Source organism: Acinetobacter sp. 1125_18A, assembly GCF_052824985.1.
Window position 1 is genome coordinate 57,672 of record NZ_VTDG01000007.1, and the last position, 115,343, is coordinate 173,014.

Sequence of the window (115,343 nt, forward strand, 5' to 3'; positions counted from 1 at the left end):
TTAAAGCGTTTGCGTTATAGTATTGAGTTTGTTGCATCATTATCGGATAAAAGCCAAGTCAAAAAATATTTAAAAGCTATAAAGCCTGCTCAAGAAAGTTTAGGTCTCTACAATGACCTGATTGTTGCTGAAGATGTGTTAAAAAAAATGGTCAAAACAGAACCCCAAATCTGGTTTGCTTTGGGCTGGATTGCCGCAGAACAGCAACGGCTTTTGCTGAAATCACAACAAGATTTGCTGCAGTTTGCCAAGACAGCCGTTTTAGAGTAATTGTAGCTACTATCCTGCTCTTTAAACCGAGATGCTCCGATCACAGCGGACAAAAGCGCATAAATTTTACGGAGGATATGGAATCACGTTTTCAATAATTGAACGACTCAATGCCCTGAATCAGGATCGCTTCTTCTGCACAGCTAAATTTAATATTAAATTGCCCAAAACGCATCCCATAAATACGCGCATCATCATGCTGATAAGCTGGTCGAGGATCTAAAGCCAGTACCGACTCAAGTTCAGCGATATATTTTGGGTCCAAGTCAGTTGTTTGAAGAAATTTACTTTTTAATTGCTGTGCATGCTCAGACCAAATAACCTGTTTACGAACAGGCTCATGCTGGGCATAACCACTTTGTGCAGCATCCACAGCATCAGAATAATGAATATAAGGTTTAATATCGACAATCGGCGTACCATCTAAAAGGTCACTGCCTGTCACATATACACGAACTGCATTCCCCTCTTTTTTGACGGCTTTAAGTTGTACTACAGATAAACCAATCGGTGCTGGACGATACATACTGCGTGTTGCAAATACCCCAATTTTTTTATTTCCACCTAAACGTGGCGGTCTCACTTGAGGACGAAATTTATCTTTATCTTGTTGATTTTTATTGTCATGAAACTGCCAGATCAACCATAAATGACTAAATTCCTCGATTCCCTCGAATGCTTCTAAGACATTGTAGGGTGCATGCATTTCGATAAAAGACTCCACCTGAACCAGATTTGGTTGTCGAGGAATACCAAATTTTTCAACATAAGGAGAACGCATAATCCCAATAATCGGGAGACTTAACTCAGTCATAATCATTTTTTCTGATAAGTTCAATTAAATATATTCAGTTTATCGAGAATGATTTTAGATTAGAATAGCAGGCTGTTCTAATTTGATAATTTATTGAGACCTTTAATGGCTGCTTTCAACGTCGAAAAGATTACTCACGTACACCACTGGAATGACACTCTATTCAGTTTTAAGACCACACGTGATACTGCATTACGTTTTAAAAATGGTCAATTTGTGATGATTGGTCTTGAAGTCAATGGTAAGCCTTTAATGCGAGCATATTCTATTGCAAGCGCTAACTACGAAGAAGAATTAGAGTTTTTCTCAATTAAAGTGCCTGATGGTCCTTTAACTTCTATTTTGCAAAAAGTAAAAGTTGGTGATGAAATTCTAATTTCTAAAAAACCTACAGGTACTTTAGTGCTTGATGATTTGAATCCGGGTAAAAACTTATACCTTCTTTCATCGGGTACAGGGCTAGCACCATTCTTATCAACGATTCGTGATCCAGAAACCTATGAGCGTTTTGAGAAAGTCATCGTGGTACATGGTACACGCTTTATTTCTGAATTGGCTTACCAAGACCTGATTCTCAACGAACTTCCAAACAACGAGTTTTTTGAAGAGCTGGGTATTAAAGACAAATTGGTTTACTACCCTACCGTAACCCGTGAAGATTTCCATACCCAAGGTCGTGTAACCACTGCGATTGAATCTGGTGCCTTATTTGAAAAAATTGGCTTACCACGTTTTAATCCTGAAACTGACCGCGCAATGCTTTGTGGTAGCCCAGCATTCCTTGACGATGTTGTCGAGCTTCTTGACCAACACGGCCTGAAAGAATCCCCTAAAATGGGCGTTTTAGGCGACTACGTGATTGAACGCGCTTTTGTTGAAAAGTAATTTATTTTTCAAGCATCGTTAAACTGAAACCGAGGTTCAATACCTCGGTTTTTTGTGTTTAAGGAATATAAATTAGTACAGGTTGGTAAGCCTCCATTGAACCTCACTTAAATTCAAGCAGGATTCCATTTATACAGCAATAATTCCTCAATATCTTTCATTTCATGAGTCAGTAATCTTGAAAGTACATCTATTAAATAGGCATATCCAGACCATTAAGCTTAGCCAACTGGATTAAAGTCATAATATTTTCTGCTCTCTGCCCATTTATAAGTAAGCCTGCAAACAGTCATTTCTTACATCCCAAAGCCCACGGATTTATTTGATATTCAATCCAGTTATTGTCAATCCTTGATAAAGGAAAAATTTCAAATATCTAACATAAACTGTATTATATTAATTTCGCATTTTTACAATACAATCTAAAAATAAAATTACAATTTCTGCACCAGCACTAGGTTCCATATAAAGTAGGGCTAAATCATTTGATTTAATTTTTTCGACAATTTTTCTTAATTCATCATTCGACCAATATGTTAATGAATCAGAATTTGAAGAAACCCATTTTAATAATTCAAATATTTCATCGTGACAAAAATTATCTTTTTGATAATTAATTACTCTAGAAATAATATTTTGTTTTCCAAAATCTAATACCCTATATTCTAGAACTCCTTTAAATACTAATTCATATCTAACCTCACAATCTATTCTCACAAATAGTGTAAGGATATCCTCTTTATTATCAAAGAATACCCCTTCAACTACTCCATCATGAATTATTTTTAATAAATTATTTAAACTCATAAATAAACCTAATTTCACCTAACATATTTATCTTTATCAGGGTCATAAGGTCTTCCAGTACCTCTAATAGGCTTACCTGTAGCACTTCTTTCCCAATCGTGTACATGTGGAATACCTGAATCATAATCTATATCCAAAGCTCTCGATTGATCATGTGCTTGATCAGCATAGATATCGGCTTCATTAAGTCAGGACTAGGAATAAACTGTTCTAATTGTTGTTCCCAGATACTCAGTAAATTTCCAAGCATTGGCATTACCATGGCTCATTTTTATTGATCTTGTATCGTTATAAAACAAAAAGCCATACAAATGTATGGCTTTTCTTGAGTGATTCAATAATTTAAATCATCAATTTACATTTTTCTGAGCTTGACCATATTGGTCAGCCATCACTTCAACCAATTGATCAGGTTTAATATACTTCTTAATCACAGCATCCACATCCGCTTTGGTCAGTTGAGCAAACTCTTGATCTCTTAAAGCACGACTATCCATTTTCTTATTGCGTTCAAGCTGGCTGTTTAACATACGATGAATCACACGTTCATCTTCTAAAGACGTCACACGTTGCTTCATGATATTGGCTTTAGCCGCTTCCAACTCCTGACTGGTTACTCCAGTCGCTAATAAGTCATTCAGCACTTTACGCACCACTTGCGATACTTCAGCAGATTTTCCTGCTGTGTAATTGGCTTCGATCGACAATGCACCTGCTTCATTAAAAGAGTCCAAGTTTAATTGACTACCAAAACCATAAACCAACGCATTTTTTTCACGAAGCTCTTGTCCTAAACGTGAAGACAATTGCGAGTCGCCCAAAATATAGCTAAAGACAATCAATGCTGCGGCATCTTTATTGTCTACACCTACAGGCAAAGTCTGCAAAGCTTGATAACTACCAAACTCACGTTGTTCTGAAAGGGCATGCACTTTCTGCGCTTTATAAGTGGTAAATTCTGTTGATAGACGCTGATAAGGTTGTTTAGCTGACCAATTTCCAAATTGTTGCTCAAGTAACTTCTTGATCGGTTTTGCATCATATTGCCCAGTGATAGAAATAAAGGCATGGTCCATTGCAAAGTATGTTTTATATAAATCGACAACTTGTTGGTTGGTTGCTGCTTGAATCTGTTGTTTAGCCAGTTCTGGTTCAAAATGATAACGTAAATCACCCGGCTGATAGGTTTCAAGTAAGCGTGCAATGGTTAAAGAGGATACTGTTTCAGGCTCAGTATATGGTCGATCCAAACTAGATAAGCTTTGTAATTTAATTAAATCAAATTGCGATTGTTCAAATTTAGGGCTCTTCATCACCGACACGATATATTTGAAAAACTCTTCAAATTTTTCTTTTTTCGCTGAAATTTGAATAGTAATCCCGTTATCCGATGCAGTCGCAGTTGCTCCACCACTTGCTTCAATAGTTTTATCTGCAATGTTCTGTAAGCTATATTGCTCAGAAGCACGTAATAATAAATAAGCCGTAAAATCGAGGATTTGTGCCTTATTCATTAAAGATTCAGCTGTACCAAAATTAACCTCTATGGTTGCATAGGTTTTATCATCACGTGTCGAGGTCGGGAATAAGGCATACTTCATCCCATTTTTTAAAGTGCCACGTTGAATCTTTTTCTCTGTTGCAGTTAAATATTGTTTGGATTTTTCAACATATTGAGCAACTTCAGCTTGATAAACACTGACATCTTTTAAAGGTTCTACAGCAGCAGCTTGTTGATCTAAAGTTTTTGGTTTTTCAGCAGCTTGCTTTTGCTCCAAGGCCTTTTTCTGATCTTCAGGTGTCGGTTGAATATCACCATTAAAACGGTGCTGCTCAGTTAAAAATGCTTTTAAAGTTGAATTAGTTTCAGCTACGCTTAACTTTTGAATGGCCTGTTGATCTTTAAAATATTGTGCCCAATTGCCATGCGATGACACCACATAATCACTCAACATACCACCGACAGCAGCCGCACTGGTCAATAAACTCTCATTGGCATTCTGGATCAGATTTTTAACCCGTTTTAATTCAACATCATCAAAACTTTTATTCTTTTCTACACCGGCAATCAACGCACTGTCAATTTTTTGAGCATCATGGTTTGGCGCATAAATCGCCCCCATAAACACCAAGTTAAAATCATCATCTAACCATGTTGTCGACTGGACATTGGTCGCGACGCCAGTTTCCACCATACTTGAATATAGATGACCACTCGGTTGTAAGGTATATAAATATGGCGCAAGTGCTAATACCGGCTGAATTTTTTCATTCTTACCATTCATATAAATATTGAATTTGGCAAGATCACTGCCCTTTTTCACCACAAAATTACGATTTTTTATGGTTGAAGAATCAAGTACAGGCACTGTTGCTTGTTCAGGAATCTTACGTGCAGCAATCGCACTAAAGTTTTTATCAATTGCTTTTAAAACTTCTGCTTTATCAAATTTACCTGCAATCACCATCACTGCATTATTCGGTGCATACCAGTCTTTATAGAATTTGTTCAATTCATTCATTTTAATTGACTGTAGTTCAGCAAGATCACCAATCGGTAAACGACCTAATGACTTGTTGCCATAGGCTGCTTTCCACATTTGATCCATCAGCACAGCAAAAGGCTGATCCATACGCACTTCGCGTTCACGCATCACAATATTGATTTCTGAAGGAACGAATTGTTCTTGAAGCACCAATTTGTCCATACGTTGTGACTCTAAATAAATCACTTCGTTTAAGGTATTCTGGTCTGGACGTACAATATTGGTATATTTAGTCGAATAATAATCGGTACTGGCATTGGTCATTAAAGTATATTGATCTAAACGGCGTTGAAATTCTTCGCCTTTTACATCTTGTGTGCCTTTAAAGGCTAAATGTTCAAGTAAATGTGCAAGACCACCTTTGCCTTGTGGATCATTTAATGAACCAGTCAAATAAACCGTATTCATAAAGACTTTACTTTCTTTATCATTCGGTGCAAGTAAAACTCTAAAGCCATTCTCTAGCTTATATTCTTCGATATTATGTTCAGATTTAACAAGGATGGCTTGAGCAAAACTAGACGCACTAAAACCAAGAATACAAAGCGACAAGGTGAGTTTTTTCAACTGCATGAGCATAGGAGAATCCAGAATTTTTTAAATTTTAAACAGTTATAAGCTAAACATCTTAAGAAATTCTGAACAAAATTTATAGTAAAGTTTTGAAAAAAGAGCCGTTTATTTCAACGGCTTTTGTAATGATTTGAACATGTCTAGCTTAAAATCAATTTAAATAAAAATCTCAGCTTGCATAAATAACTGTGCATAGCCTGAAATTTCGATACGTTGACCGTCCTGAATATCACAAAACAATTTTCCACCGCGCGCTGATGCTTGATAACCGATAAGTTGTGTTTTACCCAGCTTTTCAGCCCATAAAGGCGCTAAACCAGTATGCATTGAACCTGTTACAGGATCTTCATCTATCCCTTTATGCGGGGCAAAATAGCGAGCCACATAATCATAATCGTTTGAAGCTGCGGTAATGGTCACATCATAGCCTGCAGACTCCGCAGTTAATGCGGTACTCACATGATATTGTTCTGCAATTTTTCGGATATTGGGTAAGTTTGGTGTTGCATTTATCACGTCTTGTGCAGATTCACAAACTAGAATATAAGCTTGCGCATTGAGGTAGACTTCTTTAAAAGGCTGATCAAAGACATGATTCAATAATTCTGGATAATCGATCACTTTTTGCGGCTGACGAATCGGGAAATTCATCTGGATCTTTCCATCCTCAGCTTGCTGGATGATAAAAATACCCAAATCTTTAACATGAAAATGAATCGTCTTCGCTTGGGTATAATCTTTAAATAAAACGAAAGCTGAAGCTAAGGTTGCATGTCCACAAAAATCGACTTCAACCTGTGGGGTAAACCAGCGAATTTGATAATTTTCATCATCAATGCGTTTTACAAAAGCAGTTTCTGCCAAATTATTTTCTAAGGCAATATTTTGCATCAAAGCATCATCCAGCCAGTCATCTAAGACCAATACAGCAGCAGGATTGCCCTTAAACAATTGTTGTGTAAAAGCATCAACTTGGTACATTTTCATTGTCAAAACTCCTCATTTTAATCTATTCTAAGTGATACTAAAAATGATTACAGATACAGTCTATGTTTTAAAATGGTTACAGTTAAAACTCTAGCTTGATCGTATTGACCATTCAAAATACACCTGTTTTATAGATTCATTTGAAGTTTATAACCTTTCCTAGATCAATAATTATGGAATAAGCACGATGAAAATAAGCATAAAACTCCGAAGCGTCGTTATAAGTAGTCTAATCCTATGTTCTCCACTGACTTTTGCAGCCGATACCATTTGGATTGCTGGAAGCACACATAAAGGGACAGTTACCGTACCGATAGAGAATGGCCCTAATGTGGTTTGGAAATGCGATGGTACTGTATGTCGGATGTCTGGTCCTTGGGGCAATCAACTTTCAATAGACTCATGTCAAAGTTTGGTCTCCCGAATTGGGAAAATCACCTTCTATAAAAATTCTGCTGGAAAAATTTGGACAAAAAATTCAAAAGAATTGGCTGAGTGCAACCAAGCAGCAAAGTAGAACATTTTAGCGCCAGCAGGCCATCATATTTATCAGAAATGTGATCGTGATAAACTGCTATTTATAGTCGTGAATACTTTGCCTTGTTTTAATGAATCAGCGTTTAATGAATCAGAGTATGTTTGATAAACTTTAGTTGAAAAAAAACACCTAAATGTAATTTAGGTGTTTTTTATGGCATTTAAATAATATAGAAAAAAGGGTTAACTATGTTTTAACTCTTCTCTCTCATCTGAAAGCAAGATGCTTTGATCTGTCTGCCCCATCAATTGACTGGTCACAACACCTGCAGTCATCGAACCATCAACATTTAACGCAGTACGCCCCATATCAATCAAAGGTTCAATGGAAATCAGCAAAGCCACCAAAGTCACAGGTAAACCCATAATCGGTAAAACAATCAGTGCAGCAAAGGTTGCACCACCACCGACACCTGCAACGCCAATTGAACTTAAAGTCACCACGCAAGCTAAAGTTAAAATCCAGATCGGATCAAGTGGATTAATCCCCACTGTTGGGGCAACCATCACCGCAAGCATTGCTGGATATAAACCCGCACAACCATTTTGCCCAATCGTTGTACCAAATGAAGCAGAAAAGCTGGCAATAGACTCAGGCACACCCAAACGGCGAGTTTGTGCTTCAATATTTAATGGAATACTTGCCGCACTCGAACGGCTGGTAAAAGCAAAGGTTAATACAGGTAAAACCTTTTTAAAGAATCGGATTGGATTAACGCCTGTCAGCAGCAATACAATTGCATGTACTGCAAACATGATAGCTAGACCCAGATAAGAGGCAACCAAGAAACCACCGAGATTAACAATGTCAGCGGCTTTAGAACTTGCCACAACTTTTGTAATCAAGGCAAATACACCATAAGGTGTAAGCGTCATCACCAATCGAACTAACTTCATCACCCACGCTTGCAAAGTATCAATTGCAGTGACGATACGTTGGCCTTTTTCGGCATCATCTCTGATCAGGTTAAGCCCGGCCAAACCGAGCATCGTAGCAAAGATCACCACACTAATGATTGAGGTTGGATGTGCCCCAGTGAGTTCAGCAAATGGATTTGTCGGCAAAAAAGATAAAATAAAATCAGGTACATTTAAGTCTGTGACTTTACCAATATATTCTGATTGAATTGCTTCAAGACGTGCTGTTTCCTGTGTCCCCTGTACAAGACCAGCTGCACTTAATCCAAATAGATTGACCACAAACATGCCAACCAAAGCGGCAATAAACGTGGTGATTAATAATGTACCAATACTAAAAATACTAATCTTGCCTAATGAGGATGCATTATGTAACTTAATCACAGCACTCAGGATCGAGACCAGCACTAATGGCATCACCACCATTTGCAAAAGCTTAACATAACCATTTCCAACGATATTAAACCATTGAATAGACTCAGTTAAAATTTCAGAATTTGTACCATAAACCCAATGTAATCCTAGCCCAAATACCACACCTAAACATAAACCGGCAAACACTTTTTTAGCAAGACTCCAATCTGTCTTTCTGGTTTGCATCAGCAGTATGATCAAGGCAATGAATATGACAATATTCAAAATGAGCGTATAGTTCATTCGAGTTCCAATAGTTTTGATCGTTTTATTATAAGCTTATTGTGAAATATCCAATAGTCTTTAGCATTTTTTGATATTTAAGTGTTGTTTTCTCAACATGCACTATTAATAATAAAAACATGACTTTAGCGCACTCATGAATTTTTTGTATAAGCTTATACAAATAAAGACTAACACCCAGAATATAGGCCATCTCATGAATTCACATATCCAAACTGTTGAACTTTCTAAGGCTTATCGCCTGTTAAATCACGGTCCAACCGTGCTTGTCTCAGCCCAGTATGAAAACGAAAAAAATGTCATGGCAGCAGCTTGGGCTTGTGCCTTAGAACTTGTGCCTGCCAAAGTGAGTGTGGTTTTAGATAAAAGTACAAAAACTCGTGAATTAGTTGAAAAGTCAGGGCATTTCATCCTACAAGTACCGACACTTAAACAACTTAAACTGGTACAACAATTAGGCTCAATCAGTCAGTTTAATGATCCTGAAAAACTCTCACACTGCCATACGCCACTTTTCCAATTTGAGGGATTTCAGCTCCCTGCGGTTGAAGGCTGCGCTGCATGGTTGATATGTGAACTGATTCCTGAACCGCATAATCAACAAAGCCATGATTTATTTATAGGCAAAGTCGTCGCTGCGTATGCGGATGATCGTGTATTTCGCAATGGTCACTGGTATTACCATGAAGTTGGCGCTGAATGGAAAAGCCTACATCATGTTGCAGGTGGACATTACTATACGATCGGAGACCCTGTAGATGCCAATCTATAATCTATAGGCTTAATCCTTACGAAATTTGCTTGTCGATGGGTCAATCTGTTCTAAATCACGTTTAATTCATAATTGTTCAATAATCTAAACAGACTGAGCCCATCATATTAATCATACTTATCGCAGAGTAAGCTTCGATTTTACCAACTGGTTAAGTTATGTGAATAAGCACTGATTATTCCCAAACTAAATACTGATTATTTATTGTCATTTTTTTAAATTCACCTTAAGGTGAATTAACGGAAAATGGATAATCTGCACAATGACCAAGATCGGATCGAATAAAATTCAGCTGAGTATCTTTCTATGCCTGTGTATGTGTTTAGGCATTGGCATTCTCCGATTTTCCTATACTGCATTATTGCCCTCTACCCGTCTTGCTTATCATTGGGACTCCAGTTTTGCCAGTATATTAAGCAGTGCAAATTTGTTGGGGTATTTAATTGGTGCATTTTGTGCAATGAAACTGCCTCAAAACTTTACCATGCCTCGATATATCATTTTGGCGGCATTTTCTGGAACGGTGAGTTTACTCAGTTGTGCTTTTTCAGGTCTTCCCGAAAGCTGGTATGTCTTTTGGCGTGTCATTTCTGGCATCAGTGGTGGCTTATTGATGATTCTAGCACCCAGTATCGTTGCACATTGCAGCAAACCTGAAGAACGTTTAACCATCAACTTCATTGGCTTTAGTGGTATTGGCATTGGGGTATTATTGGCAACCCTGTTTTTGCCTTATCTCGACAGAATCAACACACAATCTGCATGGATGATTTTATTTGTATTCTCTGCTGTTATTTGTTTGATCATTGTTTATTTACTCAATCTGTTTAAAGATCATCTAGATCATATCAGCGTAACAAACAATCAAACGGGGGCAGTCAATGGTATGTATTTTAGTTTGCTGATTGTCTATGCTTCAAGCGCTTTTGCCTATGTTCCCCACTCATTGTTTTGGATTGATTATCTTAAAAACACCCTGCATCTTAATCTATATCTTATTAACTTGAATTGGATTTTGTATGGTTCAGGCAGTGCCTTAGGTGCAATCAGTGCTTACTTACTGGCACGAAAATTTGGCAATTTTACCGCATTAAAAATATTATATAGCCTATATGTCTTGGCAATCTTTATTGCTATTTTTTCAACCCATCCAATCCTTACCTATACCTCATCCTTTTTTACTGGTTTGCTTAATCCTGCTGTGGTTTTCCTTACTTCATATACCATTTTACACCTTTATCATGTGGCCTATAAAAAACTATGGAGCATAGCGACATTAGCTTTTGCCGTAACCCAATTGGTTGGTGGAATCTGTTTTAGTAGCTTGCAACATTGGGGTGTCTCCTATCATCAGCAATTTATACTTGCCTCATGTGTACTTGCTGTAGGTACAGCACAATTTTTTATCTATTCTCAAACCCATCAAGCACAACTGCATAAAAGCTAAAATAAATGATCATGTTGTGTGAATCATATCGCTATTAAAAGCTTCTCCTCCCCTTTGAAGAAGATGAGGATGAGGGTGCTTTATCTTAATCTATGCTTTAAAAAAGGACAGATGAAAGAAGCCTAGTGCTTCGTTTTAGAATCGCGCCAATCTAAACACGCTAAGCTTTATCCACCATAAAATAATCGGCTTTGCACAAAGAAATAATTTAAATATCAATCTCAAACACATAAGTTTTAGCTTTCACTTAAAGCACTTTGCTCACAGTTATTGACCATTTGGCATATAAATTGCTCTTTGTAATGCAGGGATCGCAAAGTCATAAAGGTTTTAAGATGAATACTGAAATTAAAAAAATTCAGCCTGAAGATGAAGTTTTAAGTGCGGGAAAGAACCTGACATTTGGTTTACAGCATGTACTCACCATGTATGGTGGTCTGATTGCGGCACCTTTGGTCGTAGGTACGGCGATTGGTCTAAATGCAGCTGAAATTGCCTTATTAATTACGGCATCTATTCTTGTGGGTGGTTTGGCAACATTACTACAAACGCTTGGACTAAAGTGGTTTGGTGCAAAACTTCCAATTGTACAAGGCACTTCATTTGCTGCTGTCGCAAGCATGATCGCGATTGGTACAACTGGGGGAAATATTCAAACGATTTTCGGTGCTGTGATTGTCAGTTCTATTTTCGGGATATTGATTACCCCCTTTTTCTCAAAAATAGTGCGTTTCTTTCCACCGATTGTGACGGGTTCAATTATTACCATTATCGGGATTTCACTTTTACCTGTTGCAATCCGCTGGATTATGGGCGGTAACCCTAAAGCACCCGAATGGGGCTCCCTAGAAAATATAGGGATTGCAGCCTTTACCCTCGGCGTACTACTTGTGGTGAGTCGCTTTGGTTCAGCTACAATGGCGCGCCTAGGCGTACTCATCTCAATTATTGTTGGTGCAATTTTTACCATCCTGCTTGGTGTTGCCAACTTTTCAAAAGTGGCCAATGGTGATTTATTTGCTTTCCCACATCTATTTGCTTTTGGTCTACCCAGCTTTGAAATGTCCGCGATCTTAACCATGTGTATCGTGACCATCGTAATCCTTACTGAAACAACAGCCAGCCTTTTAGCGATTGGTGAAATTGTTGATACAAAAATGGATAGTCATCGTTTGGCAGATGGTTTAAGAGCAGACATGCTATCTTCTGCGATTGCGCCATTATTTGGTTCATTTATGCAATGTGCTTTTGTTCAAAACGTAGGACTGGTTGCCATTTCAGGTGTTAAAAGTCGTTTTGTGGTAGCAACAGGTGGTGCTATTTTAGTTGTACTGGGTTTATTACCAATTTTCGGACGCTTAATTGCTGCGATTCCGATGCCTGTTTTAGGTGGCGCAGGTATTGTTTTATTTGGTAGCGTTGCAGCAAGCGGTATTCGTACATTATCTAAAGTGGATTATCAAACCCAATCCAATCTTATCATTGTTGCTGTGTCGATCTGTGTCGGCTTAATTCCTTTAATCAGCCCTGATTTCTTTCATGCCTTTCCCAAAGTATTCCAAACTTTATTTCATTCAGGAATAAGCGCGACATGTATAGCGGCAGTTTTACTCAATATTTTCTTTAATCACCTTTCATTTGGTAAAAAACCAGTTAGATCTTCAGTCAAAAATGTACAAACGGCCATACATTGAGATAAAAAAGCAGAGCTTGAATTGAAGCTCTGCTTTTTTACTTACCACGCTCTATTTAACCGCCAAGAAAAGCAAAAGACTGCATGCTTTTCTTAAAACCATTATTTTGTGGTTGGCATATGCTTTTTAATAAAGGCAACCAATTCAGGATTTTTTTCAACAATCGCTTGAGTATGGCTGGCATCTTTCACAGGTAAGAACGTTACATCTGTACCCATATCTTTTAAACGTTGTTGCAATCCTTCCGTCACAGGATAAGGTACTGCCATATCAGCAGTCCCCTGGATAATCATCACAGGACTATTAATTTTTTTGGTTGCAGGTTGGTTCTCAGCTAAGAATTTTTTTACTGTCGGATTTTCTTGGAAATTATCGACTAATCCAGGATAGTCTAAAACAGTTTTTCCGCCATTCTTAACAATATAATCACGGATATCATCGGCAAATTTATTATGCAATTCATCTAGACATAAGCCATTTTCACCCGTTGAACCTTCCGCAAATTCTGCAATATTTTTTGAACGATCTTTGAAAACTTCTCGATAATTAAATTTAGGTTCATAAGCAGTCACACCAACTGTAGTATAAGCAGCATATGCCAATAATTCAGCATAAACTTCAACAGCAGTACCCACTGGAGCTGTTCCAGCTTGTTCTTTTTGAAGGATATCTCGAATTGCTTGTGGCGCAACGACAGAAATAATATAACCCAAACTTGAGGCAGGTGCGCCTGCGACAGCCCCTTTATAGTTAGAGTCGGTATTGGAAAACTCAGCAGTTCCTAAAGAACCATGCCCACCCTGAGATTGGCCGACAGACATCCATTGACCATTGATCTGATTACCATAACGCTCTTTATATGCTTTCACTGCATAAATCGCTGAGTTAGCTTCACTCTTTAGATTTAAATACGGATGCATACCCGGTGTGCCCAAGCCTTCATAATCAGGAGCAATAATCACATAACCTTCATTTAACAGGCTTTGCGCCATATTTTTAAATCGTGGGTTAAACTTATTTCGACTTGGTGCGCAACTATCACCAACACCAACCGTGCCATGCTCCCAAACCACAACTTTCCAACCATCTGCAGGTCGTGCCGTTTTGGGAATAAAAACCATTGCTGTAGCTTTCTTGGTTTCATTGAGTACATTAGGCATATTATAGGTCATGACTTTGACTGATGCGGCCTCATTGATTACATCAGAATTATATGTGTTTTCAGACACATAATTCTTATTTGACCCCCAGTTATTCCAGTTATTATCGTCATCATTACATGCGGTTAAAAATAATGCTGAACCGCAGGTTATTGCCAATAATGTCCGTTTAAATATTGCTTTCATTACTAAGTCCTCAGTTTTTATTGTTTGAACAGATCCTCGTTCACCACTAATTAAGCATAAAAAAAAGCATCTTGCTAGGATACTTTTAACCAAAGAGTAAAATAACACATAGATATAAATGCTTAGCTTTAATTTAAATTCACTTAAAGCAAAGCAATAAAATTCCAACAAATGTCATAAACCAACCTAAGAGTTACAACCAAGTACATTATTATGGAGCATAGAAATACCCTAAGAAGCTGTCATCTCGAATGCACTTGAGATAAATAAATATGATGCTTTATATAAATAGCCTTAATCAAAAGCCAATCAAATCTTCGATAAAATTCTAAAATAGCCATATATAAATATAAAAAAGCAGAGCTTTAATTAAAACTCTGCTTTTTGTAGATTGTTACTCTCAATTGAACTGCTAAGAAAAGCAAATGACTTATGATTCTGTTAAAACCATTATTTGGTTGTTGGCATATGCTTTTTAATAAAATTAACTAAATCAGCGTTCTTTTGAACTATCGCATCGGAATGCAACGCACCATCCGCACGAACAAAAGTAACATCTGTTCCCATCGCTTTTAAATCTTCTTGTAATTTAAATGTAACGTCATAAGGAACTGAAGTATCAGCAGTTCCCTGAATAATCATCACAGGACTATTAATTTTTTTCGTTGCTGGTTGATTATCGACTAAGAATTTTTTCACCGTCGGATTTTCTTGGAAATTATTAACTAAGCCTGGATAATCTAAAACGGTTTTACCACTATTGTTCTTGAGATAGTCTTTAATATCGTCAATAAATTTCTTCTGCATATCGAGAAAACATAAACCGTTTTCACCTGTTGAACCTTCAGCTAATGCTGCAATATCTCTTGAACGCTCTTTATACAACTCTCGATAGTTAAACTTAGGTTCATAAGCAGTCACACCAGCCGTAGTATAAGACGCATAGGTCAATAACGTAGCAGAAACCTCAGTCGCAGCATCCACCTTCCCATCTTTAAGTAGTCCTTGAATTGCTTTAGGAGCAATATCAGAAATAATCAGCCCCAAACTTGAGGCTGGCGCGCCTGCCACAGCACCTTTAAAATTGGCATCGCTATTAGCATACTCGGCCGTACCTAAAGACGCTTGTCCGCCCTGAGATTGCCCCACGGACATCCATTGACCATTGATCTGATTACCATAGCGCTCTTTATACGCTTTCATGGCATAAATTGCTGAAGTTGCTTCACTTTTTAGATTTAAATACGGATGCATGCCGGGTGTTCCCAAACCTTCATAATCAGGCCCAATTACGACATAGCCCTCTGCTAAAAGGCTCTTTACCATCACTTTAAATCGTTCATTGATTACATTTCTACTCGGTGCACAACCATCACCATTACCAACCGTACCATGCACCCAAACCACAACCTTCCAACCATCAGCAGGCTGTTTAGTTTTGGGCATAAAAACCAATGCTGATTCTTTTTTTATTTTTCCGAGTACGTTCGGCATATTATAGGTCATGACTTTGATCGACGCTGCTTCATTCAGCACCTCTAAATTATATGCACTTTCAGACACATAATTTTTATTTGAACCCCAGTTATCCTTGTCATCATCATCATTACACGCAGTTAAAAATAACGCTGAACCACAAGTAATTGCCAATAACGTCCGTTTAAATAATATTCTCATTAAAAATTCCTCAATTTTTTATTGTTTGAACAGCTCCGTGTTCACCCTTAATTAAGCATAAATAAATGCGTCTTGCTACAATATTTTTTAATAAAACAGAGGAATATCTCACATTTATAAATTATTATTTTTCTTTATCTCGTGAAATTTCATCAATATTTCGTATTATTATAAATACAGATGAAATTTCAAAAGTGGTTTATTTTAATAATTTAAATTCAAAATAATGCAATAAAAATACCAACAAAAATGATTAAACCAACCCAACGGTTATGTCTAAATGCCCAAAAGCATAGTTGTGGATCGCGCGCTTTGGTTTTTGTCCATTGATAAATAAAATCTGCAACAACTAATAACAATGCAATCAAGCCAAATGGAATCAATATATTTTCTAAATACAATGCTGTACCAATTAACAATATACTGGTCAATTGCAATAAAGAGATGATCTGAATATCGTATTTTCCAAAAAGAATGGCAGTTGATTTCACGCCAATTTTTAAATCATATTCACGATCTGTAATTGCATATTGGGTATCATATGCCACCGTCCATGCTAAATTGCCAAAATAAAGCAACCAACAGGTCCAATCTAAAGGTTTTCCCATTGCGGTAAATGACATTGGAATACCCCAAGAAAATGCCATCCCTAAGACCACTTGTGGTAAATGGGTATAACGCTTCATAAAGGGATAAATAAAGGCGAGGACTAATCCTACAAGCGCACAGTAAAAAGTTGCGATCGGTAAGAAAAATAAAGTACACGCACTGGCGGCCACCAAACCAATGAACACCCAAATCGCTTCTTTGGCTGAGATCACCCCAGTAGCCAGAGGGCGATTTTTAGTTCGTTCCACATGTGCATCTACTTTGCGATCAGCAAAATCATTGATCGCACAACCAGCTGCGCGCATAAAAATTGTCCCCAAGACCATTGCAACCAGTGTCACAATATCGGGGATACCTTCTGCAGCAATCCATAATGCCCACATGGTCGGCCATAAAACCAATTCTGTCCCAACTGGTTTATCAAAACGACACAGATAATAATAAGCTTCTAAGCGTTGTTGCCAAGTGGTGTGTTGCGCGATCGACATGACAGTCCTTCAATACTCTATTTTGAAATATGCTGTTGTTGCAAAAATTGCTCAAAGGCAGGTAAAAAAGTTTCTTGAACAATAAATTTACAACCATGCCAAGTATAACAACTTTGACGTGTCCAACCTTCTGCTAATTTTAAAACACGCCGTTCACACAATGGATTGGTGCGTTGAAATAAGAATTTTCCGATCGGCTTGGTTCGAATATGCTTAAACAAACGTGCTTTGCCATGGATACTGAGAATGGGAAAAATACTTTTTGCTTTTACCCATGGCTGTGCATCGCAACCAAATAAGTAACTTTCACGTACCCATGAGGTATGTTGCTGTGGCATCTGCATCCATTGACTATCCAGCACACTCATTCTTTGATAATGCTCTTGAATCGGTTGAACTTTAAAAACACCACCCGCGACATAAGTCAACTGCTGAGTCAGTGAACCTTGTGCATACAACCATGTTTTTAATTCAGGAGGAAACTTCTTATCCCGTATTGTGCATGATTGTTTCAATGTTCAGCCCTTCAAATTTAGGATGACTTAGTGTAACTGAAATTTTTTGTTTTGTTTAAATTGATCGTCTAAATCCTAAAATTGAATGACAAATCCATCAAAATAAAAACAGGGAAACGCGAGATTCAAGTGAAAATTAAAATATCTTTATTTCATCAACTTCACACCAACTGGTTTTCTCTTTTAATCACTATTTTGATTTGTATCACTTTCTGCTACATTTTAAATATTAAACTGATCTCAGGTATTTTAGGGCCTCGCATAATGAATATAAAAACAGCACTACAACTCAGCATTTTATGCATTCCTTCAACATATAGCTTTGCACTCAACTTGTCCAACTCACCGATTCAACAAGTCACGCTATATCCTACACTGGCAAAAATTGAACGAACCATTCCTGTACAAGCTGGGGAACAACTCGTTACCCTGAATGGGCTTGCGGCAAACTTCAATATCGATCAACTGCAATATCAGAGTAGTAATATTGAAGTCAATGCGGTTTCTCATACAGATAGCGCACTGGATAAACCCGCTGGAAATGAGTCGTCTCAATTACGCAATAATATAGAGGATATTAAAAAGAAAATTTCTGAGCAAAACTCAATTATTCAAGCGGCTGAATTACAAAATAAGTTTTTAGAAAATGTCATTAAAGGCTCTGCGCCAAAAGTACGCAAACAAGCCTATGAGGCCTTTATTGCCATTGATCAAGCCAAAGCAGAAAAAGAAAAGTTACAACAACGTTTACAAGAACTTGAACAAGACTTAAATGCCATTGGCGACAGCGAGTTTAACCAACGCACACTGAAGTTTTATGTCAATGCCCCACAACGTGGTGAAATTAAAATTAGCTATATGGTGCCTTATGCACGTTGGCAACCGATATATAAAGCCGAATTAAACACCCAAACCAAGCAAATTAAACTCACCCGTATGGCAATGATTGCACAAAAAACTGGGGAAGACTGGAACAATGTTAAATTGGCATTGTCCACAGCAACACCGCAAAACTACGTTCAACAAGTGCAGCCACAACAATGGTGGGTCAACTATTATGAACCAGAACCTGTACGACCAATTTATCCAGTTGCACCTGCACCTATGGCCTTAGCTGAAATGAGTTATGATGAAAAGTCGACAGCTAGGGCCAAAAAAGTTCCCCCGCAATTTCCACAATTTCAAGCGGCTGATTTAAATTTTAGTACTGAATTCCGTTCAGAAACCAAAGCATCCATTCCCAGCAGCCAACAGCAAATCTTTTTACCTTTAAGTACAGAACAATATGCCGCAAAACTTTCAGTTTGGGCTATTCCTAAGCAAAGCACTCAAGCGACAATTAACGCTGAAATTTCAAAGCTTGATCAAAATTGGCCTTCTGGGACAGTAAAACTATATCGTGATGGCGACTATATTGGACAAAGAGCTTGGAGCAATAGCGCAGATGAAGCACTTCAAATGAGCTTTGGTACAGATGATCAAATTCAAGTTAAAGTGACTGATTTAACCGACAAGAAAAATCCAGTCAAAGGTACTCAATCGGAAACCATCCGAAAACAGCAATATTCAGTGCAAAACTTACATAGCTACCCAATTCAAGTCACTATTTTTGAACCTGAACCACAAAGCCAGAACGGTAAACTCAGCACACAATCTAGCTATAATATCCCACCGACTGCAACACAATGGAATGGGCAACCCAATATCAACCAATGGCAAATTGATTTAAATCCGAAACAGATTTATAAATTAGATATTCAACATCAATTTAAATATCCAAGCAAAGGAAGAACTTCGGGTTTTTAACTTTAATCTTTTAGGCAAAATTTAGCCCAGTGATCACTGGGCTTTTATTTTAGTCTCATAGATATCGTTACATTTGATACTTATTAGAGATAATCGCCTGCTCTTTCAGGCTGATACAATATTTTTTCAATTTTAACTTTCATCAAGTGACCATCAGGTTGCGGCCATTCAATTTCCTGCCCTTCAGCCAAACCAAGAATTGCAGTACCGACCGGTGCAACCACATTGACCTGCCCTGTCTCACCACGAAAATCATGCGGATAGACTAAAGTAATTTCGGTTGCTTCCGTCGAGGGCGCAATAGTGATTAACACTTTTGCATTCATGGTCACCACATTGGGCGGCATATCTTGAGGCGCAACCACATCTGCTCGTGCCAATTCCTCTTCTAAATGCTGCATTGTCACAGTCAACTTCGACTGATGTTCCAGCATCGTTTCTAAGCGATGTAAATCTTGTTCTGAAATAATAATATTTGGTTTACTAGCCATGTGCCTAATTCCTTCGATCTTTCACATCATTTGGGTATAGCAGCGATGTTTATAATGGGTCTGTTTACATTTCATAAATGAATTAAGCCACAAGCCGTAAATTACAGCATACAACCTGTATGTCGGAAACGTGAAACGAAGTATCAATAAACTCCCATAATCTACTTCTTTTATAACAGATATTTTCTGCAATGTTTAAGCTTTTCAACTTATTCAACAACCATAAAAAAAGCCCCCTTGAGAGGAGGCCTTCTCAAGTTAATGCTTATTTAGCATAAACGGGGAATTTTGCACAAACCGTTTCAACTTTTGCTTTCACAGCATTGATAACAGCTTCATCACCTTTTGCATCTAGGATATCCGCAATCCAACCAGCCAAGTCGCGAACTTCAGCTTCACCAAAACCACGTGTTGTTACTGCTGGCGTACCGATACGGATACCTGAAGTAACAAATGGAGAACGTGGATCATTTGGTACCGCATTTTTGTTTACCGTAATATGAGCAGCGCCTAACCAAGCATCAGCATCTTTACCTGTCACATCTTGCTTAATTAAAGACAACAAGAATAAATGGTTTTCTGTACCACCAGATACAACATCATAACCACGTGAAATCAATACTTCAGCCATCGCTTTAGCATTTATCACCACTTGTTTTTGGTATTCTTTGTATTCAGGCATCATTGCTTCTTTAAAGCAAATTGCTTTTGCTGCTATAGCATGAACCAATGGACCACCTTGGTTACCTGGGAATACAGCAGATTGAAGTTTTTTCTCAATTTCTTCGTTTGCTTTTGCAAGGATTAAACCAGAACGAGGGCCACGCAAAGTTTTATGCGTAGTTGTCGTTGTTACATCAGCAATTTGAACTGGGCTTGGGTATACACCTGCGGCAACTAGACCAGCAACGTGAGCCATATCTACAAATAAATATGCACCAACTTTATCCGCAATTTCGCGGAAACGTTGCCAATCTACAATTTGGCTATATGCAGAGAAACCCGCAACAATCATACGTGGTTTATGCTCTACAGCTAAACGCTCAACTTCTTCGTAATCAATTTCACCAGTTTCTACATTTAAACCATATTGAACAGCATTATATGATTTACCAGAGAAGTTGACTTTAGCACCGTGAGTCAAATGACCACCATGTGCCAAGCTCATACCTAAAACAGTATCGCCTGGGTTGAGTAAAGCAAGATAAACTGCTGAGTTTGCTTGAGAACCTGCGTGTGGCTGAACATTTGCATAGTCAGCACCAAATAATGCTTTAGCACGATCGATCGCCAATTGTTCGATCACATCAACATATTCACAACCGCCATAATAGCGCTTGCCAGGGTAACCTTCCGCATATTTGTTAGTGAGTTTTGACCCTTGTGCTTCCATAACAGCTGGTGAGCAATAGTTTTCAGATGCGATTAACTCAATATGAGCTTCTTGACGGGCATCTTCTTGAGTGATTGCTTGAGCAATTTCTGGATCAAATTCAGAAATAGAGATATTGGCGAACATTAGCGAGGTCCTATGAATTAGGGCTTTTAAGCCGTGCTAAGATTGCGCGTATTGTAGCATGAAGTTTGTAATTAAACAGAATGAAGTTTGCTCCGTTTTAAATAAAATGGCTCATGTTGAAAACATAAGCCATTTGCTAAAACCTACAATTTAAAATAGTTATTGTGCTGCAAACATTCCTTTGACATCAGCCACAATATTGTCAATATTTAAGGCATAAGCCGTACTATGATCCCAAGCAGGATTGGTAATGTAATTCACCTGCGTCGTCAGTGCTTTAGCTGTACCATATAAAGTATCTGTTGCCACTTTCGGTACAGTTGTATCTGCTCCACCCTGATAGATAATCACAGGCGTTTTGATTTGAACTTGCAACGGTTGAGAATCTTTCTCTAAGAAAGTTTTAACGACTGGCAAAGACATAAAGGTATCGGTTGTTCTTGGATAGTTTTTCAATGATCCATTGACTGCCGCATACTGCCCCATTGCTACGCCAAACTGTTGACCAAGGGTATCGTAACAAACAGATTCAGCATTTTTTGCAATTGCATCTGTTGGTACTTTAAACACTTGACTGTAATCTAAAGTAGGATTTGAATTACGTAAACCCGCTGCAATCAACGCAGTAAATGTATCCAATGATGCATAGACTGGAATTTGTTGAGCTGGTGTCCCATCTATAACTGATAGTTGACCCGCATTTAAAATTAAACTCAATTGTGAAGCAGGTGCGACAGCAACTGTACCTTTATAATCTAAATTTGCACGATCAGCATATTGTGCAGCACCTAAAGCTGCTTGCCCGCCTTGAGAGTGTCCAACAGTCACCCATTTTTTCGACACTTTATTGCCTAACCAATTACGTGTTGCAACCACCGCATCTGTAATCGAATAGCCTTCACTTTTTACATTTAAGAATGGATGTAATTCAGTGCCACTCGGTTCGCCTAAACCTTCATAATCTGGTGCAACAACCACATAGCCTTCTGCAAGGAATTTAGAAATCATGCCTTTAATATAAACATTCGTCGCATTACGGCTTGGTGCACATTGATCTGCGACACCTGTTGTACCATGTGCCCAAACGACGATAGGCCAACCCGAAGCTGGTGGTGCAGTTTTAGGAGTAAACACCAATGAAGTCGCTTGAACTTCAGTCCCTTTAACCCCTTTCATCTTATAAGTCATCACCACACTATCCGCAGCCACAGCAGAAAAATCTGTCTTGGTATATGCTGTAGGCGTGCCAACAACTGGATTTGCAATCTTATTTACATCAGTATTGGAAGGTGACTCATATGAATTTCCCCCACTACCACCGTTATTACATGCAGATAAAACTAAACCTGAACTGAGAATTAAAATTGATAATACATTTTTTTTCATGTGACTTATTCCTTAAAGCACAATTTTTTCAAAGTTATATATACGGCTTAACGCGTATAATTATTTCATAAATACGTCAAAAAAATCTGTTAAGCAAGTTTTTTACTCATTATTTTTAAATATTATTTGATGCTAAAAAATGTTAACTTTATCTTAAAATTCCAATCAAAGAAATGTCAGTTTCTTACCCATTGATGTCAATATTGAAAATTATGATTATTTTAAATATGAATATATTTAACTTAAAATCAAAACCATATAATAGAAAACTTTGATCTCCCCCTTAATTATTTTTAATTTCCACATTGTTCTCATCTGATTACTTACCACAACAATAACAGCCTATCTTTGTAGTAAGACACCGAAGAATAACAGAAAATATAAATAATGAGAGCAAAAATATTTTTCCAAATGATCAATTTTTTCAAGCTAAAATGTAGCGCGAAGCTATATAAAAGAATACCCCTATTAGCAAGAATAAGGGTATTTTGCATTATGATTAAAATACTGGACACTCAAAAATTAATTGGCAAGTAGCGTCTTTATATCTTCTAATAGCTTTCCATTGTCAACATTAACCGTATATATACTAAAGTGATCCCAAGTCGGATCCGTTCTGTAATCAATTTTGGTGGTTAAAGCCCGTGCTTGCGCCACCAAGGCATCTGTTGCCTGTGGTAACACGATAGTATCGCCCCCTCCTTGATAAATAATAATCGGGGTTTTAATCACTGTTTGTAATGGTTGCGAATCCTTTTCCAAAAATTGTTTTACAATTGGATCATTTTTAAAACCTTCCTTTTTACGCGAAGAAAAACCTTTTAGACTATTTCCATTTGCAAGCGCATATTGTGATACAGGCCCCCCCATAAATGCAAAACCCAACTCAAAAAGACATTTCGATTCTGCTTGCTCAGCAGCAAATTTATCAGTCGGTGACTTAAATATTTTACTGTATACAGGTTCAGTTGGATAAACACTTTTCATCCCCGCAGCCATATAAAACGTAAGAGTATCTAGGATGGAATATCCGAGTGCTTGAGTGAATGACAAATCCTCCATTTCCGCTATAGCCATTTCCGACAAAGTTTCAATCAACCCCAAATTATTTGCAGGTGCGATTGCTACGGCCCCCTTATAATCCATATTGGCACGCGTTGCATACTGAGCCGCACCTAATGCTGCATGACCACCTTGTGAGTGCCCTACAATCGCCCATTTATTCGAGACCTTATTACCTAACCAGCTTTTGGTTGCCACCACCGCATCTGTAATTGAATAGGCTTCACTTTTTACATGCAAAAATGGATGCATTTCATTACCACCAGGCTCACCTAACCCTTCATAATCTGGTGCAACCACCACATAGCCTTCTTTGACAAAACTATCGATCATGTTATAGGTCGACCTATTTTCACCTAAAAGCGAAGTGGTAATTAATTTCTGTCTACTCGGTGCACAAGCATCAGCAACACCCGCAGCACCATGTGCCCAAACCACAATCGGCCAACCGCCAGTAGGCGATGCAGTTTTGGGGGTAAATACCAATGCGGTTGCCTGAGTTTCTTGCCCTGTGATGCCTTTCATTTTATAGGTCATCACCACACTCTCAGCTGCATTTGGTGGATTATCTTGCGGAGTCTGATATGGCTTTGGCGTATTTACCACTGGGTTTTGAATATTGTTTACATCTGCATTTACATTTGGACTTGTGGTTGAATTATTGCTCTTATTATCACTACCACCACAGGCAGTTAAGAATAGAGAGGATCCAGCCAACATAACCGAGAGTAAATTTAATTTCATTTGATTCATCCTTGCCTATAATATTTTTTATTACATCAGTGTCAGCACATTCAATTTGCTAACCCTAATCAACGAGTCGCCAGCCAGATGCATAACAAATGTTTATTTTATTAGTTACATCACATTGTGCATTTTTAAGCTAAGCTTCATTATATTTATACTGGAAATATAAATTTGCAAGTGAAATTTAACATTTAAATTATCTGAATTATTTTTTACCTATTCGCTTAAAAATATTTAATTCACAGAAATATTGCATTATTTTATATAAGCTTATATTTACCTTAAAACCATTTTAAAATGTTATTAAATTCACACAATCTGCAAATATCGTGAATTCAAGTTGTTATAGAAATATATTTTTTCTCGCTTTAGTTTAAATAAATTCTTCTCAATATTTAGTTTTATTGTTTAATTTTCAACTAATTTTAAATACTTAATATTTAGACTTTTTAGTCAACACATATTAAAAAACTACGCCGATGATGATTAAATTAAAAGCTAATGCTGATTACGATGGGAATAATCAATGACCAGATCACAACAAAGTTTCTAAAGTCATCTTTTTCTAAGATTGAAACATGATTCAAAGCGACATAAAAAATACCCCTATTTTTGATAACAGGGGTACTTTTACATTATAAGGATTAAAACGTGAAACACTTAAAATTAATTAGCAAGCAAGGTCTTAATATCCTCTAGCAGTTGTCCATTATCGACATTCGCTGTGAATGAACCAGTATGACTCCAACTCGAATTGGTTCGATAATCAATTTTGGTGGTTAAAGCACGTGCCTGTGCCACCAAAGCATCCGTTGCCTGTGGTAATACAACAGTGTCGCTACCTCCCTGATAAATAATAATCGGGGTTTTAATCACAGTTTGCAGCGGCTGTGAATCTTTATCTAAAAATTGTCTTACGATTGGATTATTCTTGTAGCCTTCATTTTTACGCGGATAATCTTTAAGACTCCCATTCTTAATATTATAAAGAGTCATCGGTAGTGCAAAAGCAGCCCCCATTCCTGCAATACATTCTTTTTCTGCTTTCTCAGCAATTTTATCAGTTGGTGTTTTAAATATAATACTGTATGCGGCTTCAGTTGGATTTACTGCCTTTATCCCAGCTGCCATATAAGCTGTTAAAGTATCTAGTGCAGCATAACCGCCTATTTGAATTACCCCATCCTGATTTGCTAAAGCCATTTCTGACAAGTTTTCAATCAATTCCAAATTATTTGCGGGTGCCATTGCAACTGCACCCTTATAGTCCATATTGGCACGGGCTGCATATTGTGCGGCACCTAATGCTGCATGACCACCTTGCGAGAGCCCAGCAACAGCCCATTTGTTGGATGCTTTATTACCTAACCAACTTTTGGTTGCAACTACAGCATCCGTAATTGAATAAGCTTCACTTTTTAAATTTAAAAATGCATGGATTTCCTTCTCGCTAGGCTCACCCAACCCTTCATAATCAGGTGCAACCACCACATAACCTTCTTTAACAAAGTTATCGACCATTTTTTGGGTATGCACATCTATTCCAGCCACAAATAATTTATTTTGACTTGGTGCACACTTGTCAGCAACACCTGTCGTTCCATGTGCCCAAGCCACAATCGGCCAACCTCCAGAAGGTGGAGCTGTTTTGGGGGTAAACACCAATGCTGTTGCCTGAGTTTCTTGCCCAGTGATGCCTTTCATTTTATAGGTCATCACCACACTCTCATCCGCATTTGGCGGAAGAACATCATTTTTAATATTATAGGGTACTGGTGTGTTCACCACTGGATTTTCAATCTTGTTCACATCTACATCTGAACTTGTCGATGAATGATCACTATTGTCATCACCACCACAGGCTGTTAGAAATAGCGTAGATCCAGTCAATAACACTGAAAGTAATTTTAATTTCATATAATTCTTCCTTTTTATCATTTTTTCTATCACTTCAGCAGGGTCAACCAATCGTTTGCCTACGCTGATCCAATAGATCACTCATCTTAGTTTAATGTTTGTGTTGTTATTACTTCATAATACCTTGCAATATTTAAGCTAGGCTTTATTACAATTATGACATAAATATAAATTTAGCAAGTGAAATTTAATCATTAAAATATATTAGATTATCTCATTAATTTAAATTTCTATTAATTAACTAAATGAATTTAAATTGATTTTCCATTCACCAAATTACGCACACTGCTTACTAACGCTCTATATTTAATATATTCTTGGTGTTTTTAACTATAAATAAATACTTATCAATAATCATTTATATTATTTATATTTCAATTAATTTTTAAGAATAAATATGTAAATTTTTCAAACAATTCATATTAAAGAAACTGATTCTAAGTGTGATTTGACCCAAAGCCAGTGGTATCTTGACTGAGTATCGCCCAATCAATGAGCACTCTTTTGATAGAAGCATTAAACGAGATTAATCACATGAATAACAAAGAGGTTGGTCAAAAAATAATTTCCTAGTAGGCTTTTTAAAGATTAAAGCCCCATCTTGATAATATAAAAATACCCTTATTCTCCGTATAAGGGTATTTTTATATTATGGGGGATTAAAACACCAAGCACTGAAAAATTAATTGGCAAGCAGCATTTTAATATCTTTTAACAACTGACCATTTTCAACATTAACTGAGTATACGCTAGAGTGATCCCAATCTGGATTCGTTCTATAATCAATTTTGGTGGTTAAAGCCCGTGCTTGCGCCACCAAGGCATCGGTTGCTTGTGGTAATACGACAGTATCCTTACCTCCTTGATAAATAATAATCGGGGTTTTAATCATAGTTTGAAGCGGTTGTGAATCTTTATCTAGAAATTGCCTGACGATTGGATCATTCTTATAACCTTCATTTTTACGTGGATAATCTTTGATACTCCATTCATTTTTTTCTGAATAATCTTCCATTGCCACTAAAAAAGTCCCCCCTAATTCTATAAGACATAGCAATTCTGCTTGCTCAGCAATTTTATCTGTTGGCGACTTAAATATTTTACTGTATACAGGCTCGGTCGGATAAACACTTTTCATACCCGCTGCCATGAAGGCTGTTAAAGTATCTAACATAATATAGCCAAATGCTGGTGCACTATTATTCGCCAAAGCCATCTCCGACAAGGTTTCTATCATTTCCAGATTATTTGCAGGTGCAGCTGCGACTAGCCCCTTATAATCCATATTGGCACGCGCTGCATACTGTGCCGCACCTAATGCCGCATGACCACCTTGCGAATGCCCCAAAATAGCCCATTTATTGGAAACTTTATTGCCTAGCCAACTTTTGGTTGCCACCACAGCATCCGTAATCGAATAAGCTTCGCTTTTTAAATGCAAAAATGGATGTATCTCATTACTACTAGGCTCACCTAAACCTTCATAATCTGGGGCAACCACCACATAACCTTCTTTAACAAAGCTATCGATCATATTATAGGTAGACCAATCTTTTGCACCTAAAAGCGAAGCCGTAATTAAGCGATTTTTACTTGGTGCACACTCGTCGGCAACCCCTGTAGTTCCATGCGCCCAAACCACAATTGGCCAACCGCCAGCTGGCGGTGCAGTTTTCGGGGTAAATACCAATGTTGTTGCTTGAGTTTCTTTCCCCTTGATACCTTGCATTTTATAAGTCATTACCACACTTTCTGCTGCATTTGGTGGAAGTATAAAGTCCTTAACGTCAATGAAATACGGTTTTGGTGTATTCACCACTGGATTTTGAATCTTGTTGACATCCACATTTGAACTTATGGTTGAATTATCCCCCTTGTCATCACTACCTCCACAGGCAGTTAGAAACAGACCAGATCCAACTAACATGATTGAGAGTAAATTTAATTTCATATCGTTCATCCTTGTTTATCATTTTTCACTTGAGTGTTAACAAATCATTTGTCGACACCAACCCCTTAATCATTAATCTTTTGCTTCATGACATTTTTGTAATTACGTCACACCGTGCAATATTTAAGCTAGGCTTTACTATGATTAAGCTATAAATACAAATTTAGCAAGTTACATTTAACCTTTAAATGCTTTTATTTAATTTAATCATTTAAATATTTAATATACAATTAATTGAAAATAAAGTATTTTCCAATTTGTTTACTCCAAGTATATTGTGAAATATCACTTATACAGAACAGCTTAAATTGTGAAAAATTTCTTATCAATCTTTAGCCTTTTGTTTAAATTCAAACTGGCCTAAAAACATTCATTTTAAATTTTTAGATAATTCACATTTAAAAAACAAATTCTGAGTGTGATTTAATCAAAAGACAGCACTTATCTTGATTTTAGATGACTTTAATTTGTATTTAGTGGCTAAAAAAGCTAGTTTAATAAGGCGCTCCTTCTTATCTATTTGTTGAGGAACAAAGCTATGCAAGCAATCATTTTAGATACTGAAACTCACACACTCAATGGATTGCCCATTGAAATTGCTTATGCACCGATTCAAATTCAAGAAGGGAAATTAAGCTTAGATCGTGAACAAATGTTCGATCAACTTTATAGTATCGGAAATGAAAAAATTTCTTTCGGCTCAATGGCGGTTCACCACATTCTAGAATCGGATCTTGCGGGGCAACCTAATTTTTCCAGCTTTGAACTTCCTCAGCAAACCCTTTACATCATTGGACACAATATTGATTATGATATTCGCGCAATCCAACAATGTGGTGTAGAGACATCTCACATCAAAGCCATTTGTACGCTGGCACTTGCTCGGCTTGTTTGGCCCGATGCTGAAGCACATAATATATCAGCACTAATCTATATGATCAGTAAAGGCAGTGAGAAAGCACGTGAAATGTTAAAAGGTGCACATCGTGCGGATGCCGATATTATTTTAACGGCAAATATTCTCATGCATATTATTTATCAGTTGAAAATTCAAACCATTGAAGAATTATATGAGGTCTCAGAAGATGCGCGTATCCCACGCAGTATCAACTTTGGTAAGCATCGTGGTACAGCGATTTCAGAATTACCCAAAGACTATGTGCAATGGCTGCTTCGTCAAGATGAGCTTGATCCTTATTTACGCAAAGCTTTAGAGAATGCAAATATCGTCACACTTTAAGCTGGTGATTTGTAACAATAAAGTCATATTAGTGTAATTTTCATTCTTTACTCTAGGGTCAATTTATTGGGGAATAATTTGACTCATGGATCATTATTTTAAAACTGATTTGGGAATTCAGGCATTAAAACAGCGCTCATTTCAACTCACTGCTCGCCAAAGACAGTTACTGCTTCTTATTGGTACAGATGATTTTAAAATTTTGAATAGTGCACTGAAGCAACGACTTGCAACACCAGAACTTATTCAACAATTAGAAGAGCTTGGTCTAATTTTTCAGAATCAAGTAAATGGTGCGCCTCAAATTAAGTCAAAAATAACATCAGAATCATCTAAGTTTGAACAATCAAATCAACTCCCTCCTTCAAATCTTACAAGTGAAATTGGCTTTAAACCGTCGCCTAAAGTAGTTAAAAATCCAACAATTATTAGCGATACACAGCTCAGTCAAAATACAAAATCAGCAGATCCAAACCCCATCCAGCAAAGCGTTAGCACTGTCACATCTACACACGTAGCGCATGCCGAAATTACGCCTGAACTAAATTATATAAATTTTGATGACATCAAACAAAAAATGTCTACCCTGCTACAGACGCATTGCGGCTTGATGACCAAACAATTGGTCATGCAAATACAGCAAGCAAAATCAATTCGAGATATTAAATTTTGCCAAATGCAATGGATTACCGCACTTCAAGAAAGTCGAATCTCTCCCCAAGAATTAAACCAAACCATGCAACAAATCAATTATTCACTCCAACATTTACAATCATCTTAAATCGATCCTAAATATTTATTTCAATGCGCTTAGAATGACAAATGAAGTGCTTTAAAGTCATTCTAAGTCTTTTTATTTAAGGGTATTTTTGATTTATTCTCGAATATCAAAACTTTAAAGCCCAATAAGCTACCGCCAATAAATCAAAGTTTTATGTATATTAAAGATGATTTAAAAGCACAATATTATCCCAACTTTGCAATTTTAAATGAGAGAAATACAGATCAATTTTTAAACCCTCTTAAGCTTATTCCCAGACATTCATATCTCTTTACAAAATCACATTGTCTGTTTTACAAGCATTATGTAGAATCATGAGCAAGCCAATGATTTAAAACAATTAGACAATTATGACTCAATACCTTACAAAATCGACCAACCAAACAGCTTTAGAACTTTCAAATTTTTACCCAACGTTTGAACAATGTTTAAATGCTGTATCCAATATTAAATATCAAAAAGATTTACGTATCAAAAGCGATCCTATTTCATCTCAACATATTTTGGTTGAAAGCTATTCTCGAGGAACACTTCAAGATAAGTTTAAAATTGAAAAAAATGCAATTGAGCATGCAAACAAAAACCGTTTGGCCTTATATCATCTTGTTGCTGTCACACTCGATCATTTTAAAGCTGCTTAATATTCACACAACCTTTTAAACTGATTAAAAATAAAACGTGTTGGGCTTTTCACCCAACACGTTTTTTAATTGATGATAACAATTAGCTGACTTGTTCAATTACACGATAAATACTGTCACTTTCTTTGCTTTCAAAAAGCAACTCTATACTTGGTAAGATCTTCTCGCCATCAACAACGATATGATCAATTTTTTGGAACAATGATAAATTATCTGTGTCTTCATGCTCTTGCAGCTTATTTAACCAAGCCATCGCATTCAGCTCATTACTATATTGATCCTTGACCCTTACTGTAATCATTTCAGTCATTTTTCTGTCCTCTTTTTTATATACTGTTTTCTTATAGCATGCGCCAAACTAAAAATTAGCTTAAAGTTGTTAGATTTTATGGCAATGTTAAAAATTAGCTACATTACTATTTTTTTTATTTATAAAATAGAGAGTTGCTTTGAATACTTTGTGTAAATACAGCTTGATTCAATTATTTCATGACGTTTCAAAAATCAGAAAAAGAAAAGCCCGCATTTCTGCGAGCTTTTTATGTTGGAAAGCTAGTGCTTATTTTTTATTTGAACTGGAGTCACAAATTCAACAAGCCGTCATTGATCTGTCCAACTACTTCGTAGCGTCTTAGCGACCTACTGTAGTTTTAATATAGTCAGATGCGCTTTGATCTGCAAGATGCAGTAACATTATTGAACGATATCACAGCAATTTTGAAATTGAATATTTTTTTAATTGGTAGATAATAGATAAATTTGATTGACTATAATTTAATATCTATCAACCTGAAAAAATCTAAATAACACTAAACAAAAACTAGCCAGTAAAAATTATTTTATAAAAATAACCTATAAACCTACCACGCTAGATTACCTATTACATTGATTATCATTAAGATTTATATATCATTAAATCTCTTTTCATAAATCAAAAAGCGATCATGTTGAGTGAATTATATTGGTATTGATAGCCCCCTTTCCCACTATTTATCTAAACACATTTTCTCGATTTCACTTTTATTGCTGTAATTCAAGCGATTTTTAAAACACCTACAATATTGTCTAGACTGCGTGTACTTTAAATTTTCAGGAATAAGTATACCGAAACATTCCGTCTCAATATGTCCTTTTTGTGATAAAGGAAGCTCTGCTTTACTGAGCAAAATACCAAGACCAAATGCAATAAGCATGGCAAAAAAGATTAAACCTTTATAATGGATGATTTGCTTGACCATGAGTGGCTAAATTTATAGAACATGATGAAGCTAATCCTAGCTTAAACTTTCCTGTTTTTTTAATTATTTTTAAAAATAATTGAATAAAAAATAAGGGAGTTAACATGCGCTGATCTTTTAAAGCAAAATAAATATACAGGTCTATCAGCTAAAATTTTTCAACAGCTTATGCCACTTTTGAGCGCGACTTATTTTATTCTATATGATTGCTTAAAAACTTTAATTTTCAAACAAATATAGCGCATGGAATAATCATGAAAAATAGAAGCAATGATCATTTTCATTTTAACGTATTATTTTTATTCTCTAAAAGCACTAGAAATATCAAATAAATCTTACGGCTCAATAAAGTATTTATAAATAGAGAAAATTGCTCTCTATTTATTTTTTTCTATGGGTAATTTAGTTGAATATTCAGCATCATGCTTATCTAAATATTCACGAATCAATTGACGAACAACTTGAGATGGCTTTAAATCCTGACGATTACATAATTCTTCAAAAGCTTGTTTTTTATTTGGATCAATCAAAATTGTTAATCTTGCTGTTTTATTTTCCATACCATATTTCCTTAAATTTTTTAGCTATAGAATTGTAATAATATTTACAAGATTTTCAATGAAATTTTTTATCTCACAATAATCTTAGCTTAATGCATGACTTTGAGTTTAAATTATTTATTTTTGTTTAATCCCTGATTTTATCAATAAATCTATTATAAATTATGGTGAATATTTTTTGAATATTTTGATTTTATAATCAAAAATCACCCAACAGGCTATCACAACAGCGCTGATGCAATAGCCAAAACATTGATGCTTATGAGAAATCTAATTCTTTTTCAAAAACTCTGAGTTCGTGTCGTGCCATCGCTAAATTAGATTTTTGGCGATCTAATACTAGATATAAAAATAAGCTACTGTTTTTATCCAGTGGCCTCAATAAGTGATACTGCTTTCCTAATGTAATTAAAATATCATCAATCGTGTCGCGTAATTTTAACGCTTCTGCCGTTTTCATTTTCGCTTTTAAAACCTCCGTATTTCCAGCGGCAGCAAGTTCCAAATCAATTCCTGTTCCATATGAAGCCAATGATAAGCCACTTGTACTATCAACAAGTGCCGCAGCAGTGAATCCGTCAATTTCTGATAAAGGTGTTAAGTCAATTTTAGCCATTTATATATGCCTTTTATTAAGTAAAAATAATATGAGTCGCTTTTAAAACATCCTCATGTTTAAAAAGTATCATAAAATTATAATATAATATTATTTTATGATAATAATTTGTAACTTTTTTTAATTTAAACAAACAGTTAGATCACTATTACTCTATAATTAAAATATTTTATTTAATCTAAAAAACACTTATTACGTTTAAGTTCTGCATAAAAAACATGAATTTAAGCATAAATAAATCACTTATTTTTTTATAAAAAAAACACATAAAATTAAAATAAAGAATAAAATAATTTAAATACAAATATTTAGACTAAAACTCTAATTTACAGCAAAATTAACAAGAAAATATTTTAAAACTTTATTATTTATTCATATACGATATCTATTAAGGTATTTATTATATTTCTTTTCATTTATATATTTAGCATGACCTGCCATCAACCTTATTTCCATATTAAAAAATAAGATGCTTAAAATATAGACGATATATGCTATATCATTGTACCCCCTGACGAACGATCTCTACAACTCCTCTTTCAAACTTGGTTTTTAGACGCCCTCTAGCAGAATATTATTTACAAGATGATTTGATGATTTATTTTAGAATTAACCAAGGTCAGAGCATCTTTTTAGTTCTAAACAATGCTTCATCTATAAGGGCAAAGAAATAGAACACCAAACTCTATCAGACTTTAAAAACCTGGTTAACCCATGAATATCAGGTCTTTTTTGTTAAGCCATCAACCAAATTTTATAAAATTCCTGAATATCCGACTCTAAAAACTCATCACAGTCACTGTCGTATACAAATGTTTTTTGTTCTAATAAATATTCAGCTTGATGTTCCATCAAATATTTCTTTAAAAATTTTTTAAATTCATTGGCACGCTCAGGAAAAATATGCTCTCCATCATAAAAAATCATCATAATTACCTCTATAAAATCACAAAGCCTCGCCTACAGTTTACATAAAAATGCTAATTAACTCAAACTAAACAATATTAAAGTGAAATATATCACTTTATTTTGGTGTTTTATTATCACCATATTTCATATAGCGTGCTTAACAAGCTATTTATTTTTAAGCTATGAAATTGCCTAAATTATGCTTATTAATTAAAATGCTGAATTGATTCATTCAAGGTTATTTTTATAATTTTAAAATAAATCAATGATATAAAAATTCAACACACAATAACTCAAATATGCCAATCATTTTTATTCTATTCAATTTTTTTAATATCCTATCAGTAGTGATCTTAATTTTAACGATATTAAAAAGTTGAAATAAGTGTATATTAGGTAAAACACAAGCTAGTCGATAGAGCTAACATGAAATTTGAGATAACAACAGAAATTTTGATCAATGCACCCATTGATATCGTTTGGAAAACCCTAACAAATTTTGAAGATTATAAAAATTGGAATCCGTTTATCATTGATGTTTCAGGAGAAATCCATAAAGGTGGCAAAATCAATGTCACCATACAAAATGATGCGACAAGTAAAATGTCTTTCAAAGCAGTTGTACTTGAAAATCAAAAAAATAAACAATTTAGTTGGCGCGGAAAATTATTGGTGAAGGGTGTATTTGATGGGGAACATAAATTTAGATTAGAACAAATAACTCCGGTTCAAACAAGATTGATCCATAGTGAAGCCTTTAGTGGGATTTTAGTAAAACCGTTCCTAAACAATTTACAGACAAAAACTAAGCATGGTTTTCAACGAATGAATAATGCACTTAAGCTAAAGCTAGAGAGCGAATAGAATACTTCAGCTAGCAAATGGCTTTAAGTAAACCCAAAGTCACTTCATCTCTATACTTGGGATCAATACAGTTAGGCCTCATCTTGTATAAAGCCCCATAAGATTAATAAAACCATCGAACAGTTCATATTTTAGGAGGATCATATTGGAGATTAAGTTTGACCGTTTAAGCAATGTGAGCAGGTCTGAAATTATTGAATTAAATACAAATGAACATGTCCTTAAGCAAATGCCTTTAGCCAAGGGCGTTATTTTTGATGAAGATCAATGTAATGCTTGGGTCAATGAAAAAGAAAAACAATGGAAAGAATATGGCTATGGTCCTTGGGCATTTATTGTTGATGGCCAATTTGCAGGCTGGGGAGGCTTACAATATGAACATGGTGATGCCGACTTAGCATTAGTACTGCACCCTCAATATTGGGGCATTGGTAAACAAATTTTTGATAAAATTATAAACAAGGCATTTAACCAAATGGGCTTTGAATCGATCACGATTTTATTACCGCCAACACGGAGAAAGTTAACAGGGATCTACTCACTAGGATTTAAATTGGATGGTGAGGTCACTATAAGCAATGAACATTTTTTCAGATATCGGCTTAATAAATCTTCTATCAAAAGAATCGAGTAAGCACTATCCTAAAATACTTACGTGGCGCTTTATAAAAAGCAGATCAGCATGCATTAGATACTAATTACTGTTTTGTCCCTATTGCTGATCTTATGGCATTAAGCATCGACACTATTCTGAGCAGGATTTCCAAGATACTGCTTATTTTGTTTTATTGATTTTTTCTTTAGACAAGATAAATAAATCTTCATTTAGATGAGCAAATCTTTCTGTCAACCATTCATGAGTATCATTGAGCGCTTGATTATAAAAGTGATGTCCAAATTCTTCCACAATGAAATCAAATAAAAACTGTGCTGGAAAGTTTCCAAGGTCTAAGTCTAGTTCCTTTAAGGCGTATTTTTTTAATGAGCTGATTAATTGTTCACGTGTAAACTCATCAAATGTAATTATTTGCTTCTTAGCCATAGTCTTCATTTCAGAAATATCAAAAACTTATTACAATACTTATATAAGGTTTTTTCAATCTTATCGCGTCTTAAGATGACGTTGATCTTGAATTTTGATCATCATCTTCAGCGTTAAAAATTGCTTCAATTGATAAGTTAAATAGTTTCGCAATTTTAAACGCCAAAGGTAAGCTAGGATCATAACGCTGTTTTTCAATCGCATTAATTGTCTGCCGAGAGACCCCCAAATATTCTGCTAATTGCTGCTGAGACCAGCCTTGTTTCGCTCTTAATTCAGATAAATTATTTTTCATCGATAGCGCCAGCTTCCAATTGCAATACCAACACCCCAAAGCGTTGCCATTAAAGGCCATACAAAAAACATAGAAAGGTGTGGAAAGCCAATATTTTCAAGAAAACCATAGCTAAATGTAATGAGTGCTGTACCTACAAATGCAAGTGCAAAAGCTTGTAATTGGATGTGTTGTTGCATTTCGTCTAAACGTGCTAATTGTCTGAGTACACTCCAGCCCACCAATATACAAGGGATTATAGGCAATAATGTCACAAAAATTTGTGTTGAATAGTGAATGTTCTCATTCTTTAAATATTTTAATGAACAGATAAGCACAACAATATAAAGCAGCATTGATGCGCTAAACTCAATCAGAGATCTATATTTTTTCATACGGCCCATGTAAAGTAAACTTTACATAAATTTAGATCAAATAGCGTATAATGTAAAGCATACTTTACATATTGTTTTTATTCTTAACTTAGACAGTAAGCTTGAAATTCGCCTTCAATTGTCTTTTTCGCATCATTTACCCACTCTTTAATTCGAAATTTCTAAAGCTAACTGATTTAAAAGCATAAAAAAAACCTAGTAAGCATGAAGCAAACTAGGCTATAAACTTTGAATCTTTTTCCGTTGGTAGCGGGAGCTGGATTTGAACCAACGACCTTCGGGTTATGAGCCCGACGAGCTACCAGACTGCTCCATCCCGCATCAACGAAGCACCTTTATACGCCTTAAATACAAGGAATACAACCTTTATTCAATATATGTTTAAAAGAATTATTGATGGGCATCCAGAACATTCTAAAAGCATTCATTGTTGACTGGTTATCGTATGGTCTTTTCGCTTCAAAAACACGCTGACTGAATCTTTTAATAAAAATTAAAAACCTAATATTTCGAGAGCAATCTATTATACTTTTATGCTTATCATGGCATCTTTAGCTCTTACCCAAATAACAGTTTAATTAAACCAATCATTGATATAGCATAAGAAAGCCCACTAAAAAGTGGGCTTATTTTTTGGAGGCGCATGAATGATGTGTGAGTCGCACAGCAATTCAATAAAAGTATATCAGCCTTTATTTATTAATTAAATTAAACTATGTAACAAAAATTACCCAAAGTGTGCTGCAATACAATGTTCAAATAAACAGCGAAGATTTGCGTTAGTTTCTATGTAAATTTAAGCGATTAAAAAGCCACCCGTAGGTGGCTCGATTTAGATCATAGGTTCCAAAATCTTATAAATTTTACCATTCTTGCTACTTTCAAAAAGCATTTCGAAGTTAGGACGCAAAAGTTCATTTTCAACAATAATATATTTGATACGTTCATGAGTTTTATTTGGATTTATCACAACATCATCTAATGTTGCCTCAACTGCGTAACACTTACCAAATTGATCCTTTACATTTATATCGAGTTTATTCATAAAAAACACCTTAAAAAATTAAATAAAAACAGCTAAAACTGTTAACCAAAACATTCAATGATTATTAAATTTATGCTTGTACATCAAACGCAATTCAATATACTGCAAAAACAGTAAATTATTATAAAAATTTTTATTTACTTACATTTTAAGTGTTTATCCCAAAACCACTTCAGATACTACTCAGGTTTTTTTAGGATCTATTGCTTTTATCTCCTTTAAATCATCAAGATGAAGATCAAAAATACTTTCAATCATTTTTACTTTGGATTCACTGGTATCCTCAGAAGTTTCAATCAAGTATTTTTTTGTTTGTTGGGTAAATTGAAAATAGTCTTCATAACTCACTGTTCCATTTTTCATTAGAAAACTGACTAAATTTCCGATGAGCAATCTTGTGACTTGATCACCCTCTAAAGTCGCCTCAACTAACTTCCCTGCTAAAATTAACTTTTTCATATCGCGATCATCCATTGTATCTTTCACTTAATTTAACAAATTCATTTTTACTTGTCATATCAATAAAATTTTTCATTGATTAAGTGAACTCAGCCGTAATCAGCCTTTTAGCCTTTATTACTAGAAATACATCAATGCCAATATTTGAGTATAATATGCATTTAATTGAATACAATTAAACAATCCTCCTCTTTTTATATCTCTGCTGCACTTTTAGAAATAAACTCCAGCAAATGCTAATGTTACAAACATTAAAACTGGCTTTACTTTCAGTTCTTATCTCATAAAAAAAGCCCTACATTTCTGTAAGGCTTTACCTTAATTTTGCGCTGACTAAGGATTTTTGTTATTTATTATTAGTAAAATAACAATTTAAATTTACTTCAAAATCAAATTATCGTCAACCCTTTCATTGCCGATATAAAAAAATACCCACCGATAGAGTAAGTGGGTATATAAACTTGTGATAAATGTTAAGATAAACTTAATTTACATAACAAGAGTCTCATTTTCAATACCATTCATCGGCTATTTAAATTTCAAAACAACGCAAATAAAAGAGTTAATTTACTCACTGATCAGAATTTCCTTTATCCACAAATAAAAGTTATACAATAACAGTAAAAATAGGCAGCCAACGCAACATAGAGGGTGCAAAAAAATAATTATATAACACTGATTTTAAATGTTTTTAATTAAACTATTTAAAAGTATGGCATAAAACTGAAAGATGCTGAATTCTATTTGATGATTCAAATTATTGTACTTTATCAAACACATTGAAAGAAAAAGGTCCTATACATTTATCTCGACTATTTTACTGCGTTTTTATTATTAAAGAACAGATGTATAGTATCCGTGACCATTGGAGAGAGTGGTCTATATCACAATAAAGAAACTCCATATTAACCTGCATGATGCGGGTTTCTTTTTGTTTATTAATCTAGAGATAGGAGAGCATTCATAAACTATTCAGAATTTAAAAGACTTGATTTATACAGCAATTGATTAGATTTGCTTAATTTTTTTGGTGATAAGCGAATGATGGATCTTTTAAATAGGTCCAGTGTTTTAATAATAATATAGAAAAAGTTATAGAAATAATTGAAATGTATAAATATGAATTAAGATAAAAATTTAGAGTTAAAAAAAGCACGATATCGTGCTTTTTTTACAACTTACTCTGAATTATAGCGGAGTAATGTTTACAGCGTTAGGACCTTTAGGACCTTGAGTGATACTGAATTCAACTTGTTGACCTTCAGCAAGAGTTTTAAAGCCCGAGTTAGCGATTTCGCTGAAATGAGCAAAAACGTCTGGACCTGATTCTTGTTGAATGAAACCGAAACCTTTAGTTTCGTTGAACCATTTAACTGTACCTTTCACAACATTTGAGTTTGACATAATCAATCCTACTGAGATTTAAAAATTTTAAGTCATTTTATGACTAGTGATAACGTCGAAAATAATAAAGAATTGAACTTAAAATCTGAATAAAACGAAGGATTATGACTAAAACTGCGATACTTAGAGAAGATTTACCAAAACATGACTTTTTTCTAGTTGGCTTTACTTTACAGGAAAAAAATAAATAATCAAGCCTTCTTATACATATTTAACTTTATTATGGATAAAGAATGACTTATCTATTTAGAACAGCTCTCATGTGAGAGCTTTCTCAAATAACTTACTTTTCTTAATCGCTGATAACAAGCCAATTAGATTTCTATTTCACAAGAAAAAACACCAATGTTCTATACATCAATTTTTCTTATGCTTACTTTATGCTTACTTCTTAAATGGCCAGCGGAGTTGGGCCAAATATTGGTTGGGTATTTGACTACGCACACCAACTTGATCATCTTTAATTTTTTGATCTTCATAGTGAAAACTTCTAAACAAGATGTCCCAAAATATGAACACTTCTCCAAAATTCTTACGACCAAATCCATGTTTATGATGTATGCGATTTACTTCAGCTACAGCAAAAATATATTTGAAAGGGCCAACACTATAATCAATATTTGCATGCTGAAAAAACAAATGTACGGCCATAAATATCATCCAACACCCGATCAGCAAACTTGGCACACCCAAAAGCGCGAGGATGATCAAACTAGGTCCAGCAAGTACGATTGCACTCAGGGGATGCCGCTTTTCAGCATTTAACCAATATAAACGGCGTGATTGATGATGAATCGCATGCAATTTCCATAAAAACCGATACTTGTGGCTTAGGTAATGCATGAACCATAGTCCAAAATCAATCACCACAGCAACAATCAGTATTTGCCAAAATACCGAAATTTGATCAGGCCATAATCGTGGAATAAATCGAAAAAGATCAAACCATTCAATAATTTTTGAGACAGAAACGATCAAAAATAAATTAAAAATTGCATGGATGATATCTGTAACAAAATCTTGATGTGTATCCAACCACTTTGCTTGATAAGGCAAAGAATGCTCAACCCATGCAATCATTACGCCACTTAGCAAGATGAACAATATTGAACTTGGCCAATACGGGACTTGCCCTGAGACGATGAACATCATCATCCATACGGTTAACAGCATACAAAACGGATAAAATAAATATCGCAGAGATATTTTAACAAAAGCGCTCATTTATAACTCCAATCAACAGAATACGTTTTAGGAGTATGCTGACTGGCTGGATAGAAAAATTGAACGAAACCGCTATATCTCTTATAGCTTTTGATCTGATAAAAGCAATATTGGCATTTGCTCAATAGATGGAATAAATTTTAATAGTGAAGGTTGAATGCCAAACATTTGTTTGCAGGTTCGACTAAAATGCGCCTGATCAGAAAAATGAGCGTGATGAGCCATGCTGGTTAAATTAATATCCTGATCTATGGCTTGAAAACTTTGCAATAAGCGTAACCATTTCCGATAACTACGATAAGAAATACCAAAATTGTCACTAAACCAATGACTAAAACGGCTTTCTGAAAGATTGAATTGTGTGGCGATTTGTTTAAGTGTCAAATTCTGTTGATGATTGAGAATAAGAAATTTTGCAAGACGCTCTTCTCTAACTGACTGAGCTTTGAGATTAGATCCACTGCAATAACTTAAAAGCTTTTGGAAAGATTCAAATATTTGATTTTGTTCTATAAAATATGCTCTAAGAATAGACACCAAACTTTCAGGCAATAGCGTAATCGGTGAATCTGGTTGTAGGTAAGCTTGTAAATAATGCTGTATGACATCAGCAAGAAAATGTGTTTGATCGATATAGATCGAACAGTAAGTTCCTGGTAATAAATGATGTAAAGTATTTGCTGCGATATATACCCCACTACTCCATATACAATGATCTTCAGCAATAACCTGAATCCGCTCTCCCTGTTCCTTTGCAAAGCTTAGCTGATGTGCGTGATGACAATGTGGAGTATTATCACCAACAGCTCCCTCAAAATAGTCAATGCCATATCCAATTGCTATTCTGCCCATCCAATATTTAGCAGGTAATTTATATAGGTTAGATTGAGCCATAGAATACTTATGCTAAAAGTGAAAACTCAATAAATAACATTATTTTATTTACCTTCAAATACCCAGCACAAATAAGCAGATTGATTTAGCTCACTTTTCATTTCTTTCTATTCTAAAATGCTTGAATTCAATGCAATAAATTTTAAGCATAAAAAAACCTAGTAAGCATGAAGCAAACTAGGCTATAAACTTTGAATCTTTTTTCGTTGGTAGCGGGAGCTGGATTTGAACCAACGACCTTCGGGTTATGAGCCCGACGAGCTACCAGACTGCTCCATCCCGCATCAACGAAGTGACTTTATACGCCTTAAAGGCAAGTAATACAACCTTTATTGAATATATATGTCAAAAAGCCCTATTTAATTATCCTATTCACACAAAATTTATACTTTATGCATTGTTTCCAAGTGTGCTTAGATAAATACAGAAACAGAAAATTTGTGAGTGATTAGATTGAATCTCTTTCGCTAGATCCACAACATCATATTTAGCACCAAACATCGCTAATCTCTATGCCATGATCCAAGTTGCTAAATAGCAAAGTATCCTTAAGCACCTATCAACATAACGACCAACACGATAATAAGAAATTATTCTAAGATATTTCAACACATCAAAACTCATAAAAGCCCACCTTTTGATGAGCTTTTAGATCCATTTGTATTTACTTATACACCCATACCCCAGAAGGGATATTACCAAATAAATGTATAAGCAAAGTAAGAACAATAAACATAGAAAAGAAGAATGCGATGTTTATAGATTTAGATATCATGTAATCACCCTTATTTTATTGTTGTTGCTTTTTTATACACTAATAACGTGAAATTTTCAATCATTAACATGAATATAAATAAATCACATTAAAATCTAAGACTCTATAATGAGCATAAATAGTAAAACATTTTATGATAATTACATCTACTCTCCTCCTTATAAATACCTCTTACCTTATAAATATCTTTTAGAGCATTATAGTTTAACTATATATAGCAATTTTTGGCGTAAAAAAGACGCTTTAAGCGCCTCACCATAAACTTCATTATTTACAACCTATTTCAACTTATATTGCTTAATCATCTACTCAATCTCAAAAAAATGCTTTTCTGTGACTATTTTTATCTTTATCTCTTTATAATATCTAATCATTGGGTCATTTGCATCTTTGCTGATTTTATCTAAAAACTTATTCTCTTTCATTAATTTAGAATAAGTTTTATAACCTATAATTAATCTTTGTGGATCCTTAGTTTCTTTAAAATCATCAATTTGCTTATTGAGTTCTTTTAGATTAATACCCATGTTGGCTACCCTCAATTGTTTTATGCAATATAACACTCATTTATGACATTTTTTTGGCGAGTGAAGAAAAATTAAGCGATTAAAAATGCCTCACATTTCTGCAAGGCATTCTTCAATATTTTGCTCTATCTTTCATCAATCTTTAAAAACCGTGACTTCACTCTAGTGACTACATCAACTTATGATTCAGTGATAAATAAGGGATGATTCGCTTTATAAATCGCTAATTTTTTTATTTCATTTTCCAAATAATCTACTGGTTCTTCTTTCCACATCGCTTTTCCACTATCAAAATCTGAATTTGTTAAAGCCCAAGAAGAAATCAAACTGTAAATAAATGTATTGTCGGCAAAAATTAATTTTGTTCTATTGCTCTTATCGCTAGTAAATACTTTGTGTGTAGGTAAGGACCCAAATATACCCACGTGGGTATACAAATATGTAAAGGTTTCATTCATCGTAATCATTACTCTTGTCATTAATCACTATACTAGCGCATTCAGCCGTGTTTTATGAACTTTGAGCAAAATTCTAAATCCTTAACCGCTTAAGGATTTTATTAAAAAATATTCCACTAAGGCTATGCTATAAATAATTTAAACACTAAGGCAAAAAAAACCTGCATCTTTGGGGAAAGAATGCAGGCAAAAACCGATGATTCGGTGATAAAAGGAATACCTACTATTTTACTAGGGTTTGATTTTATTTGTCAGTGGCAATATATAACAAGTGCTATAGCTTGCTTTTAATTGGTGAAAAATACTCAATATAAAGGTGAATAAGAGAGTTAAAATCTATAGATACTCAGCTTAATCACAGTATTACAAGTGATTTGATAGACATGCCCTATACTTAAGCACCTTATATTTAGCTACTAATTTATATTTTTCATATTCTAATTTATCAAATAGCTGGCTATAAAAACTTCACCAACAAAGCAACACTATTTAAAGTATTTCCAAAAGATCAGTTCTCTTTTTAGTGTTCAAATTACTTTTATATTTTTCAATTTTAAAAATTACAAATCGTCACCCATCAATGGCTTATATTGATCAATTCATAACTTTCATCGTGATGTTGATTCTAATCCCCCTTAAACCTTACTCAAGTCTAAAATTGTCATGTTGCCCCAATACACTGCACCTGTATCAATGTAGTAGCAATTATCTCGCTTGATAGGTGTTTTTGTGACGGTATGCCCCATGATGACCATATCCACACCTTGAACTTTAGTATATTTCAGATTCTCTAAATCAAAGCGTTCTCTGCCCCACATTGCAGCTTCCGTAGGTAATCGCTTAGCTTCAATTGCATATCTGACAGCATCAAAATCACCAAGGTTATGCTTAAACAACTCCCAGTCATTTTGCTCAATATGCCCATGTACAAAGCCAAACTTGCGACCGCTATGTGTTATTTCAAGTGCAATCGGTAGCTGCTTAAATTTGTTTATAATTTTATGTTGAGTTTGAGCATCCAAATCATAAAACCACTCTCCGCCATTGGCGATATGGCAACGGCGAAAGGACTCATTAAACAAACCTTTAATACATAAGTCCTCATGATTCCCTCGAATTGAAGTAAACCAAGTTTGATCGATTAGATTCACACATTCAATATTTTGAATGCCACGATCAACCAGATCACCAACAGCAACTAATAAATCGTTTTCAAAGTTAAAGCCTATTTCAATCAACCGGTTTATCAGTAAGTCGTAACAACCATGAATATCACCAACTACATAGAGCTTACCTTTGATTGTTTTATTCCAAATTTTGACTAAGTTCATGACGCTGTCCTTATTAAGCGGATTTTCAACCATTTACTACAATGTCCTATCTATAAAATTGTTTTGCTGTACACCACATTGATGTATAAATAATTTTGCTTGCATAGCTTTGGATAATTAATATGAGCTATACATCGATTTTTATTTTCAGTAATAACCCATTTGCTTGAGATTAAGCAGGCTTTTAACAGCTTTAAAAATACATTGGCTGGAAATGAATCAGACCTATTTTGAATGCTTTACATCACCAGTAGCGTTAGTTTGGAGAAATATGAATACTTAGAATTGCATGTTTTTTGATAAGTCTTATTCTTATATAGTCTAAATAACAATATCTTCTAATTAAGCCATCTATAAAGGTTAGCCACCGCCATCATTTTTAACTTTCTAGATTTTTCTTATGAGTCGAAATTTAAGCTTTTATTTTTGAGTCTGTGAGACTTACAACGAGTTTAGCCATTTTGAGGGTACATTTTTATTGGATTTTGCGGTATACCGTATAAAGTACCGTTAAAAAATTGAGCAGTGGACATACATCATACGATGAAATGAGACAATAAATTCTATCAATGTCTTTAATATAGGTGTTATTGAGACAAATTGGAACAGCAAGATGGTACGCCCAGCGGGACTCGAACCCACTCCACAGGCTTCGGAAACCTGTACTCTATCCAGTTAAGCTATGGGCGCTTAAATTGAGATGGCACATCATAACAAAAAAAACCGCGAGGTAAAGCATTTATAAAACAACTCTTTTGATTGATGCTCATGCTTTAAACAATGTTGCATATTTGCAATGCAGAATTCCTTCTAACTTACTTGGTTTATTTAAAAAGATCGCTCACAATACACACTCCATAAACCAAGTGAGAATTTCATGACTGATGCTCTGACGTTAAGAGATTTATCTAAAACCTATAGAAATGGATTCCAAGCACTCAAAGGAATCAATTTGACTGTTCCAGAAGGAGAGTTTTATGCACTTTTAGGACCAAATGGCGCTGGTAAATCGACAACAATCAGTATTATCAGTTCCTTGGCACGGAAAACCTCAGGTACTGTGGAAATTTTTGGTCATGATTTAGATACCCACCCTTCACATGCAAAACAATGTCTAGGTGTCGTTCCTCAAGAATTTAACTTCGGTCAATTTGAAAAAATCTTCGACATCTTAGTCACTCAAGCGGGTTATTACGGTATTCCGCCTAAAATTGCACAACAACGTGCTGAAGAATATTTAGAAAAATTAGGTTTATGGGATAAGCGTAATACTCAGGGGCGCATGTTGTCTGGTGGTATGAAACGCCGTTTAATGATTGCGCGAGCCATGATGCATGAACCTAAACTTTTGATTTTAGATGAACCCACTGCAGGTGTAGACATCGAGTTACGCCGTTCAATGTGGGATTTTCTTACAGAAATGAATGAAAAAGGCACCTCGATCATTTTAACCACGCACTACTTAGAAGAAGCAGAAATGCTTTGTCGTCAGATTGCGATTATTGACCGTGGTGTTATCAAAGAAGATACATCGATGAAAGCATTCTTAAACCAATTGAGTGAAGAATCTTTTATTTTCGATTTAGAAAATCCGATTGAACCAATCATGATTGATATCATTGGTGTGAGGTTTAATCTGATTGACCCAATGACCTTAGAAGTCACGATGGATAAAGCGCATTCTTTAAATGATTTATTTCAGCTTTTAGAAGCGCAAGGCATTCGTGTTCGCAGTATGCGCAATAAATCAAATCGTCTTGAAGAGTTATTTGTGAAACTGGTTGAGAAAAATCTTGAAGGAGTTGCAGAATGAATTTTACTCAACTACGTATTGCACTCTATACATTAGTTCAAAAAGAAATCCGCCGCTTTATGCGAATTTGGCCGCAAACCTTATTACCGCCTGCGATTACCATGAGCTTGTACTTTGTGATTTTTGGTAATTTGGTCGGTTCTCGTATTGGGCAAATGGGTGGATTTAGCTATATGCAATTCATCGTGCCGGGTCTTATCATGATGGCGGTAATTACAAACAGTTATGCCAACGTATCTTCAAGTTTCTTTAGTGCTAAATTCCAAAAAAGTATCGAAGAACTGATCATGAGTCCAGTTCCATTACATATGGTCTTATGTGGTTATGTGATTGGTGGTGTTGCCCGTGGCGTTCTTGTTGGGGCAATTGTCACTGCAATGAGTTTGTTTTTTACTGACCTTTATATACATAATATTTTCGTCACGATATATACCGTAATTATTACCTCGTTATTGTTTTCTTTAGGGGGTTTTATCAATGCTGTATATGCAAAATCGTTTGATGATATTTCGATTATCCCAACCTTTGTATTAACACCCATCACCTACTTAGGCGGTGTATTTTACTCTATTAGTGCTTTAAGTCCATTTTGGCAAAATCTGTCTTTAATTAACCCGATTGTATATATGGTCAATGCTTTCCGTTTCGGAATTTTAGGTCATAGTGATGTCAATGTTTCATTGTCTTTACTTATCGTGACCCTTTTCTGTGGCGTACTTTATGCAATTGCCTACTATTTACTTTCTCGTGGTTCAGGAATGCGTGAATAATGTCTGTTGAAAAATCTTTATTGGGTAAAGAAACCGATTACCCAACTACCTATCAACCCGAAGTTCTTTTCCCAATCGCTCGTGCACAAGCACGTGAGCAATATGCGGATGTAGCGGGTATATATAAAGGTCAAGATTGGTGGCATGTATTCGAAATTTCTTGGCTCAATAGCAAAGGGATCCCGCAAGTTGCCATTGGGCGTATTGCACTCCCAGCAACATCACCAAATTTGATTGAATCAAAGTCGTTAAAGCTCTACTTTAATAGTATGAACTTTACCCAGTTTGACTCTCATCAAGCTTTTATCAATACCGTTGAAAAAGACTTATCTGCTGCTGCACAAGCCCCAGTGACGCTAACTTTATTTCAAGTTGATGATTTAGAGATTAGCAAACCAACGGGTATTTGTATTGATGATCAAGAACCTGACCAGCTGGTCAATCATCCAGATGCAAGCCTTTTGGCCTTTGATCAACAAAATACACAACACGGTGAAAACGTTGAAATTCAACTGTATTCACACTTATTAAGAAGCAATTGCCCTGTGACTGGACAACCAGATTGGGGAACTGTTTTTATCCGATACCAAGGTAAAAAACCTTGTTATCGTAGTATTTTAGCTTATATTATCTCGTATCGTCAGCATAACGGTTTTCACGAACAATGCGTGGAACAAATCTTTGCAGATATTTGGCAAAATTTAAAACCTGAAAAGCTGATGGTGTATGCAACATATACACGTCGTGGCGGTTTAGATATTAACCCATGTCGTGTATCTGATGAATCATGGATGCCAAGCCCAATTCGATTGGCGCGACAATAAACATTGAGGTTGAAAACATGCCTTTTTTTGGTTTTGTACCTTCTGAAGAACTATTAAAGAACATTCAGACCGGTATTGAGAAAAAAAACTCTAACGAACCACTTTACCCTTTACGTGATCAAACTGCCTTACTCATTAATGAAGAAATTATTGATACGCTTTTGATTGAACTTGTTCGTCGCTTCCCTGCAAGTGACAAACGAGATACTGCTGAAAAATTAGCAGGCTATGTCAAATCGACTGTTGCTGTGTTACTTAAACAATTATTAAGTAAAGCAGACAATGATGTGGTTCGTCAGTCTGTAGAGTTTTCAGAACGTAGTCTATTTAAAGATCCACAAGGTCAATTCCGTGTCGGTGTGAATTTAGACGCAAGTTTAGTCACCAATCTTAAAAATAGCTTTGCTGAAGTTCAAGCAAATGGTGATGTAAATCGCGCTGTATTGTCTGAACAATTCAAACAATTCTCAGATGCAACGATTAACCATTTTATGCGTGATTTTAATAAAACGCTGGATTTGGGTATGATCAAACGTAAGGCTGCGGATATTGGCGCTTCTGCTGTAGGCAAAGCAGTGCATATGGCAATTGATAAGTTGATTCCAAATTTAAATAAAGATGAAATCACAGCTGTTGCAGAATATTACGATACTTTATTTTTTAATTGATCGTTAAAATTCGATTGGATTTTTAAATATAAAAAATGCCCTTCTTTGTAAGGGCATTTTTTATAAAGTTACTGAGCTATGCTTTTAAGGATAATAATTAACTATTAAATTCATAAACTTAAAATCATTATAAAATACTATCCCTAGATCCATCTAAGACCTTTTCAAATTCAAAACCATTTAATTCAATCTCTTTAACCCACTATTTTCTAATTTAAATATTTCAAGCTCAAAATAATCACAAAATTCAGGTCATAATTTTGTTGCAAAGTATTGATATTCATTGCCTTCAGGGGGGATTGTGATAGCATGCGCAAAACACATTTCCCGCACAAAATAGACCAATGGCACCAAGCTCTCAATATAAATTTTTACGTCAATCTCCTCGTGATGGTCTGAGTACTGCCATGATCCCCTCACGCTGGCAAAAACTCCATATTGACCCTTGGTTGAGCTTATTTCTAATTTTAAACGCGATGCTCGGTTTAACCGTCCTTTATAGTGCGTCTGCTCAAGATATGGGGCTGGTTTCCAAACAAGCCATGAGCTTTGGTATCGGTTTTCTCGTCATGTGTGGTTTAGCCCAAATTCCCCCTAAAGTTTATCAAGCTTTTGCCCCCTACTTTTATCTCTTCGGACTGGTCTGCTTAGTCGCTGTTAAAGTCTTTGGTGAGGTTCGCATGGGTGCTCAACGCTGGATAGGGATTCCTGGTTTTGGCAGTGTGCAACCCAGTGAATTTTTAAAAATTGGTATGCCATTGATGATTGCATGGTTTTTATCCCGTAATCCTCTACCACCTAGTTTTAAAAATGTGTTTTTATCACTGATCATGATCGGCATTCCTTTTATCCTTATTGCAGAACAACCCGATTTAGGCACATCACTGCTCATCTTAGCCAGTGGGATTTTTGTGCTATTTCTGAGTGGTCTTTCTTGGAAAATGATTTTAGGTGCCGTGAGTGCTGTTGCAGTAGTAATTCCAGTCGCTTGGGAATTTCTACTACACGACTATCAACGACAACGTGTTTTAACTTTATTTAATCCAGAAGCCGATGCCTTAGGCACAGGCTGGAACATCATTCAGTCTAAAACAGCGATTGGTTCGGGTGGATTTATGGGTAAAGGTTATTTGGAAGGCACTCAATCGCACTTACATTTTTTACCTGAAGGCCATACTGACTTTATTATTGCCGCATTTTCTGAAGAATTCGGTCTGATTGGTATCCTACTTCTGATCATCATTTATTTTTGTATTATCTTTAGAACCTTTCAAATGAGTTTACAATGCTTCCATAATTTTGGTCGACTTGTAGCCGGTACTTTTGCTTTGTCATTTTTTGTTTATGTATTTGTAAATGCGGGCATGGTCAGTGGTATTTTACCTGTAGTCGGTGTGCCATTACCTTTTATGAGTTATGGTGGTACTGCAATTATTACTTTAATGGCCACTTTTGGCATTGTGATGTCTATACATACGCATCGTTAATTTTTTATCATAAATAATTAGGAAATATAACCTATGTTTACTTTTGGGCTTTTACAGAAGGTTAAAAACATCACTTTTTGTGCAGCTGCATTTTCACTGACCAGTTTCTGCCAAGCCAATGATTTTGCCAGCAACCCTGAATACAATAATTTTAAAGCCAAAACCATGCAAACCTATGGTTTAAGTAGCGAACAAATTGATTGGGCAATGAATGGCTCACGCAATTTACCCAATATCATCAGCATTATGGAACGACCAGGTGAAAGTAAGCCTTGGTATCAGTACAAAACTAATTTCTTAGCTGAAGGCACCATCCAACGTGGTGTGCGTTTTAAACAACAATATGCAGATACACTGAATCGCGCAGAACAGCAGTTTGGGGTGCCTCAAGCAATCATCCTAGGCATTCTAGGGGTCGAAACAGGTTATGGCTCAAATAAGGGCTCCTTTATCATCCGTGATGCACTTGCAACCCTCGGTTTTGGTTATCCCCGCCGTGCGCAATATTTCCAAGATGAGTTGGGTGCTTTAATTGCATGGTCATATAAAGATGGCGTTCCAACCAATTCGATTGTTGGGTCTTATGCAGGTGCAGTAGGTTATCCGCAATTTATGCCAAGTAATGTGTCTAAATTTGGCGTGGATTACGATGGAAATGGTCATGTTGACTTACGTAACTCTGCGGTCGATGCGATTGGTTCAATTGCCAACTATCTGGCTCAACATGGCTGGCAGCGTGATCGCCCTATTGCGTTTTTAGCGCGTTATACAGGGAACACTCCTGAAGCAGTTATTGCAAAAGATTTAACTCAGCCTGTTCCCTATGGATCACTTAAAAATTTAGGGATTTCTCCATTAAATCCAATCGTCAAAATTGATGACTTAGATTTGGTTAATGTGATTCAATTACAGGACAGCAATGGCCCTATTTATTATATTACTTATCCTAATTTTCAAGTGATTACGACATATAATAGAAGCCGTATGTATGCCACCGCTTTATGGCTTTTAGGCACCGAAATTGTAAGTCGTTAAGACTTGCAATTTCCTAAACAATAAATAAGTCAAGATTTTTTTATGTTAATTTGATCACATTTAATACTTTTTTCATACCTTGTTACAGTATTGATTATTTTTTAATCAAAACCTGTAAGATTTTGTCCTTTTTGTAACTGTTTCTTAAATAATGCTAGACACATTTATTCCAGCTTGAATATTATCCTTTCCGTTAAATGCAGTTGCACAAGTGAATTTACAGACCTCTATGGTTAATTTTCAGCGACTTAGAAAGTTAAAATTGAGGTTCCAAGGAGTTAAACGATGCATGCTTCACTAAAATATATGATGGCCCTGACCATGGGTCTGAGTATGACGCAGGTCAACTCAGAAATGGTTCAGTCATCATACTTAAACAATGATTCGGATAGTTCGAGTCTAGCTTCTCGTGTGATTAGCAAAGATTCAACAAATTTCAACTCTCATTTTTCAAACCTAAACAGTTTGTCAATTACTGAACGTTCTGGCGATCAAGTCCGTCGTCAAACTATTGCAGCAAAGATTCAAGTTCCTGAAGATGAGCCTTCAGTAATTGATAAACTTAATGAAGTTGCTTCAAACACAGTTCGCAAATTTAGCCAAACTGGTGTTGCATCTTGGTACGGTCGTCAGTTCCACGGCCGTAAAACCGCAAGCGGTGATACATTCGATATGAATGATTTGACTGCTGCACACCGTAGCTTGCCATTAAACTGCTTTATTCGTGTAACCAATAAAGACAATGGTAAAAGCGTAGTGGTTAAAGTCAACGATCGTGGTCCTTTCCATGGTAACCGTGTACTTGACCTCTCTTACGGCGCTGCTAAGCGTTTAGGTATTACAAATTCAGGAACAGCACGCGTTAATATTGAACGCGTAGATGGTCCAAACTCGTAAATCACTGCATGCATTTAACAAAAGCCACTTTCCAGTGGCTTTTTTATTGCAAAAATAAAAATACAGATGTCCGAATTGCCCCCTTAACTTTCCAGTTATGCCCCTTTTCTTTCAATACATTCCAGATAAAATAAAATGCGAGTCGATACAGGATGTATCACTAAACAGAAAACGAAAACCGAAGTTTAAATTCTAAAAGTAAAAAAGTGAGCCATGCATGGACGTGAACAGCAAAACGCCAAACTTCGCGCATATATCTCTCAGCAAAACCCAAAAAATAATCGCACTTGGTTTTGCCACGCAAGGCTTGGGTTATGCCAGCGTCATGACTGCGCTTCCTACAATCAAAAGCCGATACAGACTTTCAGATGATCAACTGTCGATTATTATCCTTGGCGTCTGTATTGCAGCAGCACTGGGTTCTATTTTGGCAGATCGACTCGCTGTAAAACTAGGTTCAAGGCTGGCTATTGTTATCGGCTTGCTATTTGAAGCCATCGGTATTGCAATTGCAGCATTTAGTCCCAGTGCCATGATCATGGTCGCTAGTTTTTTACTTTATGGGCTTGGACTTGGATGTTTAGATGCTGCATTGAATATGCAAGCTGTCATGATGGAACAAAAACTTGGAAAAAGCGCCTTAGGCGGTTTTTTTGCCTGTTATACCGCTGCTGCTTTCCTTGGTGCGTTAATCATGTCCGCGACAGTCTCAACCACACTTGGGGCAACAGCGGCATTGTGCATTGCTGTCATGATGTGTTTGATTACATCGCAAGTTTCAAAACGGTGGTTATTTCAACAAAAAGAAAATGCTGCCCTACACCCTCAACAACGATCACCAATTCCGCATAAACAATTGCTTATTTTTGGTGTGATCATTCTCATCGCCTTTACTGTCGACTCAGCAATCAGCACGTGGAGTTCAATTTATCTTAAAGATATTTTAGCAAGCTCAGCCACAGTCGCACCATTGGGTTATGCCGCTTACCAAATGGGTATTTTACTCACACGTTTAAGTCTAGATTATCTTTTAAAATTTAAAAGCGCTGCATGGGTTGCATTCATCACAACGCTGATTGGTGCAACAGGCTGTGCCATAGCTGGCTTAGGGCATTCATTGGCGATTGTCATTGCTGGTTTTGCACTGGCTGGTGTTGCGGTAGGCGCATTAGTCCCGCTGACATTTTCAGCAGCAGGTCGTCTAGATGAAAATCGACGCGATGAAATTATCGCACGGGTGAATATTTTTAATTATGGTGGGGCTGTAGCAGGAGCTGTGATTGTTGGCTTACTTGCTGCTCCTATCGGTTATGGTCCCTCATTTATTGGTTTAGCACTGGCGCTGTTATCTGTGATTTATTTTAGAAAAAGATTTATTTAGGCTGTATATAAATAAAAAATCGTTTAGGATGAATCAAGATCATTGCTCAAATGCAAAAACACTTATCATTTTTTAAACACATATCAAACCTATACGCAGATCAAAATCTTTGCTAGGTTGAATAAAATAAACAATTCAATTCATCTGTTTTGAGCAATATTTAATAAAACAAAATTGGGGATTATTCATGTTTCAAATCAGTAGCCCATCAAAACTTGTCCGTGCAATTGTACCCATCATTTGCGTAATTGGTATCGGCTCGCTTACTGGCTGTACCACAGTATCTCCAACAAACACGAATACCCCTGCTGATCTTGCAACATTGACACAAACAAATACGCTATTTTACGGTGGCTCAATTTTAACCATGCAGGGCATGTCACCTCATTATGTCGAAGCGCTAGTGGTCAAGGATGGAAGAATTGTCTTTGCAGGCGATTTAAAACAAGCGCAAAAATTAAAACAAAAAAATACCCAAGAGATTAACTTAAACAGTCATACCCTGCTGCCTGGTTTTATTGATGCACATAGCCATTTAAATAGTGTAGGTCTACAGCAAACTGTGGCAAATCTCTACCCTACGCCCGATGGTAATGTTTCAGATATTGCATCATTGATTCATGAACTTTCACTATGGCAACAAAACAATCCTGACTTTATCAAAGCAACCTCAGGCTGGATTATTGGAAATGGTTATGATGACGCCCAAATTAAAGAAAAACGACATCCTACAGCAGATGATTTAGACTTGGTTTCCACCAATCACCCAATTATTGTTTTACATCAGTCAGGACACTTAGCCTCTGTCAATCATAAGGCTCTTGAACTTTTAAACATCAATAAAAATACCCCAAATCCAACTGGCGGTATTATTCGCCGTAAAGCAAATTCTCAAGAGCCAAATGGTGTACTTGAAGAAGCTGCTGTTTTTTCAGCAATGGCAACTGCATTTAGTAAAGTTCCACCTGAAATCATGCAAAATATGGCAAAAACAGCACTGAATACCTATATCAAAAATGGCTATACCACTGTACAAGAAGGTCGTGCTGATCATGGTACAGCTGAATTATGGCGAAGTTTTGCGGCCATCAATCAATTGAATATTGATGTCGTGGTTTATCCAGATATCATCAATGAAAAAGATTACATGCTGAAAAATGGCAGTAGTCTCAATTATCAAAATCATTTTAGAATTGGTGGGGTTAAAATCAGCCTAGATGGCTCCCCACAAGGCAAAACCGCATGGCTAACGCAACCTTACTTCATCCCACCAGAGGGAAAACCTAAAGACTATCGTGGTTATCCAGCCTATCCAGATACAAAAATGGTTCAAGATGCAATTAATCTGGCTTATAAGAACCATTGGCAAATTCTTGCACATGCCAATGGTGATGCTGCAATTGACCAATATCTCGCAACTATTGAGACAGCCAATGCACAATATGGCCAAGCAGATCGCCGCAATGTGATTATTCATGCGCAAACCATGCGTGAGGATCAATTAGATCAAGCCAAGAAATTAGGGCTTATTCCTTCATTCTTCTCATTACATACTTACTACTGGGGCGATTGGCATAAACACGAAACACTCGGTGCAGAACGTGCCAACCGAATTTCTCCAACAGGTTCAGCATTAAGAAAAAGTATGATTTTTACTGAGCACCATGATGCTCCAGTCATCCCTCCTAAAAATATGATGGTGATTGATGCAACCGTCAATCGTACCACCCGTTCTGGAGATGTATTAGGTGAGGATCAAAAGGTCAGCCCTTATATTGCATTAAAATCAGTCACAGATTGGGCCGCATACCAATACTTTGAAGAAAAAGACAAAGGTACCTTAGAAAAAGGCAAATTGGCGGATCTTGTGGTGATAGATCAAGACCCATTAAAAGTGCCCACTCAAAAGATTAAAGACATCAAAATATTGGCAACCTATAAAGAAGGTCAATTGATTTATCAAAGTCCCCAATAAGAATCAGTAAGGACTAGTCGGGATAGGACATGCTTAATTCGAAATTTTTAATCATACTATTGGGCCTAAGTGGTTTTGCTTATGGAGATATCGCTATTTTCAAAGCCACTTTTCCTGATCTAAAAACCAACCAAGCACCTCACCCACAACACCAACTTGAAAAACTTCCCGCAGCCACACTCAGCAATAATGTAACAGTGGATATCTTTATTGCTGCAATTCCCAATCCTTTTAACGATACAGGATTCTACAAAGATGATTCCGTCTGTAAGACCAACAATACCCAACAAGTAAAATGTCAGTTCAGTTATAAATTATCTGCGACTCAAGCAAAAAACTTTAAAATCATCTTACTGCCCGGTATGGGTCCTGTACTTGCCCCCCTATCATGGCAAGTGATCAGCACGAATATGGGACCTTCTGGTGTTGCGTATGCTGTGCTGGCAAGCCGTAAAAAAGATGAAGTCATCACCATTTATAATTCTTCCGCTTGTGTTGGCTGTGCCATGCATAACGCAAGTTTATATTTCCCCAATGTCAAAAAACTTCGTTTAGACAATGAATTTGGTGCAATTGAAGATAAAAATCATTTGTTAAACATCGTCAAAGCCAATAAAAATAAAGTGTATTTTAGCTATCAAATTCCCAACTACCCCAACAAAACACATGGGATCGCCTATTATGCCGATGAAAGCGATGGCAACGATGTCACCAATTTTCAGGAAATCAAAGTCACAGTTAAACCAGAACATCAAACATGGGCACGTGATATTTTAAATTTCTATCAGGCCACACATTGAAATCTCCCTGACCAGCACTTGGTTTTATTTAAAGCCGGTATTTTGACCAAAACATTATTCTGATTTATATTGTTTTCAGTAAAAATAAATATAGCCAACCACATGCATGGAGCGCCAAATGAAAACAATCACAGAATGGTTTGATGAATATAGCGAAAGTCATCAAAACAAAACCAATAAAGCCATCCATTGGGCTTGTGTCCCCGCGATCTTATTTGCCATCATTGGAATTCTTGCACATTTTAGTGCTTTGCTTACCGCACTGCTTCTGGTTCTTACCCTCGTTTTCTATACCCGTTTGGATATTGTTCTTGCTGTAGCAATGACCGCATTAATTGCAGTCATGGCATGGATCATTTACTTACTTCCTGTTGGTGTTGGTTTCTATATTGGGGGGTTTATTTTGGCTTGGATTGGTCAATTTTATGGTCACAAAGTCGAAGGTAAAAAGCCTTCTTTCTTTAAAGACCTTCAATTCCTCCTCATTGGCCCTGTATGGTGTATGGACGCTTATCTTGGTAAAGTGCTACCCAAATGGAAAACACGCCAGAAACTGGCTTTTTAGCTCAAATAAACCAGAGGGAAAATCCAATTCGGCTTTTCCCTCTGTTTTTTTCAATTTAACAGATAAAATAACCCGTAAAAGCACAATAAACTTAAAGCTAAATTGACTAGAATTTTCTTAGAAATAAGCGCTAAAACAACACAGATCATTGCTGTTAAAAAATAGGCATCCAAAGGCAATGCACGCAATTGATCTCCATTAAAAAATACAATTGGTGCACAAATTGCAGTCAGTAAACATGGTGCTGAATACTGCAACATATTTCCAATTACACGAGGTAATTTCAGGGCGATTTTAGGTTCCAAGAAAAAGTAACGGTTAATCAATACAATGCCTGCCAAAGTTAACAATAAAGTCCATGTCATTTTGCTACTCCTATGTTTTTTACTCCGACGATCTTTGCCGTACACATCGCACTAAACATCCCCAAAATCCCTGATAGCACAATACCCCCTTCAAATTGAAAATATTTAAAAATACAGGCAGATAGCAAGGTACACATGACGCCTACCAAAGTTGCGCTATTTTTCACCATAGGCACAATAATCAAAATAAATACCGCAACAATTGAAAAATCTAAATGTAAGCTTTCTAAATTTGGAATTGATTTAGCCAGTACAATTCCTAACACACTAAATAGGCACCAAGCCAAATAAAAACACAGCCCAGCACCAAACAAATAAGCAAAGCTGCGCTGTTTATCTTTGCCAATGCCGACAGCAAACAGCTCATCTGTCAGCAAGAAGCCAATTAATATGCGTTGCTTAAACGGAAAGCGACTGACATCTTGACGAAAATTAAGCGCATAAATTAAATGCTGACTGGTTAAGAAAAATACCGTAATCATAATCGTCAAGGCAGATGCATGTGACATGACTAAACCTAAACTCACCAACTGTGCTGCACCTGCAAATACAACAGCGGACATTGAGAATGCTTGTGCAAAGCTTAATCCAGCATTGATTGCCATTGAGCCAGCCAGAATACCCCAAGGCAGTACGGCGATAGATAAAGGTAAAATATCGACCACACCTTGGAAAAAAGCCTTTTTATTTTGCTTAGACTTCGGCTCAATCTCGGCAGTATAAGATTCAAATTGATCACTCATTTGCAAAATCCAAATCTAAGAATTTAATCAGTATCTTATAAATGCTCAGTGATCGCTTGGATGAAATTGCTATTTGGTGAGGGGCTGTGAGCGTTTAAATGGTTATTTCCGAATACATTTATTAAATATTTAAGGTACTTAAATATTGAGAAGGCGTAACCCCGACTGCTTTTTTAAAATGTCGATTAAAATGACTTTGATCTGAAAAACCACTATTTTGGGCAGTCATTGCAATACTCTGACCTTGTTTTAATAATTGGCGCGCTTTCTGTAAGCGGACCTGAACCAACCAGCTATGCGGTGGTAATCCCGTATATTTTTTAAATTCACGTAAAAAATGCCAAGGGCTTAATCCTACATATGTCGCCAAATCAGTGAGCGAATAATCATGCTCAGGAAAACTGCTTAATAAATCTTTGACTATTTCAACTTTCCGTTGTGCTTCTGGTAATTCAGCAGGTGTTAATTTGGCACGACCATAACGACTGATTAAGCGGGCTAAAGTGGATAAATACATACTCTCTTTCAGTAAAGTATTTTCTTTTTGTTCTAATAAATCAAAAAGTAAACAGAGTTGCTGTGCCAATCCAACATCTTGCACAACAGCTTGTGGGAACCACGGTACGCTATTTTTAACACTAAAAAAATCTTGCCCTGCATCTAACAACATTTCTGGCGTTGGATAAATTGCACGGTATTTCCAGCCTGACTCAACAGCAGATGAACCTGTATGAATTTCATCGGCATTGACTAAAATAATATCACCCTTCGGTGCTGTATGTAACTGCCCAGTCCGATAAAAACTCTGTGCACCATCTTCAATCACACCAATACAATAACCTTCATGCACATGCTTTGAAAATTGCTTATGGTGATACTGTGCTTTTAACAATTCTAATCCACCCAATTCTTTTAGGTGAAAGTAGCTTGCCCACTCCTGCATTTTTTCTATTCAGACTTTTGATAATAATTTAAAAATAGCATGTTTATAAAAAGCGTATAGAACAAAATTGCTATCTATACGCTTAAACAAGACCTAATCTTTTGTGCATCTAAGAAAATAACCAATAGATTACTGATAGGTTTTTCCATTATGTTTTAGCCAACCATCTTGATGACGACGCTTTGGATCATGGTGTGTCCAATGCATTACACCACCTTGATTGCTATATTCATATTCGCCAAAAAATTCGACAGTATCGCCTTTGCGTAAATTATCTATGCGTGGTGCTAAATCAATATTATGTGCAACCAGTACAGTTAAACCATTATCCAGCGCAAGAATAAATTTTTGATGACGTGAACCTTCATTATCATCACGCAACACGGCTTTTACTCGACCAATGGATTGTACTTGAACATTACTGAGTTTTGCATCATAGGCTTTTCGAATAACCTCAAGACCATTTTGATTTTGACTATTGGCAGACGGCTTATCTTTAAATTGGTTATCTTTACCCTGCTCATCCACTTGCTGTGTATTGTCTTGTGAATGATTGTTTTGCTGATCGATCGATTCAACTTTAGAGGGTTCAGTTGTTTGATTTTTTTGTTGATTGAGATCAACCCCTAGATATGCTGCGACGATCACTGCGATTACAGCACCAATACCAAGTTGAGTTTTATTCGCCATAAAGTTTGAGTCTAATCAATGTTCATTGTGGAATTATAAAAGAATAATCTTTTAGATATGTATGAATTAATTCTTCTGAATCTACTTCAATTAAATTACAGACAAAAAAAACCCCTCTAAGGAGGGGTTTTCAATAATTATACTCAGTGAGTAAAAATTATTTAGCAGCCGCTTGAGCAGCAGCAACTTCTTCTGCAAAGCTCATTTCAGCTTTCTTCTCAATACCTTCACCTACTTCGAAGCGAACGAATTGAGCTACAGTTGTTGCAGTCGCTTTCAATACTTCAGCAACTTTTTTGTCGTTGTCAATTACGTATTGTTGACGCTCAAGAACAACTTCGTTCAAGTATTTTTCAACTGAACCAGTCACCATTTTTTCAACGATGTTTGCTGGCTTACCAGATTCAATCGCTTTAGCTTCAGCAATTTCTTTCTCTTTCGCGATAAGATCAGCAGAAACATCTTCAGCAGTTACAGCAACTGGGTTGAACGCAGCAACGTGCATTGCAATACCTTTACCAGTTTCAGCAGAACCTGTGTAAGAAACAACAACACCGATTTTTAAACCGTGTTTGTAAACTGCAAGGTTTTCACCTTCAACAATTGCAGCACGACGAACTTGGATGTTTTCACCGATTTTTTGAACAAGCGCAATACGAGCTTCTTCAACAGTTGAACCATCTTCAAGTTTCAATTCAGCAATTTGAGCAGCATCAGTTACACCAGCAGCAAGTGCAGCAGCAGCAACTTTCGCAGAGAAACCAGCAAAGTTTTCGTCTTTCGCAACGAAGTCAGTTTGACAGTTTACTTCTAAAAGAATTGCTTTATTACCTTCTTGAGCAATTGTGATCGCGCCATCAGCAGCAATGTTACCAGCTTTTTTAGCTGCTTTTGCTTGACCTGATTTACGAAGATTATCAATCGCTAATTCGATGTCACCGTCTGCTTCTGTTAATGCTTTTTTGCATTCCATCATTGCAAGACCAGTACGGTCACGTAATTCTTTTACCATGCTCGCAGTAACTGCAGTCATGTTGTTCTCCTAAATACGGTAGAATATGAATCTGTTCAACAAAAACGGCCCAAAGGTTCCTCTGGGCCGCTTTGCTTTCTCGACGCTCAATTTGTCATCATTTTAAATCACAAAAATGACAAGCTTGCGTCAAAACGCATTAAGCCTCAGGAGCTTCTTTCGCAGCTTCTTCGCCTTTAGCTTGAGCATTCGCTTGAGTTTGAGCGTATTCTTTACCAGCAAGAATTGCATCAGCCATTGCAGAAGCATAAAGTGTAACAGCACGGATCGCATCGTCATTACCAGGAATAACGAAATCTACGTTATCTGGGTTAGAGTTTGTATCAACGATACCGATTACTGGAATACCAAGGTTTTTAGCTTCTTTAATCGCGATTGCTTCGTGATCAACGTCGATGATGAACAATGCGTCAGGTAAACCACCCATGTTCTTAACACCGCCTAAAGAGCGTTCAAGTTTTTCCATTTCACGAGCGCGTTCTAATGCTTCACGTTTAGTAAGTTTAGCAAAAGTACCATCTTGTGATTGAGTTTGAAGATCTTTCAAACGGTTGATTGACTGACGAAGAGTTTTCCAGTTAGTCAACATACCACCCAACCAACGGTGATCAACATAAGGCTGACCAGCGCGTTGAGCTTGTTCACGAATGATGTTAGAAGCAGCACGTTTTGTACCAACGAACAATACTTTGTTCTTTTTGCTTGCTAGATTGTTAACAAAATTCAAAGCATCATTTAACGCAGGAACAGTATGTTCAAGGTTGATGATGTGAATACGGTTACGCGCACCAAAAATGTATTGACGCATTTTTGGGTTCCAGAAGCGAGTTTGGTGACCAAAGTGCGCGCCAGCTTGAAGAAGGTCGCGCATGCTTACGTTGTAATCTGCCATTTTCTTTACCTTAAAAGTTTGGGTTAGGCCTCCATATGTCCGCATTCTCCACCCTTTCAGGCACCCAGAGTAATGTGACGACATATGTGCGGATTTTTAAATTACCCTTATCAATATTTCCATAAACCATTCACAAAGAAAGTCACAGAAAGCATTTGATAAATTGGGCGGCTATTTATACCATAGTCACATACAAATTTCCAAAAGTTTTTAAAGATCATGAACAGTACTTACGAAGCACCACGTCGATTAATCAAAACCGCAGATGAAATTGAAAAGATGCGTGTTGCAGGTCGATTGGCTGCAGAAGTTTTGGATATGATCAAACCGCATATCAAACCAGGTGTTAGTACACTTGAATTGGATACGATTTGTCATGACTATATTGTCAACAAACAAGACGCTATACCTGCATGTTTAGGTTATGGTGCTGCGCCTGGTCGCCCTGCATTCCAACATGTGATTTGTACTTCTGTAAATCATGTGGTATGTCACGGCATTCCATCTGCGAGTAAAATTTTAAAGAAAGGCGATATTCTCAATATTGATGTCACTGTGATTAAAGATGGTTATCACGGCGATACCAATATGATGTATGTGGTTGGTGGTGAAACATCGATTATTGCTGAACGTTTATGTAAAGTTGCTCAAGAAGCAATGTACCGTGGTATGGAAACGGTGAAACCGGGCTCAACCATTGGTGATATCGGCGCAGCGATTCAAAAATATGTTGAATCAGAACGCTTTAGTGTAGTGCGTGAATACTGTGGTCATGGTATTGGTACGGTATTCCATGATGAGCCTCAAGTCCTTCACTATGGTCAACCCAATTCAGGCATGGTTTTAGAAGAAGGTATGACCTTTACCATTGAACCAATGGTCAACGCTGGTGTTTGGCAAACACGTTTAATGGGTGATAAATGGACGGTGGTGACCAAAGACCATAGTCTTTCAGCTCAATATGAACATACCCTGCTGGTGACCAAAGACGGTGTAGAAGTTTTAACCGCACGCCCTGAAGAAGATCTATCTCGTTTTCAAAAATAACGAAAGTCATTGACTAAAATGACTTATGCTGCTTAACAAAAGGTCATATTTATATGGCCTTTTTTTATGGCTTGAGTTTTTCCTTATCTGCCAAGTCAATGTTTTATGGTTATTTTTAGTATTGATCATGGTCTATTTTTAGCATGTAATATCATGACAACATGATTACAGTTGTATTACATTTATAAACCTACGATAAATAAAACATTAAAAAAAGAACATTCACTTAAAAAAAGCCTTTGTAAAGACTACATTAATTAACAGCAAAAACTTCTAATAATAAAAACGCATAAAAATTAGTATCAATTACGGACATGGAGTCCAAACCTATGAAAAAATCATTACTTTGCATCATGACCTCATGCATGACTTTACCGATGATGGCGCATGCAGATTCACCTTATTTTAGTCTGAAAGATGGTGATGGATTTAAACGCTTTTCTGTTTCAGCAGGTTGGCTACATGCAATGCCACAGGGTAACGCTAATCCTATCAAAGTGAATACTGCCGTTGCAGAAGGAACACAATCTAAAGTAGGTGATATTTCTAAAAAAGCAGTTTTAGACGCAGCAGTTAAAGAATCCAATCCTTTTCTTTATGGCGCAATCGGCCTTTTGGGTGACACGATTCCTGGCGCTTTAACGGGCACAGCCACAGTCAATGGTCTATCCAGTTGGACCTCTGAAGGCACTGGTCTAACAGCAAAAGATGTTGATACTTTTGGTCTGATGGGAAATTACTACTTCACTGATAATCTTTCATTAGAGTTTAAAGCAGGTGTTCCGCCTAAAGTTGAGATAGAAGGCAAAGGCCAAATCTATGCACCATTGACCGGTAAAGATTCTACACCACTTGGCAGTATTGACTTAAAAAAAGATATTGCAATTACTGATTTAACAAAACATTCAAAAGCAGCATCTGCAACTGCATGGTTGCCAGCGGCAGAACTACATTATCAATTTGGTAAATCTGGTGTAAATAAACTTCGGCCTTATGTTGGTGTAGGTGTCATGTATGCACATTTTACTCACCTAAAAGTCGATAATGGCGTAAAAGACGATCTGATTGCAGCAGGTCACATGATCCAGAACGTATTAGATGGACAGGCTGGAGCAGCACTAGATGGCAAAAAATCATCTGCAAATCCTGTAGTTAAAGTAGAAGCAGATGATGCTTGGGCACCTATGGCAACACTGGGTGCAACCTATGATTTTAATGATCGCTGGTTTGGAGTAGGCTCTGTCACTTATGCACCAATGAGTAGTGATGCGACCATTACCATTTCAGACTCAAATACCAACAAACAACTTGTCACAGCCAAAACCAAAATTGATATTGATCCTCTGATTACTTATGTCGGTGTGGGTTATCGCTTCTAAAAGCTAAATTTATTTTCATTAAATTGTGCTGACTGATCACTAAAATTTATCGATTGATAAATTTTTATTCTATCGCTAAGTCCCATTGAATCATCTACAATTCTCATATGATGATTCAATGGATAGCTTATGTCAGTACAACAGGACGACACGCGTTTCTCTAAACCACTCATTTATATGCTTATTGGAAGTGCTTTTATTCTGGCACTCTCTTTAGGTGTACGTCACGGTTTTGGGCTTTATCTTGTACCCATGAGCCATGAGTTTGGTTGGAGTCATCAGGTTTTTAGTTTAGCCATTGCCATACAAAATCTATTCTGGGGCGCAGTACAACCTTTTACTGGTGCGCTTGCAGATAGATATGGAAGTAAGAAGATTGTTGCGATAGGCGGGGTGCTCTACACCATTGGCCTATTGTTAATGTCTATCAGTTCAAATGTGCTGTTACTGGATATCAGTGTTGGCTTAATTATCGGCTTAGCTCTCTCTGCAACATCATTCTCGGTATTACTTTCAGCCGTAGGACGAGCAGCGCATCCAAGCAAGCGTAGTATGGCAATGGGAATTGCCAGTGCAGCTGGTTCATTTGGGCAATTCATTATGTTGCCAACCACCCTGCTTCTCATTAAAAATTTCGGCTGGTCATCTGCGCTGGTCATTACAGCAATGCTCATCGTGTTGATTGTTCCATTGGCATGGATGCTTAAAGCTCCTATGTATGTACCGCCAAATGCAATTAAACAAGCGATAAAACCCAATTTAAGCTTTAAACAGATTCTTAAAATTGCCTTTCAGCATAAACCCTTTTTATGGTTGGCCTTTGGTTTCTCAGTGTGTGGGTTCCAAGTGGTTTTTTTAGGCATTCACCTGCCGGGTTATTTGATTGATCATGGTTTTGATGCCTCCACTGGAACGATCTTTCTCGCATTGGTTGGTCTATTTAATATTATCGGAACCTATACCGCTGGTTGGCTTGGTGGCAAGTATTCTAAACCGCATCTGCTTATGGGTTTATATGGTTTACGTGGCATTGCGATTGTTGCCTTTCTCATGCTGCCGTTAAGTATTTGGACTGTTTACGCCTTTGGTATCGTTATGGGGATCTTATGGCTTTCGACTGTACCCCTAACCAATGGTATTGTGGCCAATATGTTTGGTGTGAAATACTTAACCATGCTAAGCGGTCTGGTGTTTTTCACTCACCAAATCGGTTCTTTTTTTGGTGGATGGCTAGGCGGTTTAAATCATGATATAACGGGTAACTACAACATCATTTGGGGATGCTCAATTGCCTTGTGTATAGTCGGTGTTATTGTGCATTTCTTTGTTAATGAAGAGGCTGTGGTTAATGACTAACTCATTCTCGTGGTTCAAGCTCAGTATCTGGTTGGTTATTGTTATTCTGTTCGGGCTGTCAAGTATGCTGTGGTTGAACACGCCTGAATTATTTGAATATTTTAATATGGCTTTTTGTGCGCATTAACCCATTGTCCAATAGCTAGATTGATTGCTTTCTTTCAAAGCCCTAACTGCTTTTAGGGCTTTGTTTTGTAATAATTAGCAGTTCAACATTTTTAATTTAAACCTTGTTGAAACAAAGCCTGTTTTGAACCTCACCCAAGATATCAAAAGTTCACTGAAATTCAGCGCTATCTTCTGCAAATAGAAAGCAGACCCGCCTTTCAAACGGCTTTAGTGAAAGGACAATGGCCTGCTGACACATTTAAATCGTATTGGTCTAAAGCAGACCAGAAGCAACCTTAAAATCAATTTTCTAAGTCGCGACTACGCTTTTCCCAATCTTTATTAGGCTGATTTTCGCGAGTTTACTCGTCCTTGGATCACTGCCTTGATATTATTTTTTGCATAATTAAAGAAAACCTTGAGTGGAGAAAGCTTAGGATTTGGCTTCTTCCCTTCACCAATCGCTTTAAACTGCGCGGCATACCACAGAATTTCCATGATCGCCATTTTATCAACAAAAGGGATACCAGTTTTGATTTGTTCTACTGCATATCGAACGTCCTGACCAGCAATCAAGTTGTTGCTGACTTCAGGTTCTACCGCAAGAGGACGTGCAATCCCAATAAATTCACACGCACCACTGTCTAAAGCCGCATTCATTCCTTGCGCTGTACGGAAACCACCTGTCACCATAAGATGACATTTGACCTCTTTACGAATTTTTTCTGCAAAATCTAAGAAATATGCTTCACGTGCAATCGTACTTTGCTTACGTTTATCCGCTTTTGCGCCTGCCATTGCTGGTGCTTCATAGGTACCACCAGAAATTTCGATCAAATCGATCCCTGCTGTATCAATGGCTTTAAATACTTGAACCACTTCTTCTTCTGTGATTCCACCACGCTGGAAATCTGCAGAGTTCAGTTTGACTGAAATAATAAAGTTTTCTGAGGTTTTAGCACGCACTGCAGCATAAATTTCTAATAAGAAACGCATACGGTTTTCAATTGAACCGCCCCATTGATCTTGACGTTTATTGGTCAATGGTGAAAGAAATTGACTGATTAAATAACCATGTGCACCATGTAACTGTACACCTTCAAAACCTGCTTTTTCACAGATCCGTGCAGCTTCAGCAAATCGTTGAATAATATCTAAAATTTCTGCTTCATTAAGTGCACGTGGCGTACCAAATGTCGTTGCCAACATTGGACTAAAAGGCACTGCTGAAGGCGCGACAGTTTCTTTATTGAGTCCTTTTGGACACTGGCGACCTGGATGTGATAACTGAATCAATTGTACCATCCCGTGCTTTTTACCCACATTTGCCCATTCAGTCAGTTTGGCAAGATCACGTTCAGTTTCAACTACAACAACACCTGGCTCATTCTTCGCACGGAAATCAACCATCACATTCCCCGTAATGGCACAACCCAAGCCGCCTTTCCCCCAAGCATCATATAAACCTAAATGCAATTGGTTCGGTTGCCCTGCATGGTTGGCCAATGCTTCACTCATCGCACCTTTAATGATTCGGTTTTTAAATCGCGTGTTTTTTATTTCTAATGCTTGTGCAAGATGGCTCATGGTCAAATCTCTTTAGTGATTAGAGCTTTTACTCTAATTTAAATTTATAATAGTTCAAGCGTAAATCTGACAATGCATTTTGTCAACTTTGTTAATGTGAATATTTTTTGAACCAGAGTCATCAATACAGCGTTAATACTGACTCGCTGCAATTAATCGCTTGGTATAGTCATTTAAAGGTTTATCAAATAAGGCTTGAGTGTCTTGAAACTCGATAACTTTAGCATCTTTTAATACCAAAACTTTCTGACAAAGTGCTTTTACAACCTGCAAATCATGACTAATAAACAAATAACTCATTTGATAATCCTGTTGCAACTGACGCAGTAATTTTACAATCGCACGTTGTGTGGTTCGGTCAAGTGCTGAGGTTGGTTCATCGAGAATCAGTAATTTAGGGCGTAATACCACAGCACGTGCTAAAGCCACACGTTGCCGTTGACCGCCAGACAATTCATGCGGATAACGCTGTTTAACTGTTATCGGGAGATCTACTTTGTCTAAAATTTCATTGATACGAATCAACATTTCAGCTTCTTTTAGGTGTTTTAGTGCCAAGCCCTCTCGAATAATCTGATCTACAGTCATACGTGGATTTAAACTGCTTAACGGATCTTGAAATACAATTTGAAAATTGGATCGCAGTGGGCGTAATTTACGCTGGCTTAATCGGTTCAAGTCCTGATTGAGTAGGAAAACATTGCCTGAGCACTGTATAAGTCGTGCGATTGCCAGTGCCAAAGAAGTTTTACCAGAACCGCTTTCTCCAACAATCCCGATGGACTCAGCGCGATCTAAACGTAAATTGATCGGTTGAACAGCAACAAAATAATCTTTAACTCGATTAAATATGCCCTTTCTTATTGGAAATTTCACCCCAACACGATGTAGAGATAAAACTAAATTACGTTTATGCGGTAAAGCATTGGCTTCACCAAAATCATGATCCAATAAATATTGGGTATAGTTGGCTTTAGGGTTTTGAAAAATATTTCGAACTGTGCCTTTTTCTTCAACCTGCCCCTGATTCATCACAATCACTTGATTGGCATATTTACGCACCAAATTCAAGTCATGACTGACTAAAATCATGGCCATTTTATGGTTTAGAATAAGCAGTTGTAATAAGTTTAAAACTTGCGATTGTAATGTGACATCTAAGGCTGTTGTCGGCTCATCCGCGATAATAATTTCAGGCTTTTGTGCCAAAACTGATGCAATCAAAACACGTTGTCGTTGACCACCTGATAACTCATGTGGATAACGATTCAACTTATCCTCAGGTTCGTCCATTCCGACATCACACAATAAGTCATAGACACGTTTTCTGACTTTTTCCTTAGACATTCCATCTAAAAGTAAAGTCTCACCAATAATCCGCTCAACCTTGTGTAACGGGTTGAGTGCAGTCATCGGTTCTTGAAAAATCATGGCAATTTTTTTACCACGGATCGCCAAATGCGCATTTTGATTAAGAGACAATAGGTTTTGCTCATCATATAACGCTTGTCCAGTCACAGTTAAATTTTCAGGAAGTAAGCCAAGTAGTGCCAAACCACTGATTGATTTGCCTGAACCACTCTCCCCGACAATCGCAACAGTTTCCCCGACATGTAGGTCAAAGTTAAGATTATTGACCAGCACCTCTTTACGCTGATTTTCAATATGCAGATGTTGGACAGACAACAACAAAGATGGATCATTTTTGACGTCTTGGATCGAATGCATCGCGTGTCGCCTCCCCAATATAAATCAATAAAGATAGCACCAAGGCCAAAGTAAAAAATCCAGATAAAGCCAGCCACGGCGCATTTAAATTATTTTTACCTTGTAATAACAATTCACCGAGGGAGGCTGCATCTGGTGGTAGCCCATAACCTAAAAAATCCAATGCAGTAAGTGCGGTAATATTTGCAGTCAGCATAAATGGAAGTTGAGATAAACTTGAACTGATCACATTGGGCAAGATATGTCGGAACATAATCACCAAATCACTCACCCCTAAGGCACGTGCTGCTTGAACATAATCTAAATGACGGGCGCGAAGAAATTCTGCACGGACTATACCGACCAACTCTGTCCAGCCAAAAATCAACATAATCAGAAATAGCCAATAAACACTCGGGGTAAATATACTGACCAAGATGATCACCATAAATAAAGTCGGCAAACCACCCCAAACTTCAAGCAGACGTTGCCCAATTAAATCCACCCATCCGCCATAATAGCCCTGTATCGCCCCAACAATAATTCCAATAAATGCAGCAAATAGTGTCAATGCCAAACCAAACAACAGTGATATACGCAGACCATAAAGAATACGGGTAAATACATCACGCCCTTGATCATCTGTACCTAACCAGTTTTGTACGGTGGGTGGTGATGGAACAGGAACGGCTAAATCTAAATTGGGAGTTTGGTAGGAATAACGAACCAGCGGCCAAATCGACCAACCTTTTTCCTCAATCAACTGCTGAACCACCGGATCACGATAATCAGCTTCTGTTTCAAAGACCCCACCAAAATGTGTTTCAGGATAAGCCTTTAAAACTGGCATGTAATAATGCTGATCGTATTTGACCAATAAGGGCTTATCATTGGCAATAAATTCGGCAGAAATTGAAAGAATAAATAAAACAATAAATACGATGAAACAGACAAAACCCAAGCGATTTTTCTTAAATTTCTGTATTCGTACTTGCATGATCGGTGACATTATTTTGCACCTCTCGATTCAAAATCAATTCGCGGATCAATCACACGATAAACCACATCACAGATTAAACGTAAAATCAGCCCAAATAAGGTTAGAAAGAACAAAGCACCAAAAATCACCGGATAATCACGTTGTTGCACGGCTTCAAAACCCAGCAAGCCTAAGCCATCCAAGTTAAAAATAATTTCAATCAGTAGATTTCCAACAAAGAACACCCCAACCAATACTTCAGGCAAGCCGGCAACAATCACCAACAATGCATTACGAAATACGTGTTTATATAACACATCATTTTCAGTTAAGCCTTTTGCTCGTGCTGCAAGCACATACTGCTTATTGAGTTCTTCCATAAATGAATATTTTGTCAGATAGGTTAAACTTGCAAATCCGCCCAACACCATGGACAGCAAAGGTAAAGCCATGTGCCAAAAATAATCTGCTATTTTTTCAAATAAATTGAGACTGTGAAAGTTATCTGAAACAAAGCCTTGTAACGGAAACCATTGTAAATAAGAACCACCAGCAAAAAATACGATCAACAATATTGCAAATACAAAAGCGGGAACGGCATAGCCCACAGCCAAAAGCAATGAAGTTGATTTATCAAAAAATAAGCCATGTTGTTTGGCTTTTTTAATCCCTAAAGGAATTGAGATTAAATAAATTAAAAAAGTGCTCCACGCACCCAAGGAAATGGTGACTGGCATTTTTTCCCATAACAGCTCAGTCACCGGCTTATCTTTAAAAAAACTTGTGCCAAAATCTAAAGCTAAATAGTTTTTTAACATCAACCAGAATCGTTCATGTGCAGGTCGATCAAAGCCATATTGCTGTTTGATTTTATTGACCATATCTTCGCTTAAGCCCTGTGCACCACGATACTCATGGTTATTGACCGAAGATGATAGCCCCCCAGCAGTCATGTTGACTCCTTGGAAGTTTTCCGCTTGTTGAATCGCTTGTTCAACAGGCCCTCCAGGTGCAATTTGAACCACAACAAAATTGATCAAGAGAACAAAGAACAATGTCGGGATGATCAGTAACAGCCTTTTGAGTATATATGTGCCCATTGAAACGATGTTCCTTATGACCTCATGAGGGTAGATATGTCAATTTAAACATCACTCACGTTGAGCCATCGATGTTTTAACCATGAAGATTTGAAATTATGCGTTTAAACTGCTCATTTTTTTAAATATTGCTCTACTTTTTTCGCTTGATCTGCATCTACCCACCAATACTCTAAACCGAGGGATAATTTTGGTTTAACTTTGGGTTGCTGATACATATTCCAATAAGCATACCAGTTTTTATCATTGCCATAAGTCAGAATTTGATAATAGCCTGCACGTAATACCCGATCCAGTGCTCGGGTACGAAGCACCAATTGTTCACGGTTCGGTGCGTAAATAATCTGTTGAATCAGCTGATCGACCACTGGGCTTTTGACACCCGCATAATTGTAATTGCCCACTTCATCGGCAGCTTTACTGCCCCACATCTGTGCCTGTTCAGCCCCCGGTGTTAATGATTGCGGCATATCGATAGCGGTCATCTGAAAATCTAAACGGCGCATACGCTCTGTATATTGCGGTAAATCGACTTGACGAATATTTGCCTGAATCCCAAGTTTTTTTAAATTACGAATATACGGCAACAAAGTCCTTAGTGCACCATCTTGATGAATCAGAAATTCAATTTGAATGGGGCGACCTTGTTTATCCACCAATTGTCCATTGTGAAAACGATAACCCGCCTTTAATAGCATCGAACGTGCAATCAATAAATTTTGTCGGTTAAATCCACTGGCATCTGAAACTGGATATTTCCAATCTGCCAATACACCTTGCCGTTGTAATGCGGGCAATTGCTTTAAATAAGGCGTTAAAATTGCAAGTTCTTTCGCGCTTGGCTTTCCAGTCGCAGCAAGCTCACTGTTTTGAAAGTGGCTTTGCAAGCGAATATTTTGACCATATAACAATGCTTTGTTGATCCATTCAAAATCATAAGCATAGGTTAATGCTTGGCGAAAATTGAGATCATTGAATGGCGCCTTTCGGGTATTAAAAACCAAACTTTGCGTGAGTGCTGGTGTTTCAATCTTAGAAATATACTTTTTCACCAAACCTTGTTTTACCGCAGGAAAATTATATTCGGTGACCCAATTACGGGCATTTTTTTCTTGATAAAAGCGATATTGTCCAGATTTAAACCCTTCAAAAGCGATTTCGGGGCTTCGATAATAAACATATTTCATGCGATCAAAGTTATAACGACCACGATTGATGGCTAAGTCCTTTGCCCAATAATTTGGATTGCGCTTATAGCTAATACTGCGCCCAGAATCAATACGTTCAATCAGATAAGGCCCCGATCCTAAAATCGGCTGCAAGGTCACTTTGCTATAGTCTTTATTTTTCCAATCTGCTTTTGAATAAATCGCAATTTTTGCCAAAATAAAGGGCATGTCTGCATTGTGGTCTGATTTAAATGTCATTTTCACTCGGTATTTAGACAATACCTCAGTCTTGGCTAAATCAGACAGATACATTTGAAAGCCTAAATTGGCTTTGCTCTGAATGGTATCAAAACTAAATTTAACATCCTCAGCCGTGACGGGTGAACCATCACTAAAACGAGCTTTAGGATTTAAATGGAAAATAACAAATTTGGTTTTAACAGGATCATAAGTGACTTTTTCAGCGAGAAGTGGATATAACACACCTGGCTCATCCAGTGAGCTATCCATTAAGCTATCAAATAGATAATTAATCCCTTCAGTTGAACTGCCTTTGCCATTCATACTATTGAGATTATCAAAGGTGCCTATACTCGCTGTACTGATATAGCCGCCTTTGGGTGCATTGCTATTGGCATAAGGCATCGCCTGAGCTTTGACATATAGTGGAGCATTATGTACAGCAATATATGCTGTTGTCTGTAGAGCAGCATCAACATTTATAGTTGCAACACATAATCCCAATGCCAGCCCGATCGGGCTGACACATGCAAAACTTAGGCGCATTCCCCTATTTTCCTTTATTCAAAAAAGTTTTTGAAAGGTTAAGCTTTAAACGTCGTTCCAATAAAATGGCGCTTAAAGATTCGGAACTTTAATAATGCTGCCAATGCGTAATGAAGCGTTTGGTTTTATTTCATTCATCTCAGCAAGTGCACTGGTATCAATCCCAAACTTGCTGGCTAAACGAATCAATGAATCACCGCTTTTCACTTTGTATTCAGTCACTGTTTTAGGAATACGAATAGATTGTCCACGTTGTAAACCCGCACGTGGGCTCAGATCATTCAATTCAGCCAGTTCTTGAACTGACATACCAACACGATTTGCAATCGCATTTAACGACTCACCAGACTTCACCGCATAGCTTTCAGTATTCTTACTCGAAGCTTTAGCTGTTGCTTTCGCAGTCGCCTTTAGGTCTTCTTTTTCTTTAGATAGCGTGGATTTACTGGGTAATTCCCCATCAAGCTTTAAGCGTTGTCCAATATCCAAAGCCTGATTACGCGACAAACCATTTAATTCACTTAAATAAGACAATTGCAGTTTATATTTTTTTGCAACGCTTGCCAGTGTTTCACCTGATTTGACCACATGGATATCTTTACTAGAGCCTTCTGATTTCGACTCATTTCTCGCTTGTGCTTTCTCTTTACTGCTAGTTTCAGGCGTGCCAGTCAACTTCAATTTCTGCCCAACAAACAAACCAGATGTACTTTTTAAACCATTTAAATCGGCAATTTGGTTAACTTGCAAATTATACTTATTTGCCAGCGCAATTAGGCTATCCCCAGATTGCACAGTATAGGTTTCTGGTGTTGTTGTTCCAGCAGGGATCTTAATGATTTGACCCACAAGCAAGTTTTTAGATGTCGAAATTTTGTTTAACTCAGCTAATTCTGCCAAGCTTAATTTAGACTGAACCGCAATACTGGATAAACTATCGCCACTTTGAACTTTATAGTTCTCAGTTTTATAGGTTGTTTCAGCTTTTACATTCTTAAACTTACTTTGATCAATCACTTTAGAGTCAAGTTTAGCTTCTGGCTCATTGACTTCACTGAGTGGCACATTGATCTTTTGCCCCACAAATAAGCTACTTGAGGTATCTAGACCTGGAGTCAAATCAGCGAGTTCATGTACAGATAAAGCATAACGATCGGCAATCACTTTAAGATATTCGCCACGTTTAACTGCATAAGCCTTAGTCTTGATTTTTGCAACAGGCTTAGAGGTATCCGCACGAACCACTGCTTTATTGATTTCAGATAATTTATCATCTGAAGCATCTTTAAGCTTTAATTTCTGACCGACAAATAAATTACTGTTGGTATTCAGATTATTATAATTTGCCAATTGTGAAACAGATAAATCAAACTGATTTGCCACACTGGTTAAACTGTCATTTGGTTTAACCACATAATTGGCTGGAGCTGAATCCGTGGTTTTGCGAGAAACCACAGGTGTATCAATTTGTGGTTTGGCATCATATAAATACAAAGTCGCCCCAACAAATAAAGTTCCGTTTGGATCAACTTGGTTCCATTTGGCAATATCGCGCCAATTTACGCCATTCTTTAAAGCAATCGTTGCTAAAGTATCCCCTGCCAAAACGGTATAAGTACTGCGTTTACCTCTTGGTGGTTCAACCACAACTTCAGTTTCGGTTTTCTTAAAGTTCTTATCCTGATTCAGTTTGGCTTCTTCCGAGTTTGCAGGTGTGGTATCTGCTAAACCTTTAGGATATGAGAATCCAACCGTATTTTCTTTACCTTGAACTTCTGCAACAGATTGACTGGTTTGAATTGCAGTCAGCTTAATTTTACCATCATACGGGTCAAGCACTTCTGTCCCTTGTGGTGCAATCGCCTTAATCTCTTTAACCACTTCTTCTTTTTCGGCTTGAGTGGCTTGAGGTTCTAAAACTTGTTTAACCGTTTCCTTTTCGCCTTCAGCTTTTACTGCGGCAAGAATTTGTGCTTTTTCACGTGCAGAAATTGGCGGCTCTGCGGCAACAGGTTTCACATTGGCTGCATTGGTCACAGCAACAGGAATACGTGGCGCACTTGGAATATCAGCATTGGCAGCAAATTGCGCTAATGCATCTGAGCCTTGTGGTGTATTTTTGAGCGTACTCAATGAACCTGTGGTTGTCGTGGTGGTTTTTGCTGTTGTTAAAGCAGGTGGCGTCGCTTTACTTGGAGTAATCGATTGAGTCACTGTCGAGGTGACCGCTGTAGGCGTTAAAGTCCGTGTAGCTGTGGTTGGCGCAGTATTGCTTGCCCATAAACCGCTATCAGAACCCGGTTTTAACGCTCTTAATTTTGCATCAATGGTCGGACTAAGATCCGCAGGAATCAAAATACGTAAAGTACTCGAAGGGTCAACAAATTCACCACGATGACCAGGATTTAAAGCATATAATTCAGCGCGACTTAAATTGGTAATTGAAGCAATTTGATTGAGTTGTACGCCCGGTGGAACTGCAACTTCTCTAAAGTGCGGACGATTGGCAATCGGCGGTAAGCTCACCCCATATTTCGATGGGCTTTTAATAATCTGCGCCACGGCTAAAAAGCGTGGTACATAGTTCATGGTTTCTTGCGGTAAACGCAATGACCAATAGTCTGTTGGCAAGCCCGCAGCTTGGTTACGGTTAATTGCTTGCTGGATACGCCCTGGGCCTGCGTTATAGGCAGCCAGAGCCAACTCCCAAGAACCGAATTGATTATATAAACTGCCTAAAAACTCATAAGCGGCACGTGTTGATTCAACCACATCACGACGCCCGTCGTATAAACTGGTTTGTCTTAAACCATAAATTTTCCCTGTACTTGGGATAAATTGCCACATCCCAGCTGCGGCGGCACTACTGGTTGCTGCTGGGTCATAAGAACTTTCAATAATCGGCAATAGTGCTAATTCAGTAGGTAAACCACGACGTTCAGCTTCTTTCACGGTATGGTAAAGATAGCGTGATGCACGAGCACTTAGACGGTCAATATAAGGTTGGCGGGAAACAAACCAGCTCCGTTGCGCATCAATACGAGGATCCCAATGGTTTTCATCCATTTTAAAACCGACTGACATCCGCTTCCATACGTCACCATGTTTTAAAATCAATAGGCGATCGCCCTCTACCGCGCGTATATCAGTTGCAGAAAGTAGATCTTCTAGAGAATCCAGACTGCTGGCATCTAACATGCCTGCTGACTTTGATGTTTGAACTTTTGATGTTGTCGACGTCGAAGAACACCCTGCAGTCAACCCTAATGCTGCGAATGCAGATGTTAATAAGGATAATTTAAAGAAAACAGTCGCAGTAGGTTGCCACAGCATTGTGGTAGGTTTAAACATAAGAGTTCCGAACAACATTTAGTAAATTATTTTATCATTGCCATTTTAGTAGAGCTAAACGCGCTTACAAGGCAAATTTTGAATGCGAATTGCATACAAATGTTACAAGAAATTAAAAAAATCTCAGTTCATGCGTAGAAAACGCCGATTTGCGTATACAATAAATTCTTAAACCACGATGTTCAACTCTTAATTCACTTTCATTGGTTATTACTATGTCACAAACAATCACACTTTATGTCGATGGTGCTTGTAAAGGCAACCCAGGTCCTGGTGGCTGGGGCGCTTATATCATCACTGAAACAGAAGAACATAAGTTGTGTGGTGGTGAACTTGATACAACCAATAACCGCATGGAACTTACCGCAGCCATTGAAGGGATCGCATTTTGCCCAACCGAAGCAAAATTAGTGCTTTGGACCGATTCCAACTATGTAAAACTTGGCATTACCGAATGGATTGAAGGGTGGAAAAAGAAAAACTGGAAAGATGTAAAAAACCCAGATCTTTGGAAAAAACTCGATCAAACCTGCCAAGGTCGCGAAATTGAATGGAACTGGATTAAAGGTCATGCTGGACATGCAGGCAATGAAATGGCAGATCAATTGGCGAATTTAGGTACTCAGCAAATACTCGACGCAAAAAAAAACACCACTGGGCCAAGCAAATTGACTGAACCCTTGGCAGTGGCTGATGATAAAAAAAAACATGAAAAAGACTGGCTGCTTGACGATCCCTTTGGATTTGACCTGATTGAATCAGATGAAATGATAGAATCAGAAATTAGCCCTCAGCAGGATGTCATGCCAGCTCATGAAATTGAGATGGAAGAACCATCTAACCAAGATATCAATGAAAATGATGAGCCAGCAATGAGCCAACCCGCAATGCGAGATATTCATCCACAAATTGTGATTACACCTGCGACGGTCCAGTTACATGGCCCTAAACAGTTTATTCTGGATACCGAGACCACCGGTTTCTATTATCAGGACAGTGACCGAATTGTTGAAGTTGGCGCAATTGAAATGGTCAATCGTAAACTGACTGGCAGTTCGATTCATATCTATATAAATCCAGAAAAACCAGTTGGCGATTCAGAAGCCATCCATGGTATTACCGATGAGTTTTTAAAAGATAAGCCAAAATATAACGAAATTGCGCAAGTTTTATTTGACTACTTAAAAGGCAGTGAAATTATTGCGCATAATGCAAGCTTCGATATGAACTTCTTAGATATGGAGTTCAAGCGCAGTGGTCTACAGGCACTCTCAGAAGTATGTGAAGTAACTGATACCTTGGCGATGGCGAAAAGCAAACATCCTGGGCAAAAGAACTCTTTGGATGCCTTAGTTCGCCGTTATGAAATTCCGCAACGAGATCGTACTTTCCATGGTGCCTTACTCGATGCTGAAATTTTATCTGACGTTTATCTCGCCATGACAGGCGGTCAAGTATCCTTTGACATGGATGCTCTTTCTGCACATACTGATCAGGCGCAAAGAAATACAACTCGGAAAAAAATTGAAATCAATGCCCCAATCATTTTACCTTCAGATGAAGAATTAGAAGCGCATGAGAACTGGGTCAAACAATTTCAAGAAAAACATGGGGAAGCCTGCATTTTTGCAAAATAAAATTTGAAATTGATGGCTATTTTTTCTGTAAAGATGGTCTTCTTCGGCTATATTAAAACTTAGAAAATTAGCCTCATTTTGAGGCTATGAAATAAAACATTCAGATACCCAGGATAGGTGCAGATCAATGTCTTACCAAACCTCTATACATTTTGATCCGACAGCATTACTTATTATTAAAAAAGAAGTCGATAATTCAATTTTACAGGTAGAATCTGCTGTCAGTAGTTTAGTTGAAGACCAAACTTTACCCTTCGGTATTGATGATGCTTTGCTTCAATTTGAACAATGTGTAAATGTGCTGATGCTCATCGATATGCCGCATGTTGCTAAAATTGCGCAACTCTCTGCAGCGGTGATGCGTAAAGTGATGCAAAACCCTCGTGAGATCAATACCCAAGAAGTGATCGCTTTGAGTGAAGGCACCACCATGCTCAAACGCTATATTGAGTTTATTTGCCTTCGTGAAGTCAGAGCGCCACAATTCTTACATGACACCTTAAATCGCTTAGAACTTTCTTTAGGTCTAGAGCTGACACCAGAAGGCCAAGCAATTATTCCTCTGCTTGACTGTGTAACACCGAATTTTAACTTGCCGCAATCACCTGAGTTAGAGCGTTCAGTGTATGTACATAAACTTTATAAATTATGCCTACATAAACTGCTCAAACAGCAAGAAACAGATTTAGATTTACAGGGTATCAAGCTGGTTGGGTCTTATTTGGCAAATGCAGCCAAAGGCCAAGCAAGTGAACAATATTGGGCTTTGGCTGCAGTTGCTTTAAATCACATTGAAAACATCATTCTCAATGACACACGCCTCAGAACGTTAATCAGTATTGAAACCAATATGTCTTTATTCTTTAAAGATCTAAGCGGATTCAAGCCATCTTTATTAGATACTGCCAATATCCTAAGTATTTGTATCAGCCAAGAAGATGAAATATCACAACACATCCGTGAACAGATCAATGTTGGCGAAGATATTCTGACTGACACGCAATTACAAATATTCAGCCGCCATTTATATGGCCCTGATTTTGAAACCATTCATAGTGTGAGCCAACTGATTACGGATGAAATGTCGCAAATCCGTAATGATATTGAGTTTAACTACAAAAATATGAGTGATGAAAAAACGCAAGAATTGAAAAGCAAACTGACTGATCTTGCGCATGTATTTAAAGTCTTGAATCTCAATGAAGCCTATAGTGGACTGAAACAACAGGCTGATCTACTGTCTCAAGACAACATGCTCAAAGATGAAAATTATGCGCAGCAGTTGATGAACAGTATTTTATCAGCGATGAATTCGATTGGTATCTTAGAGCGTAATTACACATCGAGTCGTTTACAGTTAAAAGTGAATAACTTGCAGATTTCATTAGATCGTCTAGATGAAGCACATGCAGCATTATTGACTGAGACCAAAGCGCTGGTTGATTTAAGCTCACAAACATTGGTGCAATATTTACAAGATCCTCCAAGCACAAGTTTAGACCAACTTCCATCACAATTAAGTGAAATTGGTGGTGCACTGTTGTTCCTTGCGGCAAAAGATGGTCAAAAAGCATTGTTACTCTCTGCGGAGTTTATTCAAACGGGTCTTAACAAAGAGCACGTGTTTAACCTTGCACAAGTCAATAAACTGCTTGATGTTTTAGCCAGTGCAGACATGATGATTGAAAATCTACAAAACAAACAACCTGTTTTACAAGCCATGTTTGATGTAGCATTAACAAGTAGTCAAAATTTAAAATCGGTAGCCTAATGTCAGAATTATCACTTGCATATATCTTTCACCATCAACAACTTTTAGTGGATGAAAATTTACAACTACCTAAAGTTGAAAAGTTAGCAAGTGATATCAGCTTTAACTCGGGTGATCAGATTATTGCCCGAGATCTTTTTATCGAAGATCAAATTCCAGAGGGATATCAACTGATCCCGATTCGTCAATTGATTTCACAATGGACCAAATCTGAGTTTGAACAAGCCAGTCGTGCAGTACAGTTGCTAGAGTGGCGAAGAAACCATAAGTTTTGTAGCCACTGTGGTCACGAAACCGAGGTTCATCCCACTGAATATGCTATGGTCTGCCCTAGCTGTCGTTATCACCAATACCCGCGTGTACAACCGTGTATTATCACCGTGATTACTCGTGGCGATAACGAAATTCTATTGGCAAAAAATGCCAAGAATAAAAGCAAGATGTATGGCCTTATTGCGGGTTTTGTTGAAGTCGGTGAAACACTGGAAGAAGCAGTCAAAAGAGAAACGTTGGAAGAAGTTGGCCTACATGTCAAAAATGTCCAATATTTATCCAGCCAACCTTGGCCTTTTCCAAGTAATCTTATGCTGGCCTTTAAGGCAGAATATGAATCTGGTGAAATCGTCTTGCAAGAAGAAGAAATTAGTGAGGCTCAGTTCTTTAAGTTTGATCAGTTACCCGAAACGCCTTTTAGTGGCAGTATCGCCCATGCCATGATTGAACATGTAATTCACAATAAACCGATGCATAAAGACTGATCTTGATTAAAACATGTTCAAATCAAAAATGCCTAGCGATTGCTAGGCATTTTTCATTGCTTCATTTAAAACCTTAATAATTTCAGGCCGGGTTTTATAGAATCGACTAAATAAACTTGAAACACTGCCCATAATTGAAATATGACCAGTTTTAGGTATCGTGTAAATTTCACAATGATTGCCTTGTTCAAGTAATTGCTGTTTAAAATCTAAAGAGTTTTTAGCTTTAACGATTTGATCATTTTCTGCCAAGAACAAATAATGCTTTACCTCATTTTTTTCAACAAAATAATACGGCATTACTTGTTGATAAGGAATGCTTTGATCAAACGCATTCTCGGCTAAAGCATCGCCTTTATAATCGAAATGATAAGGTCCAGCGATTCCAATCAAAGCTTTGATATTTTGTTTGATGGCCAATTGGTAGTGCTTTGGATGATAAAGCAAAGACGCAATATTAAATGCGCCTGCTGAATGCCCCATCAAGGCAATTTTATCCATTGAAATACCAAAACGTGCTTGTTGTTGCTCCAAATAATTCAATGCAACAGCAAGATCATCAATATAGCTTGGAAATTTATGCTCAGGTGCCAAATGATAGTTCAGCACTGCCACGTTATAGCCAAAACGGCTAAACCCCTCGCCTACAAATTTATAAGCACTTTTATCCCCATGACTCCATGCCCCACCATGAACAAAAAGAATCAACGCATTCTGTTGCTTTTTATTAGAAATATATAAATCTAAACGTTGTCTCGCCTTTAAGCCATAGGCAATATTATGCTGAATGGAATAGCCCTTTTTAGGGGTCAAGCCATTAATGGTAATACTGCCTAAATCGTATAAACGAAAATCTTGATAGTGCGATTTAAATTGAGATTTTAGTTGTTCAAACTGCTTTCCAAATCTAACTTTTAAAAACTTTAACCTATTGTTGAATAACATTATTGTTTGGCTCTGTAGCATTAGGATCAATCGCAACAGGTGTCTGTACATCAGGTTGTTGTTGTACATTATTTACCACAGGTGCTGTGAAAGATGAAGGTTGGACCGAATTATTCGCTTGTTCGACATTATCAATCAAGGTCACAATTTTAGTCACATTTCCAACTTTTTGTAAAACATCATTTAAATCTGCAATTTCAGCATTGTTTAAACGACCTAAAACATACAACACTCCGTCTTCTGTATGAATCAAGACTTTATTGTCTGAAACCACAGGCGCTTTCATCACTAAACCACGGGTATTCACAGTGACCGATGCATCTTGCATGATAGTGCTATAACCGATTTGATTACCTACAGTCAGGTAATTATGGACTGCTTTTACATCGCTCATCGCTCGTAGATTATCTTCTGCCAACTGCTTTAAATGCGCATCTGGCACTTGCCCTGTCAATAAGACATTGCTATGAAAACTATTAATATTGACACGAGATTGCTTAAATCGGGCATCCAACTTATACAAGTTGATTTTCGCAGTTCGCTCAATAGAAGAATCAATAAACACTTGTCCTAAAGATCGAACACCACTATCTGTTCCCACTGGTGAAGAACCAGTACCACCTGAGATAAAACTCGCGCAACCAGACAAACTTGCTACACACATCATGGTGATGACAATACGTTTTAACACTCAGCAAGACTCCTATTAATTTTAGCCTGCTAAACAACCCATTTAAACGTCGTTAACATGCTGGAAAATATATTTATTTTTGAAATAACCGTACATAAATTTCAGTCACAGATTAATCAAGTCTGCATCTAAAGTAAATGCATTTTCAATCCAAGATTGATCATAAGAGATTTTACTGAGGTCTTGCTGTACGTTTTTTGCAATTTTATGATGTAAATCAAAACCAATCACATCGAAACGGCAATAATATTGTTCATATTGTGGATATTCTTGTAAAAATTTAAACGCCGTTTTAATCATTTTTTGTTGTTTTGATTGATTTACAGCTTCAAAAGCATGCCCCATCTGTGTCGGTGTTCTTGCTTTCACCTCAACAAAAATTAGCTCTTGTTTAGACTGCGCAATAATATCTATTTCACCAAAGCGCGAGAAATAGTTCAATTTTATGATGTCGTAGCCATGTTGAAGCAGTAATTTCACTGCTTCTTGCTCCGCCCATTGCCCTAAATTATTTTTTGCCATGAGAAGCCTATCATCACAAAGGCACTAAATTATTTTTTGAGCGTTCAAAACATTGCGGAATACGCTCAACACGATTTCCATCAATTTTAATTTTTCCAGTGCGACCATTAAAGGTTAAGCTTTTTACATTCGGATCCAAAACAAATTGTTCAGCAATATGCCAAGCATCTCCACCAAAGGCATATAAACGCTGATACGGTAACGAGGTCGGTTTATCTTTATAAGCTTTGACGACATCATCCCATTCGGCAATGTATAAGGCTGGAACATCACAGAATTTCATCCCTTTAGGCAAGGCCTTTTTTTCATCGACAGCAATGGCTTGGGTATAAATTTTTTTCTTCTGCAATTTGGGAAAACTGGTCAACCATTGGTTTGAACCTAACAGTAAAATACCCTCTAGATCCGAAATCGACTTTGGCATATGCTCTACAGGATCCACTTCACCCATATAATTGGCAAATAATGCATTTAAAAAGCTAATAGATTCCGCTTCTGTGCCTTTTTCACGCACCACATAGAGTTTGCTGACTTTATCATGCTGGATATAATCAAGCAGCGCCAATGCATCGTCATTTTTAGAAAGGCTATATTGCCAAACACTTTTATCGCTAGGATAAACTTCATTGAGTGCCAACACAGGTACTTTAGGCTTTAAATTAATTAAAGCCTCAACATCAGGACGAGCCAAAGGCCCAATAATCATTTTAGTCTTTTTATTGACATGCTGTTTTAACAGGGCTTTGATGGTCTTTTGATCTGAATCGACAAATTTTAATGGTATTTCATTCTTCGAGGCCTGCGCGGCACTTAATATTCCTTGTTTAATACTCAAACCCGCTCGCGACATAGGGCCTGTTTCAGGTAATATAACCAGAATTTCTGCGTGAACTTGGATTGTAAATCCAACCATTCCCAACACAACCACTCTTTTAATACTGTTCAACACTAACTTATTCTTCATGGAGACCTTTATGAGTGCTCAATTATTCGTCGTAGCGACCCCAATTGGGCACTTAGATGATATGACTTTTCGTTCTATTGAAGTTTTAAAGTCTGTTTCTGTTATTGCGGCAGAAGATACACGTCAATCTGCTCAATTATTAAAGCACTATAATATCTCAACTCCGCTCACAGCGTGTCATGATCACAATGAAAGTAACAAAATTGATATACTTATCGAAAAATTAAAAAGCGGTCAGAATATTGCTCTGGTCAGTGATGCTGGTACACCATTGATTAGTGACCCTGGTTTTAAATTGGTACGTGCCGCTCAGGAAAATGGTATCCGCGTCATTCCTGTACCGGGTGCATGTGCTGCTATTGCTGCGCTAAGTGCGGTGGGTTTACCGAGTGATCGTTTTAGCTTTGAAGGCTTTTTATCGTCAAAACAATCGCAACGATTGATTCAATTAGAAAAATTAAAACATGAATCACAAACCATGATTATCTATGAAGCGCCTCATCGTATTTTAGATAGTGTCAAAGATATGGCTGATGTTTTTGGCGCAGATCGCCCTGTTGGTTTTGCACGTGAAATTACCAAAACATTTGAAACGATTAAAAAGATGACTTTGGGCGAGTTGGTGACATTTATTGAAAATGATCGCAATCAGCAAAAAGGTGAAATTGTTTTAGTTATTGGTGGTGCACCAGATGCCAAAGATCAAGATGTTGAACAAGAGAAATTAGATCAACTTTTAAATCGCTTATTACAAGATTTATCGGTCAAAGCGGCATCACAACTGGCTGCGGATCTAACAGGCATCAAAAAGAAAATCGCCTATCAACGTGCTTTAGAGCTGACTAATCAACAATAATTTTATTTCTTGAGTTGAGAAATGCCTGTATAAGCTTTTCTCAACCTGCTTTTCTACAAGCGACTGGTTGCTCTGGTCGCTTTTGTACCTGCCTTAATTTTTAAAACACAATAATTTTTAATCCCTCACTGATCAATCTGGCACTTATAAAAGCTGATGCAGAAAAAACAATCAAAAGCACAACATTACTGATGATTTACTCCGCCTTGCTTTTAAAGTGATTGACAAAAATCAATAAAAATAAAATGATTATTTGATTAAAAATTCAAGAGAAAAATCACAAATAATGATCAATTCAAAATTTAGATTTAATCATCTAAAAGAGAAAATAGACAGCATCCCAACCAAATTTAAAAAAGCACCTTTCGGTGCTTTTAAAATCAATCTTTAGCAGATTCATCTGGTGGAACTTCGGTAATTCTCCCACCGCGCGCTAAAAATGCAGCGACTTCATCTTCCAACGCTTCACGCTGTCTTTTTTTCGCTGTCACAGTGAGTGTTTCAGCTTCAGCTAAATCTGTATCTGAAACTGTCGAATCACTTGCCGCAGCACCTTTTTCAGCCGCTTTAGCTTCATCATCGTCTACTGCATGATCTTCTGAATTATCATCATAATCATTTGTATCTGTCATCTTTAACTCCCCATCAATGACGTCAATGTACCATCCGAAAAATGGTGATGTTTTACAGAGAAATGTATCAAGCTCTTCGCCATTCGACTAGTATCTAGATACACAAAATCGTGTTTTTTTTCATCAAATTCGTAATGTTGTTTAAATGATTGGTTAAAAAATATCAGAAATCCAATTAAATGGCATATTGCGTGCTTTTTAAATTTGCCAACCCATTGGCTTGTGCCATAAATTGATCTTTTAAAAATGGCATATTTTCAACTTGTTTTAAGCCAAAGTTACGCGCCCAAACCAATGGAAATATTTCCGCAGTTTCTAAAAAACCAATCATCGACATACTATGCATCATGGCATCGTTTTGCCCTTTACGCTGGTGTTCATAACGCTTTAAGGTTTGTTCATGCGCCCATACGCCACGCTGTTTATCTTTAAGTAATACATCACACAGAATAGCAGCATCTAAACACCCAATATTTACGCCTTGTCCTGCTAAAGGATGAATCACATGCGCTGCATCACCAATCAAAGCCAGCCCATCTTTTACATAACGTTGTGCTGCACGTGCCTTAAGTGGAAATTGAGCCCGCGGTGTCGCTTCAATGATCTTGCCCAACATATGATGACTTTCACGTGTCAGTAATTCACAAAAATCAGCATCATCTAAGCGCGCATATTCTTCTGCATAATCATCAGGTAAGGTCCAAACGATTGAAATCCAGTGTTCAGCTTGCTCAGGCTTTAAACTTGCCATCGGTAAAAATGCCAATGGGCCAGTCGGATGGAAAATCTGACGAGCCACATATTGGTGCGGTTGTGTGGTACGAATCGCACATGTCAAACCGGCTTGTTGATAATCTAAAACATCAAGATCGATAAATGCTTGATCACGAACAAATGAGTTTGCGCCATCTGCGCCAATCACTAATTTGGTCTTTAGCTCAGTCCCATCTGCAAGTTTAATGATCCAACAACCTACACCCTGCTCTACTCGCACAACTTTAACTTGAGTACGATAATCTTGCAGTTGCTCCAACATTTCCTGTTGGATGGCAAGGTTTAATAAACTTGGTTCAACCATTGAACCTAAGCTTTGCTCAGCTGTGGGAAAGCTTTCTGAGGCTTGCCCAAAATTAATTTCGCCATAGCCATTTTTATTCCAGACTTGCATACCGGTATAGGGCATTTGACGAGCGATTTTCTCCCACACATTCACTGTTTTTAATAGATGAATCGTGGCTTGGCTCAGCGCTAAAACCCGCGGATTAGCAACAGCTAAAGTCTTTTCAGCATTTAAAATAGGGGCTGCATCTAAAACTGTAGCTTGCACACCGCCCTGTGCTAAAAGCAATGCGGTTAAGCCACCCACCAGACCACCACCAACAATCACCACATCTAACATATCTTGCTGTGTCATGCTTTTAATCCCATCGCATAATTGGCAACCAAAGGCTTAATCCCCGGAATCACATCAAAAGCCACCAAGCCAGTATTACGCAATAATTTTAACACTGGATTTTGATTACTAAATCCACGCACTACAGAATCACAAAATTTAATCACACGCTGCTGATCAGTTAAGCGAGATTGTTCATAGGCCTTTAACATCTCAGGTTGACCAATATCATCAGATTGCGCAATTTGCGTTGTGATATAACGCATCAGGACATCTGCGTCACGCATACACAAGTTAAAACCTTGTCCAGCAACAGGATGAATCGTATGTGCAGCATTGCCCATCAAAATCACCCGACCCACCGCTTGTTTTTCAGCAAGCACTTGTGCCAATGGGAAGCTAAAACGTTTGCCTGTTTTTTGGAATTTTCCTGCACGATCACCATAAGTTTGCTGTAAAGCATCAAGGAAATGTTGGTCATTTTCATCACCTAACCATTCATCTTCTGTGCCTTTTTTCACTGGCCAAACCACTGAACGACGACATTCCCCAGGCAGTGGAAGCAATGCCAATGGACCTAAATGGCTAAAGCGTTCAAAGCCCACTTGATGATGTGGTTTAGAGGTTTGTACTGTTGTGACAATTGCCACCTGATCATAATCATGTACATCCACCCCAACACCTAAAGCTTGGCGACAGAAAGAATCACGACCGTCTGCAGCAATCAACAGTTTGGCTTTAAGTGAATGGGTATATTCTTCACCACGATTGGCTTCAACATATACATAGTCACCCTCTTGTTTTAGTGAGGTGACTTGTACACCATCAATCAATTCAATTAAAGCTTGCTGGCGAACTTGAGTCAGTAGTACACGGCCTAGCCATGCATTTTCAATCACTTGCCCAAAACTTTCGACTTTTTCTTGATCTGCGACTAAGCGTGCTTTACCAAAACTGCCTTGTTCAGTGATATGCACTTCGAGGATAGGAGTTGCATGTTCTTGCAAGGCCTCCCAAAGACCAAGTTTTTGATAAATTTGTACGGTACGACGTGATAGCGCGGTATTCCGTGCATCAAAACTGGAATGATAGGGTGCAAGATTGGCATCATCATAATTTGGATATTTCACAGCCTCTAAAAGCTTTACCGCAATATTGGCTTTTGCCAACATTAGAGCCAAGCTCAGCCCAACCATTCCACCGCCGACGATGATGACTTCTTGTTGCATGCTTTTATCCTTTCTATATGTGATTCAGCGTACTGAATACTTATAATCTTGATTGATTTCATATTACATCAAGCAAAGTCATTTTTATATTGAAATAGGAAATTGTTGGCTGTATTTGTACTGAATCAATACGCTATTTTTAACATAAGTATGAAAATTAAAAATTCTAGCCAAGAATTAAGCATGTTATTTAGCTCGACCGATATGGCACTTTAAAGGTATTGTTTAAATATGCAACATCAATAAAAGTGCTGAATCATTACTTGAGTATTGTTATTTATGAACTTACTTGACTAACATCTATTTTTTAATTTATTTCAATCATAAAACCTAGACAATCTCTCTTATTATCTCCCAAAGCTGGAAATATAGCCCAATGCTTTAACAAGGTTGTTTCAGTAAATCCTGTTTCAATCAGAACGTTTCGTGATTTCACATTTTCTGCATCACAAAAAGTCTCAATTCTTTTAAGCCTACTGTTAGTTTTTAAATAGACAATGACAGCAGTGATTGCCTCTCTCATAAAGCCTTGCCCTTGAAATTTACTTCCAAGCCCAAAATGAATTTCACCGTGATCTCCTTTGTGAATAAACATCACAAGCCCCATGGCTAAATTAGTTTTGCGCTCGCCAATAATCCAAGCAAAATCTTTATCATTATTTTCCCATTTTGTACCACTCCAATTTTCAAACATACACTTGGTTTGCTCAATATTGGCATGTGGTCGCCTTTGTAAGTATTTCGAAGACTCCCTGTCTCCGCAATACTCATGAAAAAGTGGAATTTCATTACCTTCAACAAACTTGCGTAGAATCAAACGATTTGTTTCTACTGGCTTAGCTAAAACGGTGTAAGTATCCATACATACTCACCTTTCAAATTAAAAACTTATACTGACTTTGCCATCAACGCTTCAATATCTTCAATCGATTTCACCACATTTTTGGTCAAGACCAATGGCCCCTGTTCAGTAGCAACCACATCATCTTCAATCCGAATACCGATACCACGCCATTTTGCATCCACTGTCTCATCATCAGGTGCAATATATAAACCTGGTTCTACGGTAACAACCATACCCTGCTCATAGCTACGCCATTGACCATTTTCATCTTTATATGCGCCAACATCATGCACATCCATACCAAGCCAATGCCCTGTACCATGCATATAAAACTGACGATAGCGTTCAGATTCAATAATTTGCTCAACATCACCTTGCATAATGCCAAGGTTGACCAAACCTTCTACCATAATCCGTACTGCAACATTATGCGGTTCTTTATAAGAATGACCGATTTGAATTGCATCTATCGCAGCAATTTGTGCATCTAAAATAATTTGATATAGCGCTTTTTGTTCAGGGCTAAACTTACCATTTACAGGAAAAGTACGGGTGATGTCTGAGGCATAGCATTCATACTCAGCAGCCGCATCGATCAACACCAAATCACCATCTTTTAAGAGTTGGTTGTTCTCAACATAATGTAAAATACAGCCATTTTTCCCACCACCCACAATACTGTTATAGGCAGGTACACAACCATTCTGACCAAAGATATAATTCAGCTCAGCTTCTAAAGCATATTCCATCATGTCTGGATGAACTTTTTTCATGGCACGTGTATGAGCATCTGCACTGATATTTGAGGCGATTTGCATCAATTCAATTTCTTGAACCGACTTATGCAAACGCATTTCATCTAAGATTTGATCAAGTTGAATCAACTGCGCTGGAACGCCAAAACCACGTCCAGATTCATTGGCTTTGGTAATCCAAGTACTGACCTTGGCATCAAAATCTGCACGTTGACCAATACGATAAAATAATTTTTCTTTATTTAAAATTTTGGCAATAATTTCTTCGTCAAGCAGATCAATCGCATAAGCTTCATCTGCTTCATAATCATCGACTGCACCGTCAATTCCAGCACGGTAACCATTCCAGATTTCCATCTCATGATTACGTTCACGACAGAACAAACTATAGATATATTCCTCACCAGTTTCATCTGTTTCTATGACTGCAACTGCTTGTGGCTCTGCAAAACCGGTTAAATAGAAAAAGCTACTGTCCGCACGAAACTTATAATCAGCATCTCGGTTACGCATGACTTCTGGACTGGTTGAGATAATTGCAATGCTATTGGGACCCATTTGCTCAGCGAGGCGGTCACGACGTTCCTGAAAATCTGCTTGAGTTAATTTCATTCTCTATTCAGCTTGTATTTCAGATGATTAATTTGGAAGAAGCTTTAACTTACAATTACACTTAGATGAATGCAAATACTGATGCCTCAATATTTGCATATTTTAAAATAATTTTATTATTTCTCTCGTTCTGCGCTCAATTGCGACCACAAAACAAGCAAATCATTCCAAACTAAAAAATTTAACCCTTTACATCACTACTTTATTCAACTTCGATGTTTTTAAAGCGAATAAAAAAGCACTGTACAGGGAGCTGTAGAACCTACTACTCATCAAACATAAATGTTCTAAAGTTTAAGTTTCTTAGCTTTTTTTCTTAGTTTTAGCTTGGGCGATGTGGAGTAAACATCTCTACAACATTGTTACTTTCGGAAGCATCAATTGCCTGTTTCATTTTGCTATGAAAATTTTGCAATAGAGGGCTTTCTGACACTGGAACTTTTTTTCGTCCCATTGATAATGACACAGGGATCAAGCGTACAAATTCATACAATTCAAGATAGCTTGCTTCACCTTCATCATCGTCATCTGATTCATCAAACTCAACAGATGCAACATCTTGTAAACTTTCAATGAGCTCTTGCTCATCTGCGCGAATATGACCAGAAGCCAATCCAAAGCCAAGCACAACCCCTGCACACCAATCTGCCAGTGATTGTACACGCTCAGCCAATGTATGCTCGTCATCTGGGAGCATTGGAAGATAGTCTAAATCATCGTCTGAAAGCGCATGTGATACATCCTCAGCTTCATCAGACAATAGAGCAACCGCTTCATCGTCTAATTTTGGCACATCAAGCGTAGATAAAATTTGTAACCATTCATCTCGAGTCGGAACTTCAGTAACACAAACTATACCTGTCAGTAAGCCATGTAACTCACTCGGGCTTGAAATTTCCTCAATCCCCTCAAAATTTTGATTCCAATCTGACCAACCTGAAATATCGTCTTGCATTCGTTTATCCAATCTCTATACTTCTGTATATATTACCTTTGATTGCAAATCTGTGCGACCCGTTATGTTAGAACAATTACAGCGTCTACAGACGCATATTGGTGTTTTAAAAACACGAATTGAAACTGTTGAGAAAGAAAATGCATCGCTGTTAAAAGAAAAGGATAACAGCGAAGAGCAATCTCATGCTCAAATTAGCCATAAAAATAGCATTATCACCCAAAAACAAGATGAAATTGATACGCTCACTGAGCAACTCTCTCAGTTACAAAATCAGTTTCAACAGCTCAATACAGATGCCACATCTTTAGCAGAGCGTTATGGGCGTTTGGAAAAAAGCTGTACCGATTTAAAAAATCGTTTTCAGGAAATTTTGGCTGAACGTAATGAATTACGTGTGGTTAAAGAAAAAATGGCAAATGAACAACGCCATCACTTACAAGACATCAAAGGTCTTCAAGATGAGCGTGAACGTTTAATTCAAAAAAATGAACATGCCAAAACAAAAGTGGAAGCCATTATTCAACGCCTTTCTATTTTAGGAACTGAACAAGATCACCATGCGCAAGAAATCCAACAGCTTGCTCATCCATCAGAGTCTAATGAGGAAGTATGAGTATGTCTGAACATGTGACTGTAGAATTACGCTTAATCGAACAAAGTTTCCGTTTAGGCACCACAACAGATAAGCAACCAGAACTCGAACGTGCTGGTCGACTTTTAAATGAAAAGTTTCAAGAATTTCGCCGTAAAGCCCCCAATGTTGAACATAATAAATTGGTGATCATGGTGGCTTTAGAATTGATGCAAGAAGTTTTAGGCATGAATAAATCGTTACAAGAATATGCACAATGCGAACGTTTATTAGCGACCATGTTAGAAGATGTTGAAAAAGCGGGATAAACCGCTTTTTTTTCGTGCAATTGATTGGTTTTTTTATACTGTATTTATAAATTATGAGCATTGGTGATTTGCCACAATCCCCAAATTATGTATACTTAATATAACTCTAGGGTGTTCGCCAGTACGTCTATTCCCCTGCCGATACTTAAACTTATGGATGTGTTCTGTATATTTTGAGTGTATGCCCACCTTGAGTGGGAAACCCATTAAGTGTACGTCACGTCCACCTTGAACTCATCGGGTTCAGGGTAACGACCATGCAGCGGCATCTCTGGAGTGTTTTATTTTAAAATCATCATAAGATAAAAATTATAAACATATGTTGTAATATACCTTTGATTCTATTTCCAAAAATATAGCCCTGATAGATCATAGTGAAACAACTATTTATTCTGTTTGATCCACTCTATAAGCTGATTAAGTCGAATCTACAGCATTATTCAAAAACCCAACTGACTCCAAACATAGCTTTTCCCATTCAGCTGAAAATTCCTCTTCCGCTTTTTGTTTACCTAAATTTGTAGCATATACAGGTTTTGATTCTGCATCAGCAATGATGACTTTTAAATTTTTTGCATTATTACTTAGTTCGCCTTTTAAATTAAATGCTGTATTCAAATCAACACCAAACTGTCTTAACTGCATGATCATTCCAGCGCTATCTGCAATAAGTTTGCAATGATCTACTTGATTTTCATCAATTTCTTGGCTAAATAATAAAAGGAATAAAATTCTCAATTTCATTTTTATAATCCTTAGAATTTTCTAATCATATTGATTATATGCATAGATTTCGTCTAGAGCCATGCTTTCAAGCGATCTACTAAAATCTCGAACATCATCGTTTATGCACGATATAAATTAGATATTTATTTTTAGATAATATGCTTATCCATATTGATCATTTCATTCTATATGGATTTATTTTTATTGATGAGCATAATTTCTTTTCATTATTTCACTCAAATGCATAAATCTACATCACCTGCATTTCCCGCCCACTAGAGCTAAAATATATAGCTATGCCCTATACAAGATCGATACTTTAAACTTATGTTACTACCTCTGAATTGCTATAAATCATCTAAGCCTAAGAAAAATATAGAAACAACACCAATCCAAGAGCAATCAAAGATATGATTAGCCATACATTTATACAATTAAAGCTTTTGATGAAATTCCACATTTTGCTATCCCTTAGAAATGGCTAAGGAATTCTACTTTTTGGGGTTTAATTTAAAAATTATAAATTAGTCTGAGCTACAAAAAAATTCGACTGTAAAATAAGTATTTAAATATATGGTAATTATCCCAAGGTATTCATTTAAATATTTATAGACATTCCTTATAACTCATTGTAAAACTTTTCAAAAACTCACCTTGAGCATTATTTAATTGATAAACAATATTGCCTTGTGTTGTTTTTTTAAATACTTCAGACTCAAATAAATCGCTTTTACTACAGATGTTGTTTTTGGTCAGATTTTTATATTTGTTTTCATCAAATTTCTCGGTTAGATCTTCTGTAGACTCAATCCCCTTTAAATCAGATACAAGCAACAATCCATTGCTAGTTAACCTAATTCTAGAAATGTTTGTTAAATCATCTGATTGATTGGGCTTAATGTTCGAAAAATTGTGATTGATCACTTTGACTAAGCCATTATACAATTCGAGATTAATGATATTGAATTGATCATCAACTGCACCAACTTGCAAAAAAGGTTCGTCTAATGAGCTTTGCGCTTTCAATTCAGCACATAGTAAAAAACTGAATATAAACAATAAATATCGCAACTTGGTTCTCCTCATCAACAATCCAGCCGTTGAAGTAAAACACTGCAAATACAAATTTAAGTTAATATATAACGATTGCTAGATTCACTATACCTATAAACGGTCACAAACTTGTTGGTACTCACTGTCTATATCCCTCCTTTATCCATTAAAAGAAAAAGTGAGATAACTGCATAGGTTCAAAATTAATTCTTTCAAATACTAAAAAGCTCATCTTTCGATGAGCTTAGATCTAAAAATTATGAGTTGTTCCACTCACCAGATTGAACACCCAACTCATCATCACCCGTCATCAGAACTGCTGTTAAAATTGGAACTGCTAAAATAACAGGGAAAAGCACAATCCATAGATCAATGGATAGCTGATTCGAAAAAACAAAATGAATCACGATCGCGATTAAAGCCAATATTCCAAACAATATACTTGCGAATCGAGTGGCAAATTTTAAAAGCATTTTTTATTCCCCTTGTAATTAAAAATTTTTACTCTATTTACTCTCATAGTTATGTCCTATTTTTAGAAATTAAGCAAAGCACTTTGAGGTAAAACAGCCTCTCTTTTGAGGTATATTTACAAAAACCATAAAAAATATATGGATTTCTATAAAACTTAGCACTTTTTGTAGTTTTTATCTTTTTCCTTATGTCTGTTATGAATGAAAATTTCTCTTTTAAGTGATTAGATTTTCTCTTCAGATAGCTTGATATAGGCAAATAAGTTGAATTCCAAAATGAACTCTTTTTAGCCAAGTTTTTTGCGACTTTTTGAAATGGACATAATGAATATCAATAGCTGGATGAATCACGGATCATATTGATTAACGCCTTAAGTGTAGTGGATACATGACGATAGCCTGGATAATAAAGGCTAAGACCACGATAGACTGGGCTAAACTTTTCCAAAACGATACTTAATTGCTGATTTTCCACAGCATTTTTTACCAAATGATCAGGTACAAATGCGATACCAATACCATCTATTGCAGCATCAACCATTAATGTTTGATCTGTAAGTGTTAATGGCCCTTTGACATCTATCTTTTCAATAATGCCATTCATATCAAATTCCCAGCGAAAAATTAAGCCACTATCAAAACGGAAACGAATGCAATCATGTTCATAAAGATCATGCGGAACAAGTGGCGTAGAATTTTTTAATAAATAGTCTGGGGATGCGACAGCAACAAAGCGTGCGGTTTCAGTCAAACGGATTGCAACCATTTCTTTAGGTATATCGTCTGCAAGGCGTATGCCTGCATCAAAATTTTCTTCAACGATATTGGTTAATTTACCATCACAAACAATATCTAAATGAACCAATGGATAGTGTTGTAAGAACTTTTTAAGAATGGGTTTTAAAACCAGTCTAACCGCCCCTTCACTGGCATTGATTCTAAGTACACCACTCGGCTGATCTCTAAAATCATCTAAATGATTTAGCGCATTTGAAATATTTTCCATGGATGGTCGAAGTGAATGAACCAATTGGATTCCGGCATCAGTCAAAGAAACACTGCGTGTGGTTCGATTAAAAAGCCGAACATTTAAGCGGCTTTCCAAACCTTTTATGGCATGACTAATTGCTGAAGGTGTGACGTTTAACTCAACCGAAGCTGCACGGAAGTTTCGATGAGAGGCCACAGATAAAAAAATTGTTAAAGCAAAGAGTTCACCGCTTTTCAATTGATGAGCCATTTTCACTATTCTATAAAGTTTTATGAGATTGTTCTCAATAATATATTTATATAGGCTGAATGGGTACTCAAAATTAATGACGATAAGGAAAATTACAATGCCCAAACATGGTAACTATGCTGTAGAAAAAATAACATTTGATTCACATGGTGATGCAGTGGTTGGCGATTTATATAAACCAAATACCGAAGGAAAACTCCCCGCTGTTATTATTCTTGGGCCATATTCTTTTCAAAAAGAACAGGCACCCACTCAGTATGCGACACGTTTAGCAGATGAAGGCTTTATCACCCTCGCATTTGATCCAAGAACTGTTGGTGAGAGCCAAGGTATGCCACGTCGCCTTGAAAATCCAAAAATGAAAAACGAAGATGTCATTGCTGCAATTGATTACATCTTTACCCGTAACGATGTCGATACCGATAAAATATTTCTATTAGGGGTTTGCCAAGGTGGACCTGAAATGCTGGATATCGCGTCTTATGAAGCACGTGTCAAAGCCGTTGTTTCTGTTACTGGATATTATCGAGATAGAGAAACTGATTTATTTATGCTTGCAGCAGGTGTGACAGAAAATCCATTTAATATTGAATCAGCACCAACGATCGAAGAATTAGAAGCCTTATTAGCGATCCGTTTAAAGAAAGCACAGGATGCCAAAGTTCTTTACGAAACAACAGGTGAAGTTATCTATCAACCATTAGTTTCCCCAGACCTTGGTGATCGTGTCAAAGGCTCGAATGCAGGTTTACCTGGCCCAATTATATGGAGCTGGTATGGAGCATGGACGCTAAAAAACTGGGAGAATCGTTATGCGATTATGAGTGATCTTGATCATTTTTCTTATTCAACTGTAGCTGGCGTTGCAAAACTAAATAAACCCGCGCTTATCATTCATTCGGATACCTGTATGAATCCAGCAGCGGCTCGACGTCATTTTGATTCAATTCCAACATCAGATAAAAAGCTTATCTGGGAAAATGGAACCAATCATTTCCAGTATTACGAGCAACCCGATATTGTAGATAGAACAGTTGCACATGCGACAGATTGGTTTTATCAACATCAAAATTAAGATCAAATACCTTTAGTCGGATATGAAAAGAGAATCCTTTTAACGCTGCATCGACAATCAACTAAGCGTCATTAAGTTTTGTATGGACAACTCCCTCCTTTCACAAAGGTGAGAAGTCGTCACTTTGCAAAGGGCAAGGATTTAAAAATTCTTTATCATTTCCTTGCCGGCCTAGACAGCATCTTTTCAGTGTCCGTTTCTACCTTAAATTTTACGATTGTCATACCCACATTAAAAAACCACCGAATCGGTGGTTTTTCATTAAAATTAATGTACTGCTTCTGCTGAAGACTCTTTATGATCATCATCTTTGGTTTTGGCTAAACTTTTACCCTTGGTTTTTTGAGGATTATTTTTATGTGACTGATAGTAGCAAGCAATTGCAATTCCAGTCCCTAATAATGCTACGGTCTTTAACATGGTATACCTCATACTGAATTGAATAACGTCTATTAGGAATAACATTAAATTTCTAATAAAGTATTTCGATATGTGAGTTATGCAAGTTTATGTGAAGCTTTATTACATTTGATTTCAAAGATTCAGATAAATCATCTAAATTTCAGTGTTATGGCTGATTTAAAGTATTTCGGTATTTAACCAAACAGTCACATGGTAAGTTTTTATTATGAGATTTTAATTCCAGCTTAATCATTCTAAAACCATCTAATATTCATCAATCAACACTGATCAGAAATCCTTCTTTAATTTTCGATATCTTTTATATTCGTTCACCCATATAAAAAGCCCATCTTACGATGAGCTTTTCTAAAACATTCATTACGATTTATATCGCAATACGATAAAGTTGATTTTGATTAAGATAGAAAGATGAACCATCAATATTAAATTGACGATCGTCACCAGATTCTAATTCAATCTTTTTCCCTACTTCGACCCAACTCATACCAGTACGGTTGCTTTGTTGTCTTTTTAAAGGAACGATCTTTACGCGAATTTCATCGCCATTTACTGCAGAGGCTATTGTCCAGCCATTTAAAATATTCATTTTTTCACTCAATTGTTTTGAGCTTTTGCAAACAGAGAAGTATTTAACTATTAAGACCAACAGATATATTTTTGGAACTAACGATAAGAAGGCATCTAACCTTAATTTAAACTTTTGATATTTACATCAGCTTGATATTGCAGAAGTCAGAGTTGAAGCCAACCTTCAAGTCTTGCTTATATATTAAGCACATCTGCTTTAGTATTTTTCATAGTACGCTAATTTAACAGATTATGCAACTTAAATAACATTTGATTATTTTAAATTAAAAGTTCCTATTTATAAAATCAATTTGTGATGTTTATGTACAGGCCTATATTTAGGGAATATTTATATCACCATTTAAAACAATACAATACAAATATTTGATATTTTTATAAATATATTTTGTCGATATAAACTCAGTTTAGCCAACATATCTCCACATATGGCTCTCACAACTACCTTAGTGTAAGTGGATTAAAAGACTATTATCCAGACTCACTTAACAATTTGAGAAGATTATAATGTCATTTAAAAGTTTTTCACAAAATTCAGCTCAAGCAAATTCAGATACTAAAAACGTTGAGCAAACTCCGCCTAAAGATGCGCCACAAGCAACTCCTGGTGCTACACCACCTAATCCAAATCAGGACAACAAAGAGGTTAAGCAACCTGATACAAATAAGCCTAAATAACACCAAGGGCTTTTGATATTTCATAAATGGCTTACGTTGTAGGCTAAGAATGAACAGACCTTAAAGCTTAATCTATAAAAACTTACCGATGTTTGGTAAGTTTTTTTCGTTATTGGTTATATAAATTCAGACTGTATCAACTCAAAATATTCAGCTTTCTCCATGACGTAAAAAAGCCCACAATAGTGCGGGCTTTTTAGATCGGCATGCTGCGATCTCATGCTCAGCGTTAACTGCTTAGGTTTTAAATCTATTTAGAGGGAATACGCAATTCCTGTAACAACCTAAACACTTCCGTTTCGCTTACGGATTCGATCAAATCTAAGTTAACACAGATCAGCAGATGAAAGCGGATAAAATATATTTGATTACGCTTTATTTAATAAAGTTTCGCCACACTCAATTCAAATCGTGAGTTTGTATAAATATAAAGCCAAAGTTCTCAGTAAAACTTATAATACCATCACTCTTTCAAATCCAATAAATTATTTAATTAATTGATTTTAAATAACAATAAATTAATATTACCAACATTTACCCCCCTACTCTGCACTTTACAAAGAATCGTTTATTTTAATTTTAACCATCTACTGTAAAACCATCAAAAAACCAATGATCTCAAAGAAGATCAGCCATGCTTAGCCTACAAAGCGTAAACCCACACCCGGTTCAGTCACAATATATTTGGGTTGTACCGCATTATCATTCAGTTTTCCACGCAATTTGGCCACCAAAATTCTTAAATAATGGGTATCTTCCTGATGAGTTGGTCCCCATAAATCACTGAGAATTTGTGGTTGAGTAATCAACTGCCCCTTATGTTGCGCCAATAAAGTCAGCAATTGATATTCCTTACGTGTCAGCGCAATCAGTTGTTGGTTAAGAAATACCTGTCTTTGGGCAAAATCAATTTTTAAAAAACCATCATCAAAAAAAGCGGATTCCACAGCAACGTTTTGAAATTGTCTGAGTAATACGCGGATCCGCGCCATAAGCTCCTGAACACTAAAAGGTTTCGTCACATAATCATTGGCGCCAGCATCCAGTAATTTGACTTTTTCCTCTTCATTAGAACGAACCGACAAAACAATCACAGGGACATGCGACCATGCTCGCAACTCAGATAAGACTTCTAGACCATCTAAATCAGGCAGTCCTAAATCTAAAATAATTAAATCAGCGCCTTGCAAAGCCAAAAGCTCTAAGCCCTTTTGACCATTTTCGGCCAGTAGGGTTTTATAGCCCTGTGCTCTAAGTGCAATATCGAGAAACTTACGAATTTGAGTTTCATCATCAATAATCAATACATTGGTCATGGAACTTGTCGATACATTGTGTTCTGGCATGCTATTTCCTAAAATCAATATGTGCACTTATCCAATCTGCTGAATCGGCAATTGCATACGGATGCAGGTGCCTTGATTATTCTTGGCTGAAGATGCCGAAATTTCACCCATATGTGCACCAATAATGGCTTTAACAATGGTTAAGCCCAATCCCGTACCATACTGCCCGCGATCGCCACGTTCCATAGTATAGAACATATCAAAAATACGCTCTCGTTCATCTTCTGGAATGCCTAAACCTTGATCGCTAATTGAGATTTCAATTTCGTTTTCATTGAGTTGTAAGACTTTAATCGTTACCGCTTTATTCTCTGGGGAAAACTTGGCTGCATTTTCCAATACATTAAAAATCGCTTGTTCGATCAAAGCAGCATGAACAAATAGGCTCAAGGTTTGCTCTGGTAAATCAACCTCAACAAGACTATGCGGCATGTAGCGTTTTAAACGGCGTACCGCTGAACCAATCAACTCATCGACACCAATCCAATCTCGTTTAAGACTTAAACCTTCATGCCCTAGCCGTGTCATATCCAATAAATTCTGAATATAACGATCCAGTCGTTCGCCTTCCAAATGAATGGCTTCCAATAAGCTGTCTTGATCTTGTTCATCCATCGAATGCCGATAATTACTCAAAGTATCAGCTGCACCAATCATAGAGGCTAAAGGTGAACGTAAATCATGAGAGACGGAGGATAACAAGGCCGAACGTAATCTCTCGGTTTCTGAACTGACATTGGCGATTTCCAATGCTTTAGTGAGTTGGGTTCGAGAAATTGCTTGAGCAATATATTCAACCATGGTTTCAGTCAGTTGCTTCTGTTCAGTATTTAAAACCGATACATTTTTAAGAAACTTAACCCCGACCACACCAAAACACTGTTTGGAAGCCAATAATGGTAAAAACCACCAATCATTTTCAGTTAATGTTTGGGTAAACCGTCCCGATGGTTGATGGTTCTTAAATGTCCAATCTGCTGAAATTTTTTCTTTATTGTTAATGACCTCAAGTGATGATGTTGATGATTCTGGGAAATAAAACCAGATTTCGGCATTTAAATTTTTACTTAAACTGTTTTCTGCAATCTCCTGCACTTGCTTTAAATCGATCGCGGTAGACAGCTTTTGACCTAAATCCTGCATAATGCTGTTATAACTATTTGCAGTCTTTAAAGCCGTTACCTGTTCTCTCAGTCTTGATGCCAAACGGCTTGAAATCAGTGCAGCGCCAAGAAAAGCAACCACGGTAATCACACCCTGATGTGCAGAAATTTGTAAAGTAAATTTGGGTGAAATAAAGAAAAAGTTATAAGCAAAAAAGAACAACAGTGCTGAAAGCACAGCGGCCAGCATTCGTGTTTTAGATGCCACAAAAACCACAGCGGTGATAAAAATCACCGAAAGCTCTTCAATCCCTAAATACTTTTCACCTAAACTGGCAATCACAATACTGATCATAGTGGTGGATAACACATAAAACATTTCTCTTAAACTTAGAAATGAATGCGTATCTTGAAAAAATGATTGCTGACGATGTTCTGCAAGAATTGGGACGATACTCAATTCAAAACTTGGCTGGTATTTAAGTAATTGATCAACAAAATTTACAACACCGAATGTAAAGGCTTTACGATGTGATTGTGCCAATACCAAAGTTGAAATCCCTCGATCCATCACATAATCAAACAGCGTTTTTGCATGTTGCTGACCATAAAGGATTTCAGTCATCCCACCCAATTGACGGGTGAGGTTTAAAGCGCGTTCAATTTCTCGACTGGATAAATTGTCTTGTTTTTCAGTTATTTTTGAATCTTTAGAAAAGACCACCACCGTCCAATTTGCCTGACGATTTTCGGCAATACGACAACCTGCCCGAACCAAAGCCTCTGCCTGCCCATTGCCCTCAATCATAATTAAAATATGATTTTTTAAAGGAATGGGCACAAGCCCTTGTATAGCAAAATTTTCTCGAACATCGGTATCGACATGACTAGCAACCGTCTGCATTGCCAATTCACGCAATGCGGTCAGATTTGAACTGTTGAAGAATCTTTGCAAAGCTTGTTCAGCTTGCTCAGGTACATAGACTTTGCCCTGATTTAAACGCTCAAGTAATTCATTAACTGGTAAATCAATTAATCGAATATCACGGATCCGTTCAAAGACCCGATCAGGTACGGTTTCAGTCACCCGAATACCCGTAATTTGACAGACCACATCATTTAAACTTTCGAGATGCTGAATATTCATCGTGGTAAATACATCAATACCCGCATCCAGCAATTCATTGATGTCTTGCCAACGTTTTTCATGACGACTATTTGGCATATTGCTATGCGCGAATTCATCCACTAAAACAATACTGGGTTTGCTTGCCAGCACAGCATCAAGATCCATTTCTTCAAGAGAATGTCCTTGATACTCAATTGCCTTTCTTGGAATGATCACCAAACCTGAGATGAGATTTTCAGTTTCAATGCGACCATGGGTTTCAACATAGCCGATCACAATGTTGATCCCTTGCAAAGCCAGTTCGTGCGCACGCACTAACATTGCAAAAGTCTTCCCCACACCGGGTGCAGCCCCTAAAAATATAGTGAGGCGCCCAGATTGATAACGCTGAGTGTGTTGCAGTAAAACATCTGCTTTATTATTTCTATAATCGCTCATCGTCGTCTGCTTGTTTAAAAATTACATCACTGTGGTGTTTCTTTACGACCATTCAATACAGCAAAAAACACAGGCCAGCAAAGAAACACAGTCGTTTGATTCAACTTGAAATATCTACGATCTAAAGCAAAAGAGAGAATATTGTAAATTTATACGAAAATAAAATCCCAATAATGCCCGCTTTTCAACAATCATAGAGAATCAATTACATCAGCGCTGATTCATTTTGCTTTGATGATCTCAATCTATCTATTGAGTTCCAATTTGATCCAAAGCCAAATTTAATTCAAGTACATTGACTCTGGCTTGCCCTAAAATTCCAAATGTCGGTTGTATGCTATTGTCTAGCAGCAACCTTAGCACATCCTGTTCTGGCAAATGTCTTGCTTTGGCAATGCGTTTTACTTGAATCATTGCAGATTGCACACTAATTTCAGGATCAATTCCGCTGCCTGAAGCCGTGACCAAATCCGCAGGAATCGCGCTTTTTTCAACGTGATCCTGTATCACAATTTTGTTTAAACGTTCCTCTACTGCTTTGTGTAAATCAGGATTGGTTCGTGCCATATTACTTCCTGCCATGGCCATTGGATCATAATTGGCAGCAGAAGGTCGTGTATGAAAATATTGTGCTTGTACAAAAGGCTGTGCAACCAGTTGAGAACCGACAACTCGGTCATTTTCAACAATCAAACTGCCATTGGCTTGTTCATCAAAAAGAACTTGTCCCAGCCCTGTTGCCGCAGCACTGTAGACAAAACCACATAAACCCAACGCAACAATGGTTAATCCAAACGATGCTCGTGTTAATCCACCGAATGATGACTCAACCAATCGATTATTTTCAGTATTCATTTTTATCATCCTCAAAACTCTAAAGTGCCAATAAGGGACTGATCATTAGATCAATCAGCTTGATCGCAATAAATGGCAACAACACACCACCTACACCGTAGATCAGCATATTTCGACGTAATAATTGCGTTGATGTTGAAGGCTTAAACTTCACTCCACGTAAAGCAATTGGAATCAATAATGGAATAATGATGGCATTGAAAATCAGTGCAGAGAGAATTGCACTTTCTGAACTTCCCAAGCGCATCACATTTAAGGTTTGCATTTGAGGAATGGCTGCGACAAATAAAGCCGGTAAAATTGCAAAGTATTTGGAAACGTCATTGGCCAATGAAAAGGTGGTCAATGCGCCACGCGTAATCAACTGCTGTTTACCAATCTCAACAACCGACAATAATTTGGTTGGATCTGAATCCAAGTCCACCATATTGCCCGCTTCTTTTGCCGCTTGGGTCCCTGAGTTCATCGCCAAACCAATATCCGCTTGTGCCAAAGCAGGTGCATCATTGGTACCATCGCCAACCATAGCGACCAAATGACCTTTATTCTGTTCATGACGAATACAATTTAACTTATCTTCAGGTTTCGCTTCAGCGATGTAGTCATCGACACCTGCTTCCGCTGCAATGGCAGCAGCAGTCAGCGGGTTATCCCCTGTGACCATGACAGTTTTTATACCCATTTCACGTAAGCGAGCAAATTTTTCCTTGATGCCTTGTTTAATCACATCTGAAAGTTCAATCACCCCCAGAATATTTTGATCTTTTGCCACCACTAACGGCGTTGCACCTTTTGATGCAACCTGTTCTACCCGCGTTTTAAGCTCACTATGATGTTCAATATTCTGTGAAGCAAATTTAATAATCGCATCTACTGCCCCTTTACGGATTTGCTGTCCATTTGATAAATTTATACCAGAGATCCGAGTTGCGGCATTAAAGGCAATAAACTCGACCTGTTCCGGTTCAACAATATGCTCCCCTTGCTCTTTTGCCAAAACCACAATGGATTTACCCTCTGGTGTTGGGTCAGCAAGTGAGGTCAATATCGCAGCTTGACGCAGTTCTGACTCAGTCACCCCAGTCAGTGGGAAAAATGCTGTTGCCTGACGGTCACCATAGGTGATGGTTCCTGTTTTATCGAGTAACAATACATCTACATCACCCGCCACTTCGACAGCTTTACCCGATTTGGCAATCACATTGGCTTTTAACGCCCGATTCATCCCCGCAATACCGATTGCAGGCAACAAGCCACCGATGGTGGTTGGAATTAAACACACCAACAAAGCCACCAAGAGAATCGGGTTAATTTCAATTTTTAAGAAATGCCCAATAAAAGGTAAACTCACCACCACTGCGATAAAGGTCACAGTCATCACAGTCAATAAAATACCCAGAGCGATCTCGTTTGGTGTTTTTTGACGATTGGAACCCTCAACCAAAGCAATCATTCGATCAAGAAAGCTATTACCCGCTTCAGCCGTCACTTGCACCACGATACGATCGGTTAAAACTTTAGTTCCCCCAATCACACCCGACTTATCGGTACCTGCTTCACGTAAAACGGGTGCTGACTCACCTGTTACCGCAGCTTCATTAATAGTCGCAAAACCATGAACAATTTCACCATCCGCAGGCACCAGTTCTCCTGCACGGACTTCAATCAGATCATTCATTTTTAATAAGGTTGCAGCAACTTGCACGCCCTCTAAATCATCTTTAGAACTCAGTCGACGTGCAGTTAAATTTTGACGTGCTTGTCTTAAGGAAGAGGCTTGACCTCGACCTTTGGCTTCGGCAATCGCTTCGGCATAGTTGGCAAATAATACGGTGATAAATAAAATCAACGTCACCACTAAACCAAATACAGTATCAGCTTGACCCGTTAAAGTACTGACCAGTGTGATGAGGGTGCCTAGCCATACAATCGCCATCACTGGATTTTTAATTGCATGTTGTGGCAACAATTTAATCAAGGCATTTTTCCAAGCTTCACCTTGGAATAAAGTTGATGATTTATTTTGCGTAGATTGTTTTGAATGATTCATTTTATTCACCCTAGCCTTGTACCAATAACAGCTGATCAGCGATCGGTCCTAAAACAAGGACTGGCATAAATTGTAATAAGGTCAACATCACCACAATAGCAATCAGAGTGAAAGCAAAGGTTGGCGTTTCCACTTTTAAACTACCACTACTTTCAGGGGCTTGACGCTTTGCAGCTAAACGAGAAGCAATCATTAAAGGAATGATCAATGTTGGAAAACGTCCAAGTAGTAAAGCGATGACACAGCTCACGTTCCACCACACGGTATTGTCCGCTAAACCTTCAAAACCAGAACCATTATTGGCAAAGGCCGAAACATACTCATACAACACTTGTGAAATGGCATGATATTGCGGATTGCTATTGCCTGTAATTTCAGGGAAAAACAAAGCAACTGAGCTTAAACCGAGAATCGTAATCGGCTGAATCAAAATCACCACAGCAAGTAATTTGATTTCCCCTGCTTCAATTTTGCGGCCAAATAATTCAGGTGTACGACCTGTCATCAAACCTGCAATAAATACAGCCAAAAACAGATAGATCATAAATTGCTGTAAGCCACAGCCGATCCCGCCCCAAATCGCATTAATCAGCATATTCGCCAGCGCCACTAAACCTGTTAATGGCGATGCAGAGTCATGCATCATATTGACGGAACCATTGTTGACCTGTGTGGTTATGGCGGCCCACAATGCGGAAGATGCTTCACCAAAACGCACTTCCTTTCCTTCCATGGCATAAATTTGCATCGCGGTAGATGACAGGCTTTCAGACCAAATCGCCGCTGTAGCTGAAACAACCGACATCAGCAACATTGAGCCAAAAACAAAGGCAGCAAATTTTGCGCGTTTGGTTAAAAAACCTAACATAAAAATCACTGCGACAGGGATAAGTAGAATCGCGATCATTTCTAAGAAATTTGAAAATGGTGTTGGATTTTCCAATGGCACACTACTGTTAGGTCCATACCAACCCCCACCATTACTACCCAATTGCTTAATCGCAACCATGGGTGCAACTGGACCCAGTGGAATTTTTTGAGTTTTTAATTCAGTGGTTTGGTCAATCACTTGAACTTCTGGGCCACCTTGAAAGGTTGATGGCACACCTTGGCTATTGAGTAATAATGACCAAATCATGCATAACGGAATTAAAAAACGAAAGGTTGGACGGATCACGTCGGCCCAATAATTACCCACATTGATTTTTTCAACTTTATTTTGAAAGCTTAGGTTTTGATCTGTTTCTGACAAAGCATTCGATTGCGGATAAAACAAGGCACGTACGGTTGCAACCACCATTGCCAACCCCATCATTGGAGTAATGATTTGCAATCCAACGATTCCAATCATCTGTGATAAATATGACAGTTGCGCCTGACCTGAATAGTGCTGTTGGTTGGTATTGGTCAGAAATGAAATCATGGTATGCAGGGCTAAATCCCATGACATATTCGGCGCATTGTTTGGATTGAGTGGCAAGCTTGCTTGGCACATAAACAACACCCAAGTCACCAATCCAATGACGATACAGCTCGTCACAAAGCTAAGTGAATAGGTCTTCGCATTCATCCCTTGATCAGGATGTGTACCCAAAACACGATAAATCGGTTTTTCAATCCAGTTAAAAATTGGATCAATTTTCATCTCTCGGTTTTGCATAATACAAGCAAGATACTTCCCTAAAGGAAAAGCCAAAAGCACTACTATTACCAAGACTAAGATAAACTCTAACATGACATTTCCCCCCAACTTGATTGGCTCAAATTAAAAATGTCGATATTGCAATGATTTATATGTTTTTGAAGTACGCATAATTTTGGATGCTGTACTTGTTGATGCGCTATATATTTAGCACTCATCTTTTTCATCCTAAACGCTGGGATATTCCACAACTCAGTATCCGCAAATACCCCGTAAACTCTCTATTTACAGTCAGATCAGCCGCGTAAAAATTTCGTAAAATTTTGTCTTTTTTGATTTATAAACAGCGTTAAATACATTACAAAGGTTCAAATTTTAGAACGCTTGTTTATTTTATTTATGGAAAATTTTGAACTACTTAAAGCATTGTTTTTGGGGTTAATCGAAGGCTTAACTGAATTTTTACCTATCTCAAGTACAGGACATCTGATCTTATTTGGTCATCTTATTGATTTTCACTCAGATTCTGGACGCGTATTTGAAGTGGTGATCCAATTGGGTGCAATTTTGGCCGTATGTTGGCTGTATCGACAAAAAATCATCGAACTAATTCGCGGCTTTTTTTCTGGCGATGTTGCAGCCAGACGTTTTGCGATTAATGTCTTAGTTGCTTTTATTCCTGCTGTGGTGATTGGTGTCTTAGCAGTAGATTTTATTAAACAAGTGCTGTTTAGTCCTTTGGTTGTGGCTTTTGCTTTAATTATCGGGGGCTTTATTATTTTTGCTGTAGAAGCCAGAAAGTTTGAACCTAAAACCATTGAAGCCACAGACATTACCTTAAAACAAGCAATTCTGGTTGGATTTGCCCAATGTCTTGCCATGATTCCGGGAACATCACGTTCAGGCGCCACCATTATTGGTGGGATGTTGTCTGGTTTATCACGTAAAGCGGCAACCGAATTTTCTTTTTTCCTTGCAATGCCAACTATGTTAGGTGCTGCAACCTATGATTTAATTCGAAATGCAGATGTTTTAACCTCAGATAACCTGATTAATATTTCAGTGGGGTTTGTTGCTGCATTTATTGCTGCGCTTTTGGTGGTAAAAGCTTTGGTCAAATTTGTTGAAAAACATACTTTGAGAGTGTTTGCTTGGTACCGTGTGGTATTGGGTATTATTTTATTGTTTGTGTTTTTATAATCATGTGAATTAATAGCAGATAAGTTTAAGTCTGCTTATGTTATTTTTTATCGTATTGACCCACTTACATTGTGGGTCTTTTTTTGCTTAGATGTTTATATTTAACTGTGATGGTTATTTAACAGACTTCTTTTATCAATCATTTTTAAAAGCATCAATCAACATAAAAGCACCCTCATCCTAGCCTTCTCCCAGCGGGAGAAGGGACTTTCAATACCGATATGATTCACTCCACATGATCATTTTTTGATTGATGAAAAATCTTTAATAGTAAATATTAAAAGACTGAAAAACTAAGACTAGAACCCTTAGACTATCTGTATAGGCAAATTATCAATTTAGATAAACAATAACGTAGGTCAAATTAAGAATCAGCTAAAACCATTAAATTCTTTATATATTTCATCAAGCCTTTGACGATCTAATGCTCAAGTATTTTCATCTTCAGCAAGATCTTCAAATTGTATTTCATCATTGATGCCTACTTGATAACCAAAATCATTTTGGCTATTAAAACCATATTGGCTTTCATTGTCATATGAGTTGCTATAACTGTTTTGTTGATCAAATTTTGCAAGGGAGGCTTTGATATTTGAACGTGGATGACGTGTAGGCAGAACAGTAGAAATCGAATGTTTATAAATAATTTGCATTTGACCTACACTGTTCCTTAATAGCACAACATATGAATCAAAAGATTCAATATGCCCCTGTAATTTAATTCCATTGGTCAGAAAAAAAAAACTGGAATATGTTTTTTTCGGAGAGAATTTAACAATGGATCTTGTAAAGTTTGAATTTTAGACATATTAATCTCCCAAAACTTTTAAATACTAAAAAATATCGTTCTTAAATAAAATTTATAATTAGACGCATCCTGCGAATTTTACTTTCCTGATCAAAATAGACGAATAAACTATGTCATCTATCCCCTAATCTTTGAATTTCAACGTAAATATTTATATAGTTTACTTACTAGGTGTAGCAGGCATCATCATTTTTGAATGATCCATCTTCATCATCACATGCGCCATATCGACCCCGCTCGATTGCGCGTTTTGCGCCATATCTGATGAATGTACATGCTGTCGTTCTGCATGATCATTATTGGGCTTTTTGGCTTCATTCTGTGCATTACAAGGCTTTAGAGAACATTGCATTTGCATTTTTACTGCTGCTTGAGGATCCGTTTTATTCGGTATTTTAGAAGCATCTGCCCAAGATTGAGTTGCAATCATTAGCGTACCCATACAAAACACTTTTATTAAACTTCGATGTAAAATCACTCGCATTTGTACCTCTCCAAGCTTGAGATTCTTACTCGTACAATATAGCGCCCTATTGAACATTAAGATGACTTGAAAGTGACATTTATGTAATCTATACCTTTCTTTAGTTTTATCACGCTATTATATTTTTAAAGAGTATTCTAGGAATCAAACATGAGAATATTATTAGTTGAAGATGAGCAAAAAACTGGGGACTACCTTAAACAAGGTTTATCTGAAGCGGGTTATATTACTGACTGGGTTACAGATGGACTCACAGGTAAACAATATGCGCTTTCTGAAGATTACGATGTCATCATATTAGATGTGATGCTACCCGGTGTAGATGGCTGGCATATTATAGAAGCTGTCCGTAAAAATGGAAAAACCATGCCCATTTTATTCTTGACAGCGCGAGATCAAATTGAAGACCGCGTAAAAGGCTTAGAGTTGGGTGCGGATGATTATCTGGTAAAGCCTTTCGCTTTTGCTGAACTTCTCGCAAGAATAAAAAGTTTACTGCGTCGAGGACAACAAAGAGAAGACAGTAACTTAATTAGTATTGCCAATCTAGAACTTGATATCAGAAAACGACGTGTAACGCGTGAAGGACAACGTATCGACCTGACTGCGAAAGAGTTTGCGTTGATGGAATTATTTATGCGTAGACGTGGAGAAATTTTGCCTAGAGCACTGATTGCCTCTCAAGTCTGGGATATGAACTTTGACAGTGACACTAATGTTGTCGAAGTTGCAATTAAACGCTTAAGAAATAAAATTGACAGTAACTTCACCCCTAAACTGATTCAGAATATTCGAGGTATGGGGTATGTGCTTGAGGTAGAAGATGAGGCGTAAGCTGTTCAATGCGATCAGTTTTCGAATCGCCATTATTTTTTCCCTCTCCACTGTAACGATTTTAATTATCATGGGCTTCGTGATACACCTCGGAGTCACACAACACTTTGAAAGTGAAGATCGGGTATTACTCGAAGGAAAAATTCAGCTTATACAAAATCTATTAAAACAACATCCAACCAACTCGAAAGAACTCAATGTAGCATTAAAAGATTCACTGATTGGACATGATAATCTGATTGTGCAAGTTGAACGGCCTGTGAATCAAATTGTATTTAATTCCGCACAAATGGCGATCGCACCACAAGTCATTGCGAATCCAGATCTGGATCAATGGATTAGATGGGAAGTCCAAGATAAAAATTATCGTGGACTGGTCTATCAAAATATTTTTGAAGACGATGAAGATGCACAATCTACCCAAATTATTGTTGCAATTGATACTTCAGAACACATGCTTTTTTTAAATGAATTTAAACATCAGCTATTTTATATTTGTTTAATTGCCGCACTGTGTTTAATGTTTTTAGGATGGTTTGCTGTTTGGCGAGGATTGCGCCCGATCAAAAAAATAGCCAAAGTTGCAGAAAGCATTTCTGCTCAGAATTTGTCTGAACGTTTAGAAGTCGAGAATACCCCAACAGAACTAAAATCATTAACCATCGCATTTAATGAAATGCTGGATCGTTTAGAATCGGCTTTAGAAAAACTTTCCGACTTTTCATCGGATCTTGCGCATGAAATTCGTACCCCGATCAACAATCTAATGACGCAAACACAAGTATGTTTATCCCGCAGTCGAGATATCGATGCCTATAAAGAAGTCTTATTTTCAAATTTAGAAGAATTTGAACATCTGGCAAGAATCGTTTCAGATATGTTGTTTTTGGCAAAAGCAGAAAATGGCCTTAACCTTAAAAACCTACAAACCATTCATCTATATGAAGAATTCAACACTTTATTTGAGTTTTATGATGCTTTAGCAGCAGAAAAAAATATGATGTTTCACCTCTTTGGTAGCGGAAAGGTCAATGCAAATATTGCAATGTTGCGCCGTGCGCTGAGTAATTTAATCTCCAACGCAATTAAATATGGTAAGCCGAACTCTGTCATTCAGATTAAATGTCAACAAACAGAAGATCACACCAGTTTTTCAATTGAAAATGAAGGTCCTACATTATCCCCTGAACAACTGTCTAGATTATTTGACCGTTTCTATCGAACAGATGCCTCTAGACAACGAGTTGAAGATGGTACAGGTTTAGGTCTTGCGATCACCAAGTCTATATTGACGCTACATGGTGCAACTATCCAAGCAGAATCACGAGATGGTTTAGTGATCTTCACCATTATTTTTAAAAATGAATATCTACCAACATGATATGCCTAGCAAAAGTACCATAAATAAAAATCACATCTTTCAAGCAGCTGGTAAAAACACAGCTGCAAAAAGTTGAACAAGATCCAATATTAAAAATCTTAATTTTTTTCCGACTAATACATATTCAATTTATTCTAAAAATCTTTTAACATCATCAATTGTTTAGATTACCTAAATAACAAAAGTGTAATTTTAAAGTCATTCTAATGTATATCATCCTCTTCAATAATTAAGGTCTACACACAACAGTAAAAGGAATATTCAATGAAATCCTCTCCAAATAACATGACCAAACTACGTAATGCTCTCTTCACTGCAGTGATGCTCATTACTGCGACCAATGCTATGGCTCATGTTGATTTAAGCAGCAGTACACCTGCAATGAATGCATCCATTACAACTGCACCTAAAAGTTTAGTGCTTAATTTTAGTGGAGAAGTGATGTTAATGAATATTAAGTTACTGGATGCACAACGAACTAATATTCCACTTAACTATAAAGTGAATCATGATCTAAAAAAAATATTTACTGTCCCTGTTCCCGCGCTTAAAAAAGGCAAATATTTCGTTGTTTGGACAACAATGGGCAAGGATGGGCATAACATGAACAATGAATATAGTTTCACAATTAAATAAAAACTAAAGAAATTGAATATTGATGAACAACATTTCATGAAGTGACTGAACTGTTGTTAGGGTGTGTTGACATTTCATCAATGGCCTATGCGGTCTTAAACAAAGGCGAATTGTCAACAGACTCCAATAAAGGAAAAGCGATAATGTCCGAATTCTGGATCTGGTCAACTTGGCTAATAAAAGTTAGCTTATATTTAAGTACTGCTTTTATGATTGGTGGTGCTTTTTGTTATTTTTTACTCTGGCGTTATACCAGCATCAAACCTATACTGCTTAAATATATCAGCTTAGGTGCAGCGTTAGGTCTGCTTGCAAGTACTTTAGGCTTTTTTATTTTGGTTGGTAGCTTTGCCAACACTGGTCTTTCTGGCATTTTTGATCAAACCTATATCAATATCCTTTTAAATACAGACACTGGGCAAATACACATTGTCAGAATCATCAGTTTCGCCTTGATTTTGCTTATTTTAACGATCAAATTGGTTAAACAGACCACCCATATTGCCACTTTAGAAAAAATATTATTTAGCATATTACTTGTCCCGATTCTTTATAGCTTTTCTCAAATAGGGCATGTCACCAACTTACCAATTTTTGCCCAGATTCTACTCGGCATTCATGTTTTTTTCATGTCGTTATGGATGGGCTCACTCTATCCATTATGGAAAATGAGCCATAAAATCAGTGGGCGATCGTTAAGAAAACTCATGGAAGCATTTGGGCGAATTGCAGCCTTTGTTGTCGGAATCTTAATTCTCTGTGGTATCACCATTGCACTGTTATTATTTAAAGATTTAAATACTTTAATCTATACCTCATACGGTCATGGCTTTACTCTCAAACTCGCATTAGTGGGGAGTATTTTATTACTTGCCGCTTTCAATAAATGGTTTCTTACCCCACGACTTGAAGAACCGTTATTTGCACAATATTTAAGTTGTGCCATTTTATTTGAAATGTATCTGGGTTTGTTGATTCTACTCACTACCAGCTACATCACAACAGTGGTTGGGATTGATTAAAAATATGGATATGAATAAACATCTAGAGTATAGCTTTAGATGATTTTTCAAATGAGATGAAACCTTATAAGTCATTGAATTGAGAACATTATCTTGCGCTATAAACAAAACAATGTATTGTTCTTTCCCAGATAAAAAATGATCATGTTGAATAAATTATCTGGGTATTGAAAGTCCCTTCTCCCTCTGGGAGAAGGCTAGGATGAGGGCGCTTTTATGTTGATTGATGCTTTAAAATGATTGATAAAAGAAGCCTTATATAAGCAATAATGAACTATGATTAAAACAAAGAGTATCAGCAAAACATCGTTCAAGAAAATATCTTTTTAGGGCTGTTCATAAACTAAATTTTTATTTGCAACAATGGCTTATAAAAACTGGAATTGTTTTACTTGACCTTACCATTATGTCAAAGTTTAGGATTTAGATCATGGAATAAGACTTATAGGTATGACTTATGGAAAATAGATCACATGATCGTGTTTCTGATTTGAAAAGCAGTTTACAAATCAAAGGTATGAGCTGTGCAAGTTGTGTCAGTCGAATAGAAACAGCACTTAAAAAAGTCGATGGCGTAACCCAAGCATCTGTGAATTTAGCCACTGAACGTGCAGAAATTACATCTTACACTCCCATTGACCGAGAGGCATTGATCAAAGCTGTTGAACATGCTGGATATGAAGTTGCTGATGCAGCCACTGAGTTGTCTATTGATGGAATGACCTGTGCCTCATGTGTCAGTCGTGTTGAAAAAGCGCTAAAAGCCGTTCCCGGTGTCAAAGAGGCTAATGTAAATCTTGCAACTGAACGTGCAACAATCACGGGCACTGCCAATGTTGCAGCTTTAATCGCAGCGATTGATAAGGCGGGTTATGATGCCAAAGAAATTCAAACCGCTATCCCAGATCAAACAGAACACTTAGAGAAAAAAGATCAAGAACGCGCTGAACTAAAACGAGACCTTATACTTGCCACTATTTTTGCATTACCTGTTTTTATTTTAGAAATGGGTTCGCACCTTATTCCGGGCATGCACCATCTGATTGCTCAGACCATCGGTATACAAAATAGCTGGTATTTACAGTTTATTCTAACCACACTGGTTTTGGTGATTCCCGGACGAAGATTCTATATACACGGATTACCGGCTTTATTGCGTTTAGCCCCAGATATGAACTCGCTGGTTGCTGTAGGTACCTTGGCAGCATATCTATTTTCCATTGTCGCGACATTTATACCCCGTATCTTACCGGCTGGAACGGTTAATGTTTATTATGAAGCCGCTGCGGTTATCGTTGCCTTAATTTTACTCGGTCGTTTTCTTGAAGCAAAAGCCAAAGGACGTACTTCTGAAGCCATTCAACGTTTAGTTAGTTTACAAGCTAAAGTGGCACATGTTTCTCGTGATAATCAAATTGTAGATATTCCAATCGACCAAGTTGTGGTGGGTGACTTTATTATTGTCAAACCGGGTGAACGTGTTCCTGTTGATGGAAAAGTCGTTGAAGGCAAAAGCTTTGTAGATGAGTCAATGATTACCGGTGAACCGATCCCTGTCGAGAAAAAAATAGACAGTGAAGTGGTCGGTGGCACTATCAATCAAAATGGAACATTAAGCTTTAAAGCTGTCGCTGTAGGCGGCGAAACTATGCTTGCACAAATCATTCGTTTGGTTGAGCAGGCACAAGGTTCAAAAATGCCGATTCAAGCTGTAGTTGATAAAATCACCTTATGGTTTGTACCAGCTGTAATGGCTGCCGCTGTACTGACATTCTTAATCTGGCTTATTTTCGGCCCTTCCCCTGCTTTAACTTTCGCTTTGGTCAATGCCGTTGCTGTACTGATTATTGCCTGCCCTTGTGCAATGGGATTGGCAACGCCAACCTCGATTATGGTCGGGACAGGTCGTGGTGCTGAACTCGGCGTATTGTTCCGTAAAGGCGAAGCATTACAATTACTTAAAGATGCTAAAGTTGTTGCTGTAGATAAAACGGGGACATTAACCGAAGGCCATCCTGTACTTACAGATTTTGAAGTCACTGAATTTTTTCAACGTGATCATGTCTTAAGCATGGTGGCAGCCGTTGAATCTCGTTCTGAGCATCCGATTGCCAAAGCCATCGTAGATGCTGCAATCAAAGAAAATC

105 protein-coding genes, 3 tRNA genes, 1 other RNA gene and 2 pseudogenes (2 of these 111 cut by a window edge) are annotated in these 115,343 nt (G+C 37.2%); 41 read left to right on the forward strand and 70 right to left on the reverse strand.

The genetic code is table 11. The annotated features are described in order from the left end of the window. On the forward strand, positions 1-270 hold the 3' end of the coding sequence (locus tag FY049_RS13510) for a CYTH and CHAD domain-containing protein (RefSeq protein ID WP_446083841.1). Its footprint begins 1,200 nt before the window's first position; the window shows 270 of its 1,470 coding nt (coding positions 1,201-1,470); the start codon falls outside the window, past its left edge; the stop codon is at positions 268-270. 91 nt (positions 271-361) lie between these two features. Here the strand turns inward: FY049_RS13510 and tsaA are convergent, their stop codons facing one another. Beyond that, positions 362-1,090, reverse strand: coding sequence for a tRNA (N6-threonylcarbamoyladenosine(37)-N6)-methyltransferase TrmO (tsaA, locus tag FY049_RS13515; protein ID WP_446083842.1), 729 nt, complete (start codon positions 1,088-1,090; stop codon positions 362-364). A gap of 99 nt (positions 1,091-1,189) precedes the next feature. On the opposite strand from tsaA, the gene FY049_RS13520 reads away from it, so the two are divergent. Continuing rightward, positions 1,190-1,969, forward strand: coding sequence for a ferredoxin--NADP reductase (locus tag FY049_RS13520; protein WP_004721908.1), 780 nt, complete (start codon positions 1,190-1,192; stop codon positions 1,967-1,969). Between the two features lie 113 nt (positions 1,970-2,082). On the opposite strand, the pseudogene FY049_RS13525 reads toward FY049_RS13520, so the two are convergent. The 5 genes and pseudogenes from FY049_RS13525 to FY049_RS13545 all read right to left on the reverse strand — a co-directional run. After that, positions 2,083-2,318: pseudogene (locus FY049_RS13525) on the reverse strand (transposase domain-containing protein); the annotation flags it as partial. Positions 2,319-2,365: 47 nt separating this feature from the next. After that, positions 2,366-2,776 (reverse strand): hypothetical protein, encoded by a 411-nt coding sequence (locus FY049_RS13530; protein ID WP_446083843.1) that lies wholly within the window; start codon positions 2,774-2,776, stop codon positions 2,366-2,368. Between the two features lie 127 nt (positions 2,777-2,903). After that, positions 2,904-3,026 carry a hypothetical protein gene (locus FY049_RS13535; protein ID WP_446083844.1) on the reverse strand — a complete coding sequence of 41 codons (123 nt, stop codon included), beginning with the start codon at positions 3,024-3,026 and terminating at the stop codon, positions 2,904-2,906. Between the two features lie 100 nt (positions 3,027-3,126). Then, complete coding sequence (locus FY049_RS13540; protein WP_446083845.1) at positions 3,127-5,901, reverse strand: M16 family metallopeptidase; 2,775 nt, start codon at positions 5,899-5,901, stop codon at positions 3,127-3,129. A 150-nt stretch (positions 5,902-6,051) separates the two neighbouring features. Further along, positions 6,052-6,882 (reverse strand): PhzF family phenazine biosynthesis protein, encoded by an 831-nt coding sequence (locus FY049_RS13545; RefSeq protein WP_056516034.1) that lies wholly within the window; start codon positions 6,880-6,882, stop codon positions 6,052-6,054. A gap of 187 nt (positions 6,883-7,069) precedes the next feature. Between FY049_RS13545 and FY049_RS13550 the strand changes: the two genes are divergently transcribed. Further along, positions 7,070-7,399: a hypothetical protein gene (locus FY049_RS13550; protein WP_004721915.1), complete on the forward strand. Its 330-nt coding sequence runs from the start codon at positions 7,070-7,072 to the stop codon at positions 7,397-7,399. Positions 7,400-7,602: 203 nt separating this feature from the next. Here FY049_RS13550 and FY049_RS13555 read toward each other — a convergent pair whose 3' ends face one another. After that, complete coding sequence (locus tag FY049_RS13555) at positions 7,603-8,994, reverse strand: L-cystine transporter (RefSeq protein WP_446083846.1); 1,392 nt, start codon at positions 8,992-8,994, stop codon at positions 7,603-7,605. A 196-nt stretch (positions 8,995-9,190) separates the two neighbouring features. Between FY049_RS13555 and FY049_RS13560 the strand changes: the two genes are divergently transcribed. The 3 genes from FY049_RS13560 (at position 9,191) to FY049_RS13570 (ending at position 12,907) form a co-directional block, all read left to right on the forward strand. Beyond that, positions 9,191-9,766, forward strand: a complete 576-nt coding sequence (locus FY049_RS13560) for a flavin reductase family protein (protein ID WP_105714505.1) — start codon at positions 9,191-9,193, stop codon at positions 9,764-9,766. A 262-nt stretch (positions 9,767-10,028) separates the two neighbouring features. Then, positions 10,029-11,213, forward strand: a complete 1,185-nt coding sequence (locus tag FY049_RS13565) for a YbfB/YjiJ family MFS transporter (protein ID WP_446083847.1) — start codon at positions 10,029-10,031, stop codon at positions 11,211-11,213. A 335-nt stretch (positions 11,214-11,548) separates the two neighbouring features. After that, positions 11,549-12,907, forward strand: a complete 1,359-nt coding sequence (locus FY049_RS13570; protein ID WP_446083848.1) for a nucleobase:cation symporter-2 family protein — start codon at positions 11,549-11,551, stop codon at positions 12,905-12,907. Between the two features lie 101 nt (positions 12,908-13,008). On the opposite strand, the gene FY049_RS13575 is transcribed toward FY049_RS13570, so the two are convergent. The 4 genes from FY049_RS13575 to FY049_RS13590 form a co-directional block, all read right to left on the reverse strand. Continuing rightward, entirely contained in the window at positions 13,009-14,253 is a 1,245-nt protein-coding gene (locus tag FY049_RS13575; RefSeq protein ID WP_335955351.1) for an alpha/beta hydrolase family protein, read from the reverse strand. A gap of 450 nt (positions 14,254-14,703) precedes the next feature. Further along, positions 14,704-15,930, reverse strand: a complete 1,227-nt coding sequence (locus tag FY049_RS13580; protein ID WP_446083849.1) for an alpha/beta hydrolase family protein — start codon at positions 15,928-15,930, stop codon at positions 14,704-14,706. 218 nt (positions 15,931-16,148) lie between these two features. Continuing rightward, positions 16,149-17,027, reverse strand: coding sequence for a 4-hydroxybenzoate octaprenyltransferase (gene ubiA / locus FY049_RS13585; protein WP_446083850.1), 879 nt, complete (start codon positions 17,025-17,027; stop codon positions 16,149-16,151). A gap of 17 nt (positions 17,028-17,044) precedes the next feature. Further along, positions 17,045-17,542: a chorismate--pyruvate lyase family protein gene (locus FY049_RS13590; protein ID WP_446083851.1), complete on the reverse strand. Its 498-nt coding sequence runs from the start codon at positions 17,540-17,542 to the stop codon at positions 17,045-17,047. 264 nt (positions 17,543-17,806) lie between these two features. On the opposite strand from FY049_RS13590, the gene FY049_RS13595 reads away from it, so the two are divergent. Further along, positions 17,807-19,348, forward strand: a complete 1,542-nt coding sequence (locus FY049_RS13595; RefSeq protein ID WP_262781626.1) for a DUF4139 domain-containing protein — start codon at positions 17,807-17,809, stop codon at positions 19,346-19,348. 83 nt (positions 19,349-19,431) lie between these two features. On the opposite strand, the gene rnk is transcribed toward FY049_RS13595, so the two are convergent. The 6 genes from rnk to FY049_RS13625 all read right to left on the reverse strand — a co-directional run bounded on the left by rnk (position 19,432) and on the right by FY049_RS13625 (position 28,421). Next, positions 19,432-19,839, reverse strand: a complete 408-nt coding sequence (gene rnk / locus FY049_RS13600) for a nucleoside diphosphate kinase regulator (RefSeq protein WP_056516068.1) — start codon at positions 19,837-19,839, stop codon at positions 19,432-19,434. Positions 19,840-20,104: 265 nt separating this feature from the next. Then, positions 20,105-21,358, reverse strand: a complete 1,254-nt coding sequence (glyA, locus tag FY049_RS13605) for a serine hydroxymethyltransferase (RefSeq protein ID WP_446083852.1) — start codon at positions 21,356-21,358, stop codon at positions 20,105-20,107. A gap of 159 nt (positions 21,359-21,517) precedes the next feature. Further along, positions 21,518-22,744, reverse strand: a complete 1,227-nt coding sequence (locus FY049_RS13610) for an alpha/beta hydrolase family protein (protein ID WP_056516073.1) — start codon at positions 22,742-22,744, stop codon at positions 21,518-21,520. 522 nt (positions 22,745-23,266) lie between these two features. Next, complete coding sequence (locus FY049_RS13615; RefSeq protein WP_446083853.1) at positions 23,267-24,550, reverse strand: alpha/beta hydrolase; 1,284 nt, start codon at positions 24,548-24,550, stop codon at positions 23,267-23,269. 669 nt (positions 24,551-25,219) lie between these two features. Next, positions 25,220-26,470 (reverse strand): lipase family protein, encoded by a 1,251-nt coding sequence (locus FY049_RS13620; RefSeq protein WP_446083854.1) that lies wholly within the window; start codon positions 26,468-26,470, stop codon positions 25,220-25,222. Between the two features lie 682 nt (positions 26,471-27,152). Continuing rightward, the gene (locus tag FY049_RS13625) at positions 27,153-28,421 is read right to left on the reverse strand and encodes an alpha/beta hydrolase family protein (protein ID WP_446083855.1); all 1,269 of its coding nucleotides are present in this window, start codon (positions 28,419-28,421) and stop codon (positions 27,153-27,155) included. Between the two features lie 538 nt (positions 28,422-28,959). Here FY049_RS13625 and FY049_RS13630 point away from each other — a divergent pair. The 3 genes from FY049_RS13630 (at position 28,960) to FY049_RS13640 (ending at position 31,083) form a co-directional block, all read left to right on the forward strand. Next, positions 28,960-29,661 carry a 3'-5' exonuclease gene (locus tag FY049_RS13630; protein ID WP_446083856.1) on the forward strand — a complete coding sequence of 234 codons (702 nt, stop codon included), beginning with the start codon at positions 28,960-28,962 and terminating at the stop codon, positions 29,659-29,661. Between the two features lie 85 nt (positions 29,662-29,746). Further along, positions 29,747-30,442 (forward strand): hypothetical protein, encoded by a 696-nt coding sequence (locus FY049_RS13635; RefSeq protein ID WP_056516087.1) that lies wholly within the window; start codon positions 29,747-29,749, stop codon positions 30,440-30,442. Positions 30,443-30,792: 350 nt separating this feature from the next. Next, positions 30,793-31,083, forward strand: a complete 291-nt coding sequence (locus FY049_RS13640) for a hypothetical protein (protein WP_004721964.1) — start codon at positions 30,793-30,795, stop codon at positions 31,081-31,083. Positions 31,084-31,165: 82 nt separating this feature from the next. Here the strand turns inward: FY049_RS13640 and FY049_RS13645 are convergent, their stop codons facing one another. From FY049_RS13645 to FY049_RS13660, 4 genes are all read right to left on the reverse strand, one after another. Next, positions 31,166-31,393 carry a hypothetical protein gene (locus FY049_RS13645; protein ID WP_004721965.1) on the reverse strand — a complete coding sequence of 76 codons (228 nt, stop codon included), beginning with the start codon at positions 31,391-31,393 and terminating at the stop codon, positions 31,166-31,168. A 1,305-nt stretch (positions 31,394-32,698) separates the two neighbouring features. After that, a complete protein-coding gene (locus FY049_RS13650; protein ID WP_224965103.1) occupies positions 32,699-32,881 on the reverse strand; it encodes a CopG family transcriptional regulator in 183 nt (60 codons plus the stop codon). Between the two features lie 259 nt (positions 32,882-33,140). Then, positions 33,141-33,497: a hypothetical protein gene (locus FY049_RS13655; RefSeq protein ID WP_004721968.1), complete on the reverse strand. Its 357-nt coding sequence runs from the start codon at positions 33,495-33,497 to the stop codon at positions 33,141-33,143. Between the two features lie 735 nt (positions 33,498-34,232). Continuing rightward, a complete protein-coding gene (locus tag FY049_RS13660; protein ID WP_224965102.1) occupies positions 34,233-34,427 on the reverse strand; it encodes a hypothetical protein in 195 nt (64 codons plus the stop codon). A 405-nt stretch (positions 34,428-34,832) separates the two neighbouring features. Here FY049_RS13660 and FY049_RS13665 point away from each other — a divergent pair, with 405 nt between their 5' ends. Further along, a complete protein-coding gene (locus FY049_RS13665; RefSeq protein ID WP_262781614.1) occupies positions 34,833-35,270 on the forward strand; it encodes an SRPBCC domain-containing protein in 438 nt (145 codons plus the stop codon). 145 nt (positions 35,271-35,415) lie between these two features. Further along, positions 35,416-35,904 carry a GNAT family N-acetyltransferase gene (locus FY049_RS13670; RefSeq protein ID WP_056516106.1) on the forward strand — a complete coding sequence of 163 codons (489 nt, stop codon included), beginning with the start codon at positions 35,416-35,418 and terminating at the stop codon, positions 35,902-35,904. 141 nt (positions 35,905-36,045) lie between these two features. Here the strand turns inward: FY049_RS13670 and FY049_RS13675 are convergent, their stop codons facing one another. From FY049_RS13675 to FY049_RS13740, 14 genes are all read right to left on the reverse strand, one after another. Continuing rightward, the gene (locus FY049_RS13675; protein ID WP_446083857.1) at positions 36,046-36,312 is read right to left on the reverse strand and encodes a DUF2164 domain-containing protein; all 267 of its coding nucleotides are present in this window, start codon (positions 36,310-36,312) and stop codon (positions 36,046-36,048) included. Positions 36,313-36,382: 70 nt separating this feature from the next. Further along, positions 36,383-36,607 (reverse strand): helix-turn-helix transcriptional regulator, encoded by a 225-nt coding sequence (locus FY049_RS13680; protein ID WP_224965098.1) that lies wholly within the window; start codon positions 36,605-36,607, stop codon positions 36,383-36,385. Continuing rightward, entirely contained in the window at positions 36,604-36,981 is a 378-nt protein-coding gene (locus FY049_RS13685; protein ID WP_056516112.1) for a hypothetical protein, read from the reverse strand. Before FY049_RS13685 ends, FY049_RS13680 begins: the two co-directional genes overlap by 4 nt. 244 nt (positions 36,982-37,225) lie before the next feature. After that, positions 37,226-37,302: transfer RNA gene (locus FY049_RS13690), tRNA-Met, on the reverse strand. 511 nt (positions 37,303-37,813) lie between these two features. Next, the gene (locus FY049_RS13695) at positions 37,814-38,026 is read right to left on the reverse strand and encodes a hypothetical protein (protein ID WP_004721987.1); all 213 of its coding nucleotides are present in this window, start codon (positions 38,024-38,026) and stop codon (positions 37,814-37,816) included. Positions 38,027-38,209: 183 nt separating this feature from the next. After that, positions 38,210-38,485, reverse strand: a complete 276-nt coding sequence (locus tag FY049_RS13700; RefSeq protein WP_056516473.1) for a hypothetical protein — start codon at positions 38,483-38,485, stop codon at positions 38,210-38,212. 1,188 nt (positions 38,486-39,673) lie between these two features. Continuing rightward, the gene (locus FY049_RS13705) at positions 39,674-39,889 is read right to left on the reverse strand and encodes a cold-shock protein (RefSeq protein WP_004721990.1); all 216 of its coding nucleotides are present in this window, start codon (positions 39,887-39,889) and stop codon (positions 39,674-39,676) included. A gap of 384 nt (positions 39,890-40,273) precedes the next feature. Then, positions 40,274-41,113: a sterol desaturase family protein gene (locus FY049_RS13710; protein WP_446083858.1), complete on the reverse strand. Its 840-nt coding sequence runs from the start codon at positions 41,111-41,113 to the stop codon at positions 40,274-40,276. Between the two features lie 81 nt (positions 41,114-41,194). After that, positions 41,195-42,007 (reverse strand): helix-turn-helix domain-containing protein, encoded by an 813-nt coding sequence (locus FY049_RS13715; protein ID WP_446083859.1) that lies wholly within the window; start codon positions 42,005-42,007, stop codon positions 41,195-41,197. A 207-nt stretch (positions 42,008-42,214) separates the two neighbouring features. Continuing rightward, positions 42,215-42,291 (reverse strand) — tRNA-Met (locus FY049_RS13720). 796 nt (positions 42,292-43,087) lie between these two features. Next, positions 43,088-43,309, reverse strand: coding sequence for a hypothetical protein (locus FY049_RS13725; RefSeq protein WP_056516120.1), 222 nt, complete (start codon positions 43,307-43,309; stop codon positions 43,088-43,090). A 179-nt stretch (positions 43,310-43,488) separates the two neighbouring features. Continuing rightward, positions 43,489-43,767: a hypothetical protein gene (locus FY049_RS13730; RefSeq protein WP_056516476.1), complete on the reverse strand. Its 279-nt coding sequence runs from the start codon at positions 43,765-43,767 to the stop codon at positions 43,489-43,491. A gap of 635 nt (positions 43,768-44,402) precedes the next feature. After that, positions 44,403-45,098, reverse strand: a complete 696-nt coding sequence (locus FY049_RS13735) for a metallophosphoesterase (protein ID WP_224965094.1) — start codon at positions 45,096-45,098, stop codon at positions 44,403-44,405. 614 nt (positions 45,099-45,712) lie between these two features. Beyond that, positions 45,713-45,788 (reverse strand) — tRNA-Arg (locus tag FY049_RS13740). A gap of 187 nt (positions 45,789-45,975) precedes the next feature. On the opposite strand from FY049_RS13740, the gene FY049_RS13745 reads away from it, so the two are divergent. The 11 genes from FY049_RS13745 (at position 45,976) to FY049_RS13795 (ending at position 57,313) form a co-directional block, all read left to right on the forward strand. After that, positions 45,976-46,911, forward strand: coding sequence for an ABC transporter ATP-binding protein (locus FY049_RS13745; RefSeq protein WP_224965093.1), 936 nt, complete (start codon positions 45,976-45,978; stop codon positions 46,909-46,911). Beyond that, on the forward strand, positions 46,908-47,681 hold the full coding sequence (locus FY049_RS13750; RefSeq protein ID WP_446083860.1) for an ABC transporter permease: 774 nt from the start codon (positions 46,908-46,910) through the stop codon (positions 47,679-47,681). Before FY049_RS13745 ends, FY049_RS13750 begins: the two co-directional genes overlap by 4 nt. Continuing rightward, entirely contained in the window at positions 47,681-48,505 is an 825-nt protein-coding gene (gene queF, locus FY049_RS13755) for an NADPH-dependent 7-cyano-7-deazaguanine reductase QueF (RefSeq protein WP_056516129.1), read from the forward strand. Before FY049_RS13750 ends, queF begins: the two co-directional genes overlap by 1 nt. Positions 48,506-48,522: 17 nt before the next feature. After that, entirely contained in the window at positions 48,523-49,173 is a 651-nt protein-coding gene (locus FY049_RS13760; RefSeq protein ID WP_004820022.1) for a hypothetical protein, read from the forward strand. A 344-nt stretch (positions 49,174-49,517) separates the two neighbouring features. Further along, complete coding sequence (rodA, locus tag FY049_RS13765; protein WP_004722007.1) at positions 49,518-50,660, forward strand: rod shape-determining protein RodA; 1,143 nt, start codon at positions 49,518-49,520, stop codon at positions 50,658-50,660. Between the two features lie 33 nt (positions 50,661-50,693). Continuing rightward, complete coding sequence (mltB, locus tag FY049_RS13770) at positions 50,694-51,695, forward strand: lytic murein transglycosylase B (protein WP_446083861.1); 1,002 nt, start codon at positions 50,694-50,696, stop codon at positions 51,693-51,695. Positions 51,696-51,980: 285 nt separating this feature from the next. Then, the gene (locus tag FY049_RS13775; RefSeq protein ID WP_004722011.1) at positions 51,981-52,592 is read left to right on the forward strand and encodes a septal ring lytic transglycosylase RlpA family protein; all 612 of its coding nucleotides are present in this window, start codon (positions 51,981-51,983) and stop codon (positions 52,590-52,592) included. A gap of 217 nt (positions 52,593-52,809) precedes the next feature. After that, positions 52,810-53,973, forward strand: coding sequence for an MFS transporter (locus FY049_RS13780; protein WP_446083862.1), 1,164 nt, complete (start codon positions 52,810-52,812; stop codon positions 53,971-53,973). A 187-nt stretch (positions 53,974-54,160) separates the two neighbouring features. Next, a complete protein-coding gene (locus FY049_RS13785) occupies positions 54,161-55,948 on the forward strand; it encodes an amidohydrolase (protein WP_446083863.1) in 1,788 nt (595 codons plus the stop codon). A gap of 29 nt (positions 55,949-55,977) precedes the next feature. Next, complete coding sequence (locus tag FY049_RS13790; RefSeq protein ID WP_446083864.1) at positions 55,978-56,748, forward strand: DUF4850 domain-containing protein; 771 nt, start codon at positions 55,978-55,980, stop codon at positions 56,746-56,748. A 118-nt stretch (positions 56,749-56,866) separates the two neighbouring features. Then, positions 56,867-57,313: an Mpo1 family 2-hydroxy fatty acid dioxygenase gene (locus FY049_RS13795; RefSeq protein ID WP_446083865.1), complete on the forward strand. Its 447-nt coding sequence runs from the start codon at positions 56,867-56,869 to the stop codon at positions 57,311-57,313. A gap of 50 nt (positions 57,314-57,363) precedes the next feature. Here FY049_RS13795 and FY049_RS13800 read toward each other — a convergent pair whose 3' ends face one another. The 6 genes from FY049_RS13800 to rpsB form a co-directional block, all read right to left on the reverse strand. Continuing rightward, a complete protein-coding gene (locus FY049_RS13800; protein WP_004820009.1) occupies positions 57,364-57,678 on the reverse strand; it encodes an AzlD domain-containing protein in 315 nt (104 codons plus the stop codon). Beyond that, positions 57,675-58,421 carry an AzlC family ABC transporter permease gene (locus FY049_RS13805; protein ID WP_154130357.1) on the reverse strand — a complete coding sequence of 249 codons (747 nt, stop codon included), beginning with the start codon at positions 58,419-58,421 and terminating at the stop codon, positions 57,675-57,677. Before FY049_RS13805 ends, FY049_RS13800 begins: the two co-directional genes overlap by 4 nt. A 121-nt stretch (positions 58,422-58,542) precedes the next feature. Then, positions 58,543-59,364: an AraC family transcriptional regulator gene (locus FY049_RS13810; RefSeq protein ID WP_004722023.1), complete on the reverse strand. Its 822-nt coding sequence runs from the start codon at positions 59,362-59,364 to the stop codon at positions 58,543-58,545. Positions 59,365-59,493: 129 nt separating this feature from the next. After that, positions 59,494-60,054 (reverse strand): DUF3465 domain-containing protein, encoded by a 561-nt coding sequence (locus FY049_RS13815; RefSeq protein ID WP_446083866.1) that lies wholly within the window; start codon positions 60,052-60,054, stop codon positions 59,494-59,496. A 157-nt stretch (positions 60,055-60,211) separates the two neighbouring features. Beyond that, positions 60,212-61,087, reverse strand: a complete 876-nt coding sequence (tsf, locus tag FY049_RS13820) for a translation elongation factor Ts (protein ID WP_004722025.1) — start codon at positions 61,085-61,087, stop codon at positions 60,212-60,214. Between the two features lie 139 nt (positions 61,088-61,226). Beyond that, a complete protein-coding gene (rpsB, locus tag FY049_RS13825; protein ID WP_004722027.1) occupies positions 61,227-61,979 on the reverse strand; it encodes a 30S ribosomal protein S2 in 753 nt (250 codons plus the stop codon). Between the two features lie 219 nt (positions 61,980-62,198). Here rpsB and map point away from each other — a divergent pair, with 219 nt between their 5' ends. The 3 genes from map to FY049_RS13840 all read left to right on the forward strand — a co-directional run bounded on the left by map (position 62,199) and on the right by FY049_RS13840 (position 65,761). After that, positions 62,199-63,026, forward strand: a complete 828-nt coding sequence (gene map / locus FY049_RS13830) for a type I methionyl aminopeptidase (protein ID WP_004722029.1) — start codon at positions 62,199-62,201, stop codon at positions 63,024-63,026. A gap of 329 nt (positions 63,027-63,355) precedes the next feature. Then, positions 63,356-64,405: an OmpW family outer membrane protein gene (locus tag FY049_RS13835; RefSeq protein WP_004722031.1), complete on the forward strand. Its 1,050-nt coding sequence runs from the start codon at positions 63,356-63,358 to the stop codon at positions 64,403-64,405. A gap of 129 nt (positions 64,406-64,534) precedes the next feature. Next, positions 64,535-65,761: an MFS transporter gene (locus tag FY049_RS13840; protein WP_151957122.1), complete on the forward strand. Its 1,227-nt coding sequence runs from the start codon at positions 64,535-64,537 to the stop codon at positions 65,759-65,761. 450 nt (positions 65,762-66,211) lie between these two features. On the opposite strand, the gene FY049_RS13845 is transcribed toward FY049_RS13840, so the two are convergent. From FY049_RS13845 to FY049_RS13870, 6 genes are all read right to left on the reverse strand, one after another. Further along, complete coding sequence (locus FY049_RS13845) at positions 66,212-67,456, reverse strand: NADH:flavin oxidoreductase/NADH oxidase family protein (protein ID WP_034614284.1); 1,245 nt, start codon at positions 67,454-67,456, stop codon at positions 66,212-66,214. 132 nt (positions 67,457-67,588) lie between these two features. Further along, positions 67,589-69,184 (reverse strand): dipeptide ABC transporter ATP-binding protein, encoded by a 1,596-nt coding sequence (locus FY049_RS13850; protein ID WP_446083867.1) that lies wholly within the window; start codon positions 69,182-69,184, stop codon positions 67,589-67,591. Then, positions 69,156-70,172 carry an ABC transporter permease gene (locus FY049_RS13855; protein ID WP_335954409.1) on the reverse strand — a complete coding sequence of 339 codons (1,017 nt, stop codon included), beginning with the start codon at positions 70,170-70,172 and terminating at the stop codon, positions 69,156-69,158. The genes FY049_RS13850 and FY049_RS13855 overlap by 29 nt, the downstream gene beginning before the upstream one ends. Further along, positions 70,172-71,242 carry a microcin C ABC transporter permease YejB gene (locus FY049_RS13860; protein WP_335954408.1) on the reverse strand — a complete coding sequence of 357 codons (1,071 nt, stop codon included), beginning with the start codon at positions 71,240-71,242 and terminating at the stop codon, positions 70,172-70,174. The genes FY049_RS13855 and FY049_RS13860 overlap by 1 nt, the downstream gene beginning before the upstream one ends. Positions 71,243-71,355: 113 nt before the next feature. Beyond that, positions 71,356-73,197 (reverse strand): extracellular solute-binding protein, encoded by a 1,842-nt coding sequence (locus tag FY049_RS13865; protein ID WP_446083868.1) that lies wholly within the window; start codon positions 73,195-73,197, stop codon positions 71,356-71,358. Between the two features lie 72 nt (positions 73,198-73,269). After that, positions 73,270-76,548: a LysM peptidoglycan-binding domain-containing protein gene (locus tag FY049_RS13870; RefSeq protein WP_166783404.1), complete on the reverse strand. Its 3,279-nt coding sequence runs from the start codon at positions 76,546-76,548 to the stop codon at positions 73,270-73,272. A gap of 215 nt (positions 76,549-76,763) precedes the next feature. Between FY049_RS13870 and dnaQ the strand changes: the two genes are divergently transcribed. The 3 genes from dnaQ (at position 76,764) to nudC (ending at position 80,714) form a co-directional block, all read left to right on the forward strand. Then, on the forward strand, positions 76,764-78,185 hold the full coding sequence (dnaQ, locus tag FY049_RS13875) for a DNA polymerase III subunit epsilon (protein WP_446083869.1): 1,422 nt from the start codon (positions 76,764-76,766) through the stop codon (positions 78,183-78,185). Positions 78,186-78,312: 127 nt separating this feature from the next. Further along, a complete protein-coding gene (locus FY049_RS13880; RefSeq protein ID WP_446083870.1) occupies positions 78,313-79,956 on the forward strand; it encodes a chemotaxis protein in 1,644 nt (547 codons plus the stop codon). Then, positions 79,956-80,714 (forward strand): NAD(+) diphosphatase, encoded by a 759-nt coding sequence (nudC, locus tag FY049_RS13885; RefSeq protein ID WP_105714544.1) that lies wholly within the window; start codon positions 79,956-79,958, stop codon positions 80,712-80,714. Before FY049_RS13880 ends, nudC begins: the two co-directional genes overlap by 1 nt. Positions 80,715-80,756: 42 nt before the next feature. Here nudC and FY049_RS13890 read toward each other — a convergent pair whose 3' ends face one another. From FY049_RS13890 to FY049_RS13905, 4 genes are all read right to left on the reverse strand, one after another. Then, positions 80,757-81,659, reverse strand: coding sequence for an alpha/beta hydrolase (locus tag FY049_RS13890; RefSeq protein WP_446083871.1), 903 nt, complete (start codon positions 81,657-81,659; stop codon positions 80,757-80,759). Beyond that, positions 81,643-82,350, reverse strand: a complete 708-nt coding sequence (locus FY049_RS13895) for a BON domain-containing protein (RefSeq protein WP_004722055.1) — start codon at positions 82,348-82,350, stop codon at positions 81,643-81,645. Before FY049_RS13895 ends, FY049_RS13890 begins: the two co-directional genes overlap by 17 nt. 105 nt (positions 82,351-82,455) lie before the next feature. Next, a complete protein-coding gene (locus FY049_RS13900; protein ID WP_004722057.1) occupies positions 82,456-82,872 on the reverse strand; it encodes a YraN family protein in 417 nt (138 codons plus the stop codon). Positions 82,873-82,885: 13 nt separating this feature from the next. Continuing rightward, a complete protein-coding gene (locus FY049_RS13905) occupies positions 82,886-83,836 on the reverse strand; it encodes a penicillin-binding protein activator (protein WP_446083872.1) in 951 nt (316 codons plus the stop codon). Positions 83,837-83,846: 10 nt separating this feature from the next. On the opposite strand from FY049_RS13905, the gene rsmI reads away from it, so the two are divergent. Continuing rightward, positions 83,847-84,692: a 16S rRNA (cytidine(1402)-2'-O)-methyltransferase gene (rsmI, locus tag FY049_RS13910; protein ID WP_004819970.1), complete on the forward strand. Its 846-nt coding sequence runs from the start codon at positions 83,847-83,849 to the stop codon at positions 84,690-84,692. A gap of 380 nt (positions 84,693-85,072) precedes the next feature. Here rsmI and FY049_RS13915 read toward each other — a convergent pair whose 3' ends face one another. The 6 genes from FY049_RS13915 to FY049_RS13940 form a co-directional block, all read right to left on the reverse strand. After that, positions 85,073-85,324 (reverse strand): hypothetical protein, encoded by a 252-nt coding sequence (locus FY049_RS13915; RefSeq protein WP_004722066.1) that lies wholly within the window; start codon positions 85,322-85,324, stop codon positions 85,073-85,075. A gap of 175 nt (positions 85,325-85,499) precedes the next feature. Further along, entirely contained in the window at positions 85,500-86,738 is a 1,239-nt protein-coding gene (locus FY049_RS13920; RefSeq protein ID WP_419339033.1) for an FAD-dependent monooxygenase, read from the reverse strand. Further along, positions 86,735-87,946, reverse strand: a complete 1,212-nt coding sequence (gene ubiH / locus FY049_RS13925) for a 2-octaprenyl-6-methoxyphenyl hydroxylase (protein ID WP_105714546.1) — start codon at positions 87,944-87,946, stop codon at positions 86,735-86,737. Before ubiH ends, FY049_RS13920 begins: the two co-directional genes overlap by 4 nt. Positions 87,947-88,253: 307 nt before the next feature. Beyond that, positions 88,254-88,808: a GNAT family N-acetyltransferase gene (locus FY049_RS13930; RefSeq protein ID WP_446083873.1), complete on the reverse strand. Its 555-nt coding sequence runs from the start codon at positions 88,806-88,808 to the stop codon at positions 88,254-88,256. 26 nt (positions 88,809-88,834) lie between these two features. Further along, positions 88,835-90,157 carry a Xaa-Pro aminopeptidase gene (gene pepP / locus FY049_RS13935; protein WP_446083874.1) on the reverse strand — a complete coding sequence of 441 codons (1,323 nt, stop codon included), beginning with the start codon at positions 90,155-90,157 and terminating at the stop codon, positions 88,835-88,837. Positions 90,158-90,479: 322 nt separating this feature from the next. After that, the gene (locus FY049_RS13940) at positions 90,480-91,112 is read right to left on the reverse strand and encodes a UPF0149 family protein (protein ID WP_419339031.1); all 633 of its coding nucleotides are present in this window, start codon (positions 91,110-91,112) and stop codon (positions 90,480-90,482) included. Positions 91,113-91,176: 64 nt separating this feature from the next. On the opposite strand from FY049_RS13940, the gene FY049_RS13945 reads away from it, so the two are divergent. The 3 genes from FY049_RS13945 to ssrS all read left to right on the forward strand — a co-directional run bounded on the left by FY049_RS13945 (position 91,177) and on the right by ssrS (position 92,297). Further along, positions 91,177-91,728, forward strand: a complete 552-nt coding sequence (locus FY049_RS13945; RefSeq protein ID WP_004722081.1) for a hypothetical protein — start codon at positions 91,177-91,179, stop codon at positions 91,726-91,728. Between the two features lie 2 nt (positions 91,729-91,730). Further along, complete coding sequence (locus FY049_RS13950) at positions 91,731-92,015, forward strand: cell division protein ZapA (protein WP_056516198.1); 285 nt, start codon at positions 91,731-91,733, stop codon at positions 92,013-92,015. A gap of 100 nt (positions 92,016-92,115) precedes the next feature. After that, positions 92,116-92,297, forward strand: a non-coding RNA gene (gene ssrS, locus FY049_RS13955) — 6S RNA. Between the two features lie 135 nt (positions 92,298-92,432). Here ssrS and FY049_RS13960 read toward each other — a convergent pair. From FY049_RS13960 to FY049_RS13975, 4 genes are all read right to left on the reverse strand, one after another. Next, positions 92,433-92,759, reverse strand: coding sequence for a hypothetical protein (locus FY049_RS13960; RefSeq protein WP_446083875.1), 327 nt, complete (start codon positions 92,757-92,759; stop codon positions 92,433-92,435). Positions 92,760-93,347: 588 nt separating this feature from the next. Beyond that, positions 93,348-93,812, reverse strand: a complete 465-nt coding sequence (locus FY049_RS13965; protein WP_335955424.1) for a hypothetical protein — start codon at positions 93,810-93,812, stop codon at positions 93,348-93,350. 239 nt (positions 93,813-94,051) lie between these two features. After that, positions 94,052-94,267 (reverse strand): hypothetical protein, encoded by a 216-nt coding sequence (locus tag FY049_RS13970; RefSeq protein WP_327858368.1) that lies wholly within the window; start codon positions 94,265-94,267, stop codon positions 94,052-94,054. A gap of 331 nt (positions 94,268-94,598) precedes the next feature. Then, entirely contained in the window at positions 94,599-95,507 is a 909-nt protein-coding gene (locus FY049_RS13975) for a LysR family transcriptional regulator (RefSeq protein ID WP_056516227.1), read from the reverse strand. A gap of 97 nt (positions 95,508-95,604) precedes the next feature. Here FY049_RS13975 and FY049_RS13980 point away from each other — a divergent pair, with 97 nt between their 5' ends. After that, complete coding sequence (locus FY049_RS13980) at positions 95,605-96,582, forward strand: alpha/beta hydrolase (protein WP_446083876.1); 978 nt, start codon at positions 95,605-95,607, stop codon at positions 96,580-96,582. 267 nt (positions 96,583-96,849) lie between these two features. On the opposite strand, the gene FY049_RS13985 is transcribed toward FY049_RS13980, so the two are convergent. Together FY049_RS13985 and FY049_RS13990 are read right to left on the reverse strand one after the other, a co-directional pair. Continuing rightward, the gene (locus FY049_RS13985) at positions 96,850-97,002 is read right to left on the reverse strand and encodes a hypothetical protein (RefSeq protein ID WP_004722095.1); all 153 of its coding nucleotides are present in this window, start codon (positions 97,000-97,002) and stop codon (positions 96,850-96,852) included. 367 nt (positions 97,003-97,369) lie between these two features. Beyond that, positions 97,370-97,591 carry a hypothetical protein gene (locus tag FY049_RS13990; RefSeq protein ID WP_004722098.1) on the reverse strand — a complete coding sequence of 74 codons (222 nt, stop codon included), beginning with the start codon at positions 97,589-97,591 and terminating at the stop codon, positions 97,370-97,372. Positions 97,592-98,097: 506 nt separating this feature from the next. Between FY049_RS13990 and FY049_RS13995 the strand changes: the two genes are divergently transcribed. Continuing rightward, complete coding sequence (locus FY049_RS13995) at positions 98,098-98,268, forward strand: hypothetical protein (RefSeq protein ID WP_004722100.1); 171 nt, start codon at positions 98,098-98,100, stop codon at positions 98,266-98,268. A gap of 638 nt (positions 98,269-98,906) precedes the next feature. On the opposite strand, the gene FY049_RS14000 is transcribed toward FY049_RS13995, so the two are convergent. From FY049_RS14000 to kdpA, 5 genes are all read right to left on the reverse strand, one after another. Beyond that, positions 98,907-99,614 (reverse strand): response regulator, encoded by a 708-nt coding sequence (locus FY049_RS14000; protein ID WP_166783392.1) that lies wholly within the window; start codon positions 99,612-99,614, stop codon positions 98,907-98,909. A 27-nt stretch (positions 99,615-99,641) separates the two neighbouring features. Continuing rightward, a complete protein-coding gene (locus FY049_RS14005) occupies positions 99,642-102,284 on the reverse strand; it encodes an ATP-binding protein (RefSeq protein ID WP_446083877.1) in 2,643 nt (880 codons plus the stop codon). Between the two features lie 249 nt (positions 102,285-102,533). After that, on the reverse strand, positions 102,534-103,139 hold the full coding sequence (kdpC, locus tag FY049_RS14010) for a potassium-transporting ATPase subunit KdpC (protein ID WP_446083878.1): 606 nt from the start codon (positions 103,137-103,139) through the stop codon (positions 102,534-102,536). A 19-nt stretch (positions 103,140-103,158) separates the two neighbouring features. Next, positions 103,159-105,189: a potassium-transporting ATPase subunit KdpB gene (gene kdpB, locus FY049_RS14015; RefSeq protein ID WP_446083879.1), complete on the reverse strand. Its 2,031-nt coding sequence runs from the start codon at positions 105,187-105,189 to the stop codon at positions 103,159-103,161. 10 nt (positions 105,190-105,199) lie between these two features. Continuing rightward, positions 105,200-106,924, reverse strand: coding sequence for a potassium-transporting ATPase subunit KdpA (gene kdpA, locus FY049_RS14020; RefSeq protein WP_446083880.1), 1,725 nt, complete (start codon positions 106,922-106,924; stop codon positions 105,200-105,202). 306 nt (positions 106,925-107,230) lie between these two features. Between kdpA and FY049_RS14025 the strand changes: the two genes are divergently transcribed. Then, positions 107,231-108,031, forward strand: a complete 801-nt coding sequence (locus FY049_RS14025; protein WP_056516247.1) for an undecaprenyl-diphosphate phosphatase — start codon at positions 107,231-107,233, stop codon at positions 108,029-108,031. Positions 108,032-108,627: 596 nt separating this feature from the next. Here the strand turns inward: FY049_RS14025 and hfq are convergent. Both hfq and FY049_RS14035 read right to left on the reverse strand, forming a co-directional pair. After that, a pseudogene (gene hfq, locus FY049_RS14030) lies at positions 108,628-108,839 on the reverse strand (RNA chaperone Hfq); the annotation flags it as partial. 160 nt (positions 108,840-108,999) lie between these two features. Continuing rightward, positions 109,000-109,281 carry a hypothetical protein gene (locus tag FY049_RS14035; RefSeq protein WP_227515163.1) on the reverse strand — a complete coding sequence of 94 codons (282 nt, stop codon included), beginning with the start codon at positions 109,279-109,281 and terminating at the stop codon, positions 109,000-109,002. Between the two features lie 192 nt (positions 109,282-109,473). On the opposite strand from FY049_RS14035, the gene FY049_RS14040 reads away from it, so the two are divergent. The 5 genes from FY049_RS14040 to FY049_RS14060 all read left to right on the forward strand — a co-directional run. Further along, on the forward strand, positions 109,474-110,157 hold the full coding sequence (locus tag FY049_RS14040; protein WP_004722117.1) for a heavy metal response regulator transcription factor: 684 nt from the start codon (positions 109,474-109,476) through the stop codon (positions 110,155-110,157). Further along, entirely contained in the window at positions 110,147-111,538 is a 1,392-nt protein-coding gene (locus FY049_RS14045) for a heavy metal sensor histidine kinase (protein ID WP_224965063.1), read from the forward strand. The genes FY049_RS14040 and FY049_RS14045 overlap by 11 nt, the downstream gene beginning before the upstream one ends. Positions 111,539-111,802: 264 nt before the next feature. Next, the gene (locus FY049_RS14050; protein WP_335955446.1) at positions 111,803-112,174 is read left to right on the forward strand and encodes a copper resistance CopC family protein; all 372 of its coding nucleotides are present in this window, start codon (positions 111,803-111,805) and stop codon (positions 112,172-112,174) included. Between the two features lie 140 nt (positions 112,175-112,314). After that, a complete protein-coding gene (locus FY049_RS14055; RefSeq protein WP_446083913.1) occupies positions 112,315-113,196 on the forward strand; it encodes a copper resistance D family protein in 882 nt (293 codons plus the stop codon). A 457-nt stretch (positions 113,197-113,653) separates the two neighbouring features. Continuing rightward, positions 113,654-115,343, forward strand: partial view of a heavy metal translocating P-type ATPase gene (locus tag FY049_RS14060; RefSeq protein ID WP_446083881.1) — the 5' portion only. The gene runs 794 nt beyond the window's last position; only the first 1,690 of its 2,484 coding nucleotides appear in the window; its start codon is at positions 113,654-113,656; the stop codon falls past the right edge of the window.

Bases quoted from the DNA above. Each gene is read 5' to 3' on its own strand.
- tsaA (WP_446083842.1), bottom strand. From the start codon at position 1,090: ATGATTATGACTGAGTTAAGTCTCCCGATTATTGGGATTATGCGTTCT.
- FY049_RS13520 (WP_004721908.1), top strand. From the start codon at position 1,190: ATGGCTGCTTTCAACGTCGAAAAGATTACTCACGTACACCACTGGAAT.
- FY049_RS13530 (WP_446083843.1), bottom strand. From the start codon at position 2,776: ATGAGTTTAAATAATTTATTAAAAATAATTCATGATGGAGTAGTTGAA.
- FY049_RS13535 (WP_446083844.1), bottom strand. From the start codon at position 3,026: ATGCTTGGAAATTTACTGAGTATCTGGGAACAACAATTAGAACAGTTT.
- FY049_RS13540 (WP_446083845.1), bottom strand. From the start codon at position 5,901: ATGCTCATGCAGTTGAAAAAACTCACCTTGTCGCTTTGTATTCTTGGT.
- FY049_RS13545 (WP_056516034.1), bottom strand. From the start codon at position 6,882: ATGAAAATGTACCAAGTTGATGCTTTTACACAACAATTGTTTAAGGGC.
- FY049_RS13550 (WP_004721915.1), top strand. From the start codon at position 7,070: ATGAAAATAAGCATAAAACTCCGAAGCGTCGTTATAAGTAGTCTAATC.
- FY049_RS13555 (WP_446083846.1), bottom strand. From the start codon at position 8,994: ATGAACTATACGCTCATTTTGAATATTGTCATATTCATTGCCTTGATC.
- FY049_RS13560 (WP_105714505.1), top strand. From the start codon at position 9,191: ATGAATTCACATATCCAAACTGTTGAACTTTCTAAGGCTTATCGCCTG.
- FY049_RS13565 (WP_446083847.1), top strand. From the start codon at position 10,029: ATGACCAAGATCGGATCGAATAAAATTCAGCTGAGTATCTTTCTATGC.
- FY049_RS13570 (WP_446083848.1), top strand. From the start codon at position 11,549: ATGAATACTGAAATTAAAAAAATTCAGCCTGAAGATGAAGTTTTAAGT.
- FY049_RS13575 (WP_335955351.1), bottom strand. From the start codon at position 14,253: ATGAAAGCAATATTTAAACGGACATTATTGGCAATAACCTGCGGTTCA.
- FY049_RS13580 (WP_446083849.1), bottom strand. From the start codon at position 15,930: ATGAGAATATTATTTAAACGGACGTTATTGGCAATTACTTGTGGTTCA.
- ubiA (WP_446083850.1), bottom strand. From the start codon at position 17,027: ATGTCGATCGCGCAACACACCACTTGGCAACAACGCTTAGAAGCTTAT.
- FY049_RS13595 (WP_262781626.1), top strand. From the start codon at position 17,807: ATGAATATAAAAACAGCACTACAACTCAGCATTTTATGCATTCCTTCA.
- rnk (WP_056516068.1), bottom strand. From the start codon at position 19,839: ATGGCTAGTAAACCAAATATTATTATTTCAGAACAAGATTTACATCGC.
- glyA (WP_446083852.1), bottom strand. From the start codon at position 21,358: ATGTTCGCCAATATCTCTATTTCTGAATTTGATCCAGAAATTGCTCAA.
- FY049_RS13610 (WP_056516073.1), bottom strand. From the start codon at position 22,744: ATGAAAAAAAATGTATTATCAATTTTAATTCTCAGTTCAGGTTTAGTT.
- FY049_RS13615 (WP_446083853.1), bottom strand. From the start codon at position 24,550: ATGAAATTAAATTTACTCTCGGTTATGTTGGCTGGATCCTCTCTATTC.
- FY049_RS13620 (WP_446083854.1), bottom strand. From the start codon at position 26,470: ATGAAATTAAAATTACTTTCAGTGTTATTGACTGGATCTACGCTATTT.
- FY049_RS13625 (WP_446083855.1), bottom strand. From the start codon at position 28,421: ATGAAATTAAATTTACTCTCAATCATGTTAGTTGGATCTGGTCTGTTT.
- FY049_RS13630 (WP_446083856.1), top strand. From the start codon at position 28,960: ATGCAAGCAATCATTTTAGATACTGAAACTCACACACTCAATGGATTG.
- FY049_RS13635 (WP_056516087.1), top strand. From the start codon at position 29,747: ATGGATCATTATTTTAAAACTGATTTGGGAATTCAGGCATTAAAACAG.
- FY049_RS13640 (WP_004721964.1), top strand. From the start codon at position 30,793: ATGACTCAATACCTTACAAAATCGACCAACCAAACAGCTTTAGAACTT.
- FY049_RS13645 (WP_004721965.1), bottom strand. From the start codon at position 31,393: ATGACTGAAATGATTACAGTAAGGGTCAAGGATCAATATAGTAATGAG.
- FY049_RS13650 (WP_224965103.1), bottom strand. From the start codon at position 32,881: ATGGAAAATAAAACAGCAAGATTAACAATTTTGATTGATCCAAATAAA.
- FY049_RS13655 (WP_004721968.1), bottom strand. From the start codon at position 33,497: ATGGCTAAAATTGACTTAACACCTTTATCAGAAATTGACGGATTCACT.
- FY049_RS13660 (WP_224965102.1), bottom strand. From the start codon at position 34,427: ATGATGATTTTTTATGATGGAGAGCATATTTTTCCTGAGCGTGCCAAT.
- FY049_RS13665 (WP_262781614.1), top strand. From the start codon at position 34,833: ATGAAATTTGAGATAACAACAGAAATTTTGATCAATGCACCCATTGAT.
- FY049_RS13675 (WP_446083857.1), bottom strand. From the start codon at position 36,312: ATGGCTAAGAAGCAAATAATTACATTTGATGAGTTTACACGTGAACAA.
- FY049_RS13680 (WP_224965098.1), bottom strand. From the start codon at position 36,607: ATGAAAAATAATTTATCTGAATTAAGAGCGAAACAAGGCTGGTCTCAG.
- FY049_RS13685 (WP_056516112.1), bottom strand. From the start codon at position 36,981: ATGAAAAAATATAGATCTCTGATTGAGTTTAGCGCATCAATGCTGCTT.
- FY049_RS13695 (WP_004721987.1), bottom strand. From the start codon at position 38,026: ATGAATAAACTCGATATAAATGTAAAGGATCAATTTGGTAAGTGTTAC.
- FY049_RS13700 (WP_056516473.1), bottom strand. From the start codon at position 38,485: ATGAAAAAGTTAATTTTAGCAGGGAAGTTAGTTGAGGCGACTTTAGAG.
- FY049_RS13705 (WP_004721990.1), bottom strand. From the start codon at position 39,889: ATGTCAAACTCAAATGTTGTGAAAGGTACAGTTAAATGGTTCAACGAA.
- FY049_RS13710 (WP_446083858.1), bottom strand. From the start codon at position 41,113: ATGAGCGCTTTTGTTAAAATATCTCTGCGATATTTATTTTATCCGTTT.
- FY049_RS13715 (WP_446083859.1), bottom strand. From the start codon at position 42,007: ATGGCTCAATCTAACCTATATAAATTACCTGCTAAATATTGGATGGGC.
- FY049_RS13725 (WP_056516120.1), bottom strand. From the start codon at position 43,309: ATGGGTATTAATCTAAAAGAACTCAATAAGCAAATTGATGATTTTAAA.
- FY049_RS13730 (WP_056516476.1), bottom strand. From the start codon at position 43,767: ATGAATGAAACCTTTACATATTTGTATACCCACGTGGGTATATTTGGG.
- FY049_RS13735 (WP_224965094.1), bottom strand. From the start codon at position 45,098: ATGAACTTAGTCAAAATTTGGAATAAAACAATCAAAGGTAAGCTCTAT.
- FY049_RS13745 (WP_224965093.1), top strand. From the start codon at position 45,976: ATGACTGATGCTCTGACGTTAAGAGATTTATCTAAAACCTATAGAAAT.
- FY049_RS13750 (WP_446083860.1), top strand. From the start codon at position 46,908: ATGAATTTTACTCAACTACGTATTGCACTCTATACATTAGTTCAAAAA.
- queF (WP_056516129.1), top strand. From the start codon at position 47,681: ATGTCTGTTGAAAAATCTTTATTGGGTAAAGAAACCGATTACCCAACT.
- FY049_RS13760 (WP_004820022.1), top strand. From the start codon at position 48,523: ATGCCTTTTTTTGGTTTTGTACCTTCTGAAGAACTATTAAAGAACATT.
- rodA (WP_004722007.1), top strand. From the start codon at position 49,518: ATGGCACCAAGCTCTCAATATAAATTTTTACGTCAATCTCCTCGTGAT.
- mltB (WP_446083861.1), top strand. From the start codon at position 50,694: ATGTTTACTTTTGGGCTTTTACAGAAGGTTAAAAACATCACTTTTTGT.
- FY049_RS13775 (WP_004722011.1), top strand. From the start codon at position 51,981: ATGCATGCTTCACTAAAATATATGATGGCCCTGACCATGGGTCTGAGT.
- FY049_RS13780 (WP_446083862.1), top strand. From the start codon at position 52,810: ATGGACGTGAACAGCAAAACGCCAAACTTCGCGCATATATCTCTCAGC.
- FY049_RS13785 (WP_446083863.1), top strand. From the start codon at position 54,161: ATGTTTCAAATCAGTAGCCCATCAAAACTTGTCCGTGCAATTGTACCC.
- FY049_RS13790 (WP_446083864.1), top strand. From the start codon at position 55,978: ATGCTTAATTCGAAATTTTTAATCATACTATTGGGCCTAAGTGGTTTT.
- FY049_RS13795 (WP_446083865.1), top strand. From the start codon at position 56,867: ATGAAAACAATCACAGAATGGTTTGATGAATATAGCGAAAGTCATCAA.
- FY049_RS13800 (WP_004820009.1), bottom strand. From the start codon at position 57,678: ATGACATGGACTTTATTGTTAACTTTGGCAGGCATTGTATTGATTAAC.
- FY049_RS13805 (WP_154130357.1), bottom strand. From the start codon at position 58,421: ATGAGTGATCAATTTGAATCTTATACTGCCGAGATTGAGCCGAAGTCT.
- FY049_RS13810 (WP_004722023.1), bottom strand. From the start codon at position 59,364: ATGCAGGAGTGGGCAAGCTACTTTCACCTAAAAGAATTGGGTGGATTA.
- FY049_RS13815 (WP_446083866.1), bottom strand. From the start codon at position 60,054: ATGGCGAATAAAACTCAACTTGGTATTGGTGCTGTAATCGCAGTGATC.
- tsf (WP_004722025.1), bottom strand. From the start codon at position 61,087: ATGACTGCAGTTACTGCGAGCATGGTAAAAGAATTACGTGACCGTACT.
- rpsB (WP_004722027.1), bottom strand. From the start codon at position 61,979: ATGGCAGATTACAACGTAAGCATGCGCGACCTTCTTCAAGCTGGCGCG.
- map (WP_004722029.1), top strand. From the start codon at position 62,199: ATGAACAGTACTTACGAAGCACCACGTCGATTAATCAAAACCGCAGAT.
- FY049_RS13835 (WP_004722031.1), top strand. From the start codon at position 63,356: ATGAAAAAATCATTACTTTGCATCATGACCTCATGCATGACTTTACCG.
- FY049_RS13840 (WP_151957122.1), top strand. From the start codon at position 64,535: ATGTCAGTACAACAGGACGACACGCGTTTCTCTAAACCACTCATTTAT.
- FY049_RS13845 (WP_034614284.1), bottom strand. From the start codon at position 67,456: ATGAGCCATCTTGCACAAGCATTAGAAATAAAAAACACGCGATTTAAA.
- FY049_RS13850 (WP_446083867.1), bottom strand. From the start codon at position 69,184: ATGCATTCGATCCAAGACGTCAAAAATGATCCATCTTTGTTGTTGTCT.
- FY049_RS13855 (WP_335954409.1), bottom strand. From the start codon at position 70,172: ATGTCACCGATCATGCAAGTACGAATACAGAAATTTAAGAAAAATCGC.
- FY049_RS13860 (WP_335954408.1), bottom strand. From the start codon at position 71,242: ATGGGCACATATATACTCAAAAGGCTGTTACTGATCATCCCGACATTG.
- FY049_RS13865 (WP_446083868.1), bottom strand. From the start codon at position 73,197: ATGCGCCTAAGTTTTGCATGTGTCAGCCCGATCGGGCTGGCATTGGGA.
- FY049_RS13870 (WP_166783404.1), bottom strand. From the start codon at position 76,548: ATGTTTAAACCTACCACAATGCTGTGGCAACCTACTGCGACTGTTTTC.
- dnaQ (WP_446083869.1), top strand. From the start codon at position 76,764: ATGTCACAAACAATCACACTTTATGTCGATGGTGCTTGTAAAGGCAAC.
- FY049_RS13880 (WP_446083870.1), top strand. From the start codon at position 78,313: ATGTCTTACCAAACCTCTATACATTTTGATCCGACAGCATTACTTATT.
- nudC (WP_105714544.1), top strand. From the start codon at position 79,956: ATGTCAGAATTATCACTTGCATATATCTTTCACCATCAACAACTTTTA.
- FY049_RS13890 (WP_446083871.1), bottom strand. From the start codon at position 81,659: ATGTTATTCAACAATAGGTTAAAGTTTTTAAAAGTTAGATTTGGAAAG.
- FY049_RS13900 (WP_004722057.1), bottom strand. From the start codon at position 82,872: ATGGCAAAAAATAATTTAGGGCAATGGGCGGAGCAAGAAGCAGTGAAA.
- FY049_RS13905 (WP_446083872.1), bottom strand. From the start codon at position 83,836: ATGAAGAATAAGTTAGTGTTGAACAGTATTAAAAGAGTGGTTGTGTTG.
- rsmI (WP_004819970.1), top strand. From the start codon at position 83,847: ATGAGTGCTCAATTATTCGTCGTAGCGACCCCAATTGGGCACTTAGAT.
- FY049_RS13915 (WP_004722066.1), bottom strand. From the start codon at position 85,324: ATGACAGATACAAATGATTATGATGATAATTCAGAAGATCATGCAGTA.
- FY049_RS13920 (WP_419339033.1), bottom strand. From the start codon at position 86,738: ATGACACAGCAAGATATGTTAGATGTGGTGATTGTTGGTGGTGGTCTG.
- ubiH (WP_105714546.1), bottom strand. From the start codon at position 87,946: ATGCAACAAGAAGTCATCATCGTCGGCGGTGGAATGGTTGGGCTGAGC.
- FY049_RS13930 (WP_446083873.1), bottom strand. From the start codon at position 88,808: ATGGATACTTACACCGTTTTAGCTAAGCCAGTAGAAACAAATCGTTTG.
- pepP (WP_446083874.1), bottom strand. From the start codon at position 90,157: ATGAAATTAACTCAAGCAGATTTTCAGGAACGTCGTGACCGCCTCGCT.
- FY049_RS13940 (WP_419339031.1), bottom strand. From the start codon at position 91,112: ATGCAAGACGATATTTCAGGTTGGTCAGATTGGAATCAAAATTTTGAG.
- FY049_RS13945 (WP_004722081.1), top strand. From the start codon at position 91,177: ATGTTAGAACAATTACAGCGTCTACAGACGCATATTGGTGTTTTAAAA.
- FY049_RS13950 (WP_056516198.1), top strand. From the start codon at position 91,731: ATGTCTGAACATGTGACTGTAGAATTACGCTTAATCGAACAAAGTTTC.
- FY049_RS13960 (WP_446083875.1), bottom strand. From the start codon at position 92,759: ATGAAATTGAGAATTTTATTCCTTTTATTATTTAGCCAAGAAATTGAT.
- FY049_RS13970 (WP_327858368.1), bottom strand. From the start codon at position 94,267: ATGCTTTTAAAATTTGCCACTCGATTCGCAAGTATATTGTTTGGAATA.
- FY049_RS13975 (WP_056516227.1), bottom strand. From the start codon at position 95,507: ATGGCTCATCAATTGAAAAGCGGTGAACTCTTTGCTTTAACAATTTTT.
- FY049_RS13980 (WP_446083876.1), top strand. From the start codon at position 95,605: ATGCCCAAACATGGTAACTATGCTGTAGAAAAAATAACATTTGATTCA.
- FY049_RS13985 (WP_004722095.1), bottom strand. From the start codon at position 97,002: ATGTTAAAGACCGTAGCATTATTAGGGACTGGAATTGCAATTGCTTGC.
- FY049_RS13990 (WP_004722098.1), bottom strand. From the start codon at position 97,591: ATGAATATTTTAAATGGCTGGACAATAGCCTCTGCAGTAAATGGCGAT.
- FY049_RS13995 (WP_004722100.1), top strand. From the start codon at position 98,098: ATGTCATTTAAAAGTTTTTCACAAAATTCAGCTCAAGCAAATTCAGAT.
- FY049_RS14000 (WP_166783392.1), bottom strand. From the start codon at position 99,614: ATGCCAGAACACAATGTATCGACAAGTTCCATGACCAATGTATTGATT.
- FY049_RS14005 (WP_446083877.1), bottom strand. From the start codon at position 102,284: ATGAGCGATTATAGAAATAATAAAGCAGATGTTTTACTGCAACACACT.
- kdpC (WP_446083878.1), bottom strand. From the start codon at position 103,139: ATGAATACTGAAAATAATCGATTGGTTGAGTCATCATTCGGTGGATTA.
- kdpB (WP_446083879.1), bottom strand. From the start codon at position 105,189: ATGAATCATTCAAAACAATCTACGCAAAATAAATCATCAACTTTATTC.
- kdpA (WP_446083880.1), bottom strand. From the start codon at position 106,924: ATGTTAGAGTTTATCTTAGTCTTGGTAATAGTAGTGCTTTTGGCTTTT.
- FY049_RS14025 (WP_056516247.1), top strand. From the start codon at position 107,231: ATGGAAAATTTTGAACTACTTAAAGCATTGTTTTTGGGGTTAATCGAA.
- FY049_RS14035 (WP_227515163.1), bottom strand. From the start codon at position 109,281: ATGGGTACGCTAATGATTGCAACTCAATCTTGGGCAGATGCTTCTAAA.
- FY049_RS14040 (WP_004722117.1), top strand. From the start codon at position 109,474: ATGAGAATATTATTAGTTGAAGATGAGCAAAAAACTGGGGACTACCTT.
- FY049_RS14045 (WP_224965063.1), top strand. From the start codon at position 110,147: ATGAGGCGTAAGCTGTTCAATGCGATCAGTTTTCGAATCGCCATTATT.
- FY049_RS14050 (WP_335955446.1), top strand. From the start codon at position 111,803: ATGAAATCCTCTCCAAATAACATGACCAAACTACGTAATGCTCTCTTC.